Origin of the sequence: Tenacibaculum tangerinum, assembly GCF_029853675.1 — a bacterium.
Classification (GTDB): domain Bacteria; phylum Bacteroidota; class Bacteroidia; order Flavobacteriales; family Flavobacteriaceae; genus Polaribacter; species Polaribacter tangerinum_A.
This window is the reverse complement of the sequence record NZ_CP122539.1, coordinates 1,755,001-1,870,343: the sequence shown is the minus strand read 5'-3', so window position 1 is coordinate 1,870,343 and position 115,343 is coordinate 1,755,001. Positions and strand designations below refer to the sequence as shown.

The following is a 115,343-nucleotide window of genomic DNA, read 5'->3' as shown; positions in this document are numbered from 1 at the left end:
ATGTTAACCGCAATGTCTAACAAAAATTAATTAGTTTATCAAAACAAAAAATTATTAATAAAACAAACTAATTAATATGGCAGGAGGAAAACTATCACCAAGGCAGAAGATGATTAATCTTATGTACTTAGTATTTATTGCAATGTTGGCAATGAATATGAGTAAAGAGGTATTATCAGCTTTTGGATTAATGAATGAAAAGTTAACAGTAGCAAATGAAAAAGCTGCTGAGAAGAATAAAATAGCTTACGAAACATTAGCCCAAAAAGCAGCAGAACAAGAGAAGCAATACGGCGAAGCTAAAGAGAAAACAGATAAGCTTAAAGTAGCAGCAAGCGAATTGTATGCGTACATCGGAGACTTAAAAAGCCGAATGACGGGTGACCTAGAAGATAAAAAAGCCTATGAGACCATGGACAAGTCTAAGTTTTTAGACGAATTGTTCTTTAAAGGAGGAAAGGTAACCAAAGAAGGTAAAGAGTTCGTAGCTAAAATTGATGCTTTTAGAAACGATGCCATGGCAGCTTTAGAAGGTACAGAAGTAGCAGATATAATAGCGACTCGTTTTAGTACAGATAAAGTTACTAATAAAGATGGTAAGAAAATCGACTGGTTAAAGTATAACTACGAAGGATTTCCGTTAATTGCTTCGTTAACTAAACTAACCCAAATTCAAGCAGATATCAAAGCTACAGAGTCTGATGCGTTATCCGCTCTATTACAAGGAGAGTTACAAAGTGCCGTATCGATGACCAAATACGAAGCAATGGTTGTTTTTGATAAAGGAGCTTATTATCCTGGAGAAAAATTATCTGGTAAAGTTATCTTAGGTAAGAAAGATCCAAATTTAACTGCTGAAAAGGTAATTATTAACGGAGAGGAAATCGCTAGTGAAAAAATCCAAGCAGGTCAAGTTATTTTAGATGGACCAGCAGGAAATGTAGGAGATAAGGAGTTATTAGGAGAGTTTAAGTTCAAAGAAGCTGACTCTACAGTAACGATTCCAATTAAAGGATCGTATGCGGTTATTCCAAGACCTAACGAAGCATTAGTTTCTGCAGATAAAATGAACGTAGTATACCGTGGATTAGCCAATCCTTTAACAATTTCTATTCCAGGAGTGCCTAGCAATAAAGTAGCTGCTTCGGCACCAGGATTAAAAAGAACAAGTGGAGACAAGTACACAATGTACCCAGGAAAAGGAAGTGAAGTGAATATTGTGGTTACAGGTACACCAGCTGGAGCCGACAAAGCAGTACGTTCTGTAAAGAAATTTAGAATTAAAGACATCCCACCAGCAGTGGGTATGGTAAGAGGTCAATATGATATGGTGAAAATGCCAAAATCTAGTGTTGGTAATGTATCCGTAGCGGCTGGTTTACCAGATTTCTTATTCGACTTAAAACTAAACGTATCGAGCTTTAAGATTAAAGTACCAGGGCAAGTAGCGATTCCTGTTAGTGGAACTAGAATGACTGCAAGAGCAAAACAAGCATTAACCAAAGCAAGAAGAAATGATGTAATTACTATTTTTGACATTCAGGCATCAGTTTCTGGCTCAAACTATAAAATTAAAAAGGTATTGCCTGTTAACATAGAAATTACGAATTAATAAGTAAAACAAGAAAGTATGAATTGGAAGCGTTTTTATATGGTTTTATTCGCATTTGCAGCGACGAGCTATGCAAGTGCTCAAGCTAACCTTTTAAATGCTAAAAAGGTAGATGAAATTGGATTTAAATCTGAAGCTCAAATTGCTTCAGAAGATGACAAACCACTTCCTTACGGCTATATTAGTGATAGAGATGTGTTGTGGTCTAAAGTGGTGTGGGAATATGTAGATTTGAATCAAAAAATAAATCTTCCGTATTACTATCCAATTGATACGATGAATGCTGGTTTAACAAGACGTTCTTTATTTGATACCCTTTTAAAAGGGATTAAAAATGGTGAAATAAAAGAGGTGTATAACGACTCGTATTTTACTACTAAAATAGGAATGGAGCAAGTAAAAACGATGACCTACAACCAAAGACAGAATGGAGATTATGTAGATGATTACTACGTCAAATCAGAAGATATCAAAGGCTATATGCTAAAGGGTATTTGGTATTTCGATAAACGTCAAGGTGAGTTAAAGTACCGTTTGCTAGCACTAGCACCTATGGGGCCCGATGTGCAAGTAATGGGAGTTGAAGAGATTGACGATACCGAAAATGTGTATGAGTTGTTTTGGGTATTCTTCCCAGATGCTAGAGAAACATTACACAGTTCAAAAGTATTCAATCCAGAAAATTCAGCCCAACCCTTATCATATGACAACTTGTTAAATGCGAGGCGTTTTACTTCTACGATTCTAAAAGAAGAGAATATTTATGGAGATAGAGCCATCTCTGATTATGTTCGTGGCAATTCTTTATTCCAATTATTAGAAGCCAATAGAATTAAAGAGGGTATTCGTGATAGAGAAATGGATATGTGGAATTATTAATTCTATTCGTATTAAAACAAAAAAGCGTTTGCAATTGCAAACGCTTTTTTGTTTTAATAGTAGTACTTTTGAACTATGAATACAGAGGTAGATTATATCATAGTAGGTTTAGGACTCTCAGGAATAGCTTTTACAGAACAATTGCTGAAAAACAAGAAGAGCTTTGTCGTTTTTGAAAACAATTCACAAGTATCTTCAGTAGTGGCTGGAGGCGTATATAATCCAGTTATTTTAAAAAGATTTACCCCTGTTTGGAATGGGCATGAGCAACTAAAAAAAGCCATTCCTTTTTATCAAGAATTAGAAGAGAAGTTACAATGTACTTTAGATTATCAGTTCACTACTAAAAAAGTATTTACCAGTGTAGGAGACGAGAATAATTGGTTTATAGCATCCGATAAACCGATGCTATCGTACTATATGAATCCGAAAATTTCAAAAGAAAAAACAAAAGGAATTATAGGAGGTTACGGTTTCGGAGAACTAAAAGGTACTGGGAGAATCGATACGCCCTTATTAGTAAAAATCTACAAAGAATATATAAAATCATTAAACAACCTTATAGAAGAAGAATTTGACTATTCAAAAGTTGTTATTCAAGAAGATAACGTTAGTTATAGAGCTATTACTGCAAAACGAATTGTGTTTTGTGAAGGATTTGGACTGAAGAAAAATCCGTTTTTCAATACCTTACCCTTGAACGGAACCAAAGGAGAAACCATTACGATTCATGCACCTGAATTGCAAATAGACTTTTTACTAAAAGGAAGTGTATTTGTAATGCCATTAGGCAATGATACCTACAAAATAGGTGCGACGTTTAATTGGACAGATAAAACCGCAACTCCTACAAAAGAAGGGAGAACAGAACTAGAAGAAAAATTGCAAAAAATAATAGCAGTTCCATACACAGTAATCGAACAATCGGCAGGAATACGCCCCACAGTAAAAGACAGAAGACCTCTCGTTGGCACACATGCTGAATATCCGCAATTAGCCGTGTTAAATGGCCTAGGAACACGAGGAGTTATGATTGCACCAACCGTTGCAGAAAACCTGTACAATCACCTAGAAAAAGGAGAACAACTAGACGAGGAAATCAATATCAATAGATTCTTAGAGCAATAGCTTTTTGTTTGCATTATTTTTATACTTTTAACGTGAATCTTATTTAAACATACCATAAAGTAATTTGTTTGTGCTTAACAGTCGTTATTTTAAAGAAGGTTTCTTAAAAAAATAATTCGCTTTAAGTCCAGCCATCAAATTGACTCAAACCCTTTTATATACCTATGCCTAATATGCTCTATTTTACAAATGTTTTTAGGTTAATCGTTCGAAGATTCTATACGGACGTTTTTTCTAAGTAAAATAGCTTCATTATCTGAGAGGTTTTGTTTTTTTATGTTCTTTCTCATCTTGTAAAAATAGTTCAGCTAAAGCTTTATATATACACTTTATTAGTAAAGAGCTGTCCAAAAAGATTCTTAGTAATGGTATCCGTTAGATCAATGCTTCTATCATCTACGTTGCCTTTAGTCAGGTAAAAAGTTAAGAATTTCCTTTATAACTGATAATCGGATGAAGTTAAAAGCCAAACAACCACCCGATGGTAAGATTTCCCTTTTTCAGTAATACCCTTGAAGACCCTATGCTGTTTCTCTCGTTTGATTTGAAAAACCCGACGTAAGGTAGAGTCAAATTAATATAGTTAATGCCTCTTGATTTGCCCAAGACCTTACATTAATATAGCATCAAAGGTAAGTAAGATACACTCTTTTCTAGCATTGAATCGTGCGTGGCTTTTCAAATGAGGAAAGAGGTCTACAAGATGTTTACAGATATATTGCGTGTAAAAATGCTTTAAGTTCGTAAACTAAGCGAAGTGAAATAGTAGATAAATATTCATCATCTCAATATAGGATAACCATCCTTTTCTATTGCGACTTTTAACACTAGAATTCTCTAAGATTGGACGATTTTCTATTTGCGAAGCAAATTCTTTGTAAAAACATCCAATTCTACAAAGAATTCTGTAACTTCATTTCTGAGTATTTGAAGTGCTTTTATTGTTTAAGTTGCTGAAAAATCAGTAAAATAAACTAATATAAACAACTTATTTCTTATCCGATATTCAGGTTATTTTATGTAAAATTTACAGCATACAGGTTTAAATTACGTAATAGATTTTAGTTGTAATGAACCTTAAATTTAAAATGGTGTTACATAGGTACGACAATGGCACCATCAAATTTCTCACGAATTTTATTTAAAGCTCTATCGGCATGCAAACGCGTTTTGTAATTTCCAACTTGCACTTTCCATTCCGGAGCTTTATACGATAGTTTAGTGTAAATGTCTGGGTATTCAATTTGAAACCTGTTGCGTATAGATTTTGCACGTCTTTCCAAACCATTGTATAGCTGAATTCTGTAACCAGTACCGTTGTTTTTATTGTATGTTCGTTTCTTTTCTATTAAAGAAATTATATTCTCGTTATCGGTATGTTTACTTTGCGCATTGCTGGTAAAAATACCCACAGTAATGCTTAGTAAAAACGTAATAAATAAGCTGTATTTTTTCATTTTTTTGATTCTTTTTGCAAAAGTAACGACTTGTTAGTTAATACATTGTTAAGGTTAGTTATTTAGAATTGTTATAAATTACAGATTAGGATTCTCTTAACATTTCACAATTTAGACAGAAGTAGTACTTTTGTGCAACTTTCTGTAAACTAATTTTAGATTAGTAGTATAGAAAATATTGTACCAAAATAGATACAAAACTTATATTTTATAGTATGAAAAGTGTGAATCATCACAGTAGATTAACCCAAACTCTAGTAAGGAGTTTAGCTTTCTTTTTAGTTTTTTTAGTTAGTTTTTCAGCGTTTTCACAAGATGTTGACGAAGCCCGTCAAAAAGAAGGAAAGAAATTATTCAAGTCTTTATGTGCCTCGTGTCACAAATTAGATAAAAAGCTGATAGGGCCTGCGTTAGCTAAAATAGAGGAGAAAAGGAGCAACGAATGGCTAAAAGCTTGGATTAAAAACAATGCTGAATTAAGAGCTTCTGGAGATAAAGATGCGATTGCAATCTTTGAAGAGTATAATGGGTCTAACATGACTGCTTTTCCTCAGTTAACAGATCAAAATATTGATGATATTCTCTATTATACCACTATTGGTGAAGTAAAACCAGCTGCTGCTGCAGGGGCTGAAATAATAAGTGAAGTACACTCAAACCAAGCACCAGACTGGTTAATATATATATTAGCCGCAGCAATAGTAGTCGCTTTCTTAATTATTGGTAGTTTACTAAAAACGATTAGCGAGTTAAAAGGTGCTCCTAAAACTCCAGGTTTTACAGGACAAGCTGCTGAGTTATGGGAAGGAATTAAGAAAAATACCTTCTTAAAAGTGCTAACAGTTATTTTTGTTGCGTTAGTAACCGCTTATTTCTTGTTCGGAACACTATTTAAGGTAGGTGTAGATGAAGGATACCAACCAATTCAACCTATTGCATTCTCACACAAAATTCATGCAGGAGATAATAAAATCGACTGTCAATACTGTCACTCATCTGCTAAACACAGCAAACATTCAGGAATTCCTTCGGTAAATGTTTGTATGAACTGTCATAAAAACATTTCGGAAGTAGCAGAAGATACGAAAGTAGTTATGGAAGACCGTACTTTGGTTAAAGCCGATTTAGACAAAGAGATAGCTAAAATTTACGAGGCCGCTGGTTGGGATGCTGATAAATTAGCATACACAGGAAATGTAAAACCAATTAAATGGGTTAGAATTCACAACTTACCTGATTTTGCCTACTTCAACCACTCACAACACGTAACAGTTGGAGGAGTAGCTTGTCAAAAATGTCACGGGCCTATAGAAGAAATGGAAGAAGTATACCAACATTCACCATTAACCATGGGTTGGTGTATTGATTGTCATAAAGAGACAAAGGTTGACTTAAAAGGTAACGAGTACTATGCTAAGATTCACGAAGACTTAGCTAAAAAGTATGGTGTCGAGCAAGTAACAATAGCTCAATTAGGAGGAAAAGAGTGTGGTAAGTGCCACTATTAATCAATTTAGAAAGTAGAAAAACACATATATAAATGGCTTCAAACAAAAAATACTGGCAAAGTGTTGAAGAACTAAAAGGTAGTTCTGTTGTTGAAACGCTACGTAATAATGAGTTTGTACAAGATATTCCTACAGATGAATTTTTAGGCGACAAAGAAACCTTAGAAACATCATCAACTTCACGTAGAGATTTCTTGAAATATGTTGGATTCACCACTGCAGCAGCTTCTTTAGCAGCTTGTGAGGGTCCAGTAAGAAAATCAATTCCTTATGTAGTGCAACCAAATGATATCGTAGTAGGTGTTGCCGATTGGTACGCAACTACCATTGCAGATGGTTTTGATTTTGCAAACGTATTAGTAAAAACACGCGAAGGACGTCCTATTCAAATCATGCCAAACAAAGAGGCAGGAGGCGTAACTAATGCACGTGTTCAAGCGTCTGTATTATCGTTATACGATGAAAAATTACGTTTAAAAGATCCTAGAAAAGGAGATGCTCAAATTTCATGGGCAGATGCAGATAAAGAAATTGTTGCTAAATTAAATCAGTTAAAAGATGCCAATCAACCAGTGGCGTTATTAACAGGTACTTTAGCGAGTCCTTCTACTGAAAAAGTAATCGCCGATTTTATCACAGCGTACCCTAATGTGAAGCATGTGGTGTACGATGCGATTTCTGAAAGCGCTACAACAGATGCTTTTGAAGCTAAGTACGGTAAAAGAGCATTGCCAAATTATGATTTTAGTAAGGCAGCTGTCATCGCATCAATCGGAGCAGATTTCTTAGGAGATTGGCAAGGCGGATACGAAAAATCGTATGCTGAAGGACGTAGAGTTGAAACGGGTAAAATGTCTTACCACGTTCAGATAGAAGCAAACATGTCTTTAGCAGGTGCGAATGCCGATAAAAGAATTGTAGCGAAGCCATCAGAGCAAGTTTTTGCCTTAATTGGTTTGTACAATGAAATAACAGGAAGCAGTCTTCCTACAAAGGCAACAAGTTTTGATGCAGAAGTTAAGCAATTAGCGAAAGCTCTTAAAAAAGCAGGGTCAAAAGGAGTTGTTGTTACAGGAATCAATGATAAAAATGCCCAGTTAATCGCCTTAGCTATTAACGAAGCATTACAAAGCAAAGTAATCGATACTGAAGCGGTAAATTTAACCCGTCAAGGAAACGATACTCAAGTAGCTCAATTAGTAGCAGATATTAAAGGAGGAAAAGTAAAAGGTTTAATTACCTATAACGTGAACCCTTTATATACCTTACCTAATGCTGCTGATTTAGCCGAAGGAATTAAAAACTTAGCACTATCTGTTGCTTTATCAACTCAAGATGATGCTACAGCAAATGCAACACAATATACATTGCCAGCACCTCATAACTTAGAAAGTTGGGGAGATGTAATGGCAACTCAAGGAGTTTACAGTTTAATGCAACCTACCATTCAACCATTATTTAACACGCGTCAATTACAAGATGTATTGTTACAATGGTCAGGAAGCACAGTAAACTACTACGATACTCTAAAAGAGTTTTGGAGTACAAATGTATTAGGAGGAGCTTCATGGAATCAAGCATTACACGATGGTTTCTTCAAAGGAGCAGTGACGATAACAGCAGCAACTACAGGAGGGGCAACTATAGCAGCAGAAACTACAGAAGTTGCAGCCTCTGAATCTACTACAGATGTAAATGCAGCAGCAGCACAATTAATAAGAAAGCTGAACAGCGCTTCAGGGTTCGAGTTAAACTTGTATTCATCTATAGCATTAGGAGATGGAAAACAAGCCAACAACCCTTGGTTACAAGAGTTTCCAGACCCTATTACCCGTGCTTCTTGGGATAACTACCTAACCGTTTCAATGGCAGATGCCAAGGAGTTAAAGTTCGAAAACGAAGTACAAGACAATGGTGCTATAGATGGTAATTATGCCAATCTAACGGTTAACGGAGTAACGATTAAAAATATTCCAGTAATCATACAACCAGGTCAAGCAAAAGGTTCGATAGGTTTAGCACTAGGGTACGGTAGAACGCAAGGATTAAAACCTGAAATGCAAGTAGGGGTAAACGCATATCCATTCTACCAAAATAGTAGCAATGTTCAATACAATGTTACGATTGAAAAAGCTTCAGGGTCGCATCAGTTTGCTTGTATGCAAGTACAAAGTACCTTAGCAGGTCGTCACGATATTTTAAGAGAAGCTTCTTTAAAAGAAGTAAACAATAAAAAATTAGATCCTAAGCATACTTGGAACAAGCCATTCATGGTTTCTTACGACCATCAAGAAGTTGAAGGAAGTAAAATCGACTTATGGGATGATCATGATAGAAGTATAGGACACCACTTTAATTTATCTATCGACTTAACATCGTGTACAGGTTGTGGGGCATGTGTAATTGCATGTCATGCAGAAAACAACGTACCTGTTGTTGGTAAAGATGAAATGAGAGTAGGTAGAGATATGGCTTGGTTACGTATTGATCGTTACTATTCTTCTACGGTTGAAGATAAGCAATACGAAGCTAAAATGACGTTGGAAGAGTTTAAAGCTCAAAATCCGAACATAGCCAATCAAGAAGTTGAAAGACGTTATACTGAAAAAGTATTAAAGTTAAGCAAAGGAGATTTATTTGATACGTTAGAAAACCCAGCAGAAAATCCACAGGTTGCTTTCCAACCTATGATGTGTCAGCACTGTAATCATGCACCATGTGAAACCGTATGTCCAGTAGCCGCAACATCACACGGTCGTCAAGGTCAAAACCAAATGGCATATAACCGTTGTGTAGGTACTCGTTACTGTGCAAATAACTGTCCGTATAGAGTACGTCGTTTTAACTGGTTTAACTATGCCGAAAATAACGAGTTCGATTTCAATATGAATAACGAATACGGTAAGATGGTATTGAATCCAGATGTAGTAGTACGTTCTCGTGGAGTTATGGAAAAATGTTCTTATGTGTATCCAAATGACACAAGCTACCATTTTAAAGGCTAAGAAAGAAGGTAGAGCTGTTAAGAAAGACGAGTTTGAAACAGCATGTTCATCAGCATGTTCTACAGGAGCAATGGTGTTTGGAGATGTAAATAATTCTGAAGATACTGTAGCAGCATTAAAAGAAGATAGAAGAGCTTTCCACGTGTTAGATTATATTGGTACAAAACCAAATGTAGTATATCAAGTGAAAGTAAGAAATACAAACGAAGCATAGTAAGTAAAAAAGTTGAATCGTTAAAAAGTTAAAAGCAATACAAACTTTAAACTTTTAAACAAATAAACATTTAAACAGTAAAAAATGTCGTCTCATTACGAATCATCTTATAGAGAACCTTTAGTGTTAGGTAATAAAACTTACCACGATATCACTGAAGACATTGCAAGACCTATTGAGGGCAAAGCAAACAAAAATTGGTATATAGCATTCTATATCTCTTTAGCAGCGATGTTATGGGGATTTGGATGTATCTTTTACACCGTAGGAACAGGTATTGGTGTTTGGGGATTAAGTAAAAACATCGGTTGGGCATGGGATATTACCAACTTCGTATGGTGGGTAGGTATCGGTCACGCAGGAACATTGATTTCAGCCGTACTTTTATTATTCCGCCAAAAATGGAGAATGGCAATTAACCGTTCGGCAGAAGCAATGACCATCTTTGCGGTATTCCAAGCAGGATTGTTCCCAATTATTCACATGGGACGCCCTTGGAACGGATATTGGGTATTGCCAATTCCTAACCAATTCGGGTCGTTATGGGTTAACTTTAACTCACCTTTATTATGGGACGTATTCGCAATTTCTACGTATTTATCGGTATCATTAGTGTTCTGGTGGACTGGTTTATTACCTGATTTTGCTATGATTCGCGATAGAGCCGTAAAACCTTTTCAAAAGAAAATATATGCCTTATTATCTTTCGGATGGTCGGGTAGAGCCAAAGACTGGCAACGTTTTGAAGAAGTATCTTTGGTATTAGCAGGGTTAGCAACACCGTTAGTACTTTCGGTACATACCATTGTATCGATGGACTTCGCAACTTCTATCAACCCAGGATGGCACTCAACCATATTTCCACCGTATTTCGTAGCAGGAGCAATTTTCTCAGGATTTGCCATGGTACAAACTCTATTAGGTATCATGCGTAAGGTTACCAATATGGAAGCTTATATTACACGTTTGCACGTTGAGTATATGAACATCGTAATCATCTTAACAGGAGGTATTGTAGCAGTAGCCTATGCAACGGAGTTCTTCATTGCATGGTATACAGGTTCACCTTATGAAAACTATACTTACTTATCGTTTGGTGCTGAAGCAGGAGCTTACGGTTGGGCATTTTGGTCGTTATTAATCTGTAACATTTTTACACCGCAGTTATTATGGTTTAAGAAAATTAGAAGAAGCTTTATTTGGTCTTTCATTATCTCAATTGTAATTAACATCGGTATGTGGTTTGAGCGTTTTGATATTATCGCAATTGTATTAAGTAAAGGTCAGTTACCATCTACTTGGTGGCGTTTTGAGCCAACGTTTGTAGATGTAGGTATCTTCATTGGAACTATCGGATTCTTCTTCGTATTATTCTTATTATATGCAAGAACGTTCCCAGTAATAGCACAGGCAGAGGTTAAAACAATCTTGAAATCTTCAGGAGAGCATTATAAAAAATTAAGAGAAGAGAACAATGAGCACTAATAAAGTAATTCACGCATTATACAATGATGATGATATCTTAATGGATGCCGTTAAGAAAGTAAGAGCAGAGCATCATCATATTGAAGAAGTATTTTGTCCATTTCCAGTTCACGGATTAGACAAAGCTATGGGATTGGCACCTACACGTTTAGCAATTACTGCTTTTCTATATGGTATTACAGGATTAGGCGTAGCAGTTTGGTTAACTTGGTATACGATGATTGCTGATTGGCCACAAGATATTGGAGGAAAGCCAAACTTTACTTGGGCAGCTAACATGCCGGCATTTGTTCCGATTTTATTCGAATTAACAGTGTTTTTCGCAGCACACTTAATGGTTATTACTTTTTACATGCGTAGTAGATTATGGCCTTTTAAAGAAGCTGAAAATCCTGATCCAAGAACAACTGACGATCACTTCTTAATGGAAGTTCCAGTTCACGGAAATGAAGAAGAGTTGGTGGCATTGTTACAATCAACCGGAGCTGTAGAAATTAACGTAGTAGAAACGCACTAATAAAGAGATATGAAGAGTTTAAAAATTATTATCGCTTTAGCTGTAGTAGCAACAAGCTTAAGTTCTTGCAACGATAAACGTAATCCACAGGTGCAATACATGCCAGATATGTACGTATCTGTGCCGTACGATGCAAATGGAGCAGAAGGTATAAATAACGAAATGGTAAATAAATTACCAGTAGCAGGTACTGTAAGTAGAAACGGAGTGATTGCTTATGATATTCCTGATACTAATGAAGGATATGAAAAGGCAAAAGCTGAGTTAAAAAATCCGTTACCAACAACTGAGGCTAACTTAGAGAAAGGTAAAGAATTATACGGTATTTACTGTGCGTCTTGTCATGGTACAAAAGGAGATGGAAACGGAGTATTATCTCAAAGAGATAAATTCAACGGTATTCCAAATTATGCAGATAGAGAGTTAACTTCAGGAAATATTTACCATGTAATTATGTATGGTAAAGGAGTTATGGGGTCTCATGCATCACAGTTACGATACAATGAGCGTTGGCAAGTTGTACAATACGTAGAAAAATTAAGAAGCGAATTAAAATAAGTCTATAATAGATAGTTAAGATATGTACCAGTTTTCAGGAAAATTAAAAATGCTTGCTATTGTTTTAATGGCTGTAGGACTTTTAGGAACAGCTTATAGTTTCTTCTCTGCACCTAAAACATTAGAAGAAGCAAAAGAAATTTTAGCAAAACAAAATGCACACCATGGAGCTCATGACGCGAAAGTAAGTCATGCTGGCGAGGAGCATGCAGAAGAAGCTAAAGTTGAAAAGCATGTTGAAGTTGAACATAACCAAGCAGATACAACAACTGGCGAGCATGTTACAGATAGTATTGCTACAGATGCTGCAGAAGCAGTACACAATGCTATTCAAGAACACGCAGAAGAAGCCACAGAAAATACACAAGCACAAGATAGCTCAGCTGTACATGTAGCCGAAGATGCTCATGCAGAAGCACAAACTGTTGAAGCACATCACGAGGCGACAGCTGAGGCACCTGCTGAAGTGGCTGCTCACAGTAAACATCGCGGTGATGAACACGCAGAGCATGCGTTACACCAAATGCAAAACAGACCTTGGTCTGCATTCTACGTAGCTTTGTTATTTTCTTTAGGAATCACCTTATTAGTCTTGGCTTTTTATGCATCTCAAATTGTAGCACAAGCAGGGTGGTCAGTAGTATTGCATAGAGTAATGGAAGCAATTACTTCAAACTTACACTATGTGAGTTTGATAATGCTGGTATTCTTAATCGTTACTGCAATGCACATGAACCACTTGTTTACTTGGATGGGTGAAGGAGTTACAGACCCAACAAGTCCAAATTACGATGCGATTGTCGACGGTAAAAAATGGTGGTTAAATACACCAGGATGGCTCATTAGAAGTATTGTTTATTTAACGGGTTGGAATGTATATCGTTTCCTTATAAGAAAATGGTCTATAGCACAAGATAATGGAGATTTAAGACAACATAAGAAAAACTACAATGTAACTGTTATTTTCTTGGTGTTCTTTATGATTACCGAAAGTATGGCGTCTTGGGATTGGATTATGGGAATCGACCCACACTGGTTCTCTACCTTATTCGGATGGTATGTATTGGCTACGTTCTTAGTGTCAGCATTAACTGTAATCGCATTAGTAACTATTTACTTACGTTCTAAAGGAGCTTTACCATTGGTAAATGATAGTCATATTCACGATTTGGCGAAATTTATGTTTGGATTCTCTGTATTCTGGACGTACCTATGGTTTGCTCAATTTATGTTAATATGGTATGCAGATATGCCAGAAGAAACTACGTATTTCTTATTACGTTTTAACGAATATAAAGTGCCATTCTTAGCCATGGTAGTTATGAACTTTGTCTTCCCAGTATTACTATTAATCAATAGCGACTTTAAGAGTGTGCCATGGTTTGTAATTATAGGTGGTTTGGTAATATTAGCAGGTCATTATATTGATTTATTTGTAATGATTATGCCAGGAACCGTAGGAGAACATTGGGGATTCGGAATTGGTGAAATTAGCGGATTATTATTCTTTATAGGATTATTTATCTTCGCTACCTTCAGTGCATTTGCAAAAGTAAATCCAGTACCAAAAGGAAATCCATATTTACACGAAAGTGAAACATACCATTACTATAATATCGAACACAGAGGAGAAGATAGTAATCATCATTAATAAAAAGAATTAATAAACAAATAGTTTAGATAATATGCTCGCTTTATTTTATATTTTCATAGCAGTTGCAATCGGAGTAAGTTTTTGGCAAATTACTCGTATCATGAATTTCCGTTCTGTAATTGCCACAGATAAAGACAACGAAAAACAAGGTAAATATGCAATAGTTTTCTTAGCATTCCTATATGCAATGATGATTTACTGCTTAATAGCCATGAATGTAATTATGTTACCTGAGTCTGCTTCTTACGAAGGAGAGCACGATGATAACCTTTTTAACATCACTTTTTGGTTAATTGGAATCGTTCAATTCGGAATGCAATTTTTAATTTTCTTCTTTACCTATAAGTACAGAGGAAACAAAAATAACAAAGCGTTATTTTATGCAGATAGCCATAAATTAGAATTAATTTGGACAACGATACCAGCCGTAACAATCGTTTTGTTAATAGGTTATGGATTATGGGCTTGGAATCACATTATGTATGTTGGAGACGATGAAAACCCGATTGTAATAGAGGTGTACTCTCAACAGTTCCGTTGGGATGCTCGTTATGCAGGAGAAGACAACCAATTAGGTTTAGGTAATGTAAACTTTATTAAAGGTATAAATACCATGGGTGTTGACATGTCAGACCCAAGTGCACAAGACGACAAGCAAGTAACCGAATTATACTTACCAAAAGGAAAGAAAGTATTGTTTAAGTTCCGTTCACAAGACGTTTTACACTCTGCTTACATGCCTCACTTTAGAGCACAAATGAACTGTGTTCCGGGTATGGTTACTCAGTTTGCCTTCACACCAAAATATACGACCGATGAAATGCGTAGTAATCCAGAAGTAAAAGCTAAAACTGAAGGTATTAACAAAATTAGAGAAGCGAATGGAGAAGAACCATACGAATTTGACTACTTACTACTATGTAACAAAATTTGTGGAGCCTCTCACTACAACATGCAAATGAAAATCACCGTTGTTGAGGAAGCAGAATACGACAAGTGGTTATCAGAACAAAAAACATTAGCTCAAGTTATTAAATAAGATATTTTTTAAAGTATATAAAGATATAGATTATGTCAGATCACCATCACAAAGAAACATTTGTAACTAAATACATCTTTAGTCAAGATCATAAAATGATCTCGAAACAGTTCTTAATCACAGGTATATTCATGGGGATTATAGGAGGTTTCATGTCTATGCTATTTCGTTTACAAATTGCATGGCCAGATACTTCGTTTTCAATCGTTGAGGCTTTTCTAGGAAGTCACCAAACCGATGGAGTTATGAATCCAGATATGTACTTAGCGTTAGTTACAATTCATGGTACCATCATGGTATTCTTTGTATTAACAGCAGGATTGAGTGGTACATTTTCAAACCTATTAATTCCGTTACAAATTGGAGCGCGTGATATGGCTTCTGGTTTCTTAAATATGATATCGTACTGGTTGTTCTTTTTATCGTCAGTAGTGATGATAATCTCTTTATTTGTTGAAGCAGGACCAGCATCGGCAGGATGGACGATTTATCCTCCATTATCTGCTTTACCACAGGCAATTCCAGGTTCAGGTACAGGGATGACTTTATGGTTGGTATCGATGGCAATTTTCATTGCATCGTCATTAATCGGGTCGTTAAACTATATCGTTACGGTATTAAACTTACGTACCAAAGGAATGAAAATGACAAGATTGCCATTAACTATGTGGGCATTCTTAATCACAGCCATCATTGGTGTAATCTCGTTCCCAGTATTATTGTCTGCAGCGTTATTATTAATTTTTGATAGAAGTTTCGGAACCTCGTTTTATTTATCAGATATCTTTATTTCGGGTGAAGTACTACACTATCAAGGAGGATCGCCTGTATTATTTGAACACTTATTCTGGTTCTTAGGACACCCAGAAGTATATATTATTTTATTACCAGCTTTAGGTATTAGTTCAGAAGTAATTTCAACAAACGCTCGTAAACCAATTTTTGGTTACCGCGCAATGGTAGGATCTATTATGGCAATTGCATTCTTATCTACGATTGTATGGGGTCACCACATGTTCGTGTCAGGAATGAATCCGTTTTTAGGTTCAGTATTTACCTTCACAACCGTATTAATCGCCATTCCATCCGCAGTAAAAGCATTTAACTATGTAACCACTTTATGGAAAGGAAATCTACAATTAAATCCTGCAATGCTGTTCTCTATCGGATTGGTATCTACCTTCGTAACAGGAGGTTTAACAGGATTGGTATTAGGAGACTCTGCACTAGATATTAATGTTCACGACACCTATTTCGTTGTGGCACACTTCCACTTAGTAATGGGAGTATCTGCCTTATTAGGAATGTTTGCGGGGGTGTATCATTGGTTCCCTAAAATGTACGGTAGAATGATGAATAAAACCTTAGGGTATTGGCATTTTTGGTTAACCATTATTACTGCTTATGGGGTATTCTTCCCAATGCACTTTATAGGATTAGCAGGTTTACCACGTCGTTATTATACCAACACGAACTTTCCGATGTTCGACGATTTAGCAGATATTAATGTATTTATGACCGTGATGGCTTTAATAGGAGGAGCAGCGCAATTAATTTTCATTGCAAACTTCTTTATTTCTATGTACAGAGGTCAAAAAGCGACTCAAAATCCATGGAATTCAAACACGTTAGAATGGACTACGCCAGTAGAACACATTCACGGAAACTGGCCAGGAGCTATTCCAGAAGTACATAGATGGGCGTATGATTACAGTAAAACAGATGAAAATGGTGAGTATGTACACGGAAAAGATTTCGTACCACAAACAGTACCATTATTAGAGGGCGAAGAGCCATCTTAAGAAATAAGAAGATAATCTTCAACTAAACAAAACAGAACTCCTGTGAAAAGTGATTTTCACAGGAGTTTTTGTTTTTAAAAAAGTAATCTTCTAAAACGAGTGATGGATCAAATTGAATCTTTTCTATTTTAGCAAAATTGAATAATAATTATTTTTCGAATTTTAAGGTATCCTAAAAAGGTTAAGTCTACAGCATTAACAACAATACAATATATAAACAAGTTTATCTTTGATAAAAATATCAGCAATATCAAAATCAATAATGTTTAATATGCACAATGGATGTAAATAGTATTATTTCAAAAAGATAATAGTATTCAGAAGCACATTTAAGTATTTTTTTAGAGTTTAGAAACTTAACAAAATCTTGCATAAGGTTTGATGTAGTTCTGTTATAAAAGTTACCTAACAAACACTTTATTTCAAGTATATTTGCAATTGTATGAATGAAAACTTAAATCCTGAAAATGAGAACTATTCAAATGAAGAGTTAGATGTAGAAAAAAAGCTACGTCCACTCTCCTTTGATGATTTTACGGGTCAAGATCAAGCAATAGACAATCTAAAGATATTTGTAGAAGCAGCAAATCAACGAGATGAAGCCCTAGATCATACCTTGTTTCACGGTCCCCCAGGCTTAGGAAAAACCACGTTAGCCCATATTTTAGCAAGCGAGTTGGGAGTGGGAATTAAAGTTACCTCTGGGCCTGTGTTAGACAAACCAGGAGACTTAGCAGGATTGCTAACCAACCTCGATGAACGAGATGTGTTGTTTATAGATGAAATACATCGACTAAGCCCTATTGTTGAAGAATACCTGTATTCTGCCATGGAAGATTATAAAATCGATATCATGATTGAATCAGGCCCGAATGCCCGCACCGTTCAAATTAATTTAGAGCCATTTACTTTAGTAGGTGCGACCACACGGTCAGGATTACTAACAGCACCCATGCGCGCTCGTTTTGGTATTAGTAGCCGATTACATTACTATTCAACAGAATTGCTAACAACCATTGTTCAACGAAGTGCCTATATTTTAAAAGTACCTATTTCTATGGAAGCAGCAATTGAAATTGCGGGTAGAAGTAGAGGAACTCCCCGTATTGCGAACGCATTGCTACGAAGAGTACGTGATTTTGCACAAATAAAAGGAGATGGTACCATTACCATAGAAATTGCACGATATGCCCTTAAAGCGTTAAATGTTGACGCACATGGTTTAGATGAAATGGACAATAAAATTTTATCTACGATTATCGATAAATTTAAAGGAGGTCCAGTTGGAATAAGCACCTTAGCTACAGCAGTAGCCGAGAATGCAGAAACGATAGAAGAAGTGTACGAACCGTTTCTAATACAGCAAGGATTTATTATGCGTACACCAAGAGGAAGGGAAGTAACCGATTTGGCCTATAAACACTTAGGAAGACTCAAAGGAACGAGTCAAGGAGAACTTTTTTAAGATGTAGATTAGCATGAGCAATCAATCAGAAAATAAAGGATGGTTACAGCGATTAAAAGAGGAAAGCTGGGAAGCTGAATTATTGGTTTCTGCGATAGCTATTTATGGTTCATTTAAACTCTTTGATATTATTGGTTGGACCGCAAATTTCTTTATCAATGTTCTCAACCCAAGTCAGTATTATATAGGTTATTTTATTACTTTTTTTGGTTTGTTAGCTATTAGTATTTTAGCCTCAATGTTTGTCATACACTTTTTCTTAAGAGCCTATTGGGTAGGATTGGTTGGATTGAATTCCGTATTTCCAGATTATAGTATAGAAGATAGTGCCTATTCTAAAATCTATACAGAAAAAATACTCTCCATCTTGCCAAAATTGAAAGACTCTATACAAAAGGTAGATGAGTTATGTAGCGTGATTTTTTCAGTAGCATTTACCTTTTTGTTAATGTACGGTTACATCGCAATTTTTTCAAGTCTCTACCTACTTCTATTTAACCTATTGTCAGAATATGTAAATAATTTCATTCTTCTGATTCCAGCTTTTTTAATTGTAGGAAGTCTAATTTTACAATCGATAATTACCGCAATTTCCAATCTAAAAAAGAATAAAGAAAAAGAAAAATTACAGATACTAAACTTTAAAATAGTGAGATTTGTTTCAATGGTATCTTTTGGACCGTTTTACAAAAGTATTTTACAAGTATCAATGATCTTTGGGTCGAATTTTAAAAAGAAAAAATCATTGGCATATTTAATGCTGCTTTTTTTAGTTTCAGGAATAATTGTGACGAGTGTACAAATTCAGAAGACAAATATTTTTTATTTAATTATTTCAACAAAGCACAAATTTTTTAACGAGCATAAAACCTACGCCGACTACTATAAAGATGATAATAAGTCAAACTCATTTTTACTAGCTCCAGAGATTGAGTCTAGTAAAATAGATTCTAATGTTCTAGAGATTTTTATACCTATATTTAAGTATGAAGAAAAAATTAGAGAGGAGTTTTGTGGTGCTTTCGAAAAGGATTCTAAAGATTCGAAATTAGTGCAAAGAGAAAAAGAAGCAGTATATTTATCCGAATGCTATAAAAAATACCATGCTCTATCAATCGATGGAGAAAAAATAGCAGTTGATTTTATTAGGTATCACAACCATCCAAGAACTCATCAAAAGGGATTGTTAGGGTATGTTAATATTAAAAATATAGCAGACGGGTTGCATGAAATTAAGGTAGAGAAAAAAGGGCAAGAATATAATTTTTTAGAATGGACAATTCCTTTTTATAAGATATCAAAAAATTAGAAAACTATTTGGTACAAGGAATGAAATTAAGAAAACTCATACCGATTCTAGAATGGCTGCCCAACTACAAAAAATCGCAGCTAAGAGGCGATGTGGTGGCGGGAATAACAGTGGCTATTGTTTTGATTCCACAGGGTATCGCCTATGCACTTATTGCAGGATTACCCCCTATTTATGGGTTATATGCTGCATTGGTTCCGCAATTGTTATATGCCGTTTTTGGAACAGCACGTCAAGTAGCCATAGGGCCCGTAGCGATGGATTCGTTAATTGTAGCCACGGGAGTTTCAACTTTAGCACTAACAGGGTCTGAGAGCTATATAGCCATTGCAGTACTCTTAGCATTAGTGGTTGGAAGCATTCAGTTTTTAATGGGAATTTTCCGCCTCGGATTTATCGTTAATTTTTTGTCAAGACCCGTAATTACAGGATTTACCTCTGCAGTAGCTCTAATTATTGGACTCAATCAGTTTAAAAACTTATTCGGAGTTGAGTTTATACAAAGTGACCAAATTTACCTGCTTCTAGAAGATATCTTCGAAAAACTTAAATACTTTAAACCAAATACAACCATCATAGGTTTGGTTGCGTGTATCATCATCATTATTTTTAGAAGAATAAACAAAAAAATACCCAATGCACTAATCGTAGTCGTATTAGGTATCGTAGCAATGCACCTTTTTGGAAATCAATTAACAGATGTAGCTATCGTAAAAGATATTCCCTCAGGATTGCCAAAATTTTCAACACCAGTTATCGATATAGCTTTAATACGCGAATTAATGCCTATTGCAGCAACCTTGGTAATGGTTGGGTATTTAGAAACAATTTCTATAGGAAAAACGTTAGAAGCCAAACAAGACGAGTACCGAGTACGACCCAATCAAGAATTGGTAGCCTTAGGACTAAGTAATATGGTAGGATCATTATTTCAATCATATCCATCTGCATCAAGCTTTTCTCGTTCGGCGATTAATGCAGAATCAGGAGGAACTACAGGAGTTTCTGCATTTGTTTCCGCAATTCTGGTAGTGTTCACCTTACTTTTTTTAACACCTGTTTTTTATCACCTACCAAAAACTATTTTATCAGCCATTATTATTGTTGCAGTTTTTAATCTGATAAATGTAAAAGAAGCTAAAAGGTTGTGGAAAGCAAATAACTTAGATTTTTGGCTACTAGTAGCTACTTTTTTAGCAACTATTTTCTTCGGAATTGAATATGGAATTTTAATCGGAGTAGCCTTATCATTAATCGTTTTAATTTTTAGAACCTCAAGGCCCTATGTAGTTGAGTTAGGAAAAGTGCCTAATTCAAATTTTTACCGTAACAAGAACAGGTTTAAGGAAGTTATTTTAGATGATGAAATCTTAGTATTTCGCTTTGATGCACAATTATTTTATGCCAACTCTAACTATTTTAGAGATAAATTAGACGAAATGACAGAAGAAAAAGGGAAGGCATTAAAATTGATTGTATTAGATGCAGAAAGTATTAATAGAGTAGATAGCACGGGAATAGAGATGCTAAAAGAACGGATTGTTTATTTTCGTAAACACGACATTCAATTTTATTTTGCAGGAGTCAAAGGTCCCGTAAGAGACGCTTTTTTTAGAGGAGGTCTGTTAGAGGTAGTAAGCTTAGATCACTTTTTTATGCGTGCCAATGGCGCTGTAAATTTTTATAAAACAGGAGATAATAAAAACCAGAAAAAATACGCACAGTATATACACCAAGCGTATAAATAATATATCATATCATGAGAATAGAGCAAATTTACACAGGTTGTTTAGCACAAGGAGCCTATTATGTTGAAAGTAATGGAGAAGTCGCCATTATTGACCCTTTACGTGAAGTTGACCCTTATATAAACAGAGCTGAAAAAGAAGGAGCTACAATCAAATATATTTTTGAAACACATTTCCATGCAGATTTTGTAAGCGGTCATGTTACGTTAGCCGAAAAAACAGGAGCAACAATTGTATTCGGACCTACGGCAAAAACAAATTATGAAGCACATATTGCCGAAGATGGAGAAGTATTCAAATTAGGAGATGTTACCATTACCTTACTACATACTCCTGGACATACTATGGAAAGTGCCACCTACTTGTTAAAAGACAAGGAAGGTAAAAATCATGCTATTTTTAGTGGAGACACCTTGTTTTTAGGAGATGTAGGTCGACCTGATTTAGCACAAAAGGCAGCCAACCTAACACAAGAAGAATTAGCAGGATTATTGTACGACAGTTTGCGTACAAAAATTATGACACTAGAAGACGATGTAATCGTATATCCTGCACACGGAGCAGGTTCTGCTTGTGGTAAAAACTTAAGCAAAGAAACGGTAGGAACTATCGGACAGCAAAAGAAAACCAATTATGCCTTGCGTGCAAATATGACCAAAGAAGAGTTTGTGAAAGAAGTTACCGACGGTTTATTGCCTCCACCAGAATATTTCCCTTTAAATGTAAAAATGAATAAAGAAGGATATCAATCTATCGATGAGGTTATCAAAAGCGGCGCAAAAGCACTATCTGTAACAGACTTTGAAAAAATAGCGAATGAAACAGATGCGATAGTATTAGATGTACGTCATCAATCAGAATTCATTCAAGGATTCATACCACAATCTATTTTTATTGGTTTAGGAGGAACCTTTGCCCCGTGGGTGGGTGCCTTGATTAAAGATGTTACGCAACCCATTTTACTAGTGACTCCTATAGGAGAAGAAGAAACTACCATTACACGCTTATCTCGCGTTGGTTTTGACAACGTATTGGGATATTTAGATGGAAGCTTTGCTGCATGGAAATCAGCAGGAAAAGAAGTAGATACCTTACGTTCTGTTTCTGCCAATGTTTTAGCAGAAGAACTTACAAAAGAGGCACCAGTTTTTGATGTTCGTAAACCAGGAGAGTATGCCAGTGAACATATTGTAAATGTGCCAAGTACACCTTTAGATTTCTTAAACGAACACATAGGAGAATTTCCAACAAAAGAAGATTTTTATGTGCACTGTGCTGGAGGATACCGCTCTGTAATAGCAGCGTCTATTTTAAAAGCAAGGGGATTCCACAATGTAATTGATGTAGACGGTGGATACAAAGCGATAAAAGAAGCCGACATACCTAGAACAGAAGCAGTATGTCCATCAACATTAAAATAAATAAAAATGAATAAAAGTGTTTTATTAATAGGGTTGTTTGTAACTGTGGTGCTATCATGTAGACCACAAACCCACGAGGCAAAAGATATTACAGTAGAAGACCTACAAATGATTTTAGAAAACGAAAATACGGTACAGTTATTAGACGTTAGAACCCCAGAAGAATGGGCAGAAGGAGTGATTGAAACTCCCATAAAAATAGATGTTACAGGTGATGATTTTGAAGGAAAAGCTTTAGAAAAACTAGATAAAACGAAACCTGTATATGTTTACTGTCGCTCGGGAGTAAGAAGCAAAAGAGCTACCGAATTACTCGTAAAAAAAGGGTATAATGCCTACAATGTTTTAGGGGGCTATTTAGAATGGACAGAAAAAAAATAAAGAATAGAAAAATCTCGAGTATTTGCTCGGGATTTTTGTGTTTGATTGCGTAATAAAAAGAGATTTAATCTGACGAATCGTTTTTATTTCTCAGCATTATAATACACCTTATAAAATTTCATTTTTTTCTCTTCGTCATAGCCTTGTTCTAAATATTCAGCAGAAGCATCAGGAGCATCCACATCAATTTTAATTTGAATATTCGTATCGAGCTTAATTTCGGTTTTAAACTTACTTTTTTCCTTTTTTAAAACCACATCAGATACTTCAAAATTGTTACGAATAAGTACATCGTTTAATTTTTCAAAGTGCTGTTTGTAATCTTCAAAAAGATCTTTATGCTTGTCTTCTTGAAAAATTTCATCTTTAAATCCGTGATAATCTACACTTTCGTGCTCTTTAAAATAATCAACCGTATTGGCTAAGAAGTTACTTTGTTCTTGTTTTCCAAATTCAGGCTTTATAACTTCTTCAGAAAACTCTTTACACATTTCTAAATAATTCTGAGTGTGCAAATTACGGTCATCTGCATACTTAACACTCAAAAAGTTTTTTATCCAATATTGAGCGTCGTATTGATTATTATCTACAGACAGCACTACGGTACCTTCGGCATCTGTAGCATTTAAAATTAAACACCCCTTATCTAGTTTCTTTGTTGAAATTCCTTTTTGTACCACTACATCAAAACTATCTTCATCTAAATAGGTTTGAAAGAAATCTACCTTACTTTCAATTTTAAAAACGCCAACAGCTTCGGTTAAAACATCTTTATACTCGATACCTTCAAAGTAGGCAACAATTACATCGCCCGTTTTAATATTGGCAGAGTTTGATTGCTCGTATAAATGCTTCACCATATTTTTAGAATGTTCGATGAAAACCTCAGTACTTTCTTGCTCAAAAATATCGGTAGCATACTTGTTCATTTCGTTTAAGCGAACATCAGCATGGTGGCTAAAGCGATAGCTTTGCGTAACCGAACCAAAGGGTTTGAGTAAAAAAGGAAGCAATAGTTCGTAACTTTCTTCATCAAAACGCACCAAGCTTTCAGAAAAAGCATTTTGTCCGCTGTTATACTTGTTAGCTACTTTGTGGATAATACACTTACTAATTTCTGCACGAGTTCTTTTAATCATTTTCTAAAAAATTGGAAGACAAAAATAAGTATTTTAGTAGCGTAAAAATATAGAGATTATGAAATTATTAGGAATAGGATCGAGAATAAATCATCCAACTTACGGATTCGGTGTGGTAACCAACGTAGATAGCAACCAATATTGGGTAACTTTTCAGGAAATGGGGTTAGAAACCATACCTTTAGATGACGATCTAGAAATTATTGAAGCGGTGAACCAGGAAGTAGATTCGGTAAGTTTTTATGAAATAGAAAGCTCGCTGCGTAAAATTTTGAAAAAGTGGAGCGATGTATCGGAAATTGTTCCTATTGCCGATAAGTTTAAAGGTGGGAAATTAGTTATAGAGCCTGCCGATACGAATTTAACATCTAAAGAAATTCCGATTGATACTTTTTTTCATAAAATAGTTATGGTACGTGACCGTATTCGAGTAATGGAACAAAAAATAAATGCAAGTAAGAATTTAGACGAGCAAGAAAAAATAGATTTGCAACAATACATCACAAGAATCTATGGTAGCTTAACTACTTTTAATGTGTTGTTTAAAGTGAAATCACATACTTTTGTAGGAGCAAAATCTAAATAATAGAGCGCTAATTGATTCGGTTTTTACCATGTTTTGTGTTTAGGTGTCTTGAAATTAATAGTATTTCATGTAGATAGTGCGAAGCATGATTTATGAGACATCTCAATTATGAACTACGAATTTTCAATTGTTATTTTTTAGAACTTAAATGAAAGTTGTTCTTGGTAACAATTTAAATGATTTTCTATGGTAAGGGGTTATGCCAAACTGCCGTATTGCCTCACGGTGTTCTTTGGTAGGATATCCCTTGTTTTTTTGCCAGTTGTATTGAGGGAATTCTCGATGAATTTTTTCCATATATTCATCTCTGTAGGTTTTTGCAAGCACAGAAGCTGCCGCTATACTCATAAATTTAGCATCGCCTTTTACAATAGTTTGATGTGGAATTCTCTCAAAAGGTTTGAACTTGTTCCCGTCAACGATAATAAACTCAGGCTGTAGGGTTAATTGTTGTATAGAACGGTGCATGCCAGCAATAGAAGCTTGCAATACGTTGAGTTCATCAACCTCTTCTTGATTTACAAAAGAGACTCCATAGGCAAGTGCATGCGCCTCAATATAGGGGCGGAGTTCTTGTCGTTTTTTTTCTGAAAGTTGTTTGGAATCGTTTAACAATTTATGTTCAAAGTCTTTGGGTAAAATAACCGCCGCCGCTACTACAGGACCCGATAAACAACCTCTACCAGCTTCATCAGTTCCTGCTTCTAATTGATAACCGCTAAAATTTAACTGCAACATGCTACAAATTAACAGATTTCAAGGAAAATATTCACGTTTTTTGTCGTTAAATTATTTTACTTTTGCTGTTATGAAGAAAAATCTCTTAGTATTTTTTTGTTTAATAAGTGTTCAGATAATTGTTTCACAGATTCGAAATGTTGATGGAAGTTTAGGAAGGATTCCAAGAAGAGGGTCTGATTCGATACCTGATAATGAAATTAGTGTAAAACTAAGCGGAAAAACAAAATATACCGATTATAAAATTATTTCACATAAGAACGATACTACCATTATCGATACGACTTTAACGATTCAAAAAGAATATAAATTTAATTTCTTAAGAAAAGATAATTTTGAGTTATTGGAGTTTCATAATCAAGGACAAACATTTACTAATTTAGGATACGATTTTACAAACATTTCTCCGTTTCCAGATATAGGTTTTAGAGCGAAAATGTTCAATTATTTTCATATTGAAGATGTAAACTACTATCAAGTACCCACACCTACCACAGAAATTATGTACCGAACAGGAATGGAGCAGGGGCAGGTATTGGACGCACTTTTTACCACTAATTTTTCCAAACGATTCAATGTCGCTTTGGCATATAAGGGCATTCGTTCTTTAGGTAAGTACAGACGTTCGTTAGCAAGTACAGGAAATTTTAGAGTAAGTTTTCGGTACGAAACACCTAAAGGACAGTACACTATAAAGGGACATGCTGCAAATCAAGACTTTTTTCATCAAGAAAATGGTGGGCTTACACCAACTGCTCTAGAGGCCTTTATAAACGACGATCCTAATTTCAATAGTAATAGGGCAAGAATGGATGTAAATTTGAGTAATGCTGAAAGTACTTTAGATGCTAAAAGACTGTATTTTGAGCATACGTTTAAACTGCTTTCTTCAAAAGATAGCGTGACTCAAAAAGATTTCTCTAATTTAAAATTGGGACATTCATTTACGAGAGACTCTAAGTTTTTTCGTTTTAACCAAGGTGCTCCCACTACGGGTGTTTTTGGAGAGGTAATAACTTCTTCTGGTATTGATGACAAAACAGCATACATAGCCTATAACAACGAGCTTTTCTTGGATTTTAATTCTAAGTACGTACTTGGAAAGTTTCGTGTAAAAACGATGCTCTCCAACTACAGATACGGGTATGAAAATTTACAAAATAGCACTGTAGGAATTACAAAAAATAAATTAAAAGGAAATGCCGTTTCTTTGGGTGCTGATTGGAATGGAAGGATAGGAAACTTTCATATAAACGCATCAGGAATGCTAACACCAGGTAGCGGTAGGTTATCAGGAAATAGTTTTAAAGGAGAAGCTTTTTATAAAAAAGACAGTGTCTTTACCATTAAAAGTAATGTAGAAATTAGTAATAGGTTTCCTAATTTCAACTTTTTATTACATCAAAGTAGTTACGATGCTTATAATTGGGAAAACAATTTTGTACAAGAGGGTACAAGAACTTTAGGAGGATCAATAGCCTCAAAATGGGGAGATGCTTCTATTGCGCTTACAAATATTAGTAACTATACGTACTTTGATGAAAACAGCAAACCAGTACAGTTTTCAGGAGATGTTAATTATTTAAAATTAAAGGTTTCTAAAGAGTTTTCCGTAGGAAAATTTGCCTTAGATAACACCGTAATGTATCAAAAAGTAGCGAATGGAGACAGTGTTTTTAGAGTGCCAGAAATTGTTACCAGAAATACTTTGTATTATACTGATGAATGGTTTAAAGGAAATCCTTTATTAGTGCAAATAGGAACAACGTTTAAGTATTTTACGAAGTATAAGGCAAACGCTTACGACCCATTGTTAGCAGAATTTAGGTTGCAGAATGAAACGGAAATAGGATACCCGACTGTTGATGTATTTTTTAATGCGAGAGTTCGAAGAACTCGAATTTACTTTAAGGCAGATAATATTAGTTCTTTTGTGCTGAAGAAGAATTATTTCTCGGCTCCTAACTATCCGTATAGAGATTTTGTAATTCGGTTTGGATTGGTATGGAATTGGTTTATATAATGCAATTGCGATTTATGAATTACGAATTATAAATTTTTAGTTGTTAGTTTTCTTTACACCTATATCCATACTTGTAAGTCATATAGCACGAAGTGTTACTTTTAACATTTGAAAATAACAAGGAATATAAGTTTGATGTACAACATCGAATTTACGTTTAAATACCAACTGATGAAAGAAAAAATAAGACAAAACTGGAAGCTGTTTTTACTAGCAAGTGTAACGTTAGGGTTGGCTCCTTTTAGACCTCCTCATATAGTAGGAAAACTTCAATGGATAATGGGAGGGAATGCTTTTTCTGGAGAACATGCTATGCAGTTTATGGATTGGTTTGACTTGTTTTTACACGGAACTCCTTGGGTACTTTTAATAGTATCTATTTTACTACATATTTTCAGGAAAATATAGCTCCATTTCAGGCAAAAAACGCCCTTCTATACCACTCTTACGTTTGGCAATTACTTTAAAACCATGTTTTAAATAAAAAGATTCAGCGTTAGGGTCTGCTAAAACATTCAATACAGCACAAGAACCACTCAAACAATAGTCTTTTGCATGATTTAATAATTTTGAACCAATACCTTGCTTTATAAAATCAGGAGAAACAAATAAAAAGTCTAAAAAACTTGTTCTGATATTTGCTCTATACAAAACATAAAATCCAACAATAGTGTTTTGGATTTGAAATTTGTAAATATTACATTCATCAAACATTTTAGTGGTTACGGTTAAATCATCTCTCCAAACTTCCATTTGTTCTTTGGTATAGCCCCAGTATGCTTTAGCTTTTAAAGCTATTTCTGTCAGTTTTTCAGCATCTTGAAGTTGGGCTTTTGCAATCATAACAAACAGAAACCTCGCTAGAGAGCAAGGTTTCAAATACGATTATTTAGATGTTAATTGCTTTATTTTAATTCTAAAAGCAGCAAATAATAAGGTCGTAAACGGACTCAGATAGTTAAAGAAAGCATATAAAGCATATTCTCCAACACCAACACCTAATACACTAGACTGATAAGCACCGCAAGTATTCCATGGAATCAAAACGGAGGTTACAGTACCAGAATCTTCTAAAGTTCTACTCAAGTTTTCAGGAGCCAACCCTTTGTCCTCGTATGCTTGTTTAAACATTTTTCCTGGAATTACAATGGCTAAATACTGGTCGGATGCCACCACATTTAACCCTAAACAACTTACCACAGTACTAGCAAATAGCCCAAATACAGAGGAAGCTATTGATAAAAGTTCTTCAGTTATTTTAGACAAAGCACCAATACCATCCATCACACCGCCGAAAACCATAGCACAAACAATGAGAAAAATAGTCCATAGCATTCCTTTCATACCACCAGAACTAAATAATTCTGTGAGTTTTTCATTGTCAGTTTTTACTTGCGTATCAGTTAAAATAGCATTTATAATTGATTCGAACTTTGTTTCAGCCAAGCCTATTAATACATCATGTTGGAAAATAAAAGCAAAAATTGCAGCTAAAACGACTCCTGCACCTAAGGCTATCAAAGGTTTGGTTTTTAGTAAAATCATGACAATTACTGCCACAGGTACTATGAATAGCAAAGGGGTAATGTTAAATGTATTATTAATGGAAGATAATAAACTGCTAATATCAGCAGTTCCCGAAGTATCGGATGTTCCGCTTAGTATGGCAAAAATAAGTAACGTAATTGTAATTGTGGGCACTGTGGTATATGCCATGTATTTAATATGAGTAAATAAATCGGTGCCTGCCATAGCGGGAGCCAAGTTGGTAGTATCTGATAGAGGAGACATTTTATCGCCAAAATATGCTCCAGAAATAACAGCCCCAGCAATCATTCCTGTTGGAATTCCTAGCGCACTACCTATACCTACTAAGGCAATACCTACAGTAGCAGAAGTTGTCCAAGAACTTCCTGTAGCAACTGAAATAATAGCGGCTATAATTACCGAAGCAGGTAAAAATATAGACGGACTCAAGACTTGCAAGCCATAATATACCATAGCAGGAATAATACCACTAACTAGCCATGTACCCGCTAAAGCACCAACTAAAAATAAAATTAAAATGGGTACAAAAACACTTTTCCAGTTCTCCCATACTTCCAATATCATTCTTTTAAGTGATACTTTATTAAAAAAACCGACTGCCATGGCAACTCCTCCTCCAATTAGTAAAATATATTGATTGGAGTATTGTCCTAGCCAGGTACCGTTAGCAATAAAAATATTATAGGCAAGCAATCCCATTAGAATAACAACTGGAATCATTGCTTCTAGGATATGTAACTCTTTATTTTTAATGATTTTTTGGTTCTCTATCTCAATTTCAGATAAATTTTTGTCGTCTTGCATGTTTCGTATTTTTTACGGCTTGTAATGTTACGATTTTGTATAGAATTACACAAACGCAATTGTGTAGTGAATCGTTGAAAAAGCTAGTCATACCATTTGTAATTTGAAATAAACGCAATAGAATACCCTTTTTTCTTTTCTATTTTCAGAATAAAAAGAAACCGTAGCTATGATCATGCTCTCGTTTTCTTCTTTATATAAAGAAAAAAGTCTTCATTTTCTTTTACAGTAATTTCAGACAACCACTGGTATTAGAAAATAAAAATTGCCATTTTCAAACAAAAGAAGCACTCGATTTATAGATATTTCGAAGTTTTTATGTTGCTGAAAATGGCAAGTTTCAAAAATGAAAGATAGGAACTTACAGCACATCTACTTCTTTCATACATTCTTTCATCATCTGGTACGTGCGTTCTATATCGTTATCTAATCCTATTGAAAAACGAATGAGTCCATCGGTAAGTCCCATTTCTTTTTGTTCTTCTAAAGGTATTTCTGACGAGGTTGAAGTACCTGGAGCAGAAAACAAGGTTTTATAAAAACCTAAACTTACCGCTAAATAGCCTAAATTTCTTTCCTGCATGAGTTCCATCAAAGCATTCGCTTTGTCTAAAGAACCAGCATCGATTGTTAACATTCCTCCAAAACCGTATTCTTCATTCATCATTGATTTGAAAACTTCGTGAGAAGGATGCGATTGCAATCCAGGATATACCGTTTTTAATCCATCAGCTTCAAATTTCTCAGCTAAGTAATGGGCATTTTTACTGTGTTGTTTCATGCGAATATGCAAAGTCCTCATATTTTTTAAGATAGAAGCTGCACGCATAGAATCCATAGAAGCACCTAACAACATACTAGCTCCATCAATAACACTTTTTTGAGAATTGATAAAGTCTGTAGTTGCACAAACCACTCCTCCCATGGTGTCGGAAGAACCATTGATAAACTTGGTTAAGCTATGAAGTACTACATCGGCTCCTAGTTGTGCTGGAGAAATAGATAAGGGAGAAAATGTATTGTCTACAATTAACTTTAAGTTGTGTTTTTTAGCCAATTTTGATAAGGCTTTGATATCGGCAACTTCTAACAGCGGGTTGCTTACTGTTTCGCAGTAAATCATCTTCGTGTTTTTAGTAATTGCCGCCTCAACCATAGCTAATTTAGTAATGTCTACAAACGAAGTCTCAATACCCATTCTTGGAGTAAAATTCTTTAAGAAAGCATACGTTCCTCCATAAATAGTTCTACTTGAAACAATATGGTCGCCCGAACCACAAATTTGTAAAATGGTAGGGGTAATTGCTCCCATACCTGAACCAGCAACGTTTGCTGATTCGGTACCTTCCATCGCCGCTAATGCTTCTGATAAGTATAAGTTTGAAGGAGAAGAATGGCGAGAGTACAAATAGCAACCTTCTGTATTTCCTTCAAAAGTATCAAACATGGTTTTTGCTGATAGAAAAGTATAGGTAGAAGAATCGGATATTGAGGGATTTACTCCTCCAAATTCTCCAAAATATTGCAAGTCTTGTATATTATTGGCAGGTTTGAATTTCATCGATGTAAAAATTACGTGTTAATAAGATGCTAAATTCATTTTTTATAGAATAAAAATCAATATATATCTATAAAATTAGATTATTATTCTAATTTTATATTGAAATTTAGTTTTTTTATGTTATTTTGTTTCATAAATATAAAAGAGATAGTTTTTTTTTCAGATGAAATTAGATGAAATAGATAAGAAGTTATTGGAATTGCTTCAGTTCGATAGTAAGCAAACTACCAAGCAGTTGTCTTTGCAGTTAGGATTATCGGTAACGGCTGTTTACGAGCGGATTAAAAAATTGGAAAAAGAAAAGGTTATTAAGCGTTATGTTGCCTTGGTAAATAAAAATAAAATTGAGAAATCGTTTTTAGTTTTTTGTCATATTCGGTTAGAAAAGCATACCAAAGAGAATATTACTATTTTTGAGAGGGAAATTAAAAAGTTGGAGGAAGTAACAGAATGTTTTCACGTAAGTGGAGATTACGATTATATTTTAAAGATTTATGTAAAAGATATGGATGCATATCGAGAGTTTATGATACATAAATTAACAGCACTCAAGCACATTGGAAGTACACATAGTATTTTTACTATTGGAGAGGTAAAAAATGCTATAGCCATAGCCTTATAGAAAGTGAGTGTTTTAACGACTCACTTTCTCTATTTCAATAAATGAATTATGAGTGTTGATTATTTGATTGTAAAACTCTTTTAGGTAGTGATACTCATCGCTACTAAACACCCTCTTATTTAGTGATATTTTTGAGTATACACTAATTGAATTATTGGTGCTTTTAAAACTGGCTACAAAACGACCTCCTTTATTCGGTAGTGCAAAAGCTTTGTTTTCGGGTATTTTTTTAACAATGTATCCTTCGGGTAATTTTAACGATAGCACATAAGAAATATTTCTCGGATATCCATAATCAACAGGATAATCTCTCTGGTTGAGTTTGAAAGGGTTTTTAGTCACCTTTTCTATCAAAAAAGGATTGATTCTGAGATTTGTTTTAAGTGCTACATCGTCGAATATAATTGAAAATTTTTGATGTAACGGAGCATCTTTTTCATCTAGGTTTTCATGTTTAAAATCTTCCACTTCTAGGTTGCTATGTTCAGACTCAAAATCTTCGAGATAACTCTCACGACTTACGTTACTTAATTTTTCTCTTTCGTGAAGCGCAAAGAAACCATCGCTAGAAATTGTAAGTTCGCCACTTAATGTAAGATCTTCATCTAGTAACAGTTGGGTTCTGACATTTCTGAATGTTTTTCTCTTTAATTCAATAGGTTCCCAATAGCTTCCTTTTTTAAAGTCTAGTACCCTACCGTCGCCATTTAAAGATTCGTATCGTACCAATCCGAAAGGCAATTGTTTGTGGGTGGCATCTAAGAAGTATGTTTTGTCGTTTATAACAGCCTTAACTAGTAAATAATTAAAATCATCGACAATAGGATGTAGTTTTGTGGGTACAGCTTTATTTCTTGTTGAAGTTAACACCAAGTAACTTTCAATTTGAGCAGCTTGTAGCGCATTGTAAAGCGATAAATTAATATCGAAAATAGTCCCTGTTTTATCTTCAAAAGCTTCTTTGATTCTTACTTTTTTAGAAGGCCAGTATTTTTCATTCCAAATAAAATGATGTTGAATAAAACGATATGCTTTTTTAGCTCTTTTTAAATCATCTTCTATACTAAGTAGGGCAGGAGGTAGTTGGTTTTTGAAAAAGTTTTTCTTAGAAGTTTGATTGTCTAAAAAGTCATAGCGTAAACTTTTATCGGCATCTTTCCAAGTTTTGGTGTATCGGTCAACACCTCCTTTAGGGTTGTGAAACGACTCTAATTCAAATGAAAGTTTTGAAATAAAATTTTCTTTACTCAGCATATATTCCTCTTCTTTAAATGCAGGGATGTTATCTATTCCATAATTTAAAATCAAACAAGCCCCTTCGCCAAGCCCAGGAATATAAACACAACCCTTTTTTGCAAAAGAATCGTTTCTGGTAAGCTTAAGAAAACCAACAATTCGAATATTGTATTTCCAATTACCTAGTATAGATGCTGTGAAATCACTTTTAATTTTCGGAATGTCTGCTTGGAAATACCAATCATCAATTTTAGAGTATGGTGAGGTTACAGAATACGTGTATTCGATAACGCTTCCTTCTTTTACGTTAGAAAGCGTAAATGTAATTTCTTTCCATTTACCATACACATCTTTTTGGTAAACCTCACTTTCTATCAGATGATTCTTTAAAATATTATTATTCTCAGTAAGGTTATAAGTAATTCCTTTTACAGAGTGTACTTTTTCATCACCATAATACGGAATACTTACGGTAGCTTTCTCTACTCCTTCTTTTTTAAGAATTTTAATTTTAAAGTAAAAATCAGTTGTTTTTTTATAATCTCTTTTTTCATCTAAATAGTAGTTGGCATGCTCATAAACTACAACAGCATTGGCAGTTGTATCTGGTTCATACCTTTGCATACTCAATTCTTCTACAGTGATGTTTCCAATTTTGGTAGATTTATTTTTTTGAGCAAATGCATTAGTTACACATAAAAAAACGATAATAGCGGTTAATCTTTTCATTACTTTTTTACTAGTATGATTTTTTCGGTTTGTTTTTCAACTAACTGTTTATAAAATTCTTTAATCGCTGAATAATAATTAGGAGGTATAATGCTTGAATTGATTTGAGTTGTTGACGACAGGTTTATCTTGTTTTCTTTGAGAACAACTTTATATTGAAAAACACCCATGTTTTCTGGCAAACCGATGGCTAATTCTTCTGGGTACGATTCTACAGTATATCCATCAGGAATTGTAATTGACGCACTATATTTATCTTTCCATGGCATACCAAAATCAACAGGGAAATTTCTTTCTCCAGATTTAAAAGGGTTTTCATTTTTAGCTAAGAAAAGTAACGGAGAAAAGTATAATTTTCCATTGATTTCTTCAATTAAATCTTCGCCCGTAAACTTAACTGTTTGCATGATAGGTTTGCTAATGTTTTTTGCATTGAGTACTTTAAAATTTTCAATTTCAATGCCATACTTCTCTTCTGTAGAAGTAATAACGTCTTCTTCTTTTTTCACATTGTTTTTTTGACGGTAAAACATGGCATTATGATCAGTAAGAGATTTTCTAAACATTCCTGAAACGTCTCCCATTTCATCAATTTTCACAAATAGAAAGTTTACATCTTCTGTTAGGGAGTTAGGAGTAAGCTTTACTTGTTTTGAATCTCCATTTTTAAAAACTTCTCTTCCATACCAGTTTAAGGTTCTGTAAGGGAGAATGTTAGCAGTAGCATATTTTTCGGTAGCATCTAATATAATATAGTTTCCATCAGAAAAATCTACTTTAGAAATTACGTAATTAAATCCATCTAGTGTTGGAAATAAAGGAATTCCGTTGTTTTTTGTACTTACCAAAACAGGATTCGCATTGATACCTGCACTACGTAGCATAGAGGTTAATATTAAGTTTATCTCTGCAGCATTACCAGCACCCTCTTTATAGGCTTTTTTTACTCCTTTGTCAGTGTATTTACTATAGAATCCATTCCATTTGATTTTAGATTTTACAAATTCAAAAATGAATGCTGTTTTTTCGTAATCATTTTTAGCAGAGCTTAAGATTGTTTCTAAGTCGTTTTTATAATAATTACTTTTTTCTAACTCGCTACCAAAGCTTGAAGATTTATAGATTGTTTTGCAAACTCCCTCCCAAGTACTACTGTAATTTTTTATATCTCCTCCAATTTTTAAAAAGTCAACTCCAGATAACTCATATAGCATCCCTCCTCTGTAGCTGCTAATACTTCCAATGTATGGTTCGTCATCTTTTAAAGCAGGAATGTTTTCTTCTTGGTAAAGGTCGATAGTTGATAGATAATCAATTTTTGAGCTGTGGAATGTGGTTTTTACAGTTCTAACTCCACTTCTTGATTTTGAAGTTAGTGTAATAGATTTTGTTTTTTTTCTTGATTTAGGGGTAATCCTATAGTAACCTCTAGAAAACTTATTAAAAGTATAGTATTCTGGAAATTCAATTTGGTAGTCAAGTTTTTTTACTGGGATTCCATATTGAAAATTAAGCTTTTTGATATCTTTATAAGGAGAAATTAAGGTGTATTTGATATCAATTACGCTTCCTTCTTTAACATTTGGGAAGGTTATTTTTTTTGACTTCTGTATTTGTTCAGTTTTTCCTCAAAAACATCTTTCTTTGAAAGTTTTTGCTTGTCAATAGCACCATTCTCTAGATTAAAAGTATACGCTTTTAAAGAACTAATTTTTTCCGAATCGCCAGCATCAGGTTCGTAATAGACAATGTTTTTTGTTGCATACTCAAATCCTTCTTTAGAGTAAATTTTAATTCGCTCATGGTAATCTGTAAAAACCTGAAAACCGTTATTTGAGTCGTACTGAAAATAAGTCCTTCTATCTTTTAAAAGATAAGCAGCATGAGCAGTAGAGTCTAAAGGATATAGTTTTTCTTCTAGTTCTTCTTTAGACACTTTACCAAATTTTATGTCTTGGGCGTTTATACTAGATAAAAATATTAGGGATAAAATAAATACTATTTTTTTCATAGCTTTTTTATTGTTTAATGATTTCTGTTCTTAAGTTATCGTATTTAGCGACTGTTTTTATAAACTTTCTGTAAGTCTTGTAGTCTTCTTTAGAGTGATTTCCTTCCTTCAAAGAAAACTCTCTTTGATATTTTAAGGTTGTAGGGTTTACTTGTTCGAAAGTAAGCTTATAAGTGCCAAATTTATTGGTGATGTTTTTATTTTCTGGTAAATTAGTTAAAGAATACCCTTTAGGAATGGTAAAAATAAACTCGTCTTTGTGAGTAAAACCTCTTTCGATTTCTAAGGGGCGTTGCCTATTTCTGTATTTTTTAGGAATATCTGTATATCGGTTAAATACATTTAATTTGAATAAATAACTGCTGTCTCTTACCGTAGCGAATTTTTCTATTTCAATATCGATGCTTTCCTTAAATTCAATTTTGTCTTTATCGTTCACATGATTAATATTCTTTACCTCTAAATTATTCACATAATCCCATACAGTGGTCTTGTAATAATCGTCAAGTTCTTTAGGAGTAAAATTTTCTACATTGTATTTATCGTCATATTGAATGCCATACGATTTTCTTTCTAATGATGCAGTAATATTTCCTGTAGACAATAGTTGAATAGTTGCTTTGATTGTTTGTAAATTGTCTTCATTAACATACGCAGGAGTTCTTTTAACAATCCCTCCTTCTGGGGTAATAACCAATACATCTCTATCGTCGGTAAACCTTCCTAAAAAACCAAAAGGCATGGTTTGACTGGTGCATTCTAGCCATATATCTTCCCCATTATTAGGGATGTTTAAAATCATGTGATTGCCTTGCAGTGAACTAAAGTCTTTGTCAATATTTTTTTTGTTTTCCGCATAAACTAAGGTATGGTAAGACTCAATACCAACAGCATCCAATAAAGCTTTCGTATAATTGGTTAACCCTTTGCAATCGCCGTAGCCAACTTGGTCAACTTTATTCGCAACTATGGGTTCCCAACCACCAATACCAACTTGAACACTTATATATCTAGTTTTCTCTTGTACATAGTTATAAATGATTTTTGCTTTTTCTACTGGATTATCTATGTCTTTAACCAAGTTTTTTACTTTGGCTACCGTAGCAGGAGGTAATTCATTTCTGTCTTTTATAAGTCTATTATACATCCATTTTCCAAATTCTTCCCAGTTTTTAGAGTTGCCTTTAACCCCTTTTAGACTGAAAGAATTTAAAGAAATAGTCGCATTCGGAACGAAATCTTCAAAATTAACAGTGTAGTACTCACGCTTAATAGCTTTTTGGTTGGTTAAGGTATAATGTAAGGTCGTATCGGTAGAAGTGTTTTTGATTGAGAACCCTTCAAAGTTTTTTTCTCTTTTTCTGAAAGGAATATTTTGAGGATTGTTTACAAAATAAATACTTTTCTCAACAGCCAAATAGTAGTTTTCGATAGGAAACCATTTGGGAATAAAACCTGTTGAAGAGTTTTTGTATTCAGACTCAAAAACTACTGTATACGGATACGATGTTGGGGTATGTTCTAAAAACTTAACCCTTGAGTCAGAATATAAAGTACCTCCATCTACGGCACTTACATCTTGAAAATCATTTTTTGAATATTTTTTAACCTTTTCTCCCAAAGCATCGTAAATAACTGCTGATAATTTGGTTATTTTAGTGTCGTCGTCGTAGTGTTTGTAGGCATCGACATGGGTTCTTCCTAGTTTGTTTAAAACCGTAACAATTCTTTTTTCTTTTACCACTAGTTTGTCTACATCATCGATGTCGATAATTATTTCATTCAATCTAATTACAGCATTGGCATTTTCTTTTAATTCTTTTGAAAGAAATAGAGAGGAAAGTTGTTCGTTTTCTTGAGAAAAAATACTGTTACATAAGATGAACACTATAAAAAAGATAGTGTAATGGGTGTTTTTCATGCAATTAATTCGTTGTGTTAAAAAGAAACGAAATTAAAAAATTTTCACAAAAAATAAAAATAAAACAGTCTTATAAGATTTTCTGCTGATTTTTATAAAAGGAATCTGCCTGAAGTTTTAGTAGGTTACGGGCTGTTTTTTGTTTGTATTGATACAATTCTTCTTCTGTTTTTAAATCAGCGTAAATTCTGTCGTTCAGTTCTTTATCTGTTTGTAAAATAGCCTCGCGTTGATGTACTTGTTGTTGAATCCAGGTTTTTACAAGAGATTCATGATTTTCTAATTTGTAATCATACTCACTTTTTGAACTGATAAGCTTTGCAAAAATGGGAGCTGTTTCTATGGCTAAAAATAATAGGAAGATAAAAAAAGAAGGTAGCCAAGGTAATTTGTTCAAGGCATTAACACGAGCCATTAATCCGTCAAAATTAGTAATAATTGGTTGTGTTTCGGTTTCAATTAATTTTTGATTTTCTAGTAAACTAGTAATGGCAGCTTCCTTTTGCTGTATTTTTTCCTCATTTTTAGTTTTCAGTTCATGTAATTCAGCCAAAGCAGCATCGTGTTTTTCACGTTTCTCTTTGTATACAGGACCCTTGCCTAGGAGTTTTGTTCCTTTTCGGCCTTCAGCCTCTGCAATATACGTTTCGTACAAGGCATTTACTTCATTTTCCTTGGTATGTATTTCGTCTTTTAACGCGTTAACTTCAATAGTTATTTTTTCTATTTCAGGAGTAAATTGCTGCGCGATTTGAGTTTTATTATTTAAGGTCATTTGGTTTTTCTCCGTCAATAACACCTGATTAATCTCTTTTTCAAAGATTTTTAGTTCCAACGGTTTAGATATCACTACAGCGATAATCATAGCTAGCAAAAGTCTTGGAAGTACTTGTATAATTTCTTTTCTTTTCGAATCTCTTTTCTTGATGGTTGAAACAATAAATCGATCCAAGTTAAAAATAAGTAAGCCCCATATAATTCCGAAGAAAACAGCAGTATATATATTGTCAAATACCTTATATAAAGCGTAAGAAGCGGCGATGGTAGCCATTAAAGCAGTAAAAAAAACGGTAGCACCAATGCCCGCATATTTATTTTGTTCTCCGTTGGCACATTTTTGAAGTAATTCTAAATCTGCCCCAGAACAAAGAAGGAAAAATCGTTTCAACATAGAATAGGCTTATATGCTAACAACGAATGTTTTAAAGAATTGTTACAAAAAAAGCCTCGTTTAAGAGGCTTTTAACAGTATTAAATTTTTATCGTTATGGGTTCGTCTGAAAGTTTAAATGTTGCTTTCCCATTTTTATGCCAACTTTGTAAGTTTATAGAACTGTTAGCCTCTAAAATTTTGATAGCTTTTTTATAACTTATTTTTTTACCGTTGTAGTAATATTCCGTGTTGTTTCCTTTATGTTTTTTGATGTATTCCAAAGGAGGTATAGGCTTTGGTGGAGGCGGTATGTTTGATACTTCTCCTTGTAGTGCTGTAGGAGGATTTGGAGGCGGTATGTTTGAAACCTCTCCTTTTTTTACCTCTGGAAAATTGGGAGTAGAGGGTAGAGGGGGTACGTTTGTTTTCTTAAACTCACTCACCACTTTATCATCCTTATGCACTTTTGCTATATTTTGACTAGGGATAATTTTGTCGGAAGCAGTTTGCGCTGGGTTTATTATTTTTCCTTCTTTGGTTACTACTTGACCCCAACGATTGTAATAAGTAATGCCTTGGTCGTTTTTTACGTAAAATAACGTCTGGTTGTTTACATATTTATATCCAGTTTTGTTATTAGCTGGTGGCTTTGGAATTGAATCGTTGATGTTCCAATTTTCAGTTTTTGTAGCATTGAAAACAGATGAAGGTTTTTCTACAAGTGCTTTTTGATTTTTAGAAAGTTTCTTGTAAATATTGTTTAATGAGATAAAATCACCTTTCCTATATACTTTTTCAAATTTAATTTTATCAACGAACTTACGGTAGGATAAAATAATATCTACTGTTTTCACAGGAGGCAATTTATTAAGCGCTTTTAAGTTTTTGAACTCTTCAAAAGCTTTTTGTTGTTCCTTGTTTAAATTTGTGCTAGGCTGAAGCTTCGATTTTTCTTTTTCCGTAAGCTGATAATAATTCCTGTAATAAGCATCTCCGTTAGTTTTGTGACTAATTTTATAAGTACTATTCCTGAAAGTAAACTCACGTAGTAATTCTAGATTAAAATTGTCTTTTCTTATTTTTAAATCTTTTTTATTCATAGCAACCATCCCACTTTGATTCAAATATTGTGTTCTATTTTCATGTAGAGTAAAAGACAAATCGAGCCAAGCAGTATTCTTTAAGCCTTTAAAAAAAATTTCTTTCTCTGTTGCTTTAATGGTAAAAGCATATTCACTTATGGCTACATGACTGTTGTTTGAAAATCCCCAATCGGTTATGATAAACTCTTTATTTAATGGAATATCTAAACCTGCCCACCTTTTACAATTGTAACAACTTAAATGAACATGATCACCGTCTCTTTTAACAGCGGCAAGAAATTTTTCGGGCTGTGTTTTATCATCAGAACTCAATGGTAGCGAGGTTACTTTTTTTAGCTTTTCTTTACTGTTTTCTAATACCGAAGAATCAGTAGGAACTATCTCTTTTGGCAATTCACTTTTGGTAATTTCAGCATCCAAAAGCTCACTGTTGTTTTCATAAGCTGCTACTCTTTCAGCAAAAAGGAAGGTAGATCCTACAAATAGGGGAATTACCGCCAGCTTTTTTAGTAACATATTGATACGAGAACTTTGTTTTGTCATCATTAATAATCTTTTTTTAGTTAATACATAATTCAAATTACTGGCCAAGTAATATTCGTTGTTCCAAGCAGCTCTATTCAATAGTAAATATTGATACTTGGTAGTGTTTTTACAGGTAGTTATAACGTTGGTATCTGCTAAGAATTCATGATTTAACTTCATTGCTTTTTTAAGGAAGATAAATATTGGATTTATCCAAAAAACCACGTGTAACAATTCAATTAGCACTACGTCAAAGGTGTGTTTTTGTGTAGCATGCGTCAATTCGTGCGTATAGAGTTCGGTTTCGATTTTATTGGAGTTGTATTCTTCTTTGTTGATGAAAATATAATTCCAAAATGTATGCGGACAAATATTATCATCAACCAAAACAAGCGTAGCTTTTTCTTTTTTTATTTTTTGATGTCGTTTAACTTTTATGTAAATACTTCTCAAATTTTTTAGAAAGCGAATCAGTAAAATCGAAGCAATGAGTAGATAGGCGAACCATAAAAATTGTGTGTAGTTTATGGTTTCTATTTGAGGGGTAACAACTTCTGTAGTTAGGGTGTTGTTTATGGTTGTTGGAACAAATACTTTGGAAGCAGGTAAAGGAACTTCAATATATATTTTGTAAAGCGGAGCAACAAACGAAAAGAGCACGCTTCCTAACAGATAAAATCGATTGAATTGATGCATTTTTTCTCGTTCTAATACCAAATGGTAGAAGACAAGCAATAATGCCAAACAAATTCCAGATTTAATAAAATACGTAATCATCACTGTTGTTTTTTAATTTGCTGATCGATAATTTTTTTTAAATCTTCTAATTCTGAAACCGACAAGTCTGTTTTTTCAGTAAAAAATGAAGCAAATTGACTCGCCGAGTTGTTAAAGAAGTTTTTTATTAACCCGTTTACATGCTTAGAAAAATAATCTGATTTTTTAACTAAAGGAAAATATTCTCTTGATTTTCCATACAATTTATAATCAATAAAACCCTTGTCCTTCATTCTTTTTAATAAAGTAGCAACGGTTGTGGTTGCTGGCTTTGGTTCTGGAAATTCACCTAGTAAATCTTTCATAAATGCTTTCTTCAATTTCCATAAGTATTGCATTACTTGTTCTTCGGTTTTTGATAATTGCATGGCTAACAAAATTAGATTTAACTCTACAAATGTAGAAAATATTTTTCATTCTACAAGTGTAGAGTTGATAAAAATAAAATTTCGTACTTTTAAGTATTAAAAAAATAAGATTATGAAATGCTTTGTTATAATTTATTTTGCGGTAGTTGTAACTTCTTTTTCTCAGCAAAAATTTGAAAAAGAGTATAAAATAAAATTGAATGAAGTTCCGCTAAAGGCAAAATCTTTTATTAATAAATGCGACTTTGATGCGCGCATAAAATGGTATGCAGAAGAAAGTCAGGATGGAAAAACAATAGAAGCGAAATTTTGTAAAGACAGGCATGTTTACAGTATAGAATTTGATGAAAAGGGAAACCTTTTAGATGTGGAAAGAAAAATTAAGTGGAGAGAGTTAGCTGTAAAAAGGCAGCAGGCAATAAAAAAAACATTAAACAATCATTTTAAAAAATATAAAATAAAAAAAATTCAAGAACAATGGCTTACTGAGCAAGAATCTTGCATCGGACTTGCAAAAGAGAATCTAAACAGCAGAGAAAAGGTGCTTTATGAAATCGTGATAAAAGGGAAGAAAAATGCTACTACTGAGCTTTTCGAAATTTTAATGACTGGTGACGGAACCCTAATAAAAGAATTAGAATTTGCACCGCAAAATAACGATAATTTAGAGTTTTAAGATGGTAAAAAAAACACTTGTACTCCTGTTCTTTTTTACAACATTCATGGTTGCTTCGCAATCTACTTTTGTGGGCGGATGGTTGCCAAAAGTAAACACATCAACTAAATTATCAGAGAAAACAAAATGGGTAAATAGTATAGAGGCTAGAGAGATTATTTACAATGAAGATTTTCAATTTACGCATAGTTTGGTAGATGTATCGTCTATTTTTTCTTTTAAAACTGATTTAGATCAATCGGTAAATGTGGGGTATATTCTTCGATTTAAAGAAGGTGAAACCATTCACAGAACGTTACAGCATTTTAATTTGGTGCAAAACTTAAACGGAATAAAATTAGGGCACCGATTAGGTTTTGAGCAGTTTTTTCAATCGCAAGTAACTCCGCAATACAGAACTCGCTATAGGGCTACGTTTCAAAAGGCATTAAGTGGTAAAAAAGTAGATGTTAAAGAGTGGTATGTAAAATTATCAAACGAATATTTATATCAGTTTAATAAGCAAGATTTTGAAATTAGATTGGCTCCCTATTTGGGATATCAGCTTAGTGAAAAGGATAAATTAGAGTTTGGTTTCGATTACCGATGGGGTCAGGTTTTTGATTTGATTCAAAACAACTCGTTGTGGTTTAGAACCACTTGGTATATTTCTCTATAAAAAAAAGCCCTAATAAATTATTAAGGCTTTTGGATATGATGTTTTAGTTAGATAGCTCGGTGAAGTATTGGTAAAAGTAAGGAATGGTTTCAATACCTTTTAAATAATTCCAAACACCAAAATGTTCGTTTGGTGAGTGAATCGCATCAGAATTTAATCCGAATCCCATTAAAATAGTTTTACTTTTCAATTCCTCTTCAAACAAAGCCACAATAGGAATGCTTCCACCGCTTCTTTGCGGAATTGGCGTTACTCCAAACGTTTCTTCATAGGCTTTACTGGCTGCTTGATAGCCAATATTGTCAATAGGAGTTACATATCCCTGACCTCCATGGTGTGGTTTTACTGTTACTGTTACCGATTTAGGGGCAATACTTTCAAAATGTGTTTTAAACAATTCGGTAATTTCTTTCCAGTCTTGGTTCGGCACTAGGCGCATCGAAATTTTGGCATAAGCTTTAGAGGCAATTACGGTTTTGGCACCTTCACCAGTATAGCCTCCCCAAATTCCGTTCACATCTAACGTCGGTCGAATAGAGTTACGTTCGTTCGTGGTATATCCCGCTTCACCGTGCACATCGTCAATATCTAGCGCATTTTTATATTCTTCTAAAGAAAAAGGAGCTTTTGCCATTTCGTCGCGTTCTTCACGTGATAATTCTTCTACCTTGTCGTAAAATCCAGGTATCGTAATATGATTGTTCTCATCGTGTAGTGAAGCAATCATTTTTGTTAAAATATTAATAGGATTTGCTACCGCACCACCGTATAATCCTGAGTGTAAATCACGATTCGGACCTGTAACTTCAACTTCTACATAACTCAAACCACGTAAACCTGTAGTGATAGAAGGAATATCGTTGGCAATCATTCCTGTATCAGAAATTAAAATAACATCATTGGCTAGTTTTTCTTTATTTCTAGGTACAAACCAAGCCAAACTCTCAGAGCCTACTTCTTCTTCTCCCTCAATCATAAACTTAACATTGCAAGGAAGGTTTCCTGTTTGGGTCATGTATTCTAACGCCTTTACATGCATATACATTTGCCCTTTATCATCGCAAGCACCACGAGCAAAAATCGCTCCTTCAGGATGGATATCTGTTTTTTTGATAACGGGTTCGAAAGGAGGTGAAGTCCATAAATCTATAGGATCAGCAGGTTGCACATCGTAGTGCCCATACACCAAAACAGTAGGTAAATCAGGATCAATTATTTTTTCTCCATATACGATGGGGTATCCAGGAGTTTCACAAATTTCTACTTTATCACACCCCGCTTTTTCTAAACTCTCTTTAATAGTTTCTGCAGTTGTTAATACATCTTGATTGTAGGCTGGGTCGGCACTTACAGATGGAATTTTTAATAAATCGATAAGCTCGTTAATAAATCGATCTTTATGTTGAGCTATGTATTCTTTTACGTTTTGCATGTGTAGTATATTAATTACGCTCAAAAATAAGAAAAATAGTATACTTCTTCTTTGTAGTTTGCAAGTATTGTTTATATTTGCACGCACAATTCTAAAAACACGCGGGTGTGGTGGAATTGGTAGACACGCTAGACTTAGGATCTAGTGCCGTAAGGCGTGGGGGTTCGACTCCCTTCACCCGTACTAAAAATAAAACCTTAATTCGTAAAGAATTAAGGTTTTTTACTTTTAGGAACATTACCTGTTTAGAATTCTCTATATTTAGATGAATTGAAATTTTAGTATAACAACAACTTTTAGGAATGATCCGATTGTTTTTCATTACACTTAAAAGTTTAGTGTAACGCTATTTCAGGACGAGACAATATACAAATAAAAAAACCTGAACGAACTTGTTCAGGTTTTTGCGGTGGTGCCTCCAGGAATCGAACCAGGGACACAAGGATTTTCAGTCCTTTGCTCTACCAACTGAGCTAAGGCACCAGTCATTGCTTACAAAGTAACACTTTTAAAATAAAACTCGTAACGATTGCTACGAGTTTTATAGTGGTGCCTCCAGGAATCGAACCAGGGACACAAGGATTTTCAGTCCTTTGCTCTACCAACTGAGCTAAGGCACCAGTTGCTACTTTCGTTAAGCGGATGCAAATATACAATCGTTTTTTAATTATACAAAGTAAAAACTTTAAAAAAATGTACCGTAAATTTGCACGCTCTAAGAAATAAAATATGTACTTAATTATTGATGTTGGTAATACACGGGTAAAAGCAGCTGTTTTTGAAATAGATACTCTTAAAGAAATTGTAGTCTTCGGTAAGCAAGAAATTATTTCTGAGTTAAAAAAAATTACCTCAAAATATTTAATAGAGAACAGCATTGTATCTTCGGTAGCCAGTTTTACAAACAAAGAACAACAAGAAATAAAAGAGCTGTTACAACCACTGTTTTTAAACTCAAAAACCAACATACCTTTTAAAAATAAGTATAAAACACCTAAAACTCTAGGAGTCGACAGAATTGCGTTAGCATCGGCAGCAGTCAAAAAATACCCTCGTAAAAATGTACTCGTAGTAGATGCTGGTACCTGTATTACATACGATTTTATTACAAAAGAGGGGGTATATTTAGGGGGTGCTATTTCTCTAGGAATACAAATGAGATACAAAGCATTGCATACTTTTACCGCAAAATTACCACTGTTAGAACTGGAAGAATTCGAAAAACTTATAGGAAACGATACGAATAGTTCAATACATTCAGGAGTTATCAATGGAGTTTCTAATGAAATAGAGGGGATAATTAAACAATATCAGGAAAAGTATTCAGATTTAACAATAGTTTTAACAGGTGGAGATACATATTTTTTGTCAAAACAATTAAAAAGTGTCATATTTGCCCATCCAAATTTTGTTTTGGAGGGGTTACATACTATTTTGATACACAATTTAGCGAATGATTGAGAGATTTATATTAGGAGTTTTTATATTTACTACAACAGCAATAGTAGCACAAAGAAATAGTGCTTCACCATATTCTTATTTTGGTATTGGTGAAAATTTTGAGGCAGTAACAGTAGAGCAAGCTTCTATGGGAGGGATTGGTGTTGCACTGAAAGATTATAATCATTTAAACTTTACAAACCCCGCATCAAACGCAGATTTAAGAGCTGCGACTTATGCTATAGGAGGTAGCTTCACTCTTTTAACCGTTAAAGAGCAAGAAGCCTCTCAAACAGTAAACTCAACAAGTTTAAGATATGTGTCGCTTGGATTTCCCATAGGGAATAAAGCTGGTTTTACTGTTGGTTTACAACCATTTTCATCGGTAGGGTATTCTTTATTAAATAATGAAAACGATGAAAATGTTACACTGTTTAGAGGAGAAGGAGGGGCCAATAAAATTTACGGAAGCTTTGGTATGTATGTAATAGATGGTCTTTCTTTGGGAGTAGAAGCTGGTTTTATTTTCGGAAATGTAGAAAATAGTATTTTAAACCAAAGAGTCAATGTGGCTCTTGCAACCAAGCACGAAGAAAATTTTGGTGTTAGAGGAGGGCAGTTTAAGTTAGGAGCTCAGTATAAAACAGCACTAAAAAATAATATAAATTTTTATTCAGGAGCGTCATTTACATTAGCTACGGATCTGTCAGCAAAGGGGTCAGAAAAAATGTATTCATTATCGTTTAGTGGTTCTGGACAAGAAATTCCTAGAAGTGAATTGTTCGATAGAAGCATAGATGGAAATATAAACGTACCTTTAAAAGTTGTGTATGGTTTTGGTTTAGGAAAAGAAAATAAATGGTATATCGGGGCAAATCAACAATTTCAAAGTGCTTTAGGAGGCAATAGTGTTTTTATCACAAATGGGGCATCTCACAAATACGATGATTCAAGCAAATTTGCAATAGGAGGATATTATATTCCAAAAATAAACTCAATATCAAGTTATTGGGATAGAGTTACTTATAGAGCAGGTTTGCGTTTTGAAGATACAGGTTTGCTAGTAAAGACTACGAATAATTTTAGTGCAGTAAAAGACTTTGGCATAAATGTTGGATTAGGATTGCCATTACCGAGACAATTATCAAACGTAAATGTAGGATTTGAGTACGGACAAAGAGGAACGACAAACAATAATTTAATAGAAGAAAATTATTTTAATGTAAGATTGAGCTTATCTTTAAATGATCTTAATTGGTTCCAAAAAAGACAGATAGATTAACAAAAACTGAGAACAATGAAAAAAATTACGTATTTACTAGCAGGGTTATTTTTGTTTGTAGCCGTAAATGGAGCAAAAGCGCAAGCAAGTCAAGAGTGTCATATCAAGTACAACCTTTTTAAAGGAGATGCTACCACCAAGAAATATACACAAGCAAAACCTAATTTAGAGTATTTGTTAGATAATTGTGCAACACTATCTATTAATATTTATAAGTATGGGGCAAAAGTTGCTGAAAACCTAAATGACCCAGCTTTAGCTAAAAAAGTATACGAAACAAGGTTGGTGAACTTTCCAGATAAAGATCCAGCAAAAGTTCATAGCGATTATGCAGAGTACTTAATTGAGAATAAGTTAGCTACTGACGATGAGGTTTTTGAAATCTTAAAGAAAGCATATGATATTTCTCCAAAAGATATGGGAGTTAAAAATATTTTTAGATATTTTAAAACAATCGCCGATAAGAATCAAGACACCAATCCTCAAAAAGTTTTTGATACCTATGATGACGTAATGGAATCAGTAGAAGAAAAACTAGAAGATTACAACAAGAAAATAGCGAAGTTGCAAGAAAAAGATTCTCTAGGAACTATTAATTCAAGAGAAAAAAAGAACTTAAGAGCGTATACCATCAACTCGACTTCTTTAGGTCAAATTGAAGGAGGATTAGATGCAATGATTTCTAAGATCGCTACTTGTGAAAGATTAATACCAATCTACTCTAGAGATTTTGAAGAAAAGAAAGCAGATGGCGTTTGGTTAAAAAGAGCCGTATCGAGAATGTATAATAAAGAATGTCAAACAGACCCCTTATTTGAGAAATTAGCAAACGAATATGCTAAAGTTACACAGTCTGCCGATGCTTATAACTTCTTAGCAGGAGTGTTAGCTAAGAACGGAGACAAGAGTGGAGCTGCTGAAATGAGAAAAAAGGCATTCAATTTAGAAACAGACCCTTTCAAAAAGGCGAAGTACAAGTTAAGAGAGGCACAAAGTGCTAGCGGAAGTAGAGCAAGAGCACTAGCGTACGAAGCACTAAAATACAATCCGAATATGGGTAAGGCATACTTATTCATAGCTAGTTTATACCAAAGAAGCGCAAACTCTTGTGGTAGCGATGAGTTCGAAAAAAGAATGGTGTATGCAGCAGCCTTAAACAAAGCGTTGAAAGCACAACAAGTAGATCCAGGATGTGGTGCTAACAGATACATTAGCAGTTATAGAAAAAACTTACCTTCTAAGAAGTTAATATTTCAAAAAGGTGTAGCGTCTGGATCTAGTCATAGAGTTGGATGTTGGATTGGAGAAACTGTTCGTGTACCTTAATCAGATTTAATGCTTACAAAAGCACAACATATATACAATAGCATTGCTACCATTTGTTTGGTGGCAATGTTTTTTTCTTGTACCAACTCTAAAAAAGAGGTGCGAGATTTTTTAGCAGATAAAAATTTACCAGTAGGTTCAGCGGTAAATATTTATCACGTTCACAAAGATTCTGGTAGCATAACCTCTAAAACAAAAGCGGCTGTTTTTTACGATTATTCAAACAGAAAAGAACACCCTTATAGCGAATTTCCCAAAGGAATTGAAATCGTAACAATAGATAAGTTAGGAGTAGATTCTACAACAATTTCTGGTAATTATGCGATAACCTACAACAAAACCAAAGTATCAGAAATAAGAGGCAACGTGGTTATAACTAATCATACAAAACAAACAACGCTAGAAACCAATCAACTCTTTTGGGATCAAAAAGAACATTATTTTTTCACCGAAGACGGTTTCCGATTTACAACACCCGAAAGTGTAATTAATGGTTTTGGATTTGAGTCTAGCGAAGATTTGAGTAAGTGGATAGCCAAAGATATTAATGGTGATATAGAAACAACACAAAACGACATATAATGAATACACTTTGGAAATATTTACAATATGGATATTTAGTCATAGGAATTGTTTTTTTTGTAGAAGGAATATTGAAATGGAATTCTGATAGGCAAGAAGCGTTTATTCTATTCGGATTTGCTATATTTATCATATTAATATTCTTCTTTAAACGACATTTTAGAAGAAAAATAGAGAAAAGAAACCAGCAACGTTAATGCAAACCGAAGTTTTAATTATTCTTACTTCTATTTTATTTTCAGCCTTTTTTTCAGGGATGGAAATAGCCTTTATATCAGCGAACAAACTTCATATAGAATTAGAAAAAAAAGGAGAAGGAATACTTTCGAAAATTCTGACCAAGCTCACCCAAAAATCATCAAAATTTATTACCACCATGTTGGTGGGTAATAATGTAGCATTAGTAATTTACAGTTATTTTATGGGAAAATTACTAATGAGTTGGTTTCAATCTTTTTTGCCCTCCGATTATGCCATTGTTAATTATGTGTTGTCAGATATAAGTTTGCTAACCCAAACACTTATTTCAACCATCATTATATTAGTTACGGCAGAGTTTTTACCCAAAGCAATTTTTAGAATTTATTCCAACGAAATGCTTAAGCTGTTCGCAATACCAGCGTATGTGTTTTATGTTATCTTTTACGGAATTACATGGGTAATTACAAAAATATCAGATTTTTGTTTGCACGTTTTTTTCAGAACCAAAGAAGATGAAATTCAAACGGAATTTAGTAAAGAAGAACTCGGTAACTATATTTCAGAACAATTAGATGCGGGGAACGATGAAGAGGAAGTAGATTCAGAAATACAGATTTTTCAGAATGCTTTGGAGTTTCACAAGGTTAAATCTCGTGAAATTATGGTGCCTCGAACTGAAATTGTAGCAGTAGATTTACACGAAACGGTAAGCAACTTAAAAAGAATGTTTATTAATACAGGCTTATCTAAAATCTTAGTGTATAAAAACTCGTTAGATGATATTTTGGGTTATGTAAATGCTTTTGAACTGTTTAAAAAACCACGTACAATAAAATCAATTTTGCTACCAGTAGAGTTTGTACCAGAATCAATGATTATTAACGATGTGCTTAATAATTTGATAAAAAAACGAAAAAGTATTGCCGTAGTTGTCGACGAGTACGGAGGCACTTCAGGAATCATTACAGTAGAAGATATTGTAGAAGAGCTATTTGGAGAAATAGAAGATGAGCACGACACCCAACAATTATTAGAAGAAAAAGTTAGTGAAACCGAATTTAATTTTTCAGCTCGTTTAGAGGTTGATTACCTAAACGAAGAATACGGTTTAGCAATTCCGAAAGAAGAAGCATACGAAACCCTAGGAGGCTTTATCTTATACCATACAGAAACAATACCACTTCAAGATGAAATTTTACGTATTGAAAACTTTCAAATTAAAATTTTAAAAGTAAGCGCTACTAAAATTGATGATGTTTATTTAAAAGTAATGTATACAGAAGATTAGTAATTATTTTTTAGCTACAGAATCCCTCTAAAAACAGCATAAAAAACATTGCATTATTTGCTGTGAAGTTGTATTTTCGCACACTGTTAATAAAATAAATGACGTATGGCAATTTTATCGAAAATTAGAGAACGTACTATGTTCTTAATTCTTGTAATTGGTTTAGCACTTTTTGCTTTTGTATTAGACCCAACTACAATATCAGACTTTTTTAGTGCAAATAAAGTAAATGAAATAGGAGAAGTAAATGGAGAAGTTATTTCTCGTCAAGAGTTTGCTGAAGCTTTAGATGCTTATAAAGCTCAAACAGGAAATAGAGTCTCTGAAATGCAGGCAGCTAAAACAGTTTGGAATAACTTAATCCGTCAAAAAATATATAAGAAACAATTAGAAGAAGCTGGAATTACCGTAGGAGATGTTGATATATTAAATGCGTTATACGAATCTCCATCAATTCAAGGCGATCCAAGATTTCAAACTTCTGGTATTTTTGATAAAAACAAGTTGAAAGAACACCTAGCGACGATAAAAGAGGAAAACGGAGAAGAATGGAAAGCTTGGCGAAATTATATGGCTTCTTTGCAAAGTAATATTGAAAAAACAACTTACGATAACTTAGTAGCTGCAGGTATAGGAGCTTCTTTAAAAGAAGGAGAAGCGAACTATTTTACTGAAAACACAAAAGTATCAGGTAAATATATATATGTACCTTATACTACAATTGCAGATAGTTTAGTAATCTTAAAGAAAAGCGATGTTGAAAATTACATCAATAATCATCAAGATGCTTTTCAGGTAGAAGCTTCAAGAGATATTAACTTTGTGAAATTCGATATAAAACCTACTGCAGAAGATGAAGCAGCTATCAAAGCAGAGGTGGCAAAATTAATCGAAGATTCAGAGGTTAATAATACAACAGTTAAAGGATTAAAAAGTACAACTGATTATAGTGAGTTTCTAGAAGAAAATGAATCTGATTTAGCTATCGATAACAACTATAAATTTAAAGTACAAGTACCTCAAGTAATTGCCGAAGAAGTTTTTAACGGTAAAGAAGGAGATGTGTTCGGGCCTTATAAAGATGGAGATTACTTTAAGTTATCTAAAATTACCGCAGTAACACAATTACCAGATTCTGCACAAGCAAGTCATATTTTAATTCCTTTTATTGGTTCTGCTAGTGCCGATGAAACAGTAGTGCAAACAGAAGAAGAAGCAAAGAAAACAGCCGATAGCTTGTTAACAGTTGTAAAAGCAAACAAATCTAAGTTTGCAGATTTGGCTAAAGAAATGTCATCAGACAAAGGATCTGCTGAAAATGGAGGATTCTACGATTGGTTTGCTTACAACAGAATGGTGCCTTCATTTAGAGATTTTGTTTTTGAAGGAAAAGAAGGTGACATGGGCGTTGTAAAATCTCAATTCGGATTCCATGTAATTAAAATAGACGGACAAAAGAACTTCCAACCCGTAGTGAAATTAGTAACCTTTGGTCGTAAAATTGAAGCTTCTGAAGAAACAGAAAATACCGTATTTCAAAATGCAGAAACATTTGCCTTAGAGTTAGCCAATGGAAAAGTATTTGAAGAAGCAGTAAAAGAAAAGAACTTAAGTTCTTTACCAGCAGTTGGATTAAAACCCTTAGATGAGAATGTACCAGGGGCAGGAAATGAAAGAGAAATCATTACTTGGGCATTTGATGAAGAAGTGAAAGAGGGAGATTTTAAGCGTTTTGATGTTGAGGGAGGATATGTTGTAGCGACATTAACTTCAAAAACGGCAAAAGGATTGATGTCAGTAGATAAAGCAACTGCAAGAGTACGTCCGATTTTAATCAATGAGCGTAAAGCAAAAATGATTCAAGATAAAATCAGTGGTTCAACATTAGACGAAATCGCTAAATCTGTTAGTCAGTCAGTTAGAACTGCTGCCGATGTAAACTTACAATCTCCAACCATTTCAGGAGTAGGTTTTGAGCCAAAAGTAGTAGGCGCAATGATTAATGCTAAAGAAAATGAAGTAGTGAAGAATGTAGTAGGAGACAAAGGGGTATTTGCTTTTGTGGTTGAAAAGAAAGAATTACCAGCTGCATTGCCTAACTACGATACTTTTAGAAAGCGTATCGCTAACGAAAGAAAGAACAAAACTTTTCAAATGTACGAGGCGGTTAAAAAAGCGTCTGATATTGAAGATAACATGAGTTCTTTCTACGGAATTCAATAAGAAATAACATTATACCAATATAAAAATCCCGAGCTATTGAGTTCGGGATTTTTTGTATTTTAAAATCCAGTTAATATAAAATATTACATTCAATAAACTCAAAAGCACTACTATGTTTTACTCAAAACATGCCTACGTTTTTATAAAAAGACCTTAATATTTTTACAAAAACAGTAAGGTCTTTTCTAACAAACCTCTTACTGCCTTCTCTACAAAAATTTTCGCTTCGTTACCAACCACCCCATTCACTTTATTAGCATCTACAAAAAGGCGTATTTCGGTAGCTTGGGGTATGTTGGTATACCACCACTTTTTCTACAGAGTATCGCTAATACCTAAATCGTTAATAAGCGCTACTATTAGTGCTCCTTTGGCAAGTTTTGTGTTAATACTACCAGTGCCAATTGTTCGTTGTAATCTGGTGGTTAGCTTAAGGTATTGGGGCTTGGTGGTGGTAGGTTGTCATCTAACTTTTTGGCATCTTCAATCTTTTGATGAACCCCCTATCAAAAGAAAATGATAGGGGGTTTTACAAAGTCTTCTTAATTTTTTATCTTATTTTTTCTTCAATAGAAATTGTCTTTTCTGTTATATCTATAAAGAAATGTGTATCAGGTTGAATTCCATTGGTGTAATATCCAAATGTTGTGCTCTTTTTTTGGGGATACACATCTACACGAAAAGTACCATCATAGTTTGGGGTAAGCTCTGTAAACTGAAAATTAAAATTTTTAATTTCATTCTTTTCAATCTTTTTTATTGTTAAAGAATCATACCCATTGGTAATTTTAATACTATCAATTAATTTTGAGGTGTTGTTCTTAACTGAAAAAGAGGTTTTTGCTTGACAAGCATAACATAACAGAATTATTGAAGTGATGTATTTTATATTGTTCATTAATTAGGGTTTTTATCTCTTTTTTTTAAAAAAATACTAAGGAACACTGATAACTCCTAAAAATTGGACTTTATTGTTTTCTTCAAGTACTGTGTAAACTATAGTTTCTTTTTTATTGATTATATAGCTGATTTTATGTCTTTTACTAAAGCCATTAGTATTTGTATCTTCTGAAATAAACACATAATTTTTTTCTTTGGCCCTTTCCATTTGGTTAAAATAATTTTTTAAAAAATCTTTTTTCAGAATTAGGTTACAAGGCTCCTGTAGAAATGGAAATAGAATTAATAATGAAAAACAATAAAAATGTAGCTTAAAAATTAGTACCAAATTTATTGGGTAGTCCATATCTTCTACTCAGGAGTTGATGAATTCGTTGTGATATTTTAATGGTCATATTCATTAAAATGTAGGCTTCCCCTTTTTAGGACACCTTAAAATTCGACAAATAATTATTATTTAACGTGAGTTCGGGATAAAAAAGTTTTTTAATTACACGAAAAAAAGCGAAAAATTTAGTAAATTAAAGTACTGATTTTTAATTGTGTAACTAAATTTTCCACTATGATTTCTGATTTTAAAATTACTGAATTTTTCTGTTTAATTGATGATTTTTGTACCGAAATTAATCAAGTTATTGATAAAAATGCTTTAGAAACCTGTTCAAAGATAGTTAGACGAAGAAAGCCTAAACTCACCCAAAGTGAAATAATCACAATTATGGTGCTTTTCCATTTTAGTGGTTTTAGGTGTTTTAAACACTTTTATATCGAATATGTTAGCAAACACTTGTCAAAAGAATTTCCAGATTTAGTTTCCTATAACCGATTTGTTGAATTGAAAAGGCACTTTCAGAAAACAGATTGTTTTCTGAGATTTAAGAAAAATCGGTATTCGAATTTTACAAATTTAATCCCGATTTTTGATTTTAGTGGCTTTTTTGAGTTTCTTCAAGGTAAAATTTTAGGAAAAAGATCCGACAAGACATACCTCTCTCATTAACCTTATTTTTGGGCTTTAAAATTAGGCTGTTTTTTTGTCTATTTCTCTCGCTTTTCTACGACCAATTTCAAGTGCGTTCCCTGTGTGTATTCCAAAGAAAATCCAAAGAATCTCATTTTTTTTAGTTTTAGCCTTTATCTTTTTTAAATGATAATGTTCTTTATCCTTACCAAAAGACCCTTCTAATCTTGTAGCTCTTTCTTTGGAAATAATAGCTCTAAGTTTCTGTTTTTCTTTGTGGTTTTTAGATTTTTTCCCCTTAGGAATAAAGTCTGTTTGTATAGCTTTAGAACTACAGTATTTTCTGTTTTTATTGGTGGCATAAATTTTATCTGCTCCAGCTATTTTTACTTTCTTTCGAGTTAATCCTTGCACTTTTTGAACCGTTTGTATAAAACGATTTCCCTCGTGAAAAGCATTAAAATTGATGTGTTCTATAAAACTAATCCCGTCTATTTGAACTTTGTTCACTTTTGCTCCAAATTCAACAGGTTTTACTTCTTTTCCCCTGACAATAGGACGAATATAATCCTTATGAATACTCACAATTCTATCCTTTATTTTCTCTCCTGTATCAAAGTGATGCTTTTGTTGCTCGTAAATCTTTTGAATTGTAGTTATTCTCTTATAATATTGTGGGGTAAACTCTAGGTTAGAATGGATTTGTAGTTCTTTTTCAAAATTGATAAACTTCAATAGTAATTTTAATAATGCTCTAGTTAATGAGATTCGTTTTGATTTGGTTTTTCTTCGCATTTTACTAAACCCTTGATACCGTTTCTTCCATTTCAAATACTTACTTCGAATCATTTTAACTCCTAACACTGAGCAGGTTTTTTGTAGTTGTTTATAAAGCCAATGCGCAGACTGCCAAAGTAATTTTTGAATGCTAGGATAAGATAGTTCACTCTCATAACAAGTTGCATCCATAACTATTTGATTGGCGCTCTCTATTTGACCTTTCCAAAAAGAAAAAAGAACTTTTTCAACTGAACTAATCTCTAATTTCTCTGATAATTCACAACGTATTTGACTTACTATTTTATAATTGGTCAAACGTTCAAATCCTAGTTCAATATCACAAAAAAATTGATAATCAAGATTAGAATTTAATTGCTCTATTAATTTCTTATCTGAACAATTAGCGTAATGCTTCAAAAACATTAAACCAAGCCTCCCTTTAGGACTAAAAAGATAGTTTCGCCCTGTTGATTGTTCGTGGATACCAAAAGTATTTACCAAATCATCCCAAGGAATAGCAGCATGGATTTTGCCTAAATCTCCCTCTAAAAAACGTGCATAATGAGCATCATAATTCTCGCTTAGGGGAAAAAATTGAAATACGGTGTTGCATTTCAGAAATTCTTCGTATTTTCATAATTAAGTAATGTGAAAACCCCGTTTTTTGCCTTTTTAGGTGATTTTCGGGGTTTGTTTTGAAGATAAGGTACAACAAATCCCCTGTAAAAACAAGGGATTTCTATTTTATGAAAGTGCCTGAAAAAGCGTTGTTCAGTGCCTATGATACTGTTTCTTCAAATGCACTGTTTAGGTCAATGTACAGGGATCTCCTTTTTAGATTCTACCACTATTAAAGTATGTCATTATAAAAGAGAAAAGCAGAACAAAGTTTTTAAAAACACCGCAAAAAAAGGAAAGGAACCATGGGGTGGTTCTTTGGTTTTAAACTTCATATTATTATTAATGAAAAGGGCGATATCGTTGACTTTTTAATTACGCAAGGTAATATAGATGACAGGCAACCACTTAAAGATAAAGCCTTTCATAATCGTGTGTTCGGAAAAATATTTGCCGACAGAGGGTATGTAGGTAAAGAACTGTTTGAACAGCTTTTTGTAGATGGAATACATTTGGTTACAAAAATTAGAAAGAATATGAAAAATACTCTTATGCATATCTATGATAAAATTATGCTTAGAAAAAGGGCTGTTATTGAAAGTGTGAATGATATTTTGAAAAACGTATGTCAAATAGAGCACACAAGACACAGAAGCTTCGATAACTTTATCTTAAATTTAGTCGCAGGGTTAATCGCTTATTCGTTTTATCCAACTAAACCTAATATCAATATCGATAACTTACAAAGAATAGGATAAACTATCCCGAACTCACGTTATTTAGGTCAGATTTGATGAAGAATTTAAATTCTTCATCAAATCTAGGCATATATTCTTTAGGTGATTTGTTACCTAAAGATTGATGTGGATGCTTAAAGTTGTAATCTTCTCTCCATTGATTACTTATCTTTTGAAGTTGGTAGCTATCATTAAAATAATAAGCATCTAGTATATCTTCTCTAAAGAAGCGATTAAAACGTTCTATATATCCATTTTGCATTGGTTTACCTGGTTGTGTGTATTTAATTTCTATAAAGTTCTTTTTACACCAGTTCATAAATGTTTTTGAGATAAACTCAGGACCATTATCACATCTTACATACCTAGGTGCTCCAATTTCTTCTTTTAAATATTCTAATGTTTCTACAACCGCTCTTGCTGGATAAGAAAGTCCAGCGTTAATGGCTATTGCTTCTCTGTTACAGTCATCGATCACGTTAAAAATACGCACTTTCCTTCCATCAGTAAACGCATCACTCATGAAATCCATACTCCAACACTCATTTAATACATTAGGTACTTCTAAGGGTTGTTTTATACGAGCAACCAAGCGTTTTTTATATTTACGCCTCAAACTAAGTTTCATTTCACGATACACTCGTAAAACACGTTTTCTGTTCCATTTTAGACCTTCACGACGAATCTTGTAATAATATTTCAACGTGAGTTCGGGATAGTTTATCCTATTCTTTGTAAGTTATCGATATTGATATTAGGTTTAGTTGGATAAAACGAATAAGCGATTAACCCTGCGACTAAATTTAAGATAAAATTATCGAAGCTTCTGTGTCTTGTGTGCTCTATTTGACATACGTTTTTCAAAATATCATTCACACTTTCAATAACAGCCCTTTTTCTAAGCATAATTTTATCATAGATATGCATAAGAGTATTTTTCATATTCTTTCTAATTTTTGTAACCAAATGTATTCCATCTACAAAAAGCTGTTCAAACAGTTCTTTACCTACATACCCTCTGTCGGCAAATATTTTTCCGAACACATGATTATGAAAGGCTTTATCTTTAAGTGGTTGTCTGTCATCTATATTACCTTGCGTAATTAAAAAGTCAACGATATCGCCCTTTTCATTGATAATAATATGAAGTTTAAAACCAAAGAACCACCCCATGGTTCCTTTCCCTTTTTTTGCGGTGTTTTTAAAAACTTTGTTCTGCTTTTCTCTTTTATAATGACATACTTTAATAGTGGTAGAATCTAAAAAGGAGATCCCTGTACATTGACCTAAACAGTGCATTTGAAGAAACAGTATCATAGGCACTGAACAACGCTTTTTCAATTCAACAAATCGGTTATAGGAAACTAAATCTGGAAATTCTTTTGACAAGTGTTTGCTAACATATTCGATATAAAAGTGTTTAAAACACCTAAAACCACTAAAATGGAAAAGCACCATAATTGTGATTATTTCACTTTGGGTGAGTTTAGGCTTTCTTCGTCTAACTATCTTTGAACAGGTTTCTAAAGCATTTTTATCAATAACTTGATTAATTTCGGTACAAAAATCATCAATTAAACAGAAAAATTCAGTAATTTTAAAATCAGAAATCATAGTGAAAAATTTAGTTATACAATTAAAAATCAGTACTTTAATTTACTAAATTTTTCGCTTTTTTTCGTGTAATTAAAAAACTTTTTTATCCCGAACTCACGTTAATATAGATGCTATTCACAATGCAGTTGTAGTCTCGGTTTACGATGCTAATAAAGTTGCAGGTCGTGAAGAATTACCAAGCTATTGCCAATACGACTATACTATGGAAATGAGCTTGTGAGGTAAAAGCAGACGAAAATTCGAATCACTAATGCTAAAAAAAGTGTCACATATAAAATCTTGTTACACTTTTTTTTGTCATAATCTTTACAAAAGATAAAAACCAGTAATTCAATTATAGAATTACTGGTTTTTTTGTGACCTCGGCAGGATTCAAACCTGCAACCTCTTGAGCCGTAATCAAGTGCACTATTCAGTTATGCTACGAGGCCGTTTTGCGGGTGCAAATATAAGAATGTTTTTTAAAAAGTAAAGCATAAAAAAATATTTTTTTATGCTTTTTAAATTTATTGGTCTGCTGCAATTTCCTGCTTAAAATTGGCAATAGTAGGTTGTGCCTTTTCAAGGTCTGATTCGTAGATAAATACGTCTACCGAATTCCCCAAAGTTCCAAAACCAGCCAATCTTCCTGCTTCTTTATTATCTTTTACCAAATACGGAATATCAATTTGATCCAGTAGCTGATTCAATCGATTTACAAATATTTGAGATCCCGAGAAAACTTTAATATGCTTGTTCATAATAATACATTTTAATCCAACGAATTTATAGTAACATAAGCACGCCATCCAATAATAGCTAATTGAAATTTTGATGCTTTCGATATATCCAACTCCTTTTTAGTAAAGGAAGGTAGTAGCGCCTTGTTTAGTTTGGCTAAAAACCTAAAAAAACTTTTTTTCATTAATAGTTGATTCTATCTCAAAAATAACGAAAAATATCGTAAATCAGAAAGTAAGACCTCCCTACTTTCTGATAAGTTTGTAGATTCTCTTTTTCTTTTTTCTTTTCCCTCATTTTCTTGGCAAGTTCAGTGCCAATAAACGATTCTAGCAAATTCCCACTGTTCCGTTTTATTTCCCCCTATAAAGTCGAAGGTAACTCTGTCTTTAACTTCTTCTGTTACGCAAATCGCTGTTTGGTAATCTCACTCAACCTGTTCTTAAATAGCAAACCAGTTAAGTGTTTTATTGTTGATAATTGATTTTAGAACATAAAAATTACCCAATAATGATGTATACCATTCCGATACATAGTAGCATGATAGCAAGATTTTGAATTGTTGATTAATAAATAGTTTGTAAAATGGTGATTGCAATTTTTAGTGCGATAGTGGTTAGTTTTAAAATAAGTATAATCATTCGTTTTTAATGTTTTTAATTAGTAAATAATGGTGAATTCTAGAATTGTTTTTTCAATATAGAAGAAAGAAAATATTCCTGCCAAATTTTTGAATACGATTTAATCTATTTGTATATAAAATTGAAGCTTATAAAATTATTTTAGTTATATTTTAAAACATATATTCCTTAATACTTGTTTATAATTAAAACTATAATGAATCGATATATGCATAAATTGTAGTTTTACAAAGGGCGTTTTTTGATAGAGATTTCAAACTAAAGGAAAAGTCATCTTTTTTAAGTGCTGATTTTGGCTTTTTGATTTTTCAAGAAATTGGTTGAGCTAAAAAAGCAGCGATTTTAAAAGTAAGTACATTACCCATTTTTAGGTTTCAAAACTTCGTTACAAAAGAGTATCTTCGCCTAAAAATATTTTATGAGTATTTTATATATTGTAATTGGACTAACATTATTAGTATTAGGAGGAAACTGGTTGCTAAAAGCAGCAGTAGGATTGTCGCTAAAATTACAGATACCAAAAATAGTCATTGGTATGACGGTGGTGTCGTTTGCAACATCAGCTCCAGAATTGATTGTAAGTATAAAATCTGCCTTAGATGGCGCAACAGGCTTGGCAGTAGGAAATGTAATCGGTTCGAATATCGCAAACTTAGGGTTGGTTTTGGGAATAACAGTCGTACTATCGGCAATAGATGTAGAAAAAAGTTTCTATAAAACCGATTGGCCCGTAATGATGATTGCTTCTGTAATGCTGTACTTTTTTATAGTGAACGATAAAACCATTCAGTTTTACGAAGGGGCTATTATGTTTACGACATTAATTGTCTTTTTAATTTATTTATTGCGTTTTCAAAAGCAGGCCGTTGTCGACGAAATGCCCGAAGACGATGAGGAACTCCCTTTATATAAAATAGCCTTGTTTTTAGCCATAGGTGGCGTTGGTTTATGGGGAGGCTCAGAATTGTTGGTCAACGGTTCGGTTACTTTGGCGAAAAATCTGGGGGTAAGCGATGCCATAATCGGAGTAACGGTAGTATCTGTAGGAACCAGTATTCCTGAATTAGCCGCATCGGTTATTGCTGTTATGAACAAAGAAAAAGCCATTTCAATAGGAAATCTTGTAGGTTCTAACGTATTTAATATTTTGGCAGTTTTAGGAATTACTGCAATGATTACTCCTGTTGAGGTAAAACCCGACGCCTATAGTTTAATAGATAACGATATTTATTGGATGTTAGGAATTTCGTTTGCCATTTTACCCTTGGTGTTCTTTCCGAAAGGAATGCGATTGGGGTGGAGAGATGGAATTATTTTGCTGGGTACCTACGCAACTTTTATATACCTAACTATTTCGTAACTTTTAAGATAAAGTTTGTGATTTCCTCTCGGCATCCGATAAATGGAAGCAGAAAGAGTCAAAGCACGTTAGAACCAAAGAGATTTAAAATAAAAAAAGCCGCAATTTGCGGCTTTGTTATTTAATGTAGTATGCTTTTTGTTAATTATACCTTAGCACTTTTTACAGTTTCAATAATTCTTCCAGCCACTTTATAAGGATCAGCATTTGAAGCAGGTCTTCTGTCTTCTAACCAACCTTTCCAGCCTTTTTCTACCGTAATAATTGGAATACGGATTGAAGCACCTCTATCAGAAACTCCGTAACTAAAGTCAGATACATGGGCAGTTTCGTGTAAACCAGTTAAACGCTCATCGTTGTAAGCACCATAAACATTGATATGCTCTTCAGTAACAGGTCTGAATGCTTCACAAATTTTCTCGTATGTTTCTTTTGAGCCACAAGTCCTTAACGTATTGTTAGAGAAGTTGGCATGCATACCCGAACCATTCCAGTCACCTTTTACAGGTTTTGGGTGGTATTCGATATAATATCCGTATTTTTCAGTTAAACGGTCTAATAAATAGCGAGCAACCCAAATTTCGTCTCCTGCTTTTTTAGCACCTTTCGCAAACAATTGAAATTCCCATTGTCCTGGAGCTACTTCTTGGTTAATTCCTTCAAAGTTTAAACCAGCTTGTATACATAAATCGGCATGTTCTTCAACGAAATCTCTTCCCCATGTATAACGTCCACCTACAGAACAGTAGTATTTTCCTTGTGGTCCAGGGAATCCACCACGAGGGAATCCTAAAGGAAGATCAGTTTTAGTATCCATTAAAAAGTATTCTTGCTCAAAACCAAACCAAAAATCATTGTCATCATCATCAATTTTTGCACGAGCGTTCGAAGCATGTGGCGTACCATCAGCATTTAAAACTTCAGACATTACTAAGTATCCATTTTTTCTAGTAGGGTCTGGATAAATAGCAACAGGCTTTAATAAGCAATCAGAAGCACCTCCTGAAGCTTGTTCTGTTGAGCTTCCGTCGAAAGACCAAATAGGACAATCTTCTAATTTCCCGCTAAAGTCATCTTCAATCTTGGTTTTACTACGCATATTTTGCGTTGGTTCATGACCATCTAACCAAATGTATTCTAATTTTGATTTACTCATGATTTTTGTTTTTTATATTGTTAAGGAATTAAACACGAGGCAAAAATGAGTATTTTTTCTATTAAAAGCAAAAAAAATAAAGGGTGTTTTTAAAATAAAATAACTTTTAATCATTTTGACCCCTGTTTTTTAGGGGGTGTTTGCTTAAAAAGTGTATTTTTGAAAATAAAATCTAATACCCTATTAATATGTCAATTTTAAGATTTAATGCATTACAAGAGGTTTTAAATAGAAAGCCAATACAAATAGAAGAGAACGATCGTCGTTCAGAATTGTTTGGTAAAAATGTGTTTAACGAACAAGCCATGCGTCAGTACATGACTAAAGAAGCGTATCGAAGTGTAATAGATGCAATTGAGTTTGGAGCGAAGATTGATAGAAAAACGGCTGACCAGATTGCCTTAAGTATGAAAGATTGGGCATTGTCTAAAGGAGCCACACACTACACACACTGGTTTCAACCCTTAACCGGAGCAACTGCCGAAAAGCACGATGCTTTTTTTGAAACCATAGACGGAGGAGGAGCTATGGAAAAGTTTGATGGAAGTCAATTGGTACAACAAGAGCCAGATGCGTCTAGTTTTCCTAATGGAGGAATTAGAAACACGTTTGAAGCACGCGGATATACTGCATGGGATCCAACATCACCAGCCTTTATTTATGGTACTACCCTATGTATTCCAACCGTTTTTGTAGCCTATACGGGCGAAGCGTTAGACAACAAAGCACCATTGTTAAGAGCTTTGCAAGCAGTCGATACCGCAGCTACAGCAGTTTGTAAATATTTTGATAAGAACGTAAGTAAAGTAAATGCAACCCTAGGTTGGGAGCAAGAATATTTTTTAATAGATACAGCGTTGGCAGCCGCGCGTCCTGATATTATGATGACGGGAAGAACCTTGTTAGGACATGCGCCAGCAAAAGGGCAGCAGTTAGACGATCATTATTTTGGTTCGATACCTGCTAGAGCGTTGAGTTTTATGCGCGATTTAGAGCACGAATGTATGTTGTTAGGCGTACCCGTTAAAACACGCCATAATGAAGTAGCACCGAATCAGTTTGAGTTAGCACCTATTTTTGAAGAAGCGAACTTAGCGGTAGATCATAATTCATTATTAATGGATGTGATGGAAAAAGTATCACAGCGACATCAATTTAAAGTGTTGTTTCATGAAAAACCATTTGCAGGAATTAATGGTTCAGGAAAGCATAATAACTGGAGTTTGTCTACCGATACAGGAGTTAATTTATTGAGCCCGGGTAAAACTCCGATGAAAAATTTACAATTCTTAACCTTTTTTGTGAACACCATCAAGGCAGTTCACGATTACGAAGAATTAATTAGAGCATCGATAGCAAGTGCAAGTAACGATCATCGTTTAGGAGCTAACGAAGCACCACCAGCCATTATATCGGTTTTTATAGGAACGCAATTATCATCGGTATTAGATGAATTGGAAAACGTAACCAAAGGAAAATTATCGCCAGAAGAAAAAACAGATCTAAAATTAAATATTGTAGGGAAGATTCCTGAAATCCTATTAGACAATACAGATAGAAACAGAACTTCACCTTTTGCATTTACAGGAAATAAGTTTGAGTTACGTGCAGTAGGCTCATGGTCTAACTGTGCAGGACCTATGACCGTATTGAATACCATTATAGCCAAACAATTAAATGAGTTTAAAAAAGAAGTAGATGAATTAATTGACACCAAAAAATTTAAAAAAGATGAGGCTATTTTTAATGTATTGAGAGAATATATAAAATCATCAAAAAACATTCGATTTGAAGGAGATGGATATGGTGAAGCTTGGGAAAAAGAAGCAAAGAAAAGAGGATTGTCAAATAACAAAACAACTCCTGAAGCATTAAAAGCTAAAATATCTAAAAAAGCGATAGCCCTTTTCGAAGAAATGGGTGTGATGAATAAGGTAGAGGTAGAAGCCCGTCATGAAATTAAATTAGAAGAATATTCTAAAAAAATACAAATTGAAAGTAGAGTCTTGGGCGATATTGCAAGAAACCATGTCATACCCATTGCTATTCAATACCAAAATACGTTGATAGAAAATGTAAGGGGGTTAAAAGAAATTTTTGGAAATAATTTTGAGAAGTACGCCAACGAACAAATCTATTTAATTCAGAAAATATCCAATCATATTGTTGAAATTAATTCTAAAGTAGAAGAGATGATTGAAGAACGCAAAAAAGCCAATAAACTAGTAGGACAAAAAAATGCCGATGCTTACTGTAACAAAGTAAAACCTTATTTTGATGAAATTCGTTATCATTGTGATAAGTTAGAGTTGATGGTAGATGATAATCTATGGACGTTAACGAAGTACAGAGAATTATTGTTTACACGATAGTCAATGAACACCGAATTGAAATTTGAGAAAACAAATTCTAAAGACGAGAATTTTGTTAGTTTGGTACAAGAACTAGATGCGTATCTCTCGGAAGTAAATGGGAGTAAAGATGACTTTTTCAGGCAGTTTAATACAATAGATGTCTTGCCGTATGTGATGGTAGGATATTTAGGAGCAACGCCTGTAGCTTGCGGAGCGTTTAAAGTAGTTGCCAACAAAACGGTAGAGGTTAAGCGAATGTATGTAAAACCCACAAGTAGAGGAAAAAACGTCGCAACACTTCTTTTAAAAGAATTAGAAGAATGGGTAAAGCAAGAAGGGTTTGATACCATTATTTTAGAAACAAGTAAAACGATGAAGTCTGCCGTGAACCTGTATCAAAAAAACGGGTATGTTGTAATTCCAAACTATGCACCTTATAAAGAAGTTTCATCAAGTATTTGTTTTCAGAAACAATTATGAAGAACATAACATGATACATATAGCCAAACTCACGCAAAACCATTGGCAAGAAGTAGCTACTATATTTCAGGAAGGAATTGAAACTAAAAACGCTACCTTCAGAACTCAAGTTCCTATTTGGGAAGCATGGAACGAGTCACATCATCAGCACTCTCGGTTTATTGCTTTAGAAGCAGGTAAGGTAGTAGGTTGGTGCGCCCTAGCTCCAGTATCAACAAGATTTGAGTATAACGGCGTGGCAGAAGTAAGTGTATATGTTAAGCTAGGAATCGCAGGGAAAGGAGTAGGAAGTTTATTAATGGAAGCGCTCATTGCATCTTCCGAAGCACAGGGTATTTGGACTTTGTATTCAAGCTTATTTCCCGAAAATGAAGCAAGTGTTCGATTGCATCTCAAATACGGTTTTCGAAAGATAGGATATCGAGAAAAAATAGCGCAGTTAGATGGTGTTTGGAGAGATACCGTTTTGTATGAAAGACGCAGTAAAAAACAATAATTACTTTGATAGTTTACTGTTTTTAAAGTAATTTCGCAGCAACAACAACGCAACACATGAGTAACGAGGTATCTAAACGCTACGCGCAACGTGGAGTATCGGCATCTAAAGAAGATGTGCACAACGCCATTAAGAATATTGACAAAGGATTATTTCCAAAAGCTTTCTGTAAAATTGTTCCCGATTACCTAACGAACGATGAGGATTACTGTTTAATTATGCATGCTGATGGGGCAGGAACAAAATCGTCTTTAGCCTACATGTACTGGAAAGAAACAGGCGACCTCTCGGTATGGAAAGGGATTGCGCAAGATGCCTTAATTATGAATATCGACGATTTATTATGTGTAGGAGCAACCGATAACATTATGTTATCGTCTACCATCGGGCGTAATAAAAGTAACATTCCAGGAGAAGTGTTGTCGGCAATTATTAATGGAACAGAAGAGCTAATTCAGGAGTTGAAAGAATTCGGAGTTACCATTCATTCCACTGGTGGAGAAACTGCCGATGTAGGAGATTTGGTACGTACGATTATTGTAGACTCTACCGTAACGGCTCGTATGAAACGAGCAGATGTTATTGACAATGCAAATATCAAAGCAGGAGATGTGATTGTAGGCTTAGAATCGTTCGGACAAGCTACTTACGAGAAAGCATACAACGGAGGTATGGGAAGTAACGGGCTAACCTCAGCACGTCACGACGTGTTTCATAAAGAATTAGCAGAAAAATATCCAGAAAGTTTTGATGCTTCTGTACCCTCAGATTTAGTGTATTCAGGAAATACGAAATTAACCGATGCGGTGGCTGATTCACCAATAGATGCAGGAAAGTTAGTGCTGTCGCCAACAAGAACGTACGCACCAATTATCAAGAAAATTTTATCAAAATTCTCTTCAAAAGAGGTACATGGTATGATTCATTGTTCTGGAGGAGCGCAAACCAAAATTTTACATTTTGTAGACAACCTACATATTGTAAAAGACAACATGTTTCCGATTCCACCCTTATTTAAATTGATACAAGAACAATCAAAAACCGATTGGAAAGAAATGTATCAAGTTTTCAACTGTGGTCACCGAATGGAGTTATACGTATCTCCTGAAGTTGCAGAAGAGATAATCGCTATATCGAAATCATTCAACGTAAACGCACAGGTTGTTGGTAGCGTAGAAAAATCGGATAAAAAACAACTAACTATAAAAAGTGACTACGGAACCTTTGAGTATTAAATTTTCTTAAAAAGGAAATAAAATAACAACTTTTTTAGGTTGATAAAAATGTAAATAGCTAATATTTAGTTTTTTACATTTTTTTTTGATTAACTTTATGACTTTAATCATGTTTTAAGTTATTTTTTTTGAGTTGTTTTACAAGCGTCTAATGAATCGCTAAATTCTCAATGAAATAATGAAACCAACAACACAAATCGCAGCTAAAAAAGTAGTTACAAGAGACGAAGCACTGCAAGCTTCACTTGTTTATTTTAACAACGATGATTTGGCAGCCAGTGTTTGGCTAAATAAATATGCCTTAAAAGATTCTAAAGGTACTATTTATGAAAGTACCCCTGATGCTATGCATCATAGAATTGCCAAAGAAATTGCTCGAATCGAAAAAAAATATGCAAATCCGTTAACTGCAGATGCAATATACGAAGTCATAAAAAACTTCAAATATATCGTGCCGCAAGGAAGCCCGATGGCAGGAATAGGAAATCCGTTTCAAATCGCATCACTTTCTAATTGTTTTGTTATAGGAAACGAAGGAGGTTCAGATTCGTACGGAGGAATTATGAAAATAGATCAAGAGCAAGTGCAGCTTATGAAAAGAAGAGGTGGGGTAGGTCATGATTTGTCACATATAAGACCCAAAGGGTCGCCCGTAAAAAATTCGGCATTAACCTCTACAGGAATTGTTCCGTTTATGGAGCGTTATTCAAACTCAACACGAGAGGTAGCGCAAGATGGTCGTAGAGGAGCGTTGATGTTGTCGGTGTCTATCAATCACCCAGATTCAGAAGATTTTATTGATGCGAAATTAGAGCAAGGAAAAGTAACAGGGGCCAATGTTTCTGTAAGAATAGACGATGCGTTTATGGAAGCCGTAAAAAAAGGAGGAGCATATACACAAAAGTACCCTGTTTTTAGTGAAAATTCGAAGTATTCAAAAACCATCGAAGCACAAAAATTATGGAAAAAAATAGTGTACAATGCGTGGAAATCTGCCGAACCAGGAATTTTGTTTTGGGATACTATTATTAATGAATCGGTACCCGATTGTTATGCCGATTTAGGTTATAAAACAGTATCTACAAATCCTTGTGGAGAAATTCCGTTATGCCCGTATGATTCGTGTCGCCTTCTGGCAATCAATCTCTTTTCGTATGTAGAACATCCGTTTACCAAAAAGGCAACTTTCAATATAGAATTGTTTAAAAAACATATTGTCATTGCCCAGCGAATGATGGATGATATTATTGATTTAGAATTAGAAAAAATAGATAAAATTTTAGAGAAAATAGATGCCGACCCAGAACTAGATGAAGTAAAAGCGACAGAGAAAAATCTTTGGTTACATATAAGAAGAAAAGCCTATGAAGGAAGAAGAACAGGAATAGGCATAACTGCAGAAGGAGATATGTTGGCTGCTTTAGGAATTCGTTACGGAAGCAAAGAAGGAAACGAATTTTCAGTAAGAGTACATCAAACATTAGCCATTGAAACTTATAGAGCCTCGGTAAATTTGGCTAAAGAACGAGGGGCGTTTTCGATATTCGATGCAGAAAGAGAAAAAAACAATCCCTTTATTTTGCGATTAAAAGAAGCAGACAGCAAGTTGTATTATGAAATGTTAGAGTACGGGCGCAGAAATATCGCTTTGCTTACCATTGCGCCAACGGGCACCACAAGTTTGATGACACAAACATCTTCGGGCATTGAACCCGTGTTTATGCCCGTGTATAAGCGAAGAAAAAAAGTGAATCCAAACGATACAGGAGTGCGTGTAGATTTTGTAGATGAAGTGGGAGACTCCTGGGAAGAGTACGTAGTTTTTCATCACCGATTTAAACAATGGATGGAAGTAAATGGCATAGACACGAATCAAAACTTTTCACAAAAAGAACTAGATAAGCTGGTAAAGCAATCGCCCTATTACAAAGCTACCTCTAATGATGTAGATTGGTTGAGCAAAGTAACGATGCAAGGTGCTGTGCAAAAATGGGTAGACCATTCTATAAGTGTAACGGTTAATCTGCCAAATGATGTGAGTGAAGATTTGGTAGGAGAGTTGTATTTAAAAGCATGGGAAGTTGGATGCAAAGGGGTTACGGTGTACAGAGATGGGTCGAGATCAGGCGTTTTAATAGCAACTAACGATAAACAAGAAGAACATACTTTAACCTCATTTCCAATCAAACGTCCGCAAGTTTTAGAGGCTGATGTGGTTCGCTTTCAGAACAAAAAAGAAAAGTGGATTGCTTTTATCGGGCTGGTTGATGAGAAACCGTATGAAATTTTTACGGGTTTAGCTGATGATGAAGACGGTATTTTATTACCACGCTGGGTAGAGAAAGGGTTTATTATAAAAAACAGAAATGAAGATGGAAGCTCTCGTTATGATTTTCAATACAAAAATAAACGGGGCTACAAAACTACGATAGAAGGCTTATCGCATAAGTTTAATCCAGAATTCTGGAATTATGCGAAGTTGTTTTCAGGAACCTTACGTCACGGAATGCCTATTGATAAAATTGTAGAGTTAATTCAGAGTTTACAGTTAGATAGTGAATCGATTAATACATGGAAAAACGGTGTTGTGAGAGCCTTAAAGCGTTATGTTGAAGACGGAACAACAGTAAAAGGGCAAACCTGTGAAAATTGTAAATCAGGCAATTTAGTATACCAAGAAGGATGCTTGACTTGTAATGACTGTGGAACCTCCAAATGTGGGTAAAAGCTGTATCACTTAATTAATCCTCAGAGTAATCTGAGGATTTTTTTGTTACGATTAGTTACAATAGTCGTTTACAAGCTTAATTTTGTTGAGCATTTTCCATGTTTGATGCGTGAAGTTTTTTGGAGAAAACGTAAACAAGAGGATTAATTTTTCTTGCTTCTTACAAAAATGACTTTTTACTAATACGTTTAAAACAATTGGCTTTTTAGTCGTAAATCGATCGTACGTTTTAATTTTTCCTACAAACAGGTGCTTCTCTTTTTTTATAAACAGAGCGACCGTTTTATACGCTTTTAATTCTTCGGTGGTATCTATTCTCATTAAGCCATCAAAATACTTTTGTAGGTCAGTTTCTAAGTCGTTTGTGGTAATTTCTGATTTTTTGTTAATGTTCCAAGCAAAAGTATACGACCAAAAGTTAGGATGTTGTACATCAGACCAACCTGTTGGAGGAAATCGGGCTTCTTCGATACCCTGATAGTTTATACTCGGAGCGAAACTTATAGGAAACTTAAAAATTTCCTTTCCCCAAGAATTATCTAGATCAATTAAGCTTACTTCTTCGTTCTTTTGGGTGTAAAGGTTTATAGAGCAAAGAAAAAATAAACAAGCGAGTGTACTAAAGTTGTTTTTCATTTTTTACAATTTTACAGATACTTCAAACCCAATAGCATCAGAAATAAAACCATTTTTAAGTTTACTTTGATAATTAACATTCCAAAGCTTTCTATCTATTTTAAAACGAGTTTTCATTAGTCGTTCTTTATAATTAAACTCTACTCTAAAATTAATGGTTTTCGTAATTCCTTTTAAAGTAAAGTCAGCTTTCATTCTTGCATGGGTTTTATCTGAATAATTTACTTCTGTAATCACTAATTTGGCGAACGGAAATTTTTTGGTGTCAAAAAAATCAGGGTCTTTCAAATGGTTTACAAGATTGTCTTTTCCTTCTTGTTGTTTTATATCGGTATTGGTAATAGAATTCATATCTATAATAAATTCACCGCCTGTAATTACATCATCGGTTTTTATAAAATACCCTTCTTTAAAATTGACAAATCCATCATGTCCACCAAAATGGAAAGTAAGTTCTCCAATCCATTTAATAGTACTCTCAGTAACATCAATGTATAGTTTTTCTTGTGCATTAGCAGTGGTAGGTATCCATGTAGTACAAATAAGTGCGATAATAAATTTTTTCATCTGATTGATTTTTAAAATGTCAGATAAAACTATTTCAGTATTCATAGAAAAGTGTCAAAAAAAAGTAAAAGAAGTGTGGAGAATTGTAAAAAAAGAACAAACACGAAGTTTCTCTCTTTTTTATTTAACTTGAGTTTTCGATACAATATTAAATTCGATATACTAAAATCAACAGAATATCAAGTAGATAGCGTGAAGTATGAGTGATGAGACATTTCAATAATAAGAGTTATACATTTTGCGAATAATTTTTTCGTGTTGTTAGTTCGAGACAACAGACAAAAAAATTGTCAAGCAAATTTGATATTGTATCCCGAACTTACTTCAAAATAGTATAAAACCAAACAAAAAAAGCAACCTTACTTCGACTACGCTCAGTAACCAGTAGGGGTGCTTTTTACTTACTATTAAATTTTTAAGAACTCTCGAACTGTATTCGGAGCACTTCTCAGAATTGTTTTATATAATTTCCACAAACAAGCCTTCTTCAGTTTTTTCAACTTTGGCAAGGTTATTTTTGGTTAAGCCTTTGATGGTTTTGTCCCATTTCTTGTTCGATAAACCAGATTGAGATTTTAATTCGTTTAATTCTATTTTTTCAGCTTTTTCAAGTAAAGTTAACAATGCTTTTTCATCGTCGTTTAACTCAACCGTTGGCGCTTTTCTCTCGGGCTTCATTTGCGGGAAGAACAATACTTCTTGAATAGATTGATTATTCGTTAAAAACATAACCAAACGATCCATTCCAATTCCCAATCCAGAGGTAGGAGGCATTCCGTATTCCAGAGCACGTAAAAAGTCTTGATCGATAAACATCGCTTCATCGTCCCCTCTGTCAGCCAATTTCAATTGTGCTTCAAAACGCTCGCGTTGGTCGATGGGGTCGTTCAATTCAGAATACGCATTGGCAATTTCTTTTCCGCAGACCATGAGTTCAAAACGCTCTGTTAATTCAGGATTGTCACGATGTTCTTTACACAACGGAGACATTTCTTTCGGATAATCGGTAATAAAGGTAGGCTGAATGTAGTTGCCTTCACACTTTTCCCCAAAAATCTCATCGATTAATTTTCCTTTCCCCATGGTGTCATCTACCTCGATACCCATGTCTTGAGCCGCTTTTCGGATTTCATCTTCCGATTTTCCATTGATATCAAAACCAGTAAAGTGTTTGATGGCATCTGCCATGGTAACACGTGCATAAGGTGCTTTAAAATCTACCTCATGCTCTCCAAAGGTAGCTTTGGTAGTTCCGTTAACTGCCAACGCACAGTGTTCTAATAATTTTTCGGTAAACTCCATCATCCAGTTGTAGTCTTTGTAAGCTACATAAATTTCCATGGCGGTAAATTCAGGATTGTGTGTTCTGTCCATCCCTTCGTTACGGAAGTTTTTAGAAAACTCATACACACCGTCAAAACCACCCACAATCAAACGCTTTAAGTACAATTCATTCGCAATACGCATGTACAACGGAATGTCTAAGGCGTTGTGATGGGTAACGAAAGGTCTGGCCGCAGCACCTCCTGGAATAGGTTGTAAAATAGGCGTTTCTACTTCAAAATATCCAGCGTCGTTAAAAAACTGACGCATGGCATTGAATAATTTGGTACGCTTTACAAATACTTCTTTTACTTGCGGATTCACAGCCAAATCGGCATAACGCTGGCGGTAACGCATTTCAGGGTCTGTAAAACCGTCAAAAGTGTTTCCTTCAGAATCTACTTTAGGTAAGGGTAATGGCTTTAGCGATTTGCTTAATAGTTTAAAATCTTTGACCATTACCGTAATTTCACCAACTTGTGTTTTAAACAACTCTCCTTCAATACCTACAAAGTCACCAATATCTAATAACTTTTTGTATACTTCATTGTACAAGGTTTTGTCTTCACCAGTACAAATTTCATCTCGGTTAAAATATACTTGAATACGTCCTGCACTATCTTGCAATTCAGCAAAAGAAGCTTTTCCTTGAATACGACGAGACATTAATCTACCCGCAATTACTACCTTCTTTCCTTCTTTAAACTCCTGTTTAATCTGTTTGGAATTTGAATCTAATGGAAATAAATCTGCAGGGTACGGATTGATACCCAATTCACGTAATTTCGATAGTTTTTCTCTACGTACAACTTCTTGTTCTGATAATTGCATTGACTTAATTTTTAAGTAATTTTAATTTAAAGTTGCAAAGATACAATCAATTACAAAATTAGGCAATGGTAGTGGGGTATAGATTTTATAAAAAAGTTGTTTTTTGTTTGTAGGTTTTAAAAAAGAATGTATATTTGCAGGCTGTCTGATTTTAAAAGGACAGCATTTAGTTGTGTTGTTAGATACTTTAAATAGTATCACGGTTTTGTTAACCAATGGAAAGCTTCCCTTAGATGGGTTGCTTTTTTTTTGCCCTTTAGTTAGGTTTTTATACAGTGTAAAAGTGTAATTATCTATATATAAAAGAGCGCTTATTTTTCTCTGAATTAGTTCACAATTCACAATTCGTAATTCATAATTGTATCAGAAGCTATTCCCGCTTTCCGCACTCGCTTCCCGAAGGTTCGGGAGAGCTCAAACAAATGCTGCAATCGGGGCTAAGTGTATTTGCTAACTTTTTTCATACCATACGATGTTCCATGAGTGTATTCTAAAAGAAATTGTTAATAGAGCTCGTACTCTAAAAGAAAGCATCTTTATACTCCCAAAACTTCATAATAAACAAGCCTAAAAACACCAATGAAACCGAAAATTTAATGGTAGCAGAAGCTAAAAAACCTAAAAAAGCTCCAAAAGAAGCTTTCATAGCTCTGTTGGTATCTTTACTATCATACAGAAGTTCACCTACCAACGCACCCACAAAAGCACCTATTAAAATACCAAAAGGAATGGGAGAAAACAATCCAACAATCAATCCGATCGTGGTTCCGTATACGCCATATTTTGTACCTCCAAAACGTTTGGTTCCCATGGCAGGAATCATATAATCAAGAAAAAAGATGAGAAGTGCAATAGCCAATGTAATACCTAAAAAGCTCCAGTTTTGTGGAACGACTTTCGTTAAATGTAATAATAACAAGCCCACCCAACTGGTAATAGGACCGGGTAGCACAGGTAAAAAAGACCCAACAATTCCCAAGCAAGCAAATACAAAACCTAGAACTAACAAAAATATATCCATTAATTTTTTTATTGATAAGACGAAGTTCAATGAACTTTGTTACATATTTATTAACTAAAAAACTAGTTTAAACTAGTTTTTTAGTTATATTTGTTTTTGAATTAAAAATATAAGACATGAAAAACGTATTGCTATTCTGTTTGTTGTTAGTGGTATTCTCCTGTAGTAAAGAAAATAGGGGAGTTATTATAAATCTTGAAGACGAAGTTGCGTTGAACAAGATAAAGAAATTAGAATTAGATACCAAGTATAAAAATTTATTGAATGCTCAGCTTACAACAGCTAAAGAATATGAAACGGTAATGAAGTCGTGGAGTGGTTTTCATACACAAGTAGGGAAAATACTAAAAGAAAATAATTTTGATTGGGAAGTTAGAGACAGCGCTGTTAAAATACTCAATAAAATCTATTTTAATAAAGATGGAGAAATAAATTATATGGCTTTTAAAGTGATGAATGAAAGCGTTACCGATGATAAAAAGGAAGCCTATAAAAAGATATTGTCTGATAACGTTTCAAAGCTAACGATAGCTTTAGAAAGAAACGAACAATATGCCCAATGCGGTAAGGTAAAATATGTAAACTAGTAAAAATGCACAAACAATTAACGAAAGCAGAAGAGCAAATAATGCAAGTTTTATGGAAGTTACAAAAAGCTTCGGTAAAAGAAGTAATCACCGAATTACCAGCACCGAAACCCGCCTATAATACGGTTTCAACCATTATTAGAATTTTAGAAACGAAAGAATTTGTAGGGCACGAACCTAAAGGAAGGGGGTATGTTTATTATCCGTTGATAGAAAAATCAGCGTATAGTAATGAGAGTTTACACAAGTTAATGAACGGTTATTTTGGTGGATCATTTAAAAGCATGGTGTCTTTTTTTATGAAAGAAAACAACATGGATATCCAAGAGCTAGAAAGTATTCTAAAGGAAGTGAATAAAAATGAAAAGTCATGATAAACTATCTTATTCAAGTTATATTGTTTCAAGTCCTCTTCGTGGCGGTGTATGATTTCTTTTTAAGTAAAGAAACATTTTTTAACAAAAATAGAGGATACTTGTTAAGTACCGTAGTACTTTCGTTTTTGTTACCACTGTTTAAAATTCCAACAGTTCAAAAAGCAGTGCCTCAACAGTACTATACGTTGTTGCCAGAGGTGGTGTTGTCTCCTCAAAAAGTACTAGAAAAAGCAGCATGGTATCAATCTGTAAATTACTTAGATGTTGTGTTTTGGTGTGGATGCTTCCTGTTTTTTGTGATGTTTTTAGTGAAGCTAGAACGAATTATTCGATTGATTTTGAAGTATGGTATCAGGCAACAAGGAAACTACAAGTTGGTATTGCTTCCAAAAGAAACAAAAGCCTTCTCATTTTTCAATTATATTTTTTTAGGTAATGAGATTCCTACTCAAAAAAGAGAAAAAATTATTGAGCATGAGTTGGTGCATAGCGAACAAAAACACACGGTAGATTTGCTGTTTTTTGAGTTGTTAAAAATAGGTATGTGGTTCAATCCAATGGTTTATGTATATCAAAATCGTATCTCACTAGTTCACGAATATATTTCAGATGCGGTGGCTAGTAAATCAGATAAAAAAGAAAACTATATCAACCATTTACTTGCTGATATTTTTCAGGTAGAACATATTTCATTCATCAATCAATTTTACAAACATTCCATCATTAAAAAACGAATTGCTATGATTACAAAAACACCCTCTAAAAAAGTGAAGCAACTAAAGTATCTCGTTTTAATTCCACTGTTAGGAAGTATGCTTTTATATACATCGTGTACAAGTGAGCAAGATACAATTGAGAAAAAATCAGTGAAACAACCAATAAAAGTTTATGAAAAAAAAGATGGTAAAATTGTAGAGAAAGCTTCTTCGGGGTATCAGAGTAAATATTTAGATTTATACTTAGGAGATGGGATGCCGAGTACAAGGGAATACGCTATTGATGAATTGACAGAAGAAGAGAGAGATGAGTATGCTGCTTTATTAAAAAGCTTTAACAAGATAGGAGTAATTCAGTTAAAATTTAGAGTTTTTGAAGCTGAGAATGGTAGAAGAATGGTTGCTTTAGGAAAACCATCCATAGAAAAATATAAAGAGCTTGGGAAAACAACTCAGCTGGACGCTGGAGTTGTTCCTTTTTCCTTACTGGATAAAGCACCCACGTTTCCAGGCTGTGCAGAAGGAGATAAGGACTGTTTTAATAAAAGCATGATGAAATTTGTGCAAGATAATTTTGATACTTCCATCACCAAAGGTTTAGACTTAACATCTGGGAAGCAACGAGTTTATGTGCGTTATAAAATAAATAAAGATGGTAATGTAACAGGCATTGAGGCAAGAGCACCACATGCAACAATAAAAGAACATGTAGAAGCATTAGTACGAAAATTGCCTCAAATGCAACCAGGAGAGCACAATGGTAAAAAGGTAAGTGTAGGGTATACCTTACCCATTACTTTTGAGGTAAAATAAATTAAGTATCTTGGTCATAAATAATCAAAGAAAACACAAAAATAGCAACGTGAGAATCAAAATTTTACTGATTGTTTTTGTAATAGGACTGCTAAAAGTTGAAGCGCAAGTTTCAACTTTTAAAACGATTGATAGTTTAGTAAATATAGGTCGCTATCAAACAGCATTGACAAAGTTGCATAAAATGGATACGACGTTTCAATCTACTTCAAAAATAGCCTCCATATATGCATCTATCGATAATTACAAACAAGCCTCTTTACATTATGAGAAAGCATTAGAACTGCAAGATGATTATACCACAAAAGTAAGATTAGCAAAAGCATATCAAAAACAGAAAAATTTACAAAAAGCCATTGCCATTTATGAGGCTATCGTAAGCAAAGACCCTAAAAACTTACTTATTCAATACCAACTCGGAAAATTATACACACAAACGAAGCAACCTGCTAAGGCGATTGATACGTTTAAGAATATTACTAAGCAGGATAGCACGAATGCAAACTATCATTACCGATTAGGACTAGCCTATGGAATGTTGAAAAAACAAAACCTCAAAATAAATAGCTTTTTAGAAGCTTATAAAAACGATCATGAGCATATTCAGTCGATTCATCAATTGGCATTGGCGTACACTTTTTTACGAGATAAAGACTCGGCAAGTCTCTTTGTAGATAGGGGGTTAGCAATAGATAAAAATCACATTAATTTAAACAAATTAAAAATTAATAATTTATATATAAAAGAACAATTTTCTGAAGCCATTCAACTATTGAAACGAATAGATTCTTTAGAACCTAATGAACACTACACCCAAAAAATGTTAGGACGTAGTTATTTTCATCTAAAGAAATATGACGAGGCAAAAGAACACTTTAATAAGGCTTTAAGAATTGATAGGTCAGATTTTAAAGCCTATACCTATTTAGGCGATATTAATTTTGAAAAGAAAAAGTTTTACAAAGCTCAGTTAGATTATATGATTGCTACAACGGCAGGAAAAGAACCCAGAGACGTTGAATATTACCAGTTAGGCAATGTATATGAAAAATTAGGCAATCCTGAACAGGCGTTAAAGTCTTACAAAAGAGCTTTTGAAGAAAATAGAAAAAATTACAGAGCCTTGTACCAATTGGCTCTCAAGAGTGAAGATTACTATAAAGATAAAAGGATAGCCTACAAGCATTATTCAAACTATGTAAAACGTTTTGAGAAAAAAGACACTCTGCTAACAAAGCATGCTAAAACACGGTTAAAAGAAATTAAAAAATTCTATTTCTTACAAGGAGAGGTTTTAGAATAAGCTAAAAGCAAAAAAGCTCCGTTTTTTTAAAAGGAGCTTTATACTGTTATTTCAAACAATAAATGGTATTAATTACTATCACCACAAACTATAAGTTTCACAATGAGAGGTTGTGGATTTGGAACTAATAAAACCCATCTTCCACCTATACCTAAACCGTTAAAAAAGGTAGTGGTTTGCCCTGCACTAATAATGCTTTCACGCCCACTAATATTTAATCTAACATCTACGTTAAATGGGTTTTTTACAGAAGTAATTCGTTGCCCGATGAACAAATTATTTGCAGGATATTCGTACACTACAGCGGTATTATCTCTTGATGATATGTTAAAGTTTCCTACATATGGGTATGAAATACAATTGGTGCTAGGTTCTACTTTAACAGATAATCTTGTAGAAACAGTATTTGAATTATTGGAAGCTTCTAATTTAAAATTTTGGATTCCTACATTGTTTAGCCTAATAGTTTTAGAACCAGAAGAGGTACTACTAGAGTGTATTTGTGAATTGTTGTGAAATAACTTTACACGGTTGGTATTTGAAGTATTCCAATTTAAAACTACTTGATTTCCCTTTTTTACAGTTGTTTTGTTGCTTGTAAAGCTTAAGATTTTTGGAGCGGTTGGCGGTTGATTTACACTTACAACTAATGTGTCTTGAGCTGTACCAACTTCATTTTCTGCTCTTAAAATATAGCGGGTTGTACTGGTGGGAGCAACAGTTCGTTGTCCATTAAAAGTTGTCAATTCAGTATTGTTTAAAAACACGTTAGAAGCGTGTTCGGTTTCGTATGTTAATTGTACATTCTCGCCACGATTTATAAGAGTGGTATTTGTCGATAAACGGGCAATGGGCTTAGGAATTCTTTCAACACTTACAGTAGGTGTAAACGTTATATTACCCGCCCAATCGACAGCTTCAGATTTTAAAATTATTTTCGATGTGGGACTGTCAAATTCTAATTCTCCTGAAGTTAAAACACCTACTTTACTTAATCCAGTAGCAGTGGTATCGTTCGTCTCGCTAACTTTTTTTAAAAGTTTATCCTGATATCTAAGGAGTCCGCCAGAAACTACTTCAGTTGTTAAACTTTTCAAACCACTTTCATCAGAACCGCCTGCAATCCAGAAAACTTTTTCATTTTCAGCTACTAATATTTTTTTTGGCATTTCATCGGACTTCACCATGGCTGTTTTCTTTAAACCTCCGGTAAATACTCCTACTGATAGGTTAGGGTTCGTTTTATCGTTTGTCTTGACTTTTACAGATTTACAGCCTGTTACTATTACACATAAACTCAAAGTAATTAGTGTATTGAAACTTTTTGACCTCATAATTAGTTAGTTTTTAAATTTATTGCACCAAAATTATGGCACACTCAAACAAAAAACCACAGCTATAAAAAGGTTTTTAGGTAGCTATTCTACACTTTTTTTGCACAGTGTATTTCCTTTTACTGTAAGCAGGTTTTTATGAGATTTTTTTCGTAATTTCAACTCATAATCAATAGAAATGACGTTTCAGAATTGCTGTTTTTTATTACTTTTTACGGTATTAGTATCGTGTGATAAGATGCCTTTTAAAAAAGGCGAACGTAGAGCTGATGCAGATAATGTAGTTAATTTTACAAAAGTTGATGTTTCTCCTAGCTTCACCAGTTGTATAAATTTACCTGTTCAGGAGAAAGATGCATGTTTTAGAGAAGAAATTCATAAAAGAATAGCAACCAGTTTGCAACAATATAACTTTACAACAGCTACTAATTTAAACGAAGAGGTGGTTATAAAGTTACTTATTAACAAAAAAGGGAAGTTTCTAGTAGAGAAAATTATAGCTTCTAAGACGATTGATAGTCAGTTGCCTGCATTAGACAGTATTATCAAATTAACAATTGCCAAACTACCCACAGTTCAACCTGCTATGAAGAGAGGAGTTCCAGTTACAACACAATATCAATTGCCGATTACTATAAAAACGCCCTAAAAACTTCTATAGTGTTAATAATTCTTCAACAAAATTTCGATTGTTCGATAATCGAGGTACTTTATGCTGACCTCCTAATTTTCCTTTTTTCTTCATCCAATCATAAAACAAACCTTCACGAGCTTGATGAACTTTAGGCATCGCCAAAGTCATATTGTTATAACGTTTTGCCTCATAATCAGAATTGCAGTTTTTCAAAGAATTGTCTAACATTTCTGTAAAAAAAGCTAGGTTTTTAGGAGGTTTTTTAAACTCAATAATCCATTCGTGTGCTCCATTCTCTTTCCCATTCATAAAAATAGGACCAACGGTATATTCTTTTACTTCACTATTGGTTTTATTACTGGCAGCTTTTAAGGCTTCTTCAGCATTTTCAATAATGAGTTCTTCACCAAAAACATTGATATGATGCTTGGTTCGCCCTGTAATTTTTATGCGATAGGGGTCTGTTGAGGTAAATTTAACCGTATCACCAATTAGGTAACGCCATAAACCACCATTGGTTGTTATAAGTATCGCATAATTTACATCTTTTTCAACTTTAGAAAGTGGAATTGCAGTAGAGTTTTCTCCATTATACGTGCTCATAGGGATGAACTCATAAAAAATTCCGTAGTCTAGCATCAACAACATTTCGTCAGAATTGTTTCTGTCTTGAATAGCAAAAAATCCTTCCGAAGCATTGTACGTTTCATAGTATTTAAAATCTTCTTTAGGAATGAGTCTTTTATACTGCTCTATGTACGGACTAAAGTTTACACCTCCATGAAAATAAACTTCCAAATTAGGCCATACCTCTAAAATGTTATCCTTTCCAGTTTTTTCTAAGACCCGATTCAATAGTACCAACATCCACGAAGGAACGCCTACTAGACTTGTAATATTTTCATTTATCGTCTCATTGATAATGGCTTCCATTTTAATTTCCCATTCGCTCATCAAAGCGATTTCTTGCTTAGGAGCTGAGCTAAAGTCTGCCCAAAAAGGCATATTTTCAATAATAATAGCCGATAAATCACCAAAATAGGTATTGTTGTCTTCGTATACGGCAGAGCTTCCGCCCAAGCGAAGTCCTTTACCAGTAAAAAGCTGTGCATTTTCGTTATTGTTAATATACAAGCATAGCATATCTTTTCCTGCTTTAAAGTGGCAATACTCAATAGCTTCATCGCTTACAGGAATGAACTTGCTTTTAGAATTGGTGGTACCACTAGATTTTGCAAACCAACGTATGGGAGTAGGCCAAAATAAATTCTGCTCTCCTTTTCTACAACGTTCAATAAGTGGTTCAATACTTTCGTATTGTTGAATAGGAACATTCTTAGCAAAATCGGTATAGTTTTTAATAGAAGAAAAATGATGTTGTTTACCAAATTCGGTGTTTTTAGCAAAATTTATAAGTTTTTGCAATAACTCTTTTTGCACATCAATAGGGTACTTTAAAAATAACTCTACCTGATGCTTGCGCTTTTTCAAGAACCAAGAAATGATTGAATTTATAAATGGAAACGACATAGAATAACTATTAATTCAATTTTTTTACTGTAATTTTGTGAAGCTAAAAGTAACAAAATTTAAGACATGCAATACCAAGGAGTTTTAAAAAAAATGCCTACGGAGAATTTAAGTACAGTTCAGTATTATTTAGATATGGGGGAAGATTTTTTAAATATGAACCAATTATTGAATAAAGAACTGACCCTTAGTTTTGTTACGTATGAGTGTTTACACTGCCATTTAGAAAAGAAAATTTACCGTCAAGGTTTTTGCAAAGAGTGCTTTTTTGAAACACCTACAGCAGGCGATTGGATTATGCGCCCTGAATTGAGTAAAGCGCATTTAGGAGAGGAAGATAGAGATCTAGATTATGAGAAAAAAGTGCAGCTACAGCCGCATATTGTATATTTAGCCAATTCGAGTAATGTAAAAGTGGGGGTTACTAGAAAGCAGCAAGTACCTACTCGTTGGATAGATCAAGGAGCACATGAAGCGATTGAAATTGTAGAAGTACCCAATCGTTATTTAGCAGGAATAACAGAAGTTGCTTTAAAAGAGCACGTTGCCGATAAAACGAACTGGAGGACTATGCTGAAGAATGATATGAAAGATGAAAACTTAGTCGAGTGGAGAGAGAAACTACAAGCGTTTATTCCTGATGAAGCTAAAGAATACTATATCGCAAACAATACCGAAACAAACATTCAGTTTCCTGTTGAAAAATATCCTAAAAAACCTAAAAGTTTAAACTTAGAAAAAGAAGAAACGTATACAGGAAAATTAGTAGGAATAAAAGGGCAATATTTAATTTTTGAAGACGAAACGGTATTTAATGTTCGCTCTAATGAAGGATTGGTAGTTACCATAGCGTTGTTATAATAGCGCTATTTCTCGTTGTATATTCGTACGTGCATTTTTCTCGAATTTTTCATAAAAAAAGTCAGTTTTATAGATGTTTTCCATAGTTAAAAAATGCTGTAAAGCCTTTTTTCGACCAGAATTATAAATTAAATTCGGATACATGGTGTATTCTTTGCGTACATTTTTATAATACTGAACATATACTTCCCATTCTTGACCTAAGATTGATAAATCAGCATCGATAAAATAGTTAGTATCTGAACTTTTAGACAGGTTATGAGCTTTGGTGGCTAATATTTGAGCACGACAGTTGTTGATGATTTCTTCTGGAACTAAGAGTTGCTTCATTCTTTCAATAGCAAGTTTTGCACTTTTTTCTTCATTATTGTTTTTTAAAGCGTTGTAGATAATATCATGATAAAAAAGCGTAAATAAAATAGTTTCCCAATGGGTTATTTTCTCTTTTACTGAATTTAGTTGAAAAAATAAACTGGTAAGGTGTTCTAGCGTATGATAATGTCTTTTTGTGTGTGTATAACGTTTCTCAATTTCTTGCCATAGCGAGAAGTTAATACTACTATCATTTGAATACTTAGCAAGCAGGTTTAAAAAAGTATTTCGTAACATAAAAAAGTAAAGGAAAGAAAAAAGGGTTCAAACGAACCCTTTTTTTAATGTTTTACAGCAACATGATTATTGTTCATTTTCAATTCACTAAGCACATTTAACGCTTCGTTTACGTAAATATCTTTCTGAAGATTTTTATGCCATCGTATGCGTTTTTCTTCTAAAACGGTGTCTTTTTTAAATAAGGCTACTTCATATTTAGGAGACGCAAACGTTAATTGAGAATCAAACTTAAAAATGTCTTTAAATTGTTCACCCTCTTTGGTTTTAGTGTCGCTTTCTTTTTTAAACGCTTCGTAGTTTAAAGAATAGAGTCGTTCTTCTTGGTTTTTCTTTAGCCACTTGGCATAGTCGTTTATTTTAGTGAACTTTTCGCTATTCATTACGCGTTGCTTACTGTTGTATACAACATCGGCAAAATTACTATATGAATTGGTAGCGGTGTAGGTTGCTTGTTTCACCTTATCCCAAGGTAAAGCACCGTCTAAATCACGCTCTCCGAAATCCATATAACTATATCGAGTAGGTAGTGAAATATCAGAATATACTCCTTCAATTTGGGTAGACCCCCCGTTGATTCTGTAGAACTTTTGAATAGTCATTTTAAGAGCTCCTAAATCGTCTGGGTACTCTTGGTAAAAACGGTTGATAGGCAGTACATTTTGTACGGTTCCTTTACCATAGGTTTGCTTACCTCCTATAATAACCCCACGCTTATAATCTTGCATTGCCGCAGCAAAAATTTCGGAAGCAGATGCAGAAAATTCATTAACCATGACTACCAACGGGCCCTGCCATTGAGTTGTAGGGTCTGTATCGGCTTTTACCACGGGGTCTTCACCACGATATTTTACTTGTACTATAGGACCTTTGTTGATAAACAAACCACCAATTTCAATGGCTGTTTTTAAAGACCCACCACCATTATCACGTAAATCGACAATTAAACCTTGTACATTTTCTTCTTTTAAACGTTCAATTTCTTTTTCCATGTCTTTGGCAGCATCTCTACGGCTTAAATCATTAAAATCAATATAAAATCTAGGAAGGTTGATAATTCCGTATTTAGTACCATTTTTTTCAACAATACTCGATTTTACAAAAGTTTCTTCCAGTTCAACAACATCTCTAATAATCGGTATGATTTTAATAGAACCGTCAATTTTTTTCTTTACCGTTAAACGAACCTCTGTTCCTTTTTTTCCTTTGATAAATTTAATTGCATCATCCAAGCGCATTCCAACAATGTCTAGTGGTTCTTCGTTACCTTGAGCAACTTCTAGAATAATATCATCAGCCTCTAACTCACCTTGTTTCCATGCAGGTCCACCAGAAATTAACTCGATAACATGTGTATAAATTCCTTTTTTTTGCAAACGAGCTCCTATACCTTCTAGTTTACCAGACATTTCTTGGTCGAAACGTGTTTTAATTCGAGGAGACATATAGGTGGTGTGCGGATCAAAACCACTTACTACACTATTTAAAAAAGTAGAATACCAGTCAGAATTTTCAAGCTCGCCGATTCGCATATACAAATCGTCCATGTTTTTTAGCACCTTTTTTCTTGCCTCAATCTCTAATTCCTTAAAATTTTTCTTATTAAAATTTTTGTCCTTTTTGGCTTTTTCGTTTTGTTGATTTTCAGCATCTTCAATATTGCCTAAAATTGATAACTTGAGTTGTTTTCTCCAATAGTCGGTTAGTTCAGTTTCGTTTTTAGCAAACGGAATCTTGTCATAATCGACATCAATAATTTCTTTTTTATTGTAATTAAAAGGTTTTTTCAGCAGCGAACGGTAGGTTGTTTTTGCTTTTGTCACCTTTTCTAGAAAACGATTGTAAACTAATTTGTAAAAATCAATATTAGAATTTTTTAACTGGTTGTCAATTTGGTATTTGTATTGAGAAAATTCTTTTAAATCTTTTTGTGTAAAATAACGTTTGCTTGGGTCAAGACCATCTATAAAACTTGTGTATACGTGTTCAGAAAAATCATCATTCAACTCTTTTTGAACATAATGATACCTGCTTAAGATGTTTTTCAAAACATAAACAATTACGCGATCTTTTTCTGGATCGTTGTTGTAAACCGTACTTGAGCTTACAGAGTTAGAAAATAAAAGGGTAATTGCTAAAAATGGAATAATAAGTTTCGTCTTCATATAACCTTCTGTCTTTTTTAATTTGTTGTAAGCAGTTATTAGTGCTAAGCTACTAAAATAATGCCAATTTTTTTTAGTATTATGATTTTTTATAAATTCCTTTTGAGAATTTCTTTAAAATAGTTTGTAATATATTAGTCACATAACCTTACGGCATTTTGTTATATTTCCCTAACTCATTTCTTCAATTTCAATTTACACGCCATCAATTAAATTGCATATAATTTATTTAATGACAGAATGTTTTATATAGAAATGATTGAAAAAAAAGTAGAAATTACAAAAACAGTTATGTAAATAATAATTCGTACCATAATGTTTAGTTTTGATTTCCACAATTTTACGTATAAATTCAATCAATCTGTCTTTACAAAATGTTAAAAAAAGAGTCCATTTTTTATAGTACATTTGTTGTAAAACTTAACTAGTATGTCAGACAGACCCCTAATTTTAGTTACGAATGACGATGGAATAACAGCCCCAGGAATTCGTATGTTGATTGAAATTATGAATAAAATAGGAGATGTAGTTGTAGTAGCTCCCGATAGTCCGCAAAGCGGAATGGGGCATGCTATTACGGTTAACAACGTATTGCATTGTAACCCTATTACCATCGATGAAGGTCCGCAAATCGAATACAGTTGCTCAGGAACCCCAGCAGATTGCGTAAAAATGGCAAAGAACGAAATTTTAAATCGTACTCCCGATTTATGTGTTTCAGGAATTAACCATGGCGCAAACTCATCTATCAATGTAATTTATTCAGGAACCATGAGTGCAGCGGTTGAAGCTGGTATTGAAGGAATTCCGGCCATAGGCTTTTCATTATTAGATTTCGATTGGCATGCCGATTTTAGAGCAGCACGTAAGTTTATAGAAAAAATAGTACTCAACGTTTTATTAAATGGATTGCCCGATGGTGTTGTTTTAAATGTGAATATACCCAAGTTAAAAGAAGAAGAAATCAAAGGAGTTCGTGTGTGCCGTCAGGCTAACGGGTATTGGAATGAAACATTTGATAAACGAAAGAGTCCGTTTGGAAAAGAATATTATTGGTTGTCTGGAGAATTTATAAACAGAGATAAAGGACAAGATACGGATATTTGGGCGTTGGAAAATGGCTACATATCGGTTGTTCCTGTTCAGTACGATATGACAGCGCATCACGCAATTCAAAAATTACATACATGGGACATGTAAAAAAAGAAATACTTATCGGAATTCTAGTTTCCTTGTTTGCAACATTTAGTGGTTTCTTCATCTATTTAGAGTATATCTCAGACCTTAGCTTTTCAGAAACCATATATAAAATTAGGCAAGGAGGGGTATTAGGCTCGGTAATTGCCTTAGCAGCCATACCCAATTTATTTGTCTTTTGGGTGTTTTTAAAGAAAAGGCAAGATAACAGAGCAAAAGGAGTATTAATCACTACGATAGCCATAGCGCTTTTTACAGTAGTTTTAAAAATTTTCTAAATTCAGTACATGAAATATTACATTCTTGTAGGAGAAGCTTCAGGCGATTTGCATGGGGCCAATTTGATGAAAGCTTTATTGAAGGAAGATCCTAAAGCCGATATTCGCTTTTGGGGTGGAGATTTAATGCAAGAAGTAGGAGGTACACTTGTAAAGCATTATAAAGAACGTGCTTTTATGGGGTTTGTTGAGGTATTGATGAATTTACGTAAGATTTTAGGCATGATTTCTTTCTGTAAAAAAGACATTGCTCAATACCATCCAGATGTCATTATTTTTATTGATAATTCTGGTTTTAATCTTCGTATAGCCAAATGGGCAAAGCAACAAGGATTTAAAACAAATTATTATATCTCTCCGCAAGTTTGGGCAAGCAGAGCGAGCAGGGTAAAAGATATCAAACGCGATATTGATGCGATGTTTGTCATTCTTCCATTTGAAAAAGAGTTTTATAAAAAGTACGACTACGATGTGCATTTTGTCGGGCATCCGTTAATTGACGGAATTGCAGGAAGAAAGCAAGTATCGATTAAAAAGTTTAGAGAAGAACACGATTTAGGACACAAAGAAATCATAGCACTATTGCCAGGAAGTAGAAAACAAGAGATTACAAAAATGCTTTCTGTAATGTTATCGCTAGTCAACGATTTTCCTATGTATCAATTTGTGGTGGCAGGAGCCCCAAGTCAACCCTATGAATTTTACAAAGCAATCATTGGAGATACCAATGTAAAATTCATCAATAACAAAACCTACGATTTGCTAAGCATTTCTCATGCGGCACTGGTAGCTTCTGGAACCGCAACCTTAGAAGCAGCATTGTTTAAAGTACCACAAGTGGTTTGTTATAAAGGAAGCAATATTTCGTACCAAATAGCCAAGCGAATTATTACCTTGAAATACATATCTTTAGTGAATTTGATTATGGACAGAGAAGTAGTGAAAGAGTTGATACAAAACGATTTTACCAAACAAAACCTACAACATGAATTAGAGCAAATTCTTGAGCAAGAACATCGTCAAAAAATGTTTTTATCATATTTTGATTTAGAGCAAAAGTTAGGAGGAAAAGGAGCCTCGGCTAAAACGGCGAAGTTAATCGTTGCAGGATTAAAAGACCAAAGGAACCATGATTAGAAAGCTACTTTTTGTTTGTCTATTTTCTTTTTTGATGATTTCGTGTGGCGCTTCAAAAAATGTAAGTAGCACTTATAAAAAAACAACCGATACCAGAACTCTTTCAGAAAAAAACACGAGTATTTCAGGAGAGGCAAGCATAGCAGATAAAGTCGTGTGGACAGCTGTTACGTATAAAGGTGTGCCCTATCGCTTTGGAGGAATGACCAAGAAAGGAATGGATTGTTCGGGATTGATTTTTACCTCATTTCAGCAACGAAATGTACCCATTGGTAGAACTTCTTATGAAATGTATGCGCAAGGGATAAGTATTCCATTACGAGAAGTGCAAAGAGGTGATTTGTTGTTTTTTAAAACATCAAGAAAGAGGGGGAAAATAAATCATGTTGGCTTGGTGACCTCTGTTACGAACGGAGATATTCGTTTTATTCACTCAACTACCTCAAAAGGAGTGATTGTTACTTCGTTGTATGAGAGTTATTGGAAACGTGCTTTTATTAAAGCCAAACGTGTGCTGTAAGTATGAAAAGACAATGGTTTTTATGGGTGTTTTTAATGGCATTTATTGTGTTTCGTTACTCGAATCAAGGAAGTGCAACAAAAGAGTCGTCTAAAAATTCAACCAAAAGCACCAAAGTTGAGCAACTGATAACGATTGCCAATGATTATAAGGGTGTGCCGTATGGGGCGGGAGGTACGACTCGCAAAGGAATGGATTGTTCGGGATTGGTCAATACATCGTTTAAAAAAATAGGAGTTCAGTTACCGCGTTCGTCTAGCGCCATGAGTACAAAAGGGACAACAATTGACTTAGAGGAAGTAAAAGTTGGAGATTTATTGTTTTTTGACATCTCTCGTTTAGAGGGTGGAATTAATCACGTAGGGTTGGTAACTGCTGTGGTAAATAATGAAGTGTTTTTTATTCATTCGACAACCTCACAAGGAGTGATTGTTTCTTCTATGAATGAAACGTATTGGAAAAAGGAGTTTGTAAAAGCAAAAAGAGTTTTGTAGTTTTTTAATCGCAGGGCGATATATCAGGGAACAATTATCAATAATAAGTGATTCGTTTTTAGAAACAAGAAACAAGAAACAAGAAACAAGAAACAAGAAGCAAGAAACTAGAAGAGGAATGTTCTGAATTGATTTAGCTTATGGGGTTTTATTGTTTTAAGAATTCGCTGAATTTCGTACCTCAATTTCAGAATTGTATTTTTACGTGAGCAATCACAAGTTACGTCTATATTTGTTTTTACTTTAGAGTGTTGTGAATTGATTTAGCTTATGGGGTTTTATTGTTTTAAGAATTCGCTTAATTTCGTACCTCAATTTCAGAATTGTATTTTTACGTGAGCAATCACAAGATAAACGGAGTAGAATATAACCTAGTACCAGTTGTGAATTGATTTAGCTTATGGGGTTTTATTGTTTTAAGAATTCGCTGAATTTCGTACCTCAATTTCAAATTGTATTTTTACGTGAGCAATCACAAGAGTCAGACGGCGGCTACGCTTATTGGGAAGGTTGTGAATTGATTTAGCTCATGGGGTTTTATTGTTTTAAGAATTCGCTGAATTTCGTACCTCAATTTCAGAATTGTATTTTTACGTGAGCAATCACAAGAAGATTTAAGAAATGAAATTATCAAAGGAAGTTGTGAATTGATTTAGCTCATGGGGTTTTATTGTTTTAAGAATTCGCTGAATTTCGTACCTCGATTTCAGAATTGTATTTTTACGTGAGCAATCACAAGAATACCGTTCTAATTATGAAAATGTAACTAGTTGTGAATTGATTTCAAATTGTATTTTTACGTGAGCAATCACAAGATCAAGCATCTAAATACTTTCTTGTTGGGTGTTGTGAATTGATTTCAAATTGTATTTTTACGTGAGCAATTACAAGAGGAGATGCGTTGTATGTGTCTAACACAGAGTTGTGAATTGATTTCAAATTGTATTTTTACGTGAGCAATCACAAGAAAGTCTTAATAGGAGTAGAGCCGCCACCTGTTGTGAATTGATTTCAAATTGTATTTTTACGTGAGCAATCACAAGTAAAGATGTGTTGTTAACTTATCATCTTATGTTGTGAATTGATTTCAAATTGTATTTTTACGTGAGCAATCACAAGTTAAATAAACAGTAGGTTTTCGAATCTACAGTTGTGAATTGATTTCAAATTGTATTTTTACGTGAGCAATCACAAGGGAGTGTCTAAATAATACCCGAACTTATTTGTTGTGAATTGATTTCAAATTGTATTTTTACGTGAGCAATCACAAGTTTTTTTCTTACTATTTTGATTTACATATAGTTGTGAATTGATTTCAAATTGTATTTTTACGTGAGCAATCACAAGTTTCACAATTGTCTCTTGTAGTTTTTCAACGTTGTGAATTGATTTCAAATTGTATTTTTACGTGAGCAATCACAAGTCGGAGTACCGAGTTAAAAATAAAAACAATGTTGTGAATTGATTTCAAATTGTATTTTTACGTGAGCAATCACAAGAAAAACTAAATAATCATGGATTCAATGATAGTTGTGAATTGATTTCAAATTGTATTTTTACGTGAGCAATCACAAGAATACCTAGATATAAAAAACATGACATGGGGTTGTGAATTGATTTCAAATTGTATTTTTACGTGAGCAATCACAAGTTTCATTGATAACCGAACATCTGACACATCGTTGTGAATTGATTTCAAATTGTATTTTTACGTGAGCAATCACAAGAAATCAAAAGATAGTTTTGGTAACTATATAGTTGTGAATTGATTTCAAATTGTATTTTTACGTGAGCAATCACAAGTTGGTCTTTTTCTAACACAACTTCGTTACCGTTGTGAATTGATTTCAAATTGTATTTTTACGTGAGCAATCACAAGTTAACCAAGGCTAATGAAGATCTAGATCCTGTTGTGAATTGATTTCAAATTGTATTTTTACGTGAGCAATCACAAGGGTGTTATTGTTATATCCGCATCTGATTCGGTTGTGAATTGATTTCAAATTGTATTTTTACGTGAGCAATCACAAGTAGGAGACCTAACGACTTATGTAGACCCTAGTTGTGAATTGATTTCAAATTGTATTTTTACGTGAGCAATCACAAGGTAAATGTTAAAAACCGCCTATTTTACAGGTGGTTTTTACATTTTATAGAAAACAAAAAATAAAACAATTCTAGTTGTTGTACTGGTTGAGGTTTTGGAATTTCTTTTCTACCATGAAAAATTTCCATCATCTCAAACTGCTTGTCTGTAATTTCAAATACACATACTTTTCCATACTTAGGCAACGAACTTTTTACTCTTTTTACATGTACTTTGCTATTTTCTCTACTGGGGCAGTGCCGCATATAAATGGAAAACTGAAACATTACAAAACCATCGGCTATCAATCGTTTTCTAAACGTACTTGCCGCCTTTCGCTCGGCTTTGGTTTCAGTAGGTAAATCAAACAATACTAATATCCACATAACTCGATAGGCATTATACCGCTGCTCACTCATACCATAAGAGGGTATAAAATGGTTCTGCGTTCTCCAGTAAAGCATTTATACAAGCTAGCCGTAGTAGTAGTTACGGCGACCAATAAAGGGCGCTTTTTGGCATCGATAAGTACGTCTTGTGTAGCAATGGTTAACAAGTGCGCTTTGGCTTGTTGAGTCAATTCTTCTTCGGTAGGGTGTAGCGTTATATATTCTAAAACTAATAGGTCTACAAACGGGCGATAGGGCTCCATAATATCATCGGCTAAACAATACGGATTGTATTTGTTTTTATGAAAAATACCCATGGCGGGTAACAACCCGCTACTTACCAACGCCCGAGCTACAATACTTCGTAATACGGCATATCCGAAATTGAGAAAATTGTTAGGCGCTTCTCCAAAACGCTCTCGCTGAAAATCGGTTAAAATGTATTTCCAATAATGGTTGGCAGCTTTCCCTTCCATATTGGTTTCATCTCCCGAAACTAACTTTTGTAAGTACACATTCATAGCTTCTGTGGGCTGTTGGTATTTAGCGAGTAATTCTTTTTGATTGGTTATTTTGGCAGTAATGGTTTGTTTCCATAATTGTTTTTTCAAAGGAATTGAAGCTGCTAATTGATGTCGCCAACGCTCGGTAAGTTGAGAATGTCCTGCCATAGGCAACATCAAACCGCTCGGAAGGTGGTGGTTGTCGCAATGAACAATCGCAACCGTATTGCCCATTAAACGGTTGATAAGCTGGGTAGAAAGGGTGATTTGAGGATGGTCTAATACTAACAACGCCATATCTTCAATAGGTACGGTTCCTTTTGGTTCTTTGGTATTGGTGCAAGCTACGACTAACTGATGTTGTTTGAGTCGTAAATAGCTAGGATTGCCTATATATATGGTGCGTTTTAACATGATAATACGGTGTCTATTTTATTACTTTAATAATATTCCCTAACCTATCCACGACTAGTTTCCAACATACATTTTTTACCATTATACCTTCTATTGTTTTTTCCATTTTATTGAGAGCAGAAAACTCTAATTTGTTTTTAATAGGGCTTGACACTCTGTTGTTTAAAAAGAAACATTGCTTATTTGTAGAGCTTACCATCTTATAAACTTGGCTAGCTCTTTCTTTAGTTAAATTATCAAAATCAATATTTTTAGAATTTTCAATTTCTTCACTTGTAGGTACATATACCAAATCGTTGGGAGATAACGAGAATAAAAACTTCCCTTTAGAGGGTTTAATGGGTATTAAAGGCGTTTCTTTTCGTTCTTCTTTGGTTAACGTGGCTCTCCATTTTTGATGTTCAATAACTTCATTTAAAGGGAGCGTTTCAAATTCTCTTTTTTGCTGATCTTCATTCCAATAAATCGCAAAAAATAGGTTTGTACCACTTTCTGCTTCTCCATATTTTTTATTTACTCCAATAGGAAATTTACCTTCAGAATATTCAGAGATGGGTAATCTAAAGACAGGAATTTTTCTTTCTATATTAAATTGTTCTAACCCTTGAACGGAAAAAGCAATATCAATATCATTTTTATGTTCTTTTAGATGGTTTAATAAGTCATTTCTAATACCAATATCAGAAATTTTATTAATAAAATCTAAGGCATTTCTTAATGTTTTAATACCTCCTTGACCTCTATTAGATAAAGTGTTAATAGGTTTTCTTTTTCTGTACCTTTTTTGTGGTAAATTAAAAATAGTATATTTAATAACCTCACCATTAATGCTGATAGGGTGTTTCTTTAAATATTTTTGTGTGTCTCCAACTTTTGAGTTTTTTTCTATAAAAATGTCATTTACTTTGACTTTAATTATTTTATCATTAATAAAGTTTCGATTTCTAACATTTTTACAAATTTCAAGTATTGTAAAATTGTATTGATTTTTCCCATAAGGTAAAGGAGTATGTAAAGGTTTGCGTATAGCCCAGTTTTTTCCCTTGGTTTGTTGGGTAATTGCTTTTTTTGGATTCTTGTTTTTATCTAAACGTAAATTTCCTTGTTCGTCTTTATACGACAAGTATTTGTTAGTTGCTTTATTAATAACCCGAGTATTTTTTTTAAAACTAACAATTATTGTATCTAATTTTTCTTTTGCGTCATCACGAAACGAACTCCATGGTTTTTTATAGGTAGTCGCTATCTTCTTTGTTACGAGTTCACCTTTTTTATTCAGTCGTTGTATTTTTTTTTGATGTCTTAATTTATTCACTAATGAGTAATTAGTTCTTTCGGTTTCTAAAGAAGAGATATAATTAACATGGTCTTTTGTGCAACAGGCAATTACCAAAGCATCTAGTGCATGGTGGCGATGGTCGATTCTTTTTTTATGTACGTTTGTTGGACTTTTGGTTCTAAAGAACTCTTTTCCTGTGTTATTACCGTTCTTATCTTTTTGAAAATCGATATAACCATAATCTTGAGAGTTTGTTATTTGATTCAGACGTTTAAAGCGAGGTGTTATCAATTCATTCCAAACCTCGTTCAATTCCCAATCTTGTTTCAGTTTACTCGTTATTGCTCCAGAAACAGGAACTAAATTTTTGGCAGTTGCTTCTTTTTCATTTTCCTCTCTAACTATGTTACTTAGTAATCCCTTTATGAACTTGTTAATATATCTACTGTCATTCATTTGTCGGTTAATAAAACCCTCTGGCACATCTTCACTTAACAAGTTTTTTAACTTTGCTCTATTGTTCTTAAAGTAGTTTTCACAGTGCGCTATATAGCTTTCTAATGATAAAAGTTTAACAGTTTTGCCATTTCCTAAATTAACGATTTGTTCTGGTGAATTTTTTAAGAATTCATACGCTGTTTGATTACTCTTAAGCTCGTTAACAGCGCTTTCACAAATAACTTTATTGCTTAAAGAATTATCAAAATATCGAGATTGTGGTATAATGTGTTCAATTTGATAATCGGATGAAAATAACTTACTCAGTGGAATAGGGTGTCCAGTGTACGGAGAAATATAGTTTTGCTCTAACCATAACCTATATCTTGTTATTTCTGTTGCTGTTGGACTTGTGTTTTTTCTAATTTTTGAAATTTCTTCTTCACTTACGGTATTAAAAGAAGTTTTAGGGTTTTGGTAAACACCTTCCTCATAAATTTTTAGAATTTCTTGATGGTTTGGAGAAAAGGGTCTAATATCTTCTTTTGTATAATTATTCTTTAATTCATGCAATAGCAGTTTAATTCTATTGTTTTCATTTTCATTTTGTTTACTCGCTATTTTCTTGCGTTTGTCAGCAGAGTTTTTAATATCTCTCCCCAATTCCAAATGAATTTCAGAGAATTTAAAATCAGGGTCGTTTTCTAAATTAAATTCCCAAATGTCTCTAACAGTTCGTAGTGTTTCCAGAATAACTTGTTCTACTATAGGGTTTCGTAAACTATGCTGTTTAAATTCAAACAAGTAGTTGTTTATATCAGTCGGTGTTTTCCACTGTTGAATTACATTAACCTCAGAATGTCTTTCATAAACGGCATAACATGCTTGATAGGTATTTAAACCAGAAAGCGGATTTTTATCTTTTAATTTTAAAAAGCTTTTAATAAATTTTGAAGGTATCTCATCATCTGAAACAAGAGAAATTGCCTCACTTAATTTTTTTTCATCAATTTTTTCGTCATCTGAGACTTGTAAGTGTTTAATTCTTTCATTTATAGCTACAATTCTATTCTTTGCATCAGATATAATATCATCTTCGTTCCAATATTTTCCCATACGCATCAAAGGCAATAACTTTTTAATAGCCTTTTCAGAATAAGAACCATATTCAGCTTTGAAAGGAGGGAATTTCTCAAAACTTCTTACAAAACTCTCTTTATCAAAGTTGTTTTTTAAAGCAAATGTCGCCAAGGCGGTTATAAATTCATTTTTATCTGTTATAGAATAAATAAGATGCCAAAGTTTTTTCTCTATTTCTTTACTTAAAATAAAGTTATTTGGGATGTTTTCAACATTTTTTAACCTTGAAATTATTAATGAACGAGTTTCATTTATTGGATATTTTTTATCAACAACATAATTCCATCTGTAATTTTCTTTTTGCTCTCTTTCTAATCTTTTTACTTTGATTAAGTAATCAATAATGTTTTTTTGTTCAACTTCTTTTTTGTCATTTAAAAAATCAAATAAATCACACCATTCTTCTTCACTTCGTAAACAATAATCTGTGATGTCGACATCATTCTTTCCTTCGATTTTATAAATTTTCAAATTTCTTAAAAACTGCCATAATCTAAACTCTATAAATAAGGGGTTTGATTTTGAAATTACTTTTAAAGGTTGTTTAATGGTTTCTTCTATTCCTTTTTTATTTTTTTTAGTGTATTTTCTTGATTCATATTGGCATCCAGCAATCGTAGATTTTTTACTCTTTAAAGGTCTTTGATAAAAGATAATATCTTCCATAAAAAGATACCTAAACATTTTTTTTTCATTCTTGTTAAGAATATTACTCTTATGACTTTCATTATACTTGTATAGCTCATTAATACATGCCTCGTACAATTTTTTATTTCTTAATTCGGGATGGTGTTTAACTTGTGTTTCAAGAATGGCTTGTAATTCATGCTTATAAAATTTACGCTCTATGGTTTTGATTAAACCACCATTTATTTTTTGTGTAGGTTTCTGTAAAAGAGTTTCATAGATATAGGTGCCTACTGTTTTATTTGACTTTTTTATGTCTTTTTGTGTTTTTTCTTTAATGGCTATCCAGTCTTTTTCAGAATCTACAGCTTTAAAGGTTCTTTTTATCGTACCGTCTTTTAATTTAGAACTAGTAACAATAAACTCTTTGGTCTTATTTAACCAATCATTAGGACGAGTTGTTTTCTTGTCATATTACCAACCATTATCAAAATGAATAGTAAATAAGTTTTCTCCTGTTTTTTTAATGACTTCACCTGAATCTTCAACGCTATCTACTTTTAACGTTTCAAAAGTTTTAGTTTTTCCATCTTGTATTTCCTCTTCTTCACCTCTTAATTGATAATACCCTCTTTTTTGATTAAAATTTAATAACAACCAAGATAATTCTTCTTTTGAAATTTTTTCTTTCAATGCTTTTTTACGTAGGTAGTAAATCGTCCAATCATAAGGTATTTTGGTTTCTTTACCTTTTTTATTCTTATAAAATAGACTCGGATGTTGTGCTTTAAATTCTGAAAGCATTTCGCTGAAAGAGTCTTTAAATAAGAACTGAAATTTGCCAGAAGCATCTTCATAGTAATTCAATTTAGTTTCTTTTTTAAACTGACCAATTTTTTTTTCAAAATCTATAGATTTTTTGTAGTGTTTTGGTAAGAAGTTTAACACATTTAAAACTCTATGAAGCCTTTCTCTTCTCAAATTATCTCTTTGATATAATCTTCTGGTACTTCTATAATTTGTCCTTTCTGAAGTTTGAGAATGAGAGATGCCATTCCCAAAATTATCTATAATATCTTGAGACATGGGTATTATTCTACTACCGAGTTGTAGTATTTTACCTTCCTTCTTATCGAAATTGTTTTCTACCAATGCCCAACCAATTGAGTTGGTACCTAAATCTAAGCCTAAAACTTTTTTAGTCATGTTATTATTTTTTTAGACACAAAAATCCTACACAAGGGGTAAGACCTATGCGATATGTTTTTATGTATTTAAGAGGAAAGGGTGCAATTCTTTGTGTTAACAACAACGAGTTGCTTGCACTATAAAAGTAAGGAAATATTTTTTAGTAGAAGTACGGAAAACCATAAGCAATTAATTTAAAAATGACTATTTTAGCAGTACAATTTTGAAATCAATTCACAATAAGGATTATTCCGTTGTGAAAACATCTAAGTTTGCCTCTCGACTTTAACTGGGAGGTTTTTTTGTGGAATAGATGTAAGGTAGGTTAAAGGCATCCAGGTGTTTTCTTTAAAAGAAAAATCCCAACTAAAAATAGTCGGGATTTCTAAAATTTAGGAGTTCAGCATCTGCCATAATTTATCTTTCAGTTCCACCAAGCCTTGTTGGGCAACAGAGGAAATAAATAAGGTTTCGATGCCTTCGGGTAACTCTTGTTTGATTTCTTCTTTCAGTTCTTCGTCTAACATATCTGATTTAGAAATGGCTAACAATCGGTCTTTGTCTAACAGTTCAGGATTGTGTTTACGCAATTCATTCAATAAAATATCGTATTCTTTCTGAATGTTGTCACTATCGGCAGGAATTAAAAAGAGTAGGGCGGCATTACGTTCGATATGACGTAAAAAGTGGTGTCCTAAGCCTTTTCCTTCGGCAGCTCCTTCGATAATTCCAGGAATATCGGCAACCACAAAACTTTGATGATTGCGGTATTCTACAATACCTAAATTGGGTTTTAGGGTAGTAAACGCATAATCGGCAATTTTAGGTTTTGCAGCAGTAATTACCGACAGTAAAGTTGATTTCCCTGCGTTTGGAAAGCCTACCAAACCAACATCGGCTAAAATTTTTAGTTCAATACGAAACCAGCCTTCTTGTCCTTCAATGCCAGGTTGTGCATACCGAGGGGTTTGATTTGTCGACGATTTAAAATGCCAGTTACCAAGGCCACCTTTACCACCTTCTAATAAGATGATTTCTTGTCCGTCTTCAATAACTTCGTGTAAAATTTCGTCGGTATCTGCATCGCGAATAATCGTTCCTAAAGGAACAGGAATAATCACATCAGAACCATCATGTCCTGTACTTCGGCTACTGCCTCCATCGCCCCCGTGTTCTGCTCTAAAATGACGTTTAAATTTTAAATGAAAAAGTGTCCACATATTTTTATCGCCACGAATAACTACGTGTCCACCGCGACCTCCATCTCCGCCATCAGGACCTCCTTTTGCGATGTATTTTTCGCGATGTAAGTGAGCAGATCCACGTCCTCCTTTTCCAGAAGAAGCATAGATTTTAATATAGTCGACAAAATTTCCTTCAGTCATTTTTAATTGTTTAATTGTTTGGTTGTTGAATCTTTTAACATGGTAACCTAAGTAATTTAGTTAAAATAATTCAATATTCAAACAGGTTATAGTGTGTCAAACACGTCTGATAAACGTTGTGTAATCTCTTCAATAGAACCTACTCCGTTTACTCCGTAGTAGTTTCCTTGTGCTTGGTAATAGTCTTTTAAAACGGCGGTTTTCGTGTTGTACTCGCTAAAACGATTACGAATTTTACTTTCGTCCATATCGTCAGAGCGACCGCTGGTTTTTCCTCTTTCCAATAGGCGTTCAACTAATAAATCTTCAGATACTTCTAAAGCAACCATTCCGTTAATACGTTCTCCTTTTTCAGCTAAAAAAGCATCTAAAGCTTCTGCTTGTGATTGAGTACGAGGAAAACCGTCGAAAATAAATCCTGCAGCATCTGCATTTTTATTAACCTCTTCTTTTAACATATCAATCGTTACTTCATCAGGTACTAAATCTCCAGCATCAATGTATTTTTTTGCTAAAACGCCTAATTCGGTTTCATTTTTAATATTGAATCGGAAAACCTCTCCTGTTGAAATGTGTACTAAGTTGTATTTTTCTTTTAATACTTCAGCTTGTGTACCTTTTCCTGCGCCTGGAGGGCCAAATAATACAATGTTTTTCATGTTAGGTGGTGTTGTTAATTGATAAATAGCAGGCAAATTTCTACCATAGTCGTTGTAGTCTAATCCGTAACCCACAATAAATTTATCTTCAATACTTTTTCCGATATAATTTATGTGTAATTCTTTACGGTAAACATCAGGCTTGTAAAAAAGTGTTACTATTTTTAGTTCTTTTAATTTTTTTGTTTTAAAAATTTCATAAATCTCTTGAAGGGTGCTGCCTGTATCGATAATATCTTCTAAAATAATAACGGTACGACCTGATACATCTTCATTAAGACCAATTAAACTTTTTACATTTTCTGTTGATGAAGTGCCATGGTAAGAAGACAGCTTTACAAAACTGATTTCACAGTTTCCTTTGTATTGGCGTAAAAAATCGGCAGTAAAAATAAAACATCCGTTTAAAATACCTATAAAAATAGGGACTTCGTTTGGGGGTAAGTCTTGTTTTACTTGTGTAGCTAATGAGCTAACAATATTAGAAATTTCAGTTGCTGAAATAAATTCTTTAAAGTATAAATCGTGAAGTTTTGTAATTTTCATCAGACTGCAAAGATAGTGGCTTGATATTAAATGAAAAAACCGTTTTGAAGTTTATTCAAAACGGTTTTATGTTTGTTTGTATCTATATTATTTTTTTCTTGCTTTTTTGAAACGTCAAACATAATTGGCGTTGCAACAAATAAAGAAGAGTAGGTACCTACTATTACCCCTATAATTAATGCGAACATAAATCCTTTAATACTGTCTCCTCCAAAGAAGAAGATAGCAAGCATTACTAATAAGGTTGTTAATGAAGTATTGATAGTTCTTCCTAACGTGCTATTTAATGCTTTGTTAACTAGGTTTGTAGTTATGGTGTTTTTACCCTCGGTAAATTCTCTAATTCTATCAAAAATAACCACGGTATCGTTTAACGAGTATCCTACTACGGTTAATATAGCTGCAATGAACGATTGACCGATTTCCATATCAAATGGCATGAATTTATACAGTAGAGAGAATACTCCTAATACCACCAATACATCATGGAAAACTGCCACAACCGCACCGATAGAATACGCCATTTTTCTAAAACGCAATAAGATATATAAGAATACTACGATTAACGAACCTAATACAGCCCATAAAGCGGCTTGCTTAATATCATCAGCAATGGTAGGTTCTACCTTCATGTAGCTCATAATACCGCTTCCTGCTTTTTCAAAGCCAGGTTTAAAGTTTTCATAAGTAGTATCACCTAAATATGGTTTTAATCCTTGGTATAGTGCATTTTGCACTTGATCGTCTACTTCAGTACCTTCTTCATCTATCTTATAAGCAGTAGTAATTTTTAATTGCTGGTCAGAACCATAGGTTTTTACTTCAGGAGCAGTTCCAAATACACCTTTCAATGATTCGGCAACTTCATTACCTTTCATTGCCTTATCAAAACGTACTACATACGAACGCCCTCCTTTAAAATCTACTCCTTGTTTTAAACCTACTGTTAATATAGAAACTAATCCAACAGCGATAAAGAAACCTGAAATGATGTAGGCAACTTTACGTTTTTGTAAAAATTCAATATTAATATTTTGAAACCAGTTCTTAGAAATATTGGTATTGAATGTTAAGTTCGTTCCTTTATTAACAGCACCGTCAATAAATAAACGAGTGATAAAGATTGCAGTAAATAAAGAAGTACCAATACCTAACATTAATGTGTATGCAAACCCCTTAATCGGTCCTGTACCAAACACATATAAGATAACTCCAGTTAAGAATGTAGTGATGTTCGCATCGATAATGGCAGATAATGCTCCTTTGAAGCTAAATCCTTCATCTACAGATTCTGCTAGATTTTTACCTCTATGTAAGGCTTCTTTAATTCTTTCGAAAATAATTACGTTAGCATCTACCGACATACCTATGGTTAAGATAATACCTGCAATACCTGGTAATGTTAATACAGCTCCAAAAGAAGCTAACCAACCATAGATGAATAAAATATTTACCACCAAGGCAATATTGGCGTATAAACCAGCCTTACCATAGTATAAAAACATCCAAAGCAATACTAAAACAATAGCCAATCCGAACGACCACATACTTGCATCGATAGATTCCTTACCTAATGATGGTCCTACTACTTCCATTTGAATAGCTCTTGCAGGAGCAGGCAATTTACCTGCCTTTAATACAGTGGCAATATCTTGTGCTTCAGTAACGCTCATTGTACCTCCAGAAATTTGTGTATTACCTCCAGTAATCGCACCATTTACAACAGGAGCAGTATATACATAATCATCTAACACCACAGCCACGTACTTTCCAACATTTTCGCTCGTCATTTTTGCCCATTGCTTGGTACCCGAACCATTCATCATCATTGAAACTACGGGTTTACTCAGCTGATCGTATTCTTGTTTTGCATCTGCAATCACGTCTCCTTCAATAGGTGCTTGGTCTTTTCTGTTCGATTTAATAGCATACAAGCCAATCATGTCAAACAGCTCAGCATCTTGGTTTTGAGCGTTTCTTTGAGGCGTAAATGACTTATAATCCCATAAAAACTTCGTGTACTTTAAATTGTTAGGTAGTAAAGCTCTTACCTCTTTGTTACGTAAGAAGCTATTTACCTTTGCGGTATCTTGAACTCTAGCTTGTGCTACCAAAGAAGTTACTTGTTGTGGACTTTGAGCTATGTTTGGAAATAAGTAAGTGAATAAATTCTTTTGAGTTTCCACCTTTGTTGAATCTGCTGATTCTCCTAATAAATCATCAATGTCACTACCTGTTTTAGTACTATCGGTACTTTTTTCAGTAGCTGTATCATCTTTTAACAGTTCAGCAACTTTAGCGTTTGCTGCAAAGAAAAAGTTTTGAACATCGGCATTTGTATGTACTTCCCAAAACTGTAATTCAGCAGTACTTTGTAATAATTTTTTAGCACGCTCAATATCTTTCGCACCTGGTAATTCTACTTGAATTCTTCCTGAAGTACCAATACGTTGAATGTTGGGTTGTACCACTCCAAATTTATCAATACGGCTACGTAATACTTCAAAAGCAGTGTTGATAGAAGTGTTGATTTCTTCTTGTAAAGTCGATTTAACCTGCTCGTTTGTTTTGTTGAAGTCTATTTTATCACGTAAAGCTTTAGTTCCAAAAATGCTTGGGTCGCTTAATTTAACACTACCCTTGCTTAATTTTTCGAACTCGCTGTAGAATAAATCTAAGTAGTTCTCTTGGCTATCTTTTTGAGCTTCGTCAGCATTTGTTAATGCTTGCTTAAAAGTAGCGTTTTGAGAATCGTTAGACAATCCGATTAAGATATCTTTTACCGATACCTGTAAAATGGCATTAATACCCCCTTTTAAATCAAGACCTAAATTCATTTCTTTGTTCTTGATGTCGTTGTAAGAGTATTCTGTAAAACCTAAGTCTATGACCTCTTTGTTAGCTACGCTATCTAAATATTTTCGTTCATATTCAGCTAAAGCTCTACCATTGTTATCTGTAACATTCGCTCTTGCATACTCTTTCGCACTATCTTCTACCTTGTTGGCAAAGAAGGTAAACGATAACTGATAAATACTTACTAAACCAAAAAGTATAGCAAATAATTTAATTAATCCTTTGTTTTGCATTGTAAATAATTTAAATCGACTTTATTTTTAAAACGTGCAAATATAGCGTTTCATTAAAAGAAAAGCCAATTCTTTTACCATATTTATGTGATTAGATACTAATTGAGGAATAATAGCTAACAAATGTCAGTTTCTGTGGGAATTATTATGTGTATATTTACCTGCTTTTTAGTAAAAAAATAACTTAAATTTTAAATAATTTGCCATGGCGCATTTAACCGATATTGAGATTGCTCAAGCAAAAGAGTTGCAACATATTAAGCATATAGCTGCGAAGTTACAAGTGGCTGAAGATGATTTAGAAATGTATGGAAAATACAAAGCTAAATTACCGCTGAATTTAATAGATGAAGAAAAAATTAAAGAAAATAATTTAGTGTTGGTAACAGCATTAACCCCAACACCTGCTGGAGAAGGAAAAACTACGGTTTCTATAGGATTAACAGAAGGATTGAATATCATAGAAAAACAGGCTACTGTAGTATTGAGAGAACCTTCATTAGGGCCTGTTTTTGGAATTAAAGGTGGAGCTGCTGGTGGTGGATATTCGCAAGTAGTTCCTATGGAAGACATCAACTTGCATTTTACAGGAGACTTTAATGCTATTGAAAAAGCTAATAATTTATTGTCTGCGTTAATAGACAATAATCTACAAAGTAAAACGAATAACTTAAATATCGACCCCCGTACTATTTTATGGAAACGTGTTATCGATATGAACGATCGCTCGTTACGTCAAATTACCATCGGTTTAGGAGGAACAGCAAACGGAATTCCTAGAGAAGATGGATTCAACATTACACCAGCATCAGAAGTAATGGCTATTCTTTGTATGGCAACCTCTTTTGATGATTTAAAAGAACGATTAGGAAATATATTTATCGGATTTACTTTTGATAACAAGCCAGTTTTTGCCCGCGATTTAAAAGCACAAGATGCCATGGCTATTTTATTAAAAGATGCAATTAAGCCTAATTTAGTGCAAACCTTAGAAGAAAATCCGGCGATTATTCATGGTGGTCCTTTTGCAAATATTGCACAAGGAACGAATACGATTATTGCGACGAAAATGGGATTGTCTTTATCGAATTATGTGGTTACTGAAGCAGGTTTTGGTGCCGATTTAGGTGCCGAAAAATTCTTGAATATTAAATCGCAATATGCTGGGTTAAACCCAAAATGTGTTGTATTGGTCGTTACGATTAGAGCTTTGCGTCATCACGGAGGTTCGCCAAAAGAAGAATACAATACCCCTAATGTAGCACGTGTTCAAAACGGATTTGAAAATGTAGAAAAGCATATTGAAAACATTAGAAAGTTCCATATAGAACCCGTGGTAGCAATAAACTCTTTTATTTCTGATTCAGACGAAGAAGTGCAGTTTGTGATTGATGCCTGCAGCGAGTTAGGAGTTCAAGCAGTAGTTTCAGAAGGATGGGCAAAAGGAGGTGAAGGAACTATAAACTTAGCCAAAGCTGTAGTTGATGTAGTTGAAAATAAAGCCACACACTACAAACCTTTGTATGATTGGAAAAGTCCTGTAAAAGAAAAAATAGAAATAATTGCCAAAGAAATCTACGGAGCAGATGGTGTCACTTATGATAAAAAGGCAGAGTTAAATCTGCGAAGAATTAATCGATTAGGTTTTAATGATTTTGCGGTATGTATGGCAAAAACCCAAAAATCTTTTTCAGACGACGAGAGGTTAATTGGAAGACCTAAAGGATTTACGGTAAATGTGCGTGAAATTGAAATAGCGGCAGGAGCACAGTTTATCATTCCTATTTTAGGAAAAATGATGCGTATGCCAGGTTTGCCTGCAAATCCTGCTTCTGAAAATATGAGTATTGATAATAGTGGAGTGATTTCAGGGTTGTCATAGCAAAAGAAATTACAGTAACTTATATTAAAAAAACAGCTAAGAGTTGCTATTTTTTTATTAAAAAACTCAAGGTGTACTATTTAAAAATAAGCCAGAGTTCTCAACTCAAACATTCTAGTGTTAGAGTACTTAAATCCCCGAGTTTCTTGCCCGGGGATTTAACTTTGTTGTAGTGGTAGAAATTAACTTACGCCACGTTGTTTATTAATCTCGTCTTGTAATTGTCTACGTAGTTTTTGCTCTTTCTCTAAAGCTTTTCTTTTATGTTGTTCGAACTCCTGTTCTACTTCTTCTAATAAATTTTTAGTTTGCTTGGTAATTATGTTGCTGTTTTTAAATCGATAAAGAAAGAAAAGCAATCCAATAAGTAGCGCAAAAATAATAGCCCAAACTAAGGTGTTGTAAGTGGTTTTGTCAAGTGGAATGCCAACAAAAGAAATAGTATCTTCTTTGTTAACAGAGGCCGTTAAATCTTTGTTTAATCGATCTATTTCAGTTTGTAATTGGGCAATATTTTTTTGTTGCTCGTCAATTTTTACTTGTTTGCTAGCACTTTCTTTTTTTATGGCAGCTACACTATCTAGCACATTCTTTTGAAAAGTTAAGAACACACTACGGTTTATCATTTTATATTCTTGCCAATTGTTAGAAAGCCTATATGTCTTTAAAAATTGATTTTCGATAGTGTTAGGTAAATCTTTAACTTCTTCTTTCGACAATGTGTTTTGAGCAACACTATGTTGAGCTAACACAAAGAGAAATACTATTTTTAAAAATTTCATAGATATAGATATTATTTTAATGAGTAACTATAAGTGGTTTAAAAAAACCCAAACGATAAGGTTTGGGTTTTTAGTATAAGCAAGGTTATGAAACTTATTTTACTTTTTCTACAATCGCCTTAAAAGCTTCTGGGTTGTTCATCGCTAAATCGGCTAAAACCTTACGGTTTAATTCGATATTATTAGCTTTTACTTTCCCCATAAACTGAGAGTAAGACATTCCGAACTGACGAGCTCCAGCGTTGATACGTTGAATCCATAATGAACGGAAGTTTCTCTTATTGTTTTTACGGTCACGGTATGCATATAACATTCCTTTTTCAACCGCATTTTTTGCTACTGTGTAAACGTTTTTACGACGTCCGAAGTAACCTTTTGCTTGCTTCAAGATTTTTTTCTTCTATTTCTTGAAGCTACTGAATTTACTGATCTTGGCATAATTCAAATGTATTTTTGTAGTAGGCGGTTTGCACAGTTTTAAGTGAGTAGTTTTTGTTGTGTTTAACTCAAAACTAGTAACTCAAAACGCAAAACTCTTTATTGCCCAACTCCATGGTTAATAATTAATTTACTACCTAGCTAACAATTATTTTAATACTAATTGTTGCTTAATGTTTGCTTCATCAGACTTATGTACTAATGTAGCGTGTGTTAATGCAAGCTTACGTTTTTTAGACTTTTTTGTTAAAATATGACTTTTAAACGCGTGCTTTCTTTTGATTTTTCCAGTACCAGTTAACTTGAAACGTTTCTTAGCACTAGATTTTGTTTTAATTTTAGGCATCTTTGTTCTTTAGTTTTATCTTGCTTATATTATTTTTATGTAGCTTATTTCGTCTTTTTAGGCGCAATAAACATAATCATACGTTTTCCTTCTAATTTCGGCATTTGCTCTACTTTACCGTATTCTTCTAATTCTTGAGCTAATTTTAATAGCAAAATTTGTCCTTGCTCTTTAAATACAATCGAACGACCTTTGAAGAATACAAAAGCTTTCAATTTAGCTCCGTCTTGTAAGAACTTAATTGCATGCTTCTTTTTAAATTCGTAATCATGTTCATCAGTTTGAGGTCCGAAACGAATTTCCTTTACGGTAACTTTAGTAGCTTTTGCTTTTAAAGCTTTTTCGCGTTTCTTTTGCTCGTATAAAAACTTTTTGTAATCAATAACTTTACATACAGGAGGAACCGCTTTAGGTGAAATTTCAACTAAATCTAATTCTAACTCCCTGGCAATTTCCTTTGCCTTAGCTAAAGGATATACACCTACTTCAACGTTATCGCCTACGAGACGAACTTCATCAACATTTCTAATTTTTCCGTTAATTCTATGTTGATCTTCTTTAATTACTCTTACGGGTCTTCTCCCGCCTTTTCTTCTAATTGCTATGACTTATAAATTTTAAATTATTATCTATTTTTTTAACTTCCAAAAGGAACCAATGTTTTACTAACTTCTTTCTGTATTAGAGAAATGAACTCTTCGGTAGTAAATGTTCCTAAATCACCTTCGCCATGCTTTCTAACAGATACCGTGCCATCTTTTTCTTCCTGCTCACCAACAATAACCATAAAAGGTATTTTGCTAACTTCGGCATCACGTATCTTTCTTCCAGTCTTCTCATTGCGGTTATCAACGAGGGTGCGAATTTCGGAATTTTCCAACAAAGTTAAAACTTTTTTGGTATATTTTTGATATTTCTCACTGATTGGCAGTACAATAACTTGTTCGGGAGTTAACCAAAGAGGAAAATTACCTGCTGTGTGTTCTAATAAAACGGCAATAAAACGCTCCATAGAACCAAACGGTGCACGGTGAATCATGACTGGTCGGTGCAATTGGTTATCAGCTCCTTTGTAGTGTAAATCAAAACGTTCGGGTAAGTTGTAATCTACTTGAATAGTGCCTAACTGCCAACTTCTTCCTAAAGCATCCTTCACCATAAAGTCTAACTTCGGGCCATAAAAAGCAGCTTCACCTTCTTCAACTACATAATCTAAACCTTTGTCTTTTGCCGCATTGATAATTGCTTGCTCCGCTTTTTCCCAGTTTTCAACCGGACCTATGTATTTGTTAAGGTTCTCCATATCTCTAATAGATACCTGAGCAGTAAAATCTTCAAAGCCTAAAGATCCGAAGACATATAATACCAAGTCAATTACATTTTTAAACTCTTCATCTAATTGTTCTTGGGTACAGAAAATATGAGCATCATCTTGCGTAAAACCACGCACACGAGTCAATCCGTGAAGCTCGCCGCTTTGTTCGTACCGATATACCGTGCCAAATTCAGCAAAACGTTTTGGTAAATCTTTATACGAATAGGGTTTGTGGTTGTATACCTCACAGTGATGCGGACAGTTCATCGGTTTTAGCAAAAACTCTTCGTCTTCTTTAGGAGTGGTAATGGGCTGAAAACTGTCTTCGCCATATTTTGCATAATGGCCAGAAGTAACATACAGTTCTTTTTGTCCGATATGCGGAGTCATTACCATTTCATACCCTGCCTTTTTTTGAGCAGCTTTTAAGAAATCTTCTAATCGATTGCGCAACGCAGCACCTTTTGGTAACCATAAAGGCAAACCTTGCCCTACTTTTTGAGAAAAGGTAAACAATTCTAACTCTTTACCTAATTTTCTATGGTCACGTTTTTTAGCTTCTTCAAGTAGTTCTAAATACTCTTTTAACTCTTTTTGCTTCGGAAAAGAAATTCCATACACACGAGTTAGCTGATTGTTCTTTTCGTCACCACGCCAATAAGCACCAGCAACGTTCATGATTTTTACAGCCTTGATAATTCCAGTATTCGGAATATGTCCTCCACGACATAAATCCGTAAAATCACTATGGTCACAAAAAGTAATATCGCCATCTTCCAACCCTTCAATAAGTTCTACCTTATACGAGTTGCCTTGTGCTTTGTAATAAGCTAAAGCATCGGCTTTAGAAACAGCACGCATTTTAAATTCCGCTTTTTCACGAGCACGTTCTAAAAATTTCTTTTCTATTTTATCAAAATCTTTTTCAGAAATAGTGTCCTCTCCAAAATCAACATCATAATAAAACCCGTTTTCAATAGCAGGACCAATCGTTAATTTTGCATTCGGATAAAAATCTTGAATTGCTTGTGCCAATACGTGAGCAGAAGAGTGCCAAAAAGCTTTTTTACCAGCAGCGTCATTAAAGGTATATAAAACCAACGAGCCATCTGTAGTTAAAGGAGTAGCGGTTTCAACAGTAGTTCCATTAAAATTAGCAGAAATAACATTTCTAGCCAAACCTTCGCTAATACTCCTAGCAACATCCATTGGTGTGCTACTCATTTCAAATTCTTTAACGCTCCCGTCGGGTAATGTAATTTTAATCATTATATAGATATGTTTTGTGTAATTTCCTTACAAGTGGAAATTTTAAACCGCAAAGATATTGTAAAACCCTATTTCATACAATAGATATAGGAAGGTATTTCAAAGAAGTTGATTTGTTATTAAGTATTGTGTTTTACAGTGTAAAAGTAAGCTTTTTAAATCGTTTTAATTATCAGATTTTTTTTAAATAAAAAGTATCTTAGGTTTTGGTTACAACCCAAGCTATGGGATATTCACTTATAGATTGTTCAGAATTTGTATGGTATGCTTTCTTGTGCTTTAATGGTATCAGATACTATTCACTTTAGTAGTTGTTTTCAAATGAATATCGTTCATTTAGAACGAAGTGAGAAATCCAATCTTATTATAAATTCAAGATGATAGAATTTCTCACTTCGTTTTTTAATCAAAATAGTGCTTGCTACAAAAAGATTTTTTTTAATTCTAGCTTTTAGATACTGTTTTAGCTGATTCAGTTCTTTGGCTAGTTTTTCATAATCTTTTCTGTATACACTTCTCCTTTAATAGAAACTTTTACTACATACCCTCCTGATTTTTCTCTAGAAATATCTATTTCTGTTGGGTTTTCTTTGAAAATAGTTCCTTTATAAATCACATTTCCAGATAAATCTATCACTTCTAAGATTCCTTCTTCTTCATTATTTGTCATGGAAACTTTAAAGATACCTTGGTTTGGGTTGGGGGCAATTACCATTTCTTTCTTGGTTTCACAATCATACCAGAATAAAATATATTCATCATCCCAATTTGGACCTACAGCAAATTGTATCATATAAAATGTTTGATTATCGAATACCAAATTAAATGGAGGTTGTGTTAAATCGATATTATTAGGAGCTTGTCCTTGTATCCAACCTTCAAAAATAGGGGGGTTGGTATTCCAAGAAGCAGGGTCAAATGGGGCAACCGATATAAAATAAGCATCTTCACAAGTACTCAATGAACCGTCAAGAGCTACTCTTCCACACATTGCTGGTATGGTCATAGGTCCGTATGGAGTATTTGTAACATTGTAATAATTAGTTACACCTAACATACTAACCACCGCTTGAGAACCAGTAACATCACAGCAATAGTCCTCTGTATATTCAAAGTGAATATAATCATGGCACTCTGTTCCATCAGGAAAGGTAAAGATAATTCCAAAAGAGTATATACCTTCTTCAGTAACTTGCAGTGTGGTGTTATTTTCATTTGGTATTGTCTGATTGTTTAAATCCCAGAAAATAGTATTGATAGTTATGTTATTAGGGAGGTTCTCTACACGTAGTTCTTTGGTTTCACAGTCCATTACTAATTGTAAATCCTCAGGACAGCAATATTCTTGGGTAATTGTAATAGTGTCGGACACAGATTTGCATCCGTCTACAGCTATAACAACCGTTACTTCTCCTGAGGCAATTGAGGTCATTAATGTTTCGCCTCCAACTTGAATTTCTTGACCGTTGTGATACCAGGTAATGGTATAATTAGAGCCGTCAAAACCCTGATTTAATATGTTAATATTACCGACAGGGTTTTGCCCGCATTCTATAGTAATATCGTTTCCTAAATTGGGTTGAGGTATTTCATCTAATACGTTAATGGTATGGTTAGCTGTACACCCATTTTCATCGGTAACCATTAAGGTGTAATTCCCCGTTTGTGATGGTGTAAAACACATTTCCTCTCCTAAAAGAATGACAGAAGTGGGGTCATGGTCAGGTCCATACCATTGGTATGTATATGTGGAACCATTAGGAGCTATTGGGCCACATATTTCTTGGAAATTGCCATCGCATGTTGATATAGTGGTAGGAAGCATTATTTCTGGTGGATTTACTATTTGAAAGAATATATTATCTTCATTATAGCAAGGTTTCGTGGCAAGTTTTACCCTGTAAATGGTATTTAATGTCCAAGGATATGAATTAGTTATATTTACACTATTTGGAACTTGGCCAACTATTTCACCTGTATCATAAATAACAGAGCCGCTAGTCCAATTAAGTAAATCAAATGGCATGATTTCGATCTGATACGAAGTTTCATTTTGATTGTTTGAACCATCTAAAATTATTTCTGGAGGGTAACAATATATTGCTACATCAGTAGTTCCATATTGTGATGGTAATTGTTTTATTTTTTGATATGTGTTCGAAAACTTTATCTTGCTTTGGTTCGGCGCATCTTCTCTATTATAAATACAAAAGTTGTCAAAAGCAACATAGTAACCTCCTTGTAAAACCGTACTACTTCTGGTTATAAATATATGTGTTATTCCGTTGTTAGGGAAGTTTGCTGAATTGGTTGGAAAACTAATTGAGATTAATTGTTTATTACTGTTTGCGTTAGTAGGCACAGGAATGGTTTCTAACAATACGGTATTGTTTGCGCCAAATAAATCTAAATTAGTTGGAGCATGTGAAGATGTTGGAGTAGGGGCTAATGAGTTCTGTGGATTATAAACTCCATATATACCTATTTCTGCGTTTCCAAAGCCATACAAACTAGCTAACTCAAATGACATATTATAATCTCCTGTATTGGGTAAAATAGTTATAGGTGATCCATTATACCCCAACTTTACTTGCATGCCCTCTCTATAAGTAGCGTCTCCTACTCTATTGTCAATCCAGCACGAGGCGTAATTTCCGTCCATAGGACTTGGTGGATTACCAACAGCAGAATGATTTTCATCATAAAGGTCTGCTTGGTTACCATAACTCCATATGGGATTCCAATAAGATGCTAAATCAATATTATTGGAAGTGTTAGTTGGTTGAGAACCGTGTTCAAAATCTCCATTCTTAATTAAATTAGTTGTTTCAGTACAGCATTCAGTTTGTCCATACAATATTGTATAATTAATAAGGAAAATTATTGATAAAAATATTTTTTTCATTGTGATAATTTTTGAGTTTTTAGACCATACTTAAATGTTAACTATTTATTATAGTATTCGGCTTTTATTTTAGATTACCATGCTGCAGATACATATTGTAAACGAGCAGCACTATTAGGTTGAAACCACCATTCTCCCGAATTTTCTGTTTTATATACTTTATTCTCTAAATCAATACCCCAAGCTATATCTGAATTATTACTAGAAATTTGACGAAGTCTAGCAGCTGGGTTAGGTTGAAGCAATGAAACTCCATCTAGACTTTTGTATACTCTATAGTGCCAATCAATAGACCATAAACCACCTTCAACTGTCATTGACGAATGTCTCCTTCCATAAGTGTAAGGAGTAATTATTGCGTCGAATACAGATGTAAAAACATTGAATTGAGATAGTTTGTCGTCGTCTATTTTTATCGTTAAAGGATGTAAAAAATCACCACTTGAAATCCAAGTTGCACGTTCTACATTTGTAAATCGCAACCAATTTATACCTCCATTAGTCGTTATGAAGAGTTTTCCTTCACCACCTATTCCAAAAGCTACCATAGATGATTGAGGAGAAATAAAATATAACCTAGCAGCAGTATTAGGCTGGTACCAATGTTGTCCATTCCATCGATATACATGATTATTCAAGCCTATTCCCCAGACACTACCATCATTGAGTTTTGAAACTTCAACAAATTTTAATCTTGCTGCTGTATTTGGTTGATACCAATATGTTCCGTTCCATTTATATACATGATTACTTAAACCAATTCCCCAAACATTTCCTGACCTCAAGCTAGCTACATGACTTAATTTTTCTAATTCTCTTTTGAGTTCTTCGATATTGTATGATGGAAGAGAATACATATAGTCAAATTGAGCTTCAGTTATTATGTCTGAATCAAATATTTTTGACTCTTGTGGTGTCTTATTGTCTTGGAGAATATTTAATGCATCATTTTCTGTTATTATAGATTCTTCTTCTTTACAAGCCAATAATCCTATTGTTACAAATATTATTAATACTAATTTTTTCATAATTAAAATTTTTTAAATGATTACTATTTCAAATCTATTTTAATTATAAATACATGACAGTGTCTTTATTCCCTTTTGTTACCGATAGCCGCTAAAATAGTTACCAGCTAAAATGAGGCTGGTACGAATGCTATGTATTTTAGGTACGAACTATTCGTGCTTAAAAATGAATATTTTGTAAGTTTTTAAGGTAGCTTTGACTTACAGGAAGTTGTATATCGTTAATTTTTAGTTTGTCTTTAGATTTAGAAGTAATTTTATCTATCCGAACAATATACGAACGATGGATGCGTATATATTCAAGTTTGTCAGGAATGTGGTCTAAGAATTTACCAATATTCATACGAACCGTATGTGTTTTGTCTTTTGTAAAAATATCTATGTAATTTCCTGAAGATTTTATATATAGTATGTCTTGTGATTTAATTCGTACTTCATTACCGTTCTCTTTAAAAGAAAAATAGATATCTTCTTTTCTTTTTAAGTATTTTAGTAATACTCGTAATAGTTCTCTTACAATGTCTTTATTATAGGTAAGTACTCGTATTCTAAAGAATATATAAATGAGAATACAAATAGCTACTGCACAAATTATTTTAAACCAGCCTGTCTTCCAAAAGGGAGGGAGAATACTAAAGGAGTAAGATACTATTTTCTCTGAACACTTATTGCTGTTGAAACACATTTTAGCTTCGAAAGTATAGTCGTTGGGGGGTAATGATGAAAAGTGAATTTTTCTTTCTCTGGTGGAAGTCCAAAATCGATGATTGTTCAACCTGTACTGATAATGCAAGTTCTCCTTATTTGCAAAAGAGATTCCTTCTACAATAAAATCAATTTCATTTTCCTTATAAGATAGTTTGGCGTTATCTTTAATGCTGTCTTTCGAATTATTATTTAGGTATACTTTCTTAAGCTTAAAATAACTGTTATTGTAGTTTGTAGGTAAGAGTTGATTTTTTGGAAAAAAGCACAATCCTTGTTTGGTTCCTGCCCAAACGGTATCATTTATAATTTCTAGGTCTTCAATTTCATCACTAAGTAGCCCTTGTTTTTTATCAATTCCAGTAACTTGATAATGGTTTTTGCTAAAAACAATTCTATTTATACCCTTATTTGTGCACAACCATACTGTAGAGTCATTTTCAATAGAGACTTCGTTAATGATGTCGCTATATAATCCATTTTTTTTAGTGATATTGTAAGTGTGATTAGCGTCATTAATTACCAATCCTGCATTTTGAGTAGCAATGTATAAGGTTTTTTTATTTCTGCTCACATCTATATCGTCACTCCTGAAATTAAAAAGTGTCGATTGTTTTGATAAAGGAGTAATGCTATCGCTATTGAATTTAAAAACACCTAAAGGGGTGCTGAGAATGGTGTCTTTATTCCATGTGGTTACATCGTGAATCCTGTAAGGCAAATTTTTGTACGTTACAGCGATTTTATTCCTCTTTATTGCATAAAAATGTTTAGTGCCTGAGATAAAAACAGCACTGTCAATGGGTTCTGAGATTTTCAATATATATTCTTCTAGTAGCTTCTTTTTAGTAGAGGTACTTATAAGGCCGTCGGTATTGTAAAGATATGTTGTATTAGATACAGGATTGTTCTCAACAAATGCACGTTGGTTACCTTTGGGTGTATCTAATGATATAGAACGCCTGTTTTTTAGTATTTTTTGAATGTTACCATTATTGTATCCAATTAAAAGCTCTTTCTCTTTTGTTTTTGCTAGGCTACTCACATGATTGTTGGTTTGGTTGGCAATATTATATATATTGACTGATGGTTTTTTAACGTAGTATACCCCAGAGTTTAGGGTGGTAAACCAATACCCCCCTTCATGGTCTATTAATAAGTCGGTAACAGATTTGCCTTCTAAGAATGATTTTAAAATACGTCCCCTTTGGTTTGTGATTTTCCCACCTCCAAATTCATACCCAATAAAAAAACGTGTAGTATCAATAGTTTTAATAGCTATTGGAGAGTATTTTTCTTTTAGAAAAATACTTTTGTTGTTTTTATGTACAATTGATACGATACTATCATTTGTAAAGATACCTACTTTTTGAGGTGCTAACCAATCAGCCATGATACGAGCACCAGTGTGTTTTGAAGATATACTTGTGTTGATTTTAATAGTGTCACTTGTCGAGAAAAAAATGAGTTGTCTAGGACATCTTTAGCCTCCTCAAGTACGATTCTTTTTTCAGAGGTTGCATCAGTATGAAAATAATCTTCGGTGGTATAATTATTTGTAACCACCCCTTTTTGATCTATGACCAACTCTCCATCAATGCTTGATCCACCTATATGCAAATTATTTGCAGCGTCAATATAAACGCTTTTTATGATACTGTCAGTTGATAGGTTTTTGGCGAGTATATTGTTGTATTTGTAGGGTTTAAAACCCTTAAATACTTCATCAAAATGAAAAAGCGATTTGTTATGAAAGGAATAGCACCATATTTGTCCATTTTTTTGAGGATAAAAGCGTAATATTACGTTTCCAGTTAAACCATCATTGGTGTCGAAATTATCAAACTCATAGCCGTTATATCTAGATATTCCCTTGTCAGTAGCAAACCATATATAACCCTCTTTGCTTTGATAAGCATCGTACACTTGAGAGCTTGGTAGTCCTTCATCTACTCCTAGTTTTTCGTAAATGAATTCCTGAGCAATACAAAGTGTGCTAATTAGTGAAAATAATAAAAATGTGAAGGTGTTTTTATTACAAAGCATCGTTATAAGTATAGAAGTTGTTTCATTAATAAAA

92 protein-coding genes, 4 tRNA genes, 5 pseudogenes and 1 CRISPR repeat array (1 of these 102 running past the window's edge) are annotated in these 115,343 nt (G+C 33.8%); of the genes and pseudogenes, 51 read left to right on the top strand and 50 right to left on the bottom strand.

Annotation, left to right across the window (positions count from 1 at the left end; translation table 11 throughout):
• The 4 genes from porL to P8625_RS08175 all read left to right on the top strand — a co-directional run.
• Nucleotides 1-30: the end of a type IX secretion system motor protein PorL/GldL gene (porL, locus tag P8625_RS08190; protein ID WP_279649981.1), read on the top strand. Its footprint begins 612 nt before the window's first position; 30 of the gene's 642 nt are visible here — the last part of the coding sequence; its start codon lies off the left edge, out of view; its stop codon occupies nucleotides 28-30.
• A 46-nt stretch (nucleotides 31-76) separates the two neighbouring features.
• A complete protein-coding gene (porM, locus tag P8625_RS08185; RefSeq protein ID WP_279649980.1) occupies nucleotides 77-1,612 on the top strand; it encodes a type IX secretion system motor protein PorM/GldM in 1,536 nt (511 codons plus the stop codon).
• 18 nt (nucleotides 1,613-1,630) lie between these two features.
• A complete protein-coding gene (gene porN, locus P8625_RS08180; RefSeq protein ID WP_279649979.1) occupies nucleotides 1,631-2,491 on the top strand; it encodes a type IX secretion system ring subunit PorN/GldN in 861 nt (286 codons plus the stop codon).
• Nucleotides 2,492-2,566: 75 nt separating this feature from the next.
• Nucleotides 2,567-3,619, top strand: coding sequence for an NAD(P)/FAD-dependent oxidoreductase (locus tag P8625_RS08175; protein WP_279649978.1), 1,053 nt, complete (start codon nucleotides 2,567-2,569; stop codon nucleotides 3,617-3,619).
• 43 nt (nucleotides 3,620-3,662) lie between these two features.
• On the opposite strand, the pseudogene P8625_RS16445 reads toward P8625_RS08175, so the two are convergent.
• Both P8625_RS16445 and P8625_RS08170 read right to left on the bottom strand, forming a co-directional pair.
• A pseudogene (locus tag P8625_RS16445) lies at nucleotides 3,663-4,546 on the bottom strand (transposase).
• A gap of 167 nt (nucleotides 4,547-4,713) precedes the next feature.
• On the bottom strand, nucleotides 4,714-5,076 hold the full coding sequence (locus P8625_RS08170; RefSeq protein ID WP_279649977.1) for an SPOR domain-containing protein: 363 nt from the start codon (nucleotides 5,074-5,076) through the stop codon (nucleotides 4,714-4,716).
• Nucleotides 5,077-5,291: 215 nt separating this feature from the next.
• Between P8625_RS08170 and P8625_RS08165 the strand changes: the two genes are divergently transcribed.
• From P8625_RS08165 to P8625_RS08105, 13 genes and pseudogenes are all read left to right on the top strand, one after another.
• Nucleotides 5,292-6,584: a c-type cytochrome gene (locus tag P8625_RS08165; RefSeq protein ID WP_279649976.1), complete on the top strand. Its 1,293-nt coding sequence runs from the start codon at nucleotides 5,292-5,294 to the stop codon at nucleotides 6,582-6,584.
• A gap of 32 nt (nucleotides 6,585-6,616) precedes the next feature.
• Nucleotides 6,617-9,803 (top strand): annotated as a pseudogene (locus P8625_RS08160) (TAT-variant-translocated molybdopterin oxidoreductase).
• An 84-nt stretch (nucleotides 9,804-9,887) separates the two neighbouring features.
• Nucleotides 9,888-11,288: an NrfD/PsrC family molybdoenzyme membrane anchor subunit gene (nrfD, locus tag P8625_RS08155; protein ID WP_279649975.1), complete on the top strand. Its 1,401-nt coding sequence runs from the start codon at nucleotides 9,888-9,890 to the stop codon at nucleotides 11,286-11,288.
• Nucleotides 11,278-11,805 carry a DUF3341 domain-containing protein gene (locus P8625_RS08150; RefSeq protein WP_279649974.1) on the top strand — a complete coding sequence of 176 codons (528 nt, stop codon included), beginning with the start codon at nucleotides 11,278-11,280 and terminating at the stop codon, nucleotides 11,803-11,805. The genes nrfD and P8625_RS08150 overlap by 11 nt, the downstream gene beginning before the upstream one ends.
• A gap of 9 nt (nucleotides 11,806-11,814) precedes the next feature.
• A complete protein-coding gene (locus P8625_RS08145; protein ID WP_279649973.1) occupies nucleotides 11,815-12,363 on the top strand; it encodes a c-type cytochrome in 549 nt (182 codons plus the stop codon).
• 22 nt (nucleotides 12,364-12,385) lie between these two features.
• Nucleotides 12,386-14,014 carry a quinol:cytochrome C oxidoreductase gene (locus P8625_RS08140; protein WP_279649972.1) on the top strand — a complete coding sequence of 543 codons (1,629 nt, stop codon included), beginning with the start codon at nucleotides 12,386-12,388 and terminating at the stop codon, nucleotides 14,012-14,014.
• A 34-nt stretch (nucleotides 14,015-14,048) separates the two neighbouring features.
• The gene (locus P8625_RS08135; RefSeq protein WP_279649971.1) at nucleotides 14,049-15,056 is read left to right on the top strand and encodes a cytochrome c oxidase subunit II; all 1,008 of its coding nucleotides are present in this window, start codon (nucleotides 14,049-14,051) and stop codon (nucleotides 15,054-15,056) included.
• A gap of 32 nt (nucleotides 15,057-15,088) precedes the next feature.
• Nucleotides 15,089-16,858, top strand: a complete 1,770-nt coding sequence (locus P8625_RS08130; protein ID WP_279649970.1) for a cytochrome c oxidase subunit I — start codon at nucleotides 15,089-15,091, stop codon at nucleotides 16,856-16,858.
• Nucleotides 16,859-17,300: 442 nt separating this feature from the next.
• On the top strand, nucleotides 17,301-18,323 hold the full coding sequence (gene ruvB / locus P8625_RS08125) for a Holliday junction branch migration DNA helicase RuvB (protein ID WP_279649969.1): 1,023 nt from the start codon (nucleotides 17,301-17,303) through the stop codon (nucleotides 18,321-18,323).
• Between the two features lie 13 nt (nucleotides 18,324-18,336).
• Nucleotides 18,337-19,632 (top strand): hypothetical protein, encoded by a 1,296-nt coding sequence (locus P8625_RS08120; RefSeq protein WP_279649968.1) that lies wholly within the window; start codon nucleotides 18,337-18,339, stop codon nucleotides 19,630-19,632.
• A 20-nt stretch (nucleotides 19,633-19,652) separates the two neighbouring features.
• The gene (locus P8625_RS08115) at nucleotides 19,653-21,380 is read left to right on the top strand and encodes a SulP family inorganic anion transporter (protein ID WP_279649967.1); all 1,728 of its coding nucleotides are present in this window, start codon (nucleotides 19,653-19,655) and stop codon (nucleotides 21,378-21,380) included.
• Between the two features lie 11 nt (nucleotides 21,381-21,391).
• Nucleotides 21,392-22,801 (top strand): MBL fold metallo-hydrolase, encoded by a 1,410-nt coding sequence (locus P8625_RS08110; protein WP_279649966.1) that lies wholly within the window; start codon nucleotides 21,392-21,394, stop codon nucleotides 22,799-22,801.
• 6 nt (nucleotides 22,802-22,807) lie between these two features.
• Nucleotides 22,808-23,182: a rhodanese-like domain-containing protein gene (locus P8625_RS08105; RefSeq protein WP_279649965.1), complete on the top strand. Its 375-nt coding sequence runs from the start codon at nucleotides 22,808-22,810 to the stop codon at nucleotides 23,180-23,182.
• Nucleotides 23,183-23,265: 83 nt separating this feature from the next.
• Here P8625_RS08105 and P8625_RS08100 read toward each other — a convergent pair whose 3' ends face one another.
• A complete protein-coding gene (locus P8625_RS08100; protein WP_279649964.1) occupies nucleotides 23,266-24,321 on the bottom strand; it encodes a nucleoid-associated protein in 1,056 nt (351 codons plus the stop codon).
• A gap of 58 nt (nucleotides 24,322-24,379) precedes the next feature.
• On the opposite strand from P8625_RS08100, the gene P8625_RS08095 reads away from it, so the two are divergent.
• On the top strand, nucleotides 24,380-24,907 hold the full coding sequence (locus P8625_RS08095; RefSeq protein ID WP_279649963.1) for a hypothetical protein: 528 nt from the start codon (nucleotides 24,380-24,382) through the stop codon (nucleotides 24,905-24,907).
• A 144-nt stretch (nucleotides 24,908-25,051) separates the two neighbouring features.
• Here P8625_RS08095 and P8625_RS08090 read toward each other — a convergent pair whose 3' ends face one another.
• The gene (locus P8625_RS08090; RefSeq protein ID WP_279649962.1) at nucleotides 25,052-25,645 is read right to left on the bottom strand and encodes a ribonuclease HII; all 594 of its coding nucleotides are present in this window, start codon (nucleotides 25,643-25,645) and stop codon (nucleotides 25,052-25,054) included.
• 70 nt (nucleotides 25,646-25,715) lie between these two features.
• Between P8625_RS08090 and P8625_RS08085 the strand changes: the two genes are divergently transcribed.
• Nucleotides 25,716-27,668, top strand: a complete 1,953-nt coding sequence (locus tag P8625_RS08085) for a putative porin (RefSeq protein WP_279649961.1) — start codon at nucleotides 25,716-25,718, stop codon at nucleotides 27,666-27,668.
• Nucleotides 27,669-27,839: 171 nt separating this feature from the next.
• On the top strand, nucleotides 27,840-28,076 hold the full coding sequence (locus P8625_RS08080; RefSeq protein ID WP_279649960.1) for a hypothetical protein: 237 nt from the start codon (nucleotides 27,840-27,842) through the stop codon (nucleotides 28,074-28,076).
• Here P8625_RS08080 and P8625_RS08075 read toward each other — a convergent pair.
• The 3 genes from P8625_RS08075 to P8625_RS08065 all read right to left on the bottom strand — a co-directional run bounded on the left by P8625_RS08075 (nucleotide 28,053) and on the right by P8625_RS08065 (nucleotide 31,581).
• Nucleotides 28,053-28,511 (bottom strand): GNAT family N-acetyltransferase, encoded by a 459-nt coding sequence (locus P8625_RS08075; RefSeq protein ID WP_279649959.1) that lies wholly within the window; start codon nucleotides 28,509-28,511, stop codon nucleotides 28,053-28,055. The genes P8625_RS08080 and P8625_RS08075 overlap by 24 nt on opposite strands.
• 42 nt (nucleotides 28,512-28,553) lie before the next feature.
• Nucleotides 28,554-30,020, bottom strand: coding sequence for a Na+/H+ antiporter NhaC (nhaC, locus tag P8625_RS08070; RefSeq protein ID WP_279649958.1), 1,467 nt, complete (start codon nucleotides 30,018-30,020; stop codon nucleotides 28,554-28,556).
• Nucleotides 30,021-30,381: 361 nt separating this feature from the next.
• Entirely contained in the window at nucleotides 30,382-31,581 is a 1,200-nt protein-coding gene (locus P8625_RS08065; protein WP_279649957.1) for an aminotransferase class I/II-fold pyridoxal phosphate-dependent enzyme, read from the bottom strand.
• A 163-nt stretch (nucleotides 31,582-31,744) separates the two neighbouring features.
• Here P8625_RS08065 and P8625_RS08060 point away from each other — a divergent pair, with 163 nt between their 5' ends.
• Nucleotides 31,745-32,203: an Lrp/AsnC family transcriptional regulator gene (locus P8625_RS08060; RefSeq protein WP_279649956.1), complete on the top strand. Its 459-nt coding sequence runs from the start codon at nucleotides 31,745-31,747 to the stop codon at nucleotides 32,201-32,203.
• A gap of 12 nt (nucleotides 32,204-32,215) precedes the next feature.
• Here P8625_RS08060 and P8625_RS08055 read toward each other — a convergent pair whose 3' ends face one another.
• The 7 genes from P8625_RS08055 to P8625_RS08025 form a co-directional block, all read right to left on the bottom strand.
• Nucleotides 32,216-34,168 (bottom strand): DUF3857 domain-containing protein, encoded by a 1,953-nt coding sequence (locus tag P8625_RS08055; protein ID WP_279649955.1) that lies wholly within the window; start codon nucleotides 34,166-34,168, stop codon nucleotides 32,216-32,218.
• Complete coding sequence (locus P8625_RS08050; protein ID WP_279649954.1) at nucleotides 34,168-35,382, bottom strand: transglutaminase-like domain-containing protein; 1,215 nt, start codon at nucleotides 35,380-35,382, stop codon at nucleotides 34,168-34,170. Before P8625_RS08050 ends, P8625_RS08055 begins: the two co-directional genes overlap by 1 nt.
• A gap of 377 nt (nucleotides 35,383-35,759) precedes the next feature.
• Entirely contained in the window at nucleotides 35,760-36,179 is a 420-nt protein-coding gene (locus P8625_RS08045; protein WP_279649953.1) for a hypothetical protein, read from the bottom strand.
• Nucleotides 36,180-36,186: 7 nt separating this feature from the next.
• The gene (locus P8625_RS08040) at nucleotides 36,187-38,100 is read right to left on the bottom strand and encodes a DUF3857 domain-containing protein (protein ID WP_279649952.1); all 1,914 of its coding nucleotides are present in this window, start codon (nucleotides 38,098-38,100) and stop codon (nucleotides 36,187-36,189) included.
• 70 nt (nucleotides 38,101-38,170) lie between these two features.
• Nucleotides 38,171-39,271, bottom strand: a complete 1,101-nt coding sequence (locus P8625_RS08035) for a DUF4407 domain-containing protein (RefSeq protein ID WP_279649951.1) — start codon at nucleotides 39,269-39,271, stop codon at nucleotides 38,171-38,173.
• An 80-nt stretch (nucleotides 39,272-39,351) separates the two neighbouring features.
• Nucleotides 39,352-41,658: a M56 family metallopeptidase gene (locus P8625_RS08030; RefSeq protein WP_279649950.1), complete on the bottom strand. Its 2,307-nt coding sequence runs from the start codon at nucleotides 41,656-41,658 to the stop codon at nucleotides 39,352-39,354.
• Nucleotides 41,658-42,026, bottom strand: a complete 369-nt coding sequence (locus P8625_RS08025; protein WP_279649949.1) for a BlaI/MecI/CopY family transcriptional regulator — start codon at nucleotides 42,024-42,026, stop codon at nucleotides 41,658-41,660. Before P8625_RS08025 ends, P8625_RS08030 begins: the two co-directional genes overlap by 1 nt.
• A gap of 112 nt (nucleotides 42,027-42,138) precedes the next feature.
• Here P8625_RS08025 and P8625_RS08020 point away from each other — a divergent pair, with 112 nt between their 5' ends.
• Together P8625_RS08020 and P8625_RS08015 are read left to right on the top strand one after the other, a co-directional pair.
• Nucleotides 42,139-42,702, top strand: a complete 564-nt coding sequence (locus P8625_RS08020; RefSeq protein WP_279649948.1) for a hypothetical protein — start codon at nucleotides 42,139-42,141, stop codon at nucleotides 42,700-42,702.
• 1 nt (nucleotide 42,703) lies between these two features.
• The gene (locus tag P8625_RS08015; RefSeq protein WP_279649947.1) at nucleotides 42,704-43,360 is read left to right on the top strand and encodes a DUF2490 domain-containing protein; all 657 of its coding nucleotides are present in this window, start codon (nucleotides 42,704-42,706) and stop codon (nucleotides 43,358-43,360) included.
• 43 nt (nucleotides 43,361-43,403) lie between these two features.
• On the opposite strand, the gene P8625_RS08010 is transcribed toward P8625_RS08015, so the two are convergent.
• Complete coding sequence (locus P8625_RS08010; protein ID WP_279649946.1) at nucleotides 43,404-44,792, bottom strand: dipeptidase; 1,389 nt, start codon at nucleotides 44,790-44,792, stop codon at nucleotides 43,404-43,406.
• 101 nt (nucleotides 44,793-44,893) lie between these two features.
• On the opposite strand from P8625_RS08010, the gene P8625_RS08005 reads away from it, so the two are divergent.
• Nucleotides 44,894-44,975 (top strand) — tRNA-Leu (locus tag P8625_RS08005).
• A gap of 227 nt (nucleotides 44,976-45,202) precedes the next feature.
• On the opposite strand, the gene P8625_RS08000 is transcribed toward P8625_RS08005, so the two are convergent.
• Together P8625_RS08000 and P8625_RS07995 are read right to left on the bottom strand one after the other, a co-directional pair.
• A tRNA-Phe gene (locus tag P8625_RS08000) sits at nucleotides 45,203-45,275 on the bottom strand.
• A gap of 64 nt (nucleotides 45,276-45,339) precedes the next feature.
• A tRNA-Phe gene (locus tag P8625_RS07995) sits at nucleotides 45,340-45,412 on the bottom strand.
• A 109-nt stretch (nucleotides 45,413-45,521) separates the two neighbouring features.
• On the opposite strand from P8625_RS07995, the gene P8625_RS07990 reads away from it, so the two are divergent.
• The 7 genes from P8625_RS07990 to P8625_RS07960 all read left to right on the top strand — a co-directional run bounded on the left by P8625_RS07990 (nucleotide 45,522) and on the right by P8625_RS07960 (nucleotide 53,134).
• Nucleotides 45,522-46,253: a type III pantothenate kinase gene (locus P8625_RS07990; protein WP_279649945.1), complete on the top strand. Its 732-nt coding sequence runs from the start codon at nucleotides 45,522-45,524 to the stop codon at nucleotides 46,251-46,253.
• The gene (locus P8625_RS07985; RefSeq protein WP_279649944.1) at nucleotides 46,246-47,514 is read left to right on the top strand and encodes a hypothetical protein; all 1,269 of its coding nucleotides are present in this window, start codon (nucleotides 46,246-46,248) and stop codon (nucleotides 47,512-47,514) included. Before P8625_RS07990 ends, P8625_RS07985 begins: the two co-directional genes overlap by 8 nt.
• 15 nt (nucleotides 47,515-47,529) lie before the next feature.
• The gene (locus P8625_RS07980; protein WP_279649943.1) at nucleotides 47,530-48,840 is read left to right on the top strand and encodes a tetratricopeptide repeat protein; all 1,311 of its coding nucleotides are present in this window, start codon (nucleotides 47,530-47,532) and stop codon (nucleotides 48,838-48,840) included.
• Between the two features lie 9 nt (nucleotides 48,841-48,849).
• A complete protein-coding gene (lptC, locus tag P8625_RS07975) occupies nucleotides 48,850-49,422 on the top strand; it encodes an LPS export ABC transporter periplasmic protein LptC (RefSeq protein ID WP_279649942.1) in 573 nt (190 codons plus the stop codon).
• Nucleotides 49,422-49,619: a hypothetical protein gene (locus P8625_RS07970; protein ID WP_279649941.1), complete on the top strand. Its 198-nt coding sequence runs from the start codon at nucleotides 49,422-49,424 to the stop codon at nucleotides 49,617-49,619. Before lptC ends, P8625_RS07970 begins: the two co-directional genes overlap by 1 nt.
• Nucleotides 49,619-50,911 (top strand): hemolysin family protein, encoded by a 1,293-nt coding sequence (locus tag P8625_RS07965; RefSeq protein WP_279649940.1) that lies wholly within the window; start codon nucleotides 49,619-49,621, stop codon nucleotides 50,909-50,911. Before P8625_RS07970 ends, P8625_RS07965 begins: the two co-directional genes overlap by 1 nt.
• Nucleotides 50,912-51,016: 105 nt before the next feature.
• Nucleotides 51,017-53,134 (top strand): peptidylprolyl isomerase, encoded by a 2,118-nt coding sequence (locus tag P8625_RS07960; RefSeq protein ID WP_279649939.1) that lies wholly within the window; start codon nucleotides 51,017-51,019, stop codon nucleotides 53,132-53,134.
• Between the two features lie 550 nt (nucleotides 53,135-53,684).
• On the opposite strand, the gene P8625_RS07955 is transcribed toward P8625_RS07960, so the two are convergent.
• Together P8625_RS07955 and P8625_RS07950 are read right to left on the bottom strand one after the other, a co-directional pair.
• Complete coding sequence (locus P8625_RS07955; RefSeq protein ID WP_279649938.1) at nucleotides 53,685-54,032, bottom strand: hypothetical protein; 348 nt, start codon at nucleotides 54,030-54,032, stop codon at nucleotides 53,685-53,687.
• A 36-nt stretch (nucleotides 54,033-54,068) separates the two neighbouring features.
• Nucleotides 54,069-54,242, bottom strand: coding sequence for a hypothetical protein (locus P8625_RS07950; protein WP_279649937.1), 174 nt, complete (start codon nucleotides 54,240-54,242; stop codon nucleotides 54,069-54,071).
• Nucleotides 54,243-54,596: 354 nt separating this feature from the next.
• On the opposite strand from P8625_RS07950, the pseudogene P8625_RS16440 reads away from it, so the two are divergent.
• A pseudogene (locus tag P8625_RS16440) lies at nucleotides 54,597-54,878 on the top strand (IS982 family transposase); the annotation flags it as partial.
• Nucleotides 54,879-55,055: 177 nt separating this feature from the next.
• On the opposite strand, the gene P8625_RS07940 reads toward P8625_RS16440, so the two are convergent.
• The gene (locus tag P8625_RS07940; RefSeq protein ID WP_279649935.1) at nucleotides 55,056-56,276 is read right to left on the bottom strand and encodes a transposase; all 1,221 of its coding nucleotides are present in this window, start codon (nucleotides 56,274-56,276) and stop codon (nucleotides 55,056-55,058) included.
• Between the two features lie 255 nt (nucleotides 56,277-56,531).
• Here P8625_RS07940 and P8625_RS07935 point away from each other — a divergent pair.
• Nucleotides 56,532-57,151, top strand: a pseudogene (locus P8625_RS07935) (IS982 family transposase); the annotation flags it as partial.
• A gap of 1 nt (nucleotide 57,152) precedes the next feature.
• On the opposite strand, the gene P8625_RS07930 reads toward P8625_RS07935, so the two are convergent.
• The 5 genes from P8625_RS07930 to P8625_RS07910 form a co-directional block, all read right to left on the bottom strand.
• A complete protein-coding gene (locus tag P8625_RS07930; RefSeq protein ID WP_279649934.1) occupies nucleotides 57,153-57,833 on the bottom strand; it encodes an IS3 family transposase in 681 nt (226 codons plus the stop codon).
• Nucleotides 57,834-57,850: 17 nt separating this feature from the next.
• A complete protein-coding gene (locus tag P8625_RS07925) occupies nucleotides 57,851-58,744 on the bottom strand; it encodes an IS982 family transposase (RefSeq protein ID WP_279649933.1) in 894 nt (297 codons plus the stop codon).
• Between the two features lie 360 nt (nucleotides 58,745-59,104).
• Nucleotides 59,105-59,178 (bottom strand) — tRNA-Arg (locus P8625_RS07920).
• Nucleotides 59,179-59,253: 75 nt separating this feature from the next.
• Entirely contained in the window at nucleotides 59,254-59,487 is a 234-nt protein-coding gene (locus P8625_RS07915; protein WP_279649932.1) for a putative signal transducing protein, read from the bottom strand.
• A gap of 11 nt (nucleotides 59,488-59,498) precedes the next feature.
• The gene (locus P8625_RS07910; protein WP_279649931.1) at nucleotides 59,499-59,651 is read right to left on the bottom strand and encodes an SsrA-binding protein; all 153 of its coding nucleotides are present in this window, start codon (nucleotides 59,649-59,651) and stop codon (nucleotides 59,499-59,501) included.
• Nucleotides 59,652-60,526: 875 nt separating this feature from the next.
• Between P8625_RS07910 and P8625_RS07905 the strand changes: the two genes are divergently transcribed.
• Nucleotides 60,527-61,468, top strand: a complete 942-nt coding sequence (locus tag P8625_RS07905) for a calcium/sodium antiporter (RefSeq protein WP_279649930.1) — start codon at nucleotides 60,527-60,529, stop codon at nucleotides 61,466-61,468.
• Nucleotides 61,469-61,613: 145 nt separating this feature from the next.
• Here the strand turns inward: P8625_RS07905 and P8625_RS07900 are convergent, their stop codons facing one another.
• On the bottom strand, nucleotides 61,614-62,624 hold the full coding sequence (locus tag P8625_RS07900; protein WP_279649929.1) for a glutamine synthetase beta-grasp domain-containing protein: 1,011 nt from the start codon (nucleotides 62,622-62,624) through the stop codon (nucleotides 61,614-61,616).
• Between the two features lie 188 nt (nucleotides 62,625-62,812).
• On the opposite strand from P8625_RS07900, the gene P8625_RS07895 reads away from it, so the two are divergent.
• The 5 genes from P8625_RS07895 to P8625_RS07875 all read left to right on the top strand — a co-directional run bounded on the left by P8625_RS07895 (nucleotide 62,813) and on the right by P8625_RS07875 (nucleotide 69,914).
• On the top strand, nucleotides 62,813-64,996 hold the full coding sequence (locus P8625_RS07895; RefSeq protein ID WP_279649928.1) for a glutamine synthetase III family protein: 2,184 nt from the start codon (nucleotides 62,813-62,815) through the stop codon (nucleotides 64,994-64,996).
• 3 nt (nucleotides 64,997-64,999) lie between these two features.
• Complete coding sequence (locus P8625_RS07890; protein WP_279652900.1) at nucleotides 65,000-65,458, top strand: GNAT family N-acetyltransferase; 459 nt, start codon at nucleotides 65,000-65,002, stop codon at nucleotides 65,456-65,458.
• A gap of 10 nt (nucleotides 65,459-65,468) precedes the next feature.
• Complete coding sequence (locus tag P8625_RS07885) at nucleotides 65,469-65,954, top strand: GNAT family N-acetyltransferase (RefSeq protein ID WP_279652899.1); 486 nt, start codon at nucleotides 65,469-65,471, stop codon at nucleotides 65,952-65,954.
• Nucleotides 65,955-66,010: 56 nt separating this feature from the next.
• A complete protein-coding gene (locus tag P8625_RS07880; RefSeq protein ID WP_279652898.1) occupies nucleotides 66,011-67,189 on the top strand; it encodes an AIR synthase related protein in 1,179 nt (392 codons plus the stop codon).
• 178 nt (nucleotides 67,190-67,367) lie between these two features.
• Complete coding sequence (locus tag P8625_RS07875) at nucleotides 67,368-69,914, top strand: adenosylcobalamin-dependent ribonucleoside-diphosphate reductase (RefSeq protein WP_279652897.1); 2,547 nt, start codon at nucleotides 67,368-67,370, stop codon at nucleotides 69,912-69,914.
• 54 nt (nucleotides 69,915-69,968) lie between these two features.
• On the opposite strand, the gene P8625_RS07870 is transcribed toward P8625_RS07875, so the two are convergent.
• The 4 genes from P8625_RS07870 to P8625_RS07855 all read right to left on the bottom strand — a co-directional run bounded on the left by P8625_RS07870 (nucleotide 69,969) and on the right by P8625_RS07855 (nucleotide 74,295).
• Complete coding sequence (locus P8625_RS07870; protein ID WP_279652896.1) at nucleotides 69,969-70,553, bottom strand: hypothetical protein; 585 nt, start codon at nucleotides 70,551-70,553, stop codon at nucleotides 69,969-69,971.
• 3 nt (nucleotides 70,554-70,556) lie between these two features.
• Nucleotides 70,557-71,120 carry a YceI family protein gene (locus P8625_RS07865; RefSeq protein WP_279652895.1) on the bottom strand — a complete coding sequence of 188 codons (564 nt, stop codon included), beginning with the start codon at nucleotides 71,118-71,120 and terminating at the stop codon, nucleotides 70,557-70,559.
• 459 nt (nucleotides 71,121-71,579) lie between these two features.
• Nucleotides 71,580-73,274 (bottom strand): lysine--tRNA ligase, encoded by a 1,695-nt coding sequence (lysS, locus tag P8625_RS07860; RefSeq protein WP_279652894.1) that lies wholly within the window; start codon nucleotides 73,272-73,274, stop codon nucleotides 71,580-71,582.
• Between the two features lie 520 nt (nucleotides 73,275-73,794).
• On the bottom strand, nucleotides 73,795-74,295 hold the full coding sequence (locus tag P8625_RS07855; protein ID WP_279652893.1) for a DUF456 domain-containing protein: 501 nt from the start codon (nucleotides 74,293-74,295) through the stop codon (nucleotides 73,795-73,797).
• Between the two features lie 116 nt (nucleotides 74,296-74,411).
• Here P8625_RS07855 and P8625_RS07850 point away from each other — a divergent pair, with 116 nt between their 5' ends.
• Genes P8625_RS07850 through P8625_RS07835 form a run of 4 tightly spaced genes read left to right on the top strand, consistent with a single transcriptional unit; the run spans nucleotide 74,412 to nucleotide 78,091 of the window.
• Complete coding sequence (locus tag P8625_RS07850) at nucleotides 74,412-74,882, top strand: hypothetical protein (RefSeq protein ID WP_279652892.1); 471 nt, start codon at nucleotides 74,412-74,414, stop codon at nucleotides 74,880-74,882.
• A 5-nt stretch (nucleotides 74,883-74,887) separates the two neighbouring features.
• Complete coding sequence (locus P8625_RS07845; RefSeq protein ID WP_279652891.1) at nucleotides 74,888-75,256, top strand: BlaI/MecI/CopY family transcriptional regulator; 369 nt, start codon at nucleotides 74,888-74,890, stop codon at nucleotides 75,254-75,256.
• Entirely contained in the window at nucleotides 75,253-76,788 is a 1,536-nt protein-coding gene (locus tag P8625_RS07840) for a M56 family metallopeptidase (protein WP_279652890.1), read from the top strand. Before P8625_RS07845 ends, P8625_RS07840 begins: the two co-directional genes overlap by 4 nt.
• A gap of 49 nt (nucleotides 76,789-76,837) precedes the next feature.
• Entirely contained in the window at nucleotides 76,838-78,091 is a 1,254-nt protein-coding gene (locus tag P8625_RS07835) for a tetratricopeptide repeat protein (protein ID WP_279652889.1), read from the top strand.
• A gap of 68 nt (nucleotides 78,092-78,159) precedes the next feature.
• Here the strand turns inward: P8625_RS07835 and P8625_RS07830 are convergent, their stop codons facing one another.
• The gene (locus P8625_RS07830) at nucleotides 78,160-79,425 is read right to left on the bottom strand and encodes a hypothetical protein (protein WP_279652888.1); all 1,266 of its coding nucleotides are present in this window, start codon (nucleotides 79,423-79,425) and stop codon (nucleotides 78,160-78,162) included.
• Nucleotides 79,426-79,663: 238 nt separating this feature from the next.
• Here P8625_RS07830 and P8625_RS07825 point away from each other — a divergent pair, with 238 nt between their 5' ends.
• The gene (locus P8625_RS07825; RefSeq protein ID WP_279652887.1) at nucleotides 79,664-80,074 is read left to right on the top strand and encodes an energy transducer TonB; all 411 of its coding nucleotides are present in this window, start codon (nucleotides 79,664-79,666) and stop codon (nucleotides 80,072-80,074) included.
• Nucleotides 80,075-80,080: 6 nt separating this feature from the next.
• Here P8625_RS07825 and P8625_RS07820 read toward each other — a convergent pair whose 3' ends face one another.
• Entirely contained in the window at nucleotides 80,081-81,589 is a 1,509-nt protein-coding gene (locus P8625_RS07820; protein ID WP_279652886.1) for a GH3 auxin-responsive promoter family protein, read from the bottom strand.
• Between the two features lie 66 nt (nucleotides 81,590-81,655).
• Here P8625_RS07820 and P8625_RS07815 point away from each other — a divergent pair, with 66 nt between their 5' ends.
• Entirely contained in the window at nucleotides 81,656-82,450 is a 795-nt protein-coding gene (locus tag P8625_RS07815) for a DUF2797 domain-containing protein (RefSeq protein ID WP_279652885.1), read from the top strand.
• Here the strand turns inward: P8625_RS07815 and P8625_RS07810 are convergent.
• Together P8625_RS07810 and P8625_RS07805 are read right to left on the bottom strand one after the other, a co-directional pair.
• Nucleotides 82,445-83,059, bottom strand: a complete 615-nt coding sequence (locus tag P8625_RS07810) for an HD domain-containing protein (protein WP_279652884.1) — start codon at nucleotides 83,057-83,059, stop codon at nucleotides 82,445-82,447. The two genes, P8625_RS07815 and P8625_RS07810, sit on opposite strands and share 6 nt — an antisense overlap.
• Nucleotides 83,060-83,103: 44 nt before the next feature.
• Nucleotides 83,104-85,224 (bottom strand): carboxy terminal-processing peptidase, encoded by a 2,121-nt coding sequence (locus P8625_RS07805; protein ID WP_279652883.1) that lies wholly within the window; start codon nucleotides 85,222-85,224, stop codon nucleotides 83,104-83,106.
• A gap of 429 nt (nucleotides 85,225-85,653) precedes the next feature.
• Between P8625_RS07805 and surE the strand changes: the two genes are divergently transcribed.
• The 5 genes from surE to P8625_RS07780 are packed head-to-tail and all read left to right on the top strand — an operon-like array spanning nucleotide 85,654 to nucleotide 88,850.
• Nucleotides 85,654-86,424, top strand: a complete 771-nt coding sequence (gene surE / locus P8625_RS07800) for a 5'/3'-nucleotidase SurE (RefSeq protein ID WP_279652882.1) — start codon at nucleotides 85,654-85,656, stop codon at nucleotides 86,422-86,424.
• A complete protein-coding gene (locus P8625_RS07795) occupies nucleotides 86,412-86,699 on the top strand; it encodes a hypothetical protein (protein WP_279652881.1) in 288 nt (95 codons plus the stop codon). The genes surE and P8625_RS07795 overlap by 13 nt, the downstream gene beginning before the upstream one ends.
• 9 nt (nucleotides 86,700-86,708) lie before the next feature.
• A complete protein-coding gene (gene lpxB, locus P8625_RS07790; protein ID WP_279652880.1) occupies nucleotides 86,709-87,836 on the top strand; it encodes a lipid-A-disaccharide synthase in 1,128 nt (375 codons plus the stop codon).
• The gene (locus P8625_RS07785) at nucleotides 87,829-88,356 is read left to right on the top strand and encodes a C40 family peptidase (protein ID WP_279652879.1); all 528 of its coding nucleotides are present in this window, start codon (nucleotides 87,829-87,831) and stop codon (nucleotides 88,354-88,356) included. Before lpxB ends, P8625_RS07785 begins: the two co-directional genes overlap by 8 nt.
• A gap of 2 nt (nucleotides 88,357-88,358) precedes the next feature.
• Complete coding sequence (locus tag P8625_RS07780; RefSeq protein WP_279652878.1) at nucleotides 88,359-88,850, top strand: C40 family peptidase; 492 nt, start codon at nucleotides 88,359-88,361, stop codon at nucleotides 88,848-88,850.
• A gap of 769 nt (nucleotides 88,851-89,619) precedes the next feature.
• Nucleotides 89,620-90,957: a CRISPR direct-repeat array (repeat unit 46 nt; unit sequence GTTGTGAATTGATTTCAAATTGTATTTTTACGTGAGCAATCACAAG).
• A gap of 23 nt (nucleotides 90,958-90,980) precedes the next feature.
• On the opposite strand, the gene cas2 is transcribed toward P8625_RS07780, so the two are convergent.
• The 7 genes from cas2 to secDF all read right to left on the bottom strand — a co-directional run bounded on the left by cas2 (nucleotide 90,981) and on the right by secDF (nucleotide 102,593).
• Nucleotides 90,981-91,355, bottom strand: a complete 375-nt coding sequence (gene cas2, locus P8625_RS07775; RefSeq protein WP_279652877.1) for a CRISPR-associated endonuclease Cas2 — start codon at nucleotides 91,353-91,355, stop codon at nucleotides 90,981-90,983.
• Nucleotides 91,352-92,242: a type II CRISPR-associated endonuclease Cas1 gene (gene cas1 / locus P8625_RS07770; RefSeq protein WP_279652876.1), complete on the bottom strand. Its 891-nt coding sequence runs from the start codon at nucleotides 92,240-92,242 to the stop codon at nucleotides 91,352-91,354. The genes cas2 and cas1 overlap by 4 nt, the downstream gene beginning before the upstream one ends.
• Nucleotides 92,243-92,255: 13 nt before the next feature.
• Nucleotides 92,256-95,783 carry a type II CRISPR RNA-guided endonuclease Cas9 gene (cas9, locus tag P8625_RS07765; RefSeq protein ID WP_279652875.1) on the bottom strand — a complete coding sequence of 1,176 codons (3,528 nt, stop codon included), beginning with the start codon at nucleotides 95,781-95,783 and terminating at the stop codon, nucleotides 92,256-92,258.
• A gap of 417 nt (nucleotides 95,784-96,200) precedes the next feature.
• Complete coding sequence (cas9, locus tag P8625_RS07760) at nucleotides 96,201-96,932, bottom strand: type II CRISPR RNA-guided endonuclease Cas9 (RefSeq protein WP_279652874.1); 732 nt, start codon at nucleotides 96,930-96,932, stop codon at nucleotides 96,201-96,203.
• Nucleotides 96,933-97,306: 374 nt separating this feature from the next.
• On the bottom strand, nucleotides 97,307-98,299 hold the full coding sequence (obgE, locus tag P8625_RS07755; protein ID WP_279652873.1) for a GTPase ObgE: 993 nt from the start codon (nucleotides 98,297-98,299) through the stop codon (nucleotides 97,307-97,309).
• 86 nt (nucleotides 98,300-98,385) lie between these two features.
• Complete coding sequence (locus P8625_RS07750) at nucleotides 98,386-99,504, bottom strand: adenylate kinase (RefSeq protein WP_279652872.1); 1,119 nt, start codon at nucleotides 99,502-99,504, stop codon at nucleotides 98,386-98,388.
• Between the two features lie 26 nt (nucleotides 99,505-99,530).
• Nucleotides 99,531-102,593 (bottom strand): protein translocase subunit SecDF, encoded by a 3,063-nt coding sequence (gene secDF / locus P8625_RS07745; protein ID WP_279652871.1) that lies wholly within the window; start codon nucleotides 102,591-102,593, stop codon nucleotides 99,531-99,533.
• Nucleotides 102,594-102,798: 205 nt separating this feature from the next.
• Between secDF and P8625_RS07740 the strand changes: the two genes are divergently transcribed.
• The gene (locus P8625_RS07740; RefSeq protein ID WP_279652870.1) at nucleotides 102,799-104,475 is read left to right on the top strand and encodes a formate--tetrahydrofolate ligase; all 1,677 of its coding nucleotides are present in this window, start codon (nucleotides 102,799-102,801) and stop codon (nucleotides 104,473-104,475) included.
• A gap of 182 nt (nucleotides 104,476-104,657) precedes the next feature.
• Here the strand turns inward: P8625_RS07740 and P8625_RS07735 are convergent, their stop codons facing one another.
• The 9 genes and pseudogenes from P8625_RS07735 to P8625_RS07695 all read right to left on the bottom strand — a co-directional run bounded on the left by P8625_RS07735 (nucleotide 104,658) and on the right by P8625_RS07695 (nucleotide 115,309).
• Nucleotides 104,658-105,257, bottom strand: a complete 600-nt coding sequence (locus P8625_RS07735; protein WP_279652869.1) for a coiled-coil domain-containing protein — start codon at nucleotides 105,255-105,257, stop codon at nucleotides 104,658-104,660.
• A 94-nt stretch (nucleotides 105,258-105,351) separates the two neighbouring features.
• Nucleotides 105,352-105,695 (bottom strand): annotated as a pseudogene (gene rplT / locus P8625_RS07730) (50S ribosomal protein L20).
• 148 nt (nucleotides 105,696-105,843) lie between these two features.
• Nucleotides 105,844-106,041 carry a 50S ribosomal protein L35 gene (gene rpmI, locus P8625_RS07725; protein ID WP_047790515.1) on the bottom strand — a complete coding sequence of 66 codons (198 nt, stop codon included), beginning with the start codon at nucleotides 106,039-106,041 and terminating at the stop codon, nucleotides 105,844-105,846.
• A 44-nt stretch (nucleotides 106,042-106,085) separates the two neighbouring features.
• A complete protein-coding gene (gene infC, locus P8625_RS07720; RefSeq protein WP_279652930.1) occupies nucleotides 106,086-106,604 on the bottom strand; it encodes a translation initiation factor IF-3 in 519 nt (172 codons plus the stop codon).
• 74 nt (nucleotides 106,605-106,678) lie between these two features.
• Nucleotides 106,679-108,625 (bottom strand): threonine--tRNA ligase, encoded by a 1,947-nt coding sequence (thrS, locus tag P8625_RS07715; protein ID WP_279652868.1) that lies wholly within the window; start codon nucleotides 108,623-108,625, stop codon nucleotides 106,679-106,681.
• A gap of 484 nt (nucleotides 108,626-109,109) precedes the next feature.
• Nucleotides 109,110-111,530: a T9SS type A sorting domain-containing protein gene (locus tag P8625_RS07710; protein ID WP_279652867.1), complete on the bottom strand. Its 2,421-nt coding sequence runs from the start codon at nucleotides 111,528-111,530 to the stop codon at nucleotides 109,110-109,112.
• 74 nt (nucleotides 111,531-111,604) lie between these two features.
• Entirely contained in the window at nucleotides 111,605-112,558 is a 954-nt protein-coding gene (locus tag P8625_RS07705; protein ID WP_279652866.1) for a tectonin domain-containing protein, read from the bottom strand.
• Nucleotides 112,559-112,718: 160 nt separating this feature from the next.
• Entirely contained in the window at nucleotides 112,719-114,656 is a 1,938-nt protein-coding gene (locus P8625_RS07700) for a LytTR family DNA-binding domain-containing protein (protein ID WP_279652865.1), read from the bottom strand.
• Nucleotides 114,641-115,309 carry a two-component regulator propeller domain-containing protein gene (locus P8625_RS07695; RefSeq protein ID WP_279652864.1) on the bottom strand — a complete coding sequence of 223 codons (669 nt, stop codon included), beginning with the start codon at nucleotides 115,307-115,309 and terminating at the stop codon, nucleotides 114,641-114,643. The genes P8625_RS07700 and P8625_RS07695 overlap by 16 nt, the downstream gene beginning before the upstream one ends.
• Nucleotides 115,310-115,343: the final 34 nt, after the last annotated feature.

Coding starts and splice junctions, on each gene's coding strand:
- P8625_RS07815 (WP_279652885.1), top strand. CDS start 81,656: ATGCAATACCAAGGAGTTTTAAAAAAAATGCCTACGGAGAATTTAAGT.
- P8625_RS07970 (WP_279649941.1), top strand. CDS start 49,422: ATGAATACACTTTGGAAATATTTACAATATGGATATTTAGTCATAGGA.
- P8625_RS07985 (WP_279649944.1), top strand. CDS start 46,246: ATGATTGAGAGATTTATATTAGGAGTTTTTATATTTACTACAACAGCA.
- P8625_RS08135 (WP_279649971.1), top strand. CDS start 14,049: ATGCTCGCTTTATTTTATATTTTCATAGCAGTTGCAATCGGAGTAAGT.
- P8625_RS08145 (WP_279649973.1), top strand. CDS start 11,815: ATGAAGAGTTTAAAAATTATTATCGCTTTAGCTGTAGTAGCAACAAGC.
- P8625_RS08075 (WP_279649959.1), bottom strand. CDS start 28,511: ATGATTGCAAAAGCCCAACTTCAAGATGCTGAAAAACTGACAGAAATA.
- cas9 (WP_279652875.1), bottom strand. CDS start 95,783: ATGTTTAGGTATCTTTTTATGGAAGATATTATCTTTTATCAAAGACCT.
- P8625_RS08165 (WP_279649976.1), top strand. CDS start 5,292: ATGAAAAGTGTGAATCATCACAGTAGATTAACCCAAACTCTAGTAAGG.
- P8625_RS08130 (WP_279649970.1), top strand. CDS start 15,089: ATGTCAGATCACCATCACAAAGAAACATTTGTAACTAAATACATCTTT.
- P8625_RS08100 (WP_279649964.1), bottom strand. CDS start 24,321: ATGATTAAAAGAACTCGTGCAGAAATTAGTAAGTGTATTATCCACAAA.
- P8625_RS07780 (WP_279652878.1), top strand. CDS start 88,359: ATGAAAAGACAATGGTTTTTATGGGTGTTTTTAATGGCATTTATTGTG.
- P8625_RS07870 (WP_279652896.1), bottom strand. CDS start 70,553: ATGAAAAACAACTTTAGTACACTCGCTTGTTTATTTTTTCTTTGCTCT.
- P8625_RS07830 (WP_279652888.1), bottom strand. CDS start 79,425: ATGAGGTCAAAAAGTTTCAATACACTAATTACTTTGAGTTTATGTGTA.
- lptC (WP_279649942.1), top strand. CDS start 48,850: ATGCTTACAAAAGCACAACATATATACAATAGCATTGCTACCATTTGT.
- porN (WP_279649979.1), top strand. CDS start 1,631: ATGAATTGGAAGCGTTTTTATATGGTTTTATTCGCATTTGCAGCGACG.
- P8625_RS08055 (WP_279649955.1), bottom strand. CDS start 34,168: ATGAAAAGATTAACCGCTATTATCGTTTTTTTATGTGTAACTAATGCA.
- P8625_RS08015 (WP_279649947.1), top strand. CDS start 42,704: ATGGTAAAAAAAACACTTGTACTCCTGTTCTTTTTTACAACATTCATG.
- P8625_RS07705 (WP_279652866.1), bottom strand. CDS start 112,558: ATGAAAAAATTAGTATTAATAATATTTGTAACAATAGGATTATTGGCT.
- P8625_RS08170 (WP_279649977.1), bottom strand. CDS start 5,076: ATGAAAAAATACAGCTTATTTATTACGTTTTTACTAAGCATTACTGTG.
- P8625_RS07905 (WP_279649930.1), top strand. CDS start 60,527: ATGAGTATTTTATATATTGTAATTGGACTAACATTATTAGTATTAGGA.
- P8625_RS07980 (WP_279649943.1), top strand. CDS start 47,530: ATGAAAAAAATTACGTATTTACTAGCAGGGTTATTTTTGTTTGTAGCC.
- P8625_RS07890 (WP_279652900.1), top strand. CDS start 65,000: ATGAACACCGAATTGAAATTTGAGAAAACAAATTCTAAAGACGAGAAT.
- P8625_RS08030 (WP_279649950.1), bottom strand. CDS start 41,658: ATGATTACGTATTTTATTAAATCTGGAATTTGTTTGGCATTATTGCTT.
- rpmI (WP_047790515.1), bottom strand. CDS start 106,041: ATGCCTAAAATTAAAACAAAATCTAGTGCTAAGAAACGTTTCAAGTTA.
- obgE (WP_279652873.1), bottom strand. CDS start 98,299: ATGACTGAAGGAAATTTTGTCGACTATATTAAAATCTATGCTTCTTCT.
- P8625_RS08110 (WP_279649966.1), top strand. CDS start 21,392: ATGAGAATAGAGCAAATTTACACAGGTTGTTTAGCACAAGGAGCCTAT.
- P8625_RS07700 (WP_279652865.1), bottom strand. CDS start 114,656: ATGGCTGATTGGTTAGCACCTCAAAAAGTAGGTATCTTTACAAATGAT.
- P8625_RS07900 (WP_279649929.1), bottom strand. CDS start 62,624: ATGAGTAAATCAAAATTAGAATACATTTGGTTAGATGGTCATGAACCA.
- P8625_RS07865 (WP_279652895.1), bottom strand. CDS start 71,120: ATGAAAAAATTTATTATCGCACTTATTTGTACTACATGGATACCTACC.
- P8625_RS07895 (WP_279649928.1), top strand. CDS start 62,813: ATGTCAATTTTAAGATTTAATGCATTACAAGAGGTTTTAAATAGAAAG.
- P8625_RS08105 (WP_279649965.1), top strand. CDS start 22,808: ATGAATAAAAGTGTTTTATTAATAGGGTTGTTTGTAACTGTGGTGCTA.
- P8625_RS07740 (WP_279652870.1), top strand. CDS start 102,799: ATGGCGCATTTAACCGATATTGAGATTGCTCAAGCAAAAGAGTTGCAA.
- P8625_RS07805 (WP_279652883.1), bottom strand. CDS start 85,224: ATGAAGACGAAACTTATTATTCCATTTTTAGCAATTACCCTTTTATTT.
- P8625_RS08150 (WP_279649974.1), top strand. CDS start 11,278: ATGAGCACTAATAAAGTAATTCACGCATTATACAATGATGATGATATC.
- nhaC (WP_279649958.1), bottom strand. CDS start 30,020: ATGCAAGACGACAAAAATTTATCTGAAATTGAGATAGAGAACCAAAAA.
- P8625_RS07710 (WP_279652867.1), bottom strand. CDS start 111,530: ATGAAAAAAATATTTTTATCAATAATTTTCCTTATTAATTATACAATA.
- P8625_RS08035 (WP_279649951.1), bottom strand. CDS start 39,271: ATGTTGAAACGATTTTTCCTTCTTTGTTCTGGGGCAGATTTAGAATTA.
- thrS (WP_279652868.1), bottom strand. CDS start 108,625: ATGATTAAAATTACATTACCCGACGGGAGCGTTAAAGAATTTGAAATG.
- P8625_RS08095 (WP_279649963.1), top strand. CDS start 24,380: ATGAAATTATTAGGAATAGGATCGAGAATAAATCATCCAACTTACGGA.
- P8625_RS07795 (WP_279652881.1), top strand. CDS start 86,412: ATGGGACATGTAAAAAAAGAAATACTTATCGGAATTCTAGTTTCCTTG.
- P8625_RS08175 (WP_279649978.1), top strand. CDS start 2,567: ATGAATACAGAGGTAGATTATATCATAGTAGGTTTAGGACTCTCAGGA.
- surE (WP_279652882.1), top strand. CDS start 85,654: ATGTCAGACAGACCCCTAATTTTAGTTACGAATGACGATGGAATAACA.
- cas2 (WP_279652877.1), bottom strand. CDS start 91,355: ATGAGTGAGCAGCGGTATAATGCCTATCGAGTTATGTGGATATTAGTA.
- nrfD (WP_279649975.1), top strand. CDS start 9,888: ATGTCGTCTCATTACGAATCATCTTATAGAGAACCTTTAGTGTTAGGT.
- P8625_RS08045 (WP_279649953.1), bottom strand. CDS start 36,179: ATGAAAAAAATAGTATTTATTTTATCCCTAATATTTTTATCTAGTATA.
- P8625_RS07960 (WP_279649939.1), top strand. CDS start 51,017: ATGGCAATTTTATCGAAAATTAGAGAACGTACTATGTTCTTAATTCTT.
- P8625_RS07785 (WP_279652879.1), top strand. CDS start 87,829: ATGATTAGAAAGCTACTTTTTGTTTGTCTATTTTCTTTTTTGATGATT.
- P8625_RS08020 (WP_279649948.1), top strand. CDS start 42,139: ATGAAATGCTTTGTTATAATTTATTTTGCGGTAGTTGTAACTTCTTTT.
- P8625_RS07910 (WP_279649931.1), bottom strand. CDS start 59,651: ATGAAAAAAAGTTTTTTTAGGTTTTTAGCCAAACTAAACAAGGCGCTA.
- P8625_RS08120 (WP_279649968.1), top strand. CDS start 18,337: ATGAGCAATCAATCAGAAAATAAAGGATGGTTACAGCGATTAAAAGAG.
- P8625_RS08080 (WP_279649960.1), top strand. CDS start 27,840: ATGAAAGAAAAAATAAGACAAAACTGGAAGCTGTTTTTACTAGCAAGT.
- P8625_RS07850 (WP_279652892.1), top strand. CDS start 74,412: ATGAAAAACGTATTGCTATTCTGTTTGTTGTTAGTGGTATTCTCCTGT.
- P8625_RS07845 (WP_279652891.1), top strand. CDS start 74,888: ATGCACAAACAATTAACGAAAGCAGAAGAGCAAATAATGCAAGTTTTA.
- P8625_RS08010 (WP_279649946.1), bottom strand. CDS start 44,792: ATGCAAAACGTAAAAGAATACATAGCTCAACATAAAGATCGATTTATT.
- P8625_RS07735 (WP_279652869.1), bottom strand. CDS start 105,257: ATGAAATTTTTAAAAATAGTATTTCTCTTTGTGTTAGCTCAACATAGT.
- P8625_RS08065 (WP_279649957.1), bottom strand. CDS start 31,581: ATGAAATTCAAACCTGCCAATAATATACAAGACTTGCAATATTTTGGA.
- P8625_RS08140 (WP_279649972.1), top strand. CDS start 12,386: ATGTACCAGTTTTCAGGAAAATTAAAAATGCTTGCTATTGTTTTAATG.
- P8625_RS07820 (WP_279652886.1), bottom strand. CDS start 81,589: ATGTCGTTTCCATTTATAAATTCAATCATTTCTTGGTTCTTGAAAAAG.
- P8625_RS07840 (WP_279652890.1), top strand. CDS start 75,253: ATGATAAACTATCTTATTCAAGTTATATTGTTTCAAGTCCTCTTCGTG.
- P8625_RS07810 (WP_279652884.1), bottom strand. CDS start 83,059: ATGTTACGAAATACTTTTTTAAACCTGCTTGCTAAGTATTCAAATGAT.
- P8625_RS07875 (WP_279652897.1), top strand. CDS start 67,368: ATGAAACCAACAACACAAATCGCAGCTAAAAAAGTAGTTACAAGAGAC.
- P8625_RS08040 (WP_279649952.1), bottom strand. CDS start 38,100: ATGAAAAACACCCATTACACTATCTTTTTTATAGTGTTCATCTTATGT.
- P8625_RS07990 (WP_279649945.1), top strand. CDS start 45,522: ATGTACTTAATTATTGATGTTGGTAATACACGGGTAAAAGCAGCTGTT.
- P8625_RS08060 (WP_279649956.1), top strand. CDS start 31,745: ATGAAATTAGATGAAATAGATAAGAAGTTATTGGAATTGCTTCAGTTC.
- P8625_RS07925 (WP_279649933.1), bottom strand. CDS start 58,744: ATGATTTCTGATTTTAAAATTACTGAATTTTTCTGTTTAATTGATGAT.
- P8625_RS07915 (WP_279649932.1), bottom strand. CDS start 59,487: ATGAACAAGCATATTAAAGTTTTCTCGGGATCTCAAATATTTGTAAAT.
- lpxB (WP_279652880.1), top strand. CDS start 86,709: ATGAAATATTACATTCTTGTAGGAGAAGCTTCAGGCGATTTGCATGGG.
- P8625_RS07885 (WP_279652899.1), top strand. CDS start 65,469: ATGATACATATAGCCAAACTCACGCAAAACCATTGGCAAGAAGTAGCT.
- P8625_RS08090 (WP_279649962.1), bottom strand. CDS start 25,645: ATGTTGCAGTTAAATTTTAGCGGTTATCAATTAGAAGCAGGAACTGAT.
- P8625_RS08115 (WP_279649967.1), top strand. CDS start 19,653: ATGAAATTAAGAAAACTCATACCGATTCTAGAATGGCTGCCCAACTAC.
- P8625_RS07950 (WP_279649937.1), bottom strand. CDS start 54,242: ATGGAAAGGGCCAAAGAAAAAAATTATGTGTTTATTTCAGAAGATACA.
- P8625_RS07855 (WP_279652893.1), bottom strand. CDS start 74,295: ATGGATATATTTTTGTTAGTTCTAGGTTTTGTATTTGCTTGCTTGGGA.
- P8625_RS07965 (WP_279649940.1), top strand. CDS start 49,619: ATGCAAACCGAAGTTTTAATTATTCTTACTTCTATTTTATTTTCAGCC.
- ruvB (WP_279649969.1), top strand. CDS start 17,301: ATGAATGAAAACTTAAATCCTGAAAATGAGAACTATTCAAATGAAGAG.
- P8625_RS07750 (WP_279652872.1), bottom strand. CDS start 99,504: ATGAAAATTACAAAACTTCACGATTTATACTTTAAAGAATTTATTTCA.
- cas9 (WP_279652874.1), bottom strand. CDS start 96,932: ATGACTAAAAAAGTTTTAGGCTTAGATTTAGGTACCAACTCAATTGGT.
- P8625_RS07825 (WP_279652887.1), top strand. CDS start 79,664: ATGCCTTTTAAAAAAGGCGAACGTAGAGCTGATGCAGATAATGTAGTT.
- secDF (WP_279652871.1), bottom strand. CDS start 102,593: ATGCAAAACAAAGGATTAATTAAATTATTTGCTATACTTTTTGGTTTA.
- porM (WP_279649980.1), top strand. CDS start 77: ATGGCAGGAGGAAAACTATCACCAAGGCAGAAGATGATTAATCTTATG.
- P8625_RS08050 (WP_279649954.1), bottom strand. CDS start 35,382: ATGCTATATGAGTTATCTGGAGTTGACTTTTTAAAAATTGGAGGAGAT.
- P8625_RS07955 (WP_279649938.1), bottom strand. CDS start 54,032: ATGAACAATATAAAATACATCACTTCAATAATTCTGTTATGTTATGCT.
- P8625_RS08025 (WP_279649949.1), bottom strand. CDS start 42,026: ATGCAATTATCAAAAACCGAAGAACAAGTAATGCAATACTTATGGAAA.
- cas1 (WP_279652876.1), bottom strand. CDS start 92,242: ATGTTAAAACGCACCATATATATAGGCAATCCTAGCTATTTACGACTC.
- P8625_RS07695 (WP_279652864.1), bottom strand. CDS start 115,309: ATGCTTTGTAATAAAAACACCTTCACATTTTTATTATTTTCACTAATT.
- P8625_RS07880 (WP_279652898.1), top strand. CDS start 66,011: ATGAGTAACGAGGTATCTAAACGCTACGCGCAACGTGGAGTATCGGCA.
- lysS (WP_279652894.1), bottom strand. CDS start 73,274: ATGCAATTATCAGAACAAGAAGTTGTACGTAGAGAAAAACTATCGAAA.
- P8625_RS08085 (WP_279649961.1), top strand. CDS start 25,716: ATGAAGAAAAATCTCTTAGTATTTTTTTGTTTAATAAGTGTTCAGATA.